The sequence below is a fragment of the Mycobacterium sp. D16Q16 genome (genome assembly GCF_002013745.1).
Taxonomy (GTDB): domain Bacteria; phylum Actinomycetota; class Actinomycetes; order Mycobacteriales; family Mycobacteriaceae; genus Mycobacterium.
Map to the genome: position 1 here is coordinate 1 of NZ_MAEY01000012.1, position 114,226 is coordinate 114,226.

The 114,226-nt window shown below is 63.4% G+C and carries 114 protein-coding genes, 2 tRNA genes and 7 pseudogenes (1 of these 123 cut by a window edge); 61 read left to right on the forward strand and 62 right to left on the reverse strand.

Going from position 1 to position 114,226, the window contains the following annotated elements; translation table 11 throughout:
• Window positions 1-505: pseudogene (locus B4394_RS12285) on the forward strand (Fe-S oxidoreductase); the annotation flags it as partial.
• A gap of 7 nt (window positions 506-512) precedes the next feature.
• The gene (locus B4394_RS12290) at window positions 513-1,823 is read left to right on the forward strand and encodes a pyridoxal phosphate-dependent aminotransferase (protein ID WP_078307395.1); all 1,311 of its coding nucleotides are present in this window, start codon (window positions 513-515) and stop codon (window positions 1,821-1,823) included.
• A gap of 85 nt (window positions 1,824-1,908) precedes the next feature.
• Here the strand turns inward: B4394_RS12290 and B4394_RS12295 are convergent, their stop codons facing one another.
• The 5 genes from B4394_RS12295 to B4394_RS12315 all read right to left on the reverse strand — a co-directional run bounded on the left by B4394_RS12295 (window position 1,909) and on the right by B4394_RS12315 (window position 7,265).
• On the reverse strand, window positions 1,909-3,252 hold the full coding sequence (locus B4394_RS12295; protein ID WP_078307393.1) for a UDP-glucose dehydrogenase family protein: 1,344 nt from the start codon (window positions 3,250-3,252) through the stop codon (window positions 1,909-1,911).
• Window positions 3,253-3,349: 97 nt separating this feature from the next.
• On the reverse strand, window positions 3,350-5,095 hold the full coding sequence (locus B4394_RS12300) for a DUF7159 family protein (protein ID WP_078307391.1): 1,746 nt from the start codon (window positions 5,093-5,095) through the stop codon (window positions 3,350-3,352).
• Between the two features lie 117 nt (window positions 5,096-5,212).
• The gene (dcd, locus tag B4394_RS12305) at window positions 5,213-5,782 is read right to left on the reverse strand and encodes a dCTP deaminase (RefSeq protein WP_078293146.1); all 570 of its coding nucleotides are present in this window, start codon (window positions 5,780-5,782) and stop codon (window positions 5,213-5,215) included.
• A gap of 51 nt (window positions 5,783-5,833) precedes the next feature.
• Window positions 5,834-6,514 (reverse strand): L,D-transpeptidase family protein, encoded by a 681-nt coding sequence (locus tag B4394_RS12310; protein WP_139360142.1) that lies wholly within the window; start codon window positions 6,512-6,514, stop codon window positions 5,834-5,836.
• A 43-nt stretch (window positions 6,515-6,557) separates the two neighbouring features.
• Window positions 6,558-7,265, reverse strand: a complete 708-nt coding sequence (locus tag B4394_RS12315) for a L,D-transpeptidase family protein (protein WP_078307389.1) — start codon at window positions 7,263-7,265, stop codon at window positions 6,558-6,560.
• 23 nt (window positions 7,266-7,288) lie between these two features.
• On the opposite strand from B4394_RS12315, the gene B4394_RS12320 reads away from it, so the two are divergent.
• Window positions 7,289-8,188, forward strand: a complete 900-nt coding sequence (locus B4394_RS12320) for an alpha/beta fold hydrolase (protein WP_078307387.1) — start codon at window positions 7,289-7,291, stop codon at window positions 8,186-8,188.
• Here B4394_RS12320 and B4394_RS12325 read toward each other — a convergent pair.
• The gene (locus B4394_RS12325) at window positions 8,181-8,600 is read right to left on the reverse strand and encodes an MmpS family transport accessory protein (RefSeq protein WP_078299721.1); all 420 of its coding nucleotides are present in this window, start codon (window positions 8,598-8,600) and stop codon (window positions 8,181-8,183) included. The two genes, B4394_RS12320 and B4394_RS12325, sit on opposite strands and share 8 nt — an antisense overlap.
• Window positions 8,601-8,677: 77 nt before the next feature.
• Between B4394_RS12325 and B4394_RS12330 the strand changes: the two genes are divergently transcribed.
• From B4394_RS12330 to B4394_RS12340, 3 genes are all read left to right on the forward strand, one after another.
• On the forward strand, window positions 8,678-10,105 hold the full coding sequence (locus B4394_RS12330; RefSeq protein ID WP_078315194.1) for a DoxX family protein: 1,428 nt from the start codon (window positions 8,678-8,680) through the stop codon (window positions 10,103-10,105).
• Between the two features lie 17 nt (window positions 10,106-10,122).
• Window positions 10,123-11,001: a formylglycine-generating enzyme family protein gene (locus tag B4394_RS12335; RefSeq protein WP_078307383.1), complete on the forward strand. Its 879-nt coding sequence runs from the start codon at window positions 10,123-10,125 to the stop codon at window positions 10,999-11,001.
• Between the two features lie 129 nt (window positions 11,002-11,130).
• On the forward strand, window positions 11,131-11,934 hold the full coding sequence (locus tag B4394_RS12340; protein ID WP_078315195.1) for a transglutaminase-like domain-containing protein: 804 nt from the start codon (window positions 11,131-11,133) through the stop codon (window positions 11,932-11,934).
• A gap of 31 nt (window positions 11,935-11,965) precedes the next feature.
• Here B4394_RS12340 and B4394_RS12345 read toward each other — a convergent pair whose 3' ends face one another.
• A complete protein-coding gene (locus B4394_RS12345) occupies window positions 11,966-12,178 on the reverse strand; it encodes a CsbD family protein (protein WP_078307379.1) in 213 nt (70 codons plus the stop codon).
• A 347-nt stretch (window positions 12,179-12,525) separates the two neighbouring features.
• Between B4394_RS12345 and B4394_RS12350 the strand changes: the two genes are divergently transcribed.
• Both B4394_RS12350 and B4394_RS12355 read left to right on the forward strand, forming a co-directional pair.
• Window positions 12,526-15,033 (forward strand): arylsulfatase, encoded by a 2,508-nt coding sequence (locus tag B4394_RS12350; protein WP_078315196.1) that lies wholly within the window; start codon window positions 12,526-12,528, stop codon window positions 15,031-15,033.
• Window positions 15,034-15,137: 104 nt separating this feature from the next.
• Window positions 15,138-15,608, forward strand: coding sequence for a nucleotide triphosphate diphosphatase NUDT15 (locus B4394_RS12355; RefSeq protein WP_078315197.1), 471 nt, complete (start codon window positions 15,138-15,140; stop codon window positions 15,606-15,608).
• 653 nt (window positions 15,609-16,261) lie between these two features.
• Here the strand turns inward: B4394_RS12355 and B4394_RS12365 are convergent.
• The 5 genes from B4394_RS12365 to B4394_RS12385 all read right to left on the reverse strand — a co-directional run bounded on the left by B4394_RS12365 (window position 16,262) and on the right by B4394_RS12385 (window position 24,145).
• On the reverse strand, window positions 16,262-16,534 hold the full coding sequence (locus B4394_RS12365; protein ID WP_078307371.1) for a DUF2218 domain-containing protein: 273 nt from the start codon (window positions 16,532-16,534) through the stop codon (window positions 16,262-16,264).
• Between the two features lie 32 nt (window positions 16,535-16,566).
• Window positions 16,567-19,176 carry a LuxR C-terminal-related transcriptional regulator gene (locus B4394_RS12370; RefSeq protein ID WP_078315199.1) on the reverse strand — a complete coding sequence of 870 codons (2,610 nt, stop codon included), beginning with the start codon at window positions 19,174-19,176 and terminating at the stop codon, window positions 16,567-16,569.
• Between the two features lie 56 nt (window positions 19,177-19,232).
• The gene (locus B4394_RS12375; protein ID WP_078315269.1) at window positions 19,233-20,510 is read right to left on the reverse strand and encodes a S1C family serine protease; all 1,278 of its coding nucleotides are present in this window, start codon (window positions 20,508-20,510) and stop codon (window positions 19,233-19,235) included.
• A gap of 303 nt (window positions 20,511-20,813) precedes the next feature.
• Entirely contained in the window at window positions 20,814-23,717 is a 2,904-nt protein-coding gene (locus tag B4394_RS12380; RefSeq protein WP_078307367.1) for an MMPL/RND family transporter, read from the reverse strand.
• Complete coding sequence (locus tag B4394_RS12385) at window positions 23,714-24,145, reverse strand: MmpS family transport accessory protein (protein WP_078307365.1); 432 nt, start codon at window positions 24,143-24,145, stop codon at window positions 23,714-23,716. Before B4394_RS12385 ends, B4394_RS12380 begins: the two co-directional genes overlap by 4 nt.
• A 165-nt stretch (window positions 24,146-24,310) precedes the next feature.
• Here B4394_RS12385 and B4394_RS12390 point away from each other — a divergent pair, with 165 nt between their 5' ends.
• Entirely contained in the window at window positions 24,311-24,979 is a 669-nt protein-coding gene (locus B4394_RS12390; protein WP_078307363.1) for a TetR/AcrR family transcriptional regulator, read from the forward strand.
• Window positions 24,980-24,999: 20 nt separating this feature from the next.
• Here B4394_RS12390 and B4394_RS12395 read toward each other — a convergent pair whose 3' ends face one another.
• On the reverse strand, window positions 25,000-26,223 hold the full coding sequence (locus B4394_RS12395) for a serine hydrolase domain-containing protein (protein WP_078315270.1): 1,224 nt from the start codon (window positions 26,221-26,223) through the stop codon (window positions 25,000-25,002).
• A 169-nt stretch (window positions 26,224-26,392) separates the two neighbouring features.
• Here B4394_RS12395 and B4394_RS12400 point away from each other — a divergent pair, with 169 nt between their 5' ends.
• Window positions 26,393-27,004 carry a TetR/AcrR family transcriptional regulator gene (locus B4394_RS12400; RefSeq protein ID WP_078307361.1) on the forward strand — a complete coding sequence of 204 codons (612 nt, stop codon included), beginning with the start codon at window positions 26,393-26,395 and terminating at the stop codon, window positions 27,002-27,004.
• Between the two features lie 74 nt (window positions 27,005-27,078).
• Window positions 27,079-27,152, forward strand: a tRNA-Gly gene (locus B4394_RS12405).
• Between the two features lie 113 nt (window positions 27,153-27,265).
• Here B4394_RS12405 and B4394_RS25380 read toward each other — a convergent pair.
• The gene (locus B4394_RS25380) at window positions 27,266-27,403 is read right to left on the reverse strand and encodes a hypothetical protein (protein ID WP_170914926.1); all 138 of its coding nucleotides are present in this window, start codon (window positions 27,401-27,403) and stop codon (window positions 27,266-27,268) included.
• A gap of 127 nt (window positions 27,404-27,530) precedes the next feature.
• On the opposite strand from B4394_RS25380, the pseudogene B4394_RS26025 reads away from it, so the two are divergent.
• From B4394_RS26025 to B4394_RS25385, 3 genes and pseudogenes are all read left to right on the forward strand, one after another.
• A pseudogene (locus B4394_RS26025) lies at window positions 27,531-28,094 on the forward strand (DUF6973 domain-containing protein); the annotation flags it as partial.
• A 773-nt stretch (window positions 28,095-28,867) separates the two neighbouring features.
• Window positions 28,868-29,347 (forward strand): hypothetical protein, encoded by a 480-nt coding sequence (locus B4394_RS12415; RefSeq protein WP_139360145.1) that lies wholly within the window; start codon window positions 28,868-28,870, stop codon window positions 29,345-29,347.
• Between the two features lie 56 nt (window positions 29,348-29,403).
• Window positions 29,404-29,477, forward strand: a tRNA-OTHER gene (locus B4394_RS25385).
• Window positions 29,478-29,480: 3 nt separating this feature from the next.
• Here B4394_RS25385 and B4394_RS12420 read toward each other — a convergent pair.
• The 4 genes from B4394_RS12420 to B4394_RS12435 all read right to left on the reverse strand — a co-directional run bounded on the left by B4394_RS12420 (window position 29,481) and on the right by B4394_RS12435 (window position 32,727).
• Window positions 29,481-29,846 carry a hypothetical protein gene (locus tag B4394_RS12420; RefSeq protein ID WP_286142049.1) on the reverse strand — a complete coding sequence of 122 codons (366 nt, stop codon included), beginning with the start codon at window positions 29,844-29,846 and terminating at the stop codon, window positions 29,481-29,483.
• Window positions 29,847-30,019: 173 nt separating this feature from the next.
• Window positions 30,020-31,006, reverse strand: a complete 987-nt coding sequence (locus B4394_RS12425) for a GNAT family N-acetyltransferase (protein WP_286142057.1) — start codon at window positions 31,004-31,006, stop codon at window positions 30,020-30,022.
• A gap of 113 nt (window positions 31,007-31,119) precedes the next feature.
• The gene (locus tag B4394_RS12430) at window positions 31,120-32,193 is read right to left on the reverse strand and encodes a hypothetical protein (RefSeq protein ID WP_078307440.1); all 1,074 of its coding nucleotides are present in this window, start codon (window positions 32,191-32,193) and stop codon (window positions 31,120-31,122) included.
• A gap of 123 nt (window positions 32,194-32,316) precedes the next feature.
• Window positions 32,317-32,727, reverse strand: a complete 411-nt coding sequence (locus B4394_RS12435) for a DUF6188 family protein (RefSeq protein ID WP_078307316.1) — start codon at window positions 32,725-32,727, stop codon at window positions 32,317-32,319.
• Between the two features lie 260 nt (window positions 32,728-32,987).
• Between B4394_RS12435 and B4394_RS12440 the strand changes: the two genes are divergently transcribed.
• A complete protein-coding gene (locus tag B4394_RS12440; protein ID WP_078315202.1) occupies window positions 32,988-34,172 on the forward strand; it encodes an alpha/beta hydrolase family protein in 1,185 nt (394 codons plus the stop codon).
• Here the strand turns inward: B4394_RS12440 and B4394_RS12445 are convergent.
• The 3 genes from B4394_RS12445 to B4394_RS12455 all read right to left on the reverse strand — a co-directional run bounded on the left by B4394_RS12445 (window position 34,169) and on the right by B4394_RS12455 (window position 38,078).
• The gene (locus B4394_RS12445; RefSeq protein WP_078315203.1) at window positions 34,169-35,071 is read right to left on the reverse strand and encodes a class I SAM-dependent methyltransferase; all 903 of its coding nucleotides are present in this window, start codon (window positions 35,069-35,071) and stop codon (window positions 34,169-34,171) included. The two genes, B4394_RS12440 and B4394_RS12445, sit on opposite strands and share 4 nt — an antisense overlap.
• A 64-nt stretch (window positions 35,072-35,135) precedes the next feature.
• Entirely contained in the window at window positions 35,136-36,659 is a 1,524-nt protein-coding gene (locus tag B4394_RS12450) for a sugar transferase (RefSeq protein WP_286142050.1), read from the reverse strand.
• A 621-nt stretch (window positions 36,660-37,280) separates the two neighbouring features.
• The gene (locus tag B4394_RS12455; RefSeq protein ID WP_286142058.1) at window positions 37,281-38,078 is read right to left on the reverse strand and encodes an oxygenase MpaB family protein; all 798 of its coding nucleotides are present in this window, start codon (window positions 38,076-38,078) and stop codon (window positions 37,281-37,283) included.
• Window positions 38,079-38,286: 208 nt separating this feature from the next.
• Between B4394_RS12455 and B4394_RS12460 the strand changes: the two genes are divergently transcribed.
• On the forward strand, window positions 38,287-38,889 hold the full coding sequence (locus B4394_RS12460; protein WP_078307439.1) for a TetR/AcrR family transcriptional regulator: 603 nt from the start codon (window positions 38,287-38,289) through the stop codon (window positions 38,887-38,889).
• On the opposite strand, the gene B4394_RS12465 is transcribed toward B4394_RS12460, so the two are convergent.
• The gene (locus tag B4394_RS12465; RefSeq protein WP_078307435.1) at window positions 38,879-39,460 is read right to left on the reverse strand and encodes a VOC family protein; all 582 of its coding nucleotides are present in this window, start codon (window positions 39,458-39,460) and stop codon (window positions 38,879-38,881) included. The two genes, B4394_RS12460 and B4394_RS12465, sit on opposite strands and share 11 nt — an antisense overlap.
• A 118-nt stretch (window positions 39,461-39,578) precedes the next feature.
• Between B4394_RS12465 and B4394_RS12470 the strand changes: the two genes are divergently transcribed.
• From B4394_RS12470 to B4394_RS12495, 6 genes are all read left to right on the forward strand, one after another.
• Window positions 39,579-40,190, forward strand: coding sequence for a TetR/AcrR family transcriptional regulator (locus tag B4394_RS12470; protein ID WP_078307437.1), 612 nt, complete (start codon window positions 39,579-39,581; stop codon window positions 40,188-40,190).
• Window positions 40,191-40,192: 2 nt separating this feature from the next.
• Complete coding sequence (locus B4394_RS12475) at window positions 40,193-41,308, forward strand: alpha/beta hydrolase (protein WP_078315205.1); 1,116 nt, start codon at window positions 40,193-40,195, stop codon at window positions 41,306-41,308.
• 1 nt (window position 41,309) lies between these two features.
• The gene (locus B4394_RS12480; protein WP_078315206.1) at window positions 41,310-42,272 is read left to right on the forward strand and encodes a 2-hydroxyacid dehydrogenase; all 963 of its coding nucleotides are present in this window, start codon (window positions 41,310-41,312) and stop codon (window positions 42,270-42,272) included.
• Window positions 42,273-42,337: 65 nt separating this feature from the next.
• Window positions 42,338-43,189 carry an SDR family oxidoreductase gene (locus B4394_RS12485; protein ID WP_078315207.1) on the forward strand — a complete coding sequence of 284 codons (852 nt, stop codon included), beginning with the start codon at window positions 42,338-42,340 and terminating at the stop codon, window positions 43,187-43,189.
• A gap of 15 nt (window positions 43,190-43,204) precedes the next feature.
• Window positions 43,205-45,388, forward strand: coding sequence for an acyl-CoA dehydrogenase family protein (locus tag B4394_RS12490; RefSeq protein WP_078315208.1), 2,184 nt, complete (start codon window positions 43,205-43,207; stop codon window positions 45,386-45,388).
• Window positions 45,378-46,319, forward strand: coding sequence for an alpha/beta fold hydrolase (locus B4394_RS12495; protein WP_078307298.1), 942 nt, complete (start codon window positions 45,378-45,380; stop codon window positions 46,317-46,319). The genes B4394_RS12490 and B4394_RS12495 overlap by 11 nt, the downstream gene beginning before the upstream one ends.
• Window positions 46,320-46,344: 25 nt before the next feature.
• On the opposite strand, the gene B4394_RS12500 is transcribed toward B4394_RS12495, so the two are convergent.
• Genes B4394_RS12500 through fadD2 form a run of 3 tightly spaced genes read right to left on the reverse strand, consistent with a single transcriptional unit; the run spans window position 46,345 to window position 49,760 of the window.
• Window positions 46,345-46,809, reverse strand: a complete 465-nt coding sequence (locus B4394_RS12500) for an SRPBCC family protein (protein ID WP_078307296.1) — start codon at window positions 46,807-46,809, stop codon at window positions 46,345-46,347.
• A gap of 29 nt (window positions 46,810-46,838) precedes the next feature.
• Window positions 46,839-48,086: a saccharopine dehydrogenase family protein gene (locus tag B4394_RS25175; protein ID WP_139360148.1), complete on the reverse strand. Its 1,248-nt coding sequence runs from the start codon at window positions 48,084-48,086 to the stop codon at window positions 46,839-46,841.
• A gap of 3 nt (window positions 48,087-48,089) precedes the next feature.
• A complete protein-coding gene (gene fadD2 / locus B4394_RS25180) occupies window positions 48,090-49,760 on the reverse strand; it encodes a long-chain-fatty-acid--CoA ligase FadD2 (protein ID WP_078307292.1) in 1,671 nt (556 codons plus the stop codon).
• A gap of 121 nt (window positions 49,761-49,881) precedes the next feature.
• Here fadD2 and ligD point away from each other — a divergent pair, with 121 nt between their 5' ends.
• Window positions 49,882-51,078, forward strand: coding sequence for a non-homologous end-joining DNA ligase (gene ligD, locus B4394_RS12510; protein WP_078315271.1), 1,197 nt, complete (start codon window positions 49,882-49,884; stop codon window positions 51,076-51,078).
• On the opposite strand, the pseudogene B4394_RS25930 reads toward ligD, so the two are convergent.
• The 5 genes and pseudogenes from B4394_RS25930 to B4394_RS12535 all read right to left on the reverse strand — a co-directional run.
• Window positions 51,075-51,320 (reverse strand): annotated as a pseudogene (locus tag B4394_RS25930) (hypothetical protein); the annotation flags it as partial. The gene ligD and the pseudogene B4394_RS25930 sit on opposite strands and share 4 nt — an antisense overlap.
• 30 nt (window positions 51,321-51,350) lie before the next feature.
• A complete protein-coding gene (locus B4394_RS12520; protein WP_078315209.1) occupies window positions 51,351-52,109 on the reverse strand; it encodes a MerR family transcriptional regulator in 759 nt (252 codons plus the stop codon).
• Window positions 52,106-53,605: a flavin-containing monooxygenase gene (locus B4394_RS12525; RefSeq protein WP_078315210.1), complete on the reverse strand. Its 1,500-nt coding sequence runs from the start codon at window positions 53,603-53,605 to the stop codon at window positions 52,106-52,108. The genes B4394_RS12520 and B4394_RS12525 overlap by 4 nt, the downstream gene beginning before the upstream one ends.
• A gap of 11 nt (window positions 53,606-53,616) precedes the next feature.
• Window positions 53,617-54,537, reverse strand: coding sequence for a ferritin family protein (locus B4394_RS12530; RefSeq protein ID WP_078307286.1), 921 nt, complete (start codon window positions 54,535-54,537; stop codon window positions 53,617-53,619).
• 35 nt (window positions 54,538-54,572) lie between these two features.
• Complete coding sequence (locus B4394_RS12535; protein WP_078315211.1) at window positions 54,573-55,457, reverse strand: SDR family NAD(P)-dependent oxidoreductase; 885 nt, start codon at window positions 55,455-55,457, stop codon at window positions 54,573-54,575.
• Window positions 55,458-55,516: 59 nt separating this feature from the next.
• On the opposite strand from B4394_RS12535, the gene B4394_RS12540 reads away from it, so the two are divergent.
• Window positions 55,517-56,581, forward strand: coding sequence for a ferredoxin--NADP reductase (locus B4394_RS12540; RefSeq protein WP_286142051.1), 1,065 nt, complete (start codon window positions 55,517-55,519; stop codon window positions 56,579-56,581).
• A 202-nt stretch (window positions 56,582-56,783) separates the two neighbouring features.
• Here B4394_RS12540 and B4394_RS12545 read toward each other — a convergent pair whose 3' ends face one another.
• Both B4394_RS12545 and B4394_RS12550 read right to left on the reverse strand, forming a co-directional pair.
• The gene (locus B4394_RS12545; RefSeq protein ID WP_078315212.1) at window positions 56,784-58,667 is read right to left on the reverse strand and encodes an AMP-binding protein; all 1,884 of its coding nucleotides are present in this window, start codon (window positions 58,665-58,667) and stop codon (window positions 56,784-56,786) included.
• Window positions 58,657-59,616: pseudogene (locus B4394_RS12550) on the reverse strand (AMP-binding protein); the annotation flags it as partial. The gene B4394_RS12545 and the pseudogene B4394_RS12550, both read right to left, overlap by 11 nt.
• 9 nt (window positions 59,617-59,625) lie before the next feature.
• Here B4394_RS12550 and B4394_RS12555 point away from each other — a divergent pair.
• The 5 genes from B4394_RS12555 (at window position 59,626) to B4394_RS12575 (ending at window position 64,188) form a co-directional block, all read left to right on the forward strand.
• Window positions 59,626-61,143, forward strand: coding sequence for a recombinase family protein (locus B4394_RS12555; RefSeq protein WP_078315213.1), 1,518 nt, complete (start codon window positions 59,626-59,628; stop codon window positions 61,141-61,143).
• A gap of 86 nt (window positions 61,144-61,229) precedes the next feature.
• On the forward strand, window positions 61,230-61,538 hold the full coding sequence (locus tag B4394_RS12560; RefSeq protein ID WP_078315214.1) for a WXG100 family type VII secretion target: 309 nt from the start codon (window positions 61,230-61,232) through the stop codon (window positions 61,536-61,538).
• Window positions 61,539-61,654: 116 nt separating this feature from the next.
• On the forward strand, window positions 61,655-63,187 hold the full coding sequence (locus tag B4394_RS12565) for an alpha/beta hydrolase (RefSeq protein ID WP_176138307.1): 1,533 nt from the start codon (window positions 61,655-61,657) through the stop codon (window positions 63,185-63,187).
• 130 nt (window positions 63,188-63,317) lie between these two features.
• Entirely contained in the window at window positions 63,318-63,806 is a 489-nt protein-coding gene (locus B4394_RS12570; protein ID WP_078315273.1) for a hypothetical protein, read from the forward strand.
• A gap of 40 nt (window positions 63,807-63,846) precedes the next feature.
• Window positions 63,847-64,188, forward strand: coding sequence for a DUF4333 domain-containing protein (locus B4394_RS12575; RefSeq protein ID WP_078315216.1), 342 nt, complete (start codon window positions 63,847-63,849; stop codon window positions 64,186-64,188).
• On the opposite strand, the gene B4394_RS25185 is transcribed toward B4394_RS12575, so the two are convergent.
• From B4394_RS25185 to B4394_RS12615, 9 genes are all read right to left on the reverse strand, one after another.
• Window positions 64,185-64,439, reverse strand: a complete 255-nt coding sequence (locus B4394_RS25185) for a hypothetical protein (RefSeq protein WP_139360150.1) — start codon at window positions 64,437-64,439, stop codon at window positions 64,185-64,187. The two genes, B4394_RS12575 and B4394_RS25185, sit on opposite strands and share 4 nt — an antisense overlap.
• Before the next feature lie 647 nt (window positions 64,440-65,086).
• Window positions 65,087-65,260, reverse strand: coding sequence for a hypothetical protein (locus tag B4394_RS25390; RefSeq protein WP_176138308.1), 174 nt, complete (start codon window positions 65,258-65,260; stop codon window positions 65,087-65,089).
• 92 nt (window positions 65,261-65,352) lie between these two features.
• Window positions 65,353-66,186 (reverse strand): hypothetical protein, encoded by an 834-nt coding sequence (locus tag B4394_RS12585; protein ID WP_078315218.1) that lies wholly within the window; start codon window positions 66,184-66,186, stop codon window positions 65,353-65,355.
• Between the two features lie 315 nt (window positions 66,187-66,501).
• On the reverse strand, window positions 66,502-68,733 hold the full coding sequence (locus B4394_RS12590) for a phage tail protein (protein ID WP_078315219.1): 2,232 nt from the start codon (window positions 68,731-68,733) through the stop codon (window positions 66,502-66,504).
• Between the two features lie 53 nt (window positions 68,734-68,786).
• Window positions 68,787-69,002 (reverse strand): hypothetical protein, encoded by a 216-nt coding sequence (locus B4394_RS12595; protein ID WP_078315220.1) that lies wholly within the window; start codon window positions 69,000-69,002, stop codon window positions 68,787-68,789.
• Between the two features lie 66 nt (window positions 69,003-69,068).
• The gene (locus B4394_RS12600) at window positions 69,069-69,422 is read right to left on the reverse strand and encodes a hypothetical protein (protein WP_078315221.1); all 354 of its coding nucleotides are present in this window, start codon (window positions 69,420-69,422) and stop codon (window positions 69,069-69,071) included.
• The gene (locus B4394_RS25190) at window positions 69,419-69,667 is read right to left on the reverse strand and encodes a hypothetical protein (protein WP_139360151.1); all 249 of its coding nucleotides are present in this window, start codon (window positions 69,665-69,667) and stop codon (window positions 69,419-69,421) included. The genes B4394_RS12600 and B4394_RS25190 overlap by 4 nt, the downstream gene beginning before the upstream one ends.
• A 719-nt stretch (window positions 69,668-70,386) precedes the next feature.
• A complete protein-coding gene (locus B4394_RS12610) occupies window positions 70,387-71,115 on the reverse strand; it encodes a helix-turn-helix domain-containing protein (protein WP_176138309.1) in 729 nt (242 codons plus the stop codon).
• Between the two features lie 141 nt (window positions 71,116-71,256).
• A complete protein-coding gene (locus B4394_RS12615; RefSeq protein WP_078315224.1) occupies window positions 71,257-71,451 on the reverse strand; it encodes a hypothetical protein in 195 nt (64 codons plus the stop codon).
• Between the two features lie 269 nt (window positions 71,452-71,720).
• Between B4394_RS12615 and B4394_RS12620 the strand changes: the two genes are divergently transcribed.
• Window positions 71,721-72,254 (forward strand): hypothetical protein, encoded by a 534-nt coding sequence (locus B4394_RS12620; protein WP_176138310.1) that lies wholly within the window; start codon window positions 71,721-71,723, stop codon window positions 72,252-72,254.
• A gap of 6 nt (window positions 72,255-72,260) precedes the next feature.
• Here B4394_RS12620 and B4394_RS12625 read toward each other — a convergent pair.
• From B4394_RS12625 to B4394_RS12635, 3 genes and pseudogenes are all read right to left on the reverse strand, one after another.
• Window positions 72,261-72,971: pseudogene (locus tag B4394_RS12625) on the reverse strand (AMP-binding protein); the annotation flags it as partial.
• Between the two features lie 85 nt (window positions 72,972-73,056).
• Window positions 73,057-73,875: pseudogene (locus tag B4394_RS12630) on the reverse strand (HpcH/HpaI aldolase/citrate lyase family protein); the annotation flags it as partial.
• Entirely contained in the window at window positions 73,872-74,405 is a 534-nt protein-coding gene (locus tag B4394_RS12635) for a MaoC family dehydratase (RefSeq protein ID WP_078307431.1), read from the reverse strand. The gene B4394_RS12635 and the pseudogene B4394_RS12630, both read right to left, overlap by 4 nt.
• Before the next feature lie 112 nt (window positions 74,406-74,517).
• On the opposite strand from B4394_RS12635, the gene B4394_RS12640 reads away from it, so the two are divergent.
• Complete coding sequence (locus tag B4394_RS12640; RefSeq protein ID WP_078307271.1) at window positions 74,518-75,276, forward strand: IclR family transcriptional regulator; 759 nt, start codon at window positions 74,518-74,520, stop codon at window positions 75,274-75,276.
• Here B4394_RS12640 and B4394_RS12645 read toward each other — a convergent pair.
• Window positions 75,273-76,148 (reverse strand): LysR family transcriptional regulator ArgP, encoded by an 876-nt coding sequence (locus tag B4394_RS12645; protein WP_078307268.1) that lies wholly within the window; start codon window positions 76,146-76,148, stop codon window positions 75,273-75,275. The two genes, B4394_RS12640 and B4394_RS12645, sit on opposite strands and share 4 nt — an antisense overlap.
• 71 nt (window positions 76,149-76,219) lie before the next feature.
• Between B4394_RS12645 and B4394_RS12650 the strand changes: the two genes are divergently transcribed.
• The 10 genes from B4394_RS12650 (at window position 76,220) to B4394_RS12695 (ending at window position 83,278) form a co-directional block, all read left to right on the forward strand.
• The gene (locus tag B4394_RS12650; RefSeq protein WP_078307266.1) at window positions 76,220-76,813 is read left to right on the forward strand and encodes a LysE/ArgO family amino acid transporter; all 594 of its coding nucleotides are present in this window, start codon (window positions 76,220-76,222) and stop codon (window positions 76,811-76,813) included.
• Window positions 76,814-76,879: 66 nt separating this feature from the next.
• Window positions 76,880-77,347 (forward strand): DUF4334 domain-containing protein, encoded by a 468-nt coding sequence (locus B4394_RS12655; RefSeq protein ID WP_078307264.1) that lies wholly within the window; start codon window positions 76,880-76,882, stop codon window positions 77,345-77,347.
• The gene (locus B4394_RS12660) at window positions 77,344-78,411 is read left to right on the forward strand and encodes an NAD(P)-dependent alcohol dehydrogenase (protein WP_078307262.1); all 1,068 of its coding nucleotides are present in this window, start codon (window positions 77,344-77,346) and stop codon (window positions 78,409-78,411) included. The genes B4394_RS12655 and B4394_RS12660 overlap by 4 nt, the downstream gene beginning before the upstream one ends.
• Window positions 78,412-78,452: 41 nt before the next feature.
• Window positions 78,453-78,998: a TetR/AcrR family transcriptional regulator gene (locus B4394_RS12665; RefSeq protein WP_170914928.1), complete on the forward strand. Its 546-nt coding sequence runs from the start codon at window positions 78,453-78,455 to the stop codon at window positions 78,996-78,998.
• Between the two features lie 69 nt (window positions 78,999-79,067).
• Complete coding sequence (locus B4394_RS12670; RefSeq protein WP_078307430.1) at window positions 79,068-80,048, forward strand: ABC transporter substrate-binding protein; 981 nt, start codon at window positions 79,068-79,070, stop codon at window positions 80,046-80,048.
• Complete coding sequence (locus B4394_RS12675; protein ID WP_078307255.1) at window positions 80,048-80,437, forward strand: hypothetical protein; 390 nt, start codon at window positions 80,048-80,050, stop codon at window positions 80,435-80,437. The genes B4394_RS12670 and B4394_RS12675 overlap by 1 nt, the downstream gene beginning before the upstream one ends.
• Before the next feature lie 10 nt (window positions 80,438-80,447).
• Window positions 80,448-81,161: a queuosine precursor transporter gene (locus B4394_RS12680; protein WP_078307251.1), complete on the forward strand. Its 714-nt coding sequence runs from the start codon at window positions 80,448-80,450 to the stop codon at window positions 81,159-81,161.
• 39 nt (window positions 81,162-81,200) lie between these two features.
• Window positions 81,201-81,836, forward strand: coding sequence for a 5-oxoprolinase subunit B family protein (locus B4394_RS12685; RefSeq protein WP_078307249.1), 636 nt, complete (start codon window positions 81,201-81,203; stop codon window positions 81,834-81,836).
• A complete protein-coding gene (locus B4394_RS12690; protein ID WP_078307247.1) occupies window positions 81,833-82,708 on the forward strand; it encodes a 5-oxoprolinase subunit C family protein in 876 nt (291 codons plus the stop codon). Before B4394_RS12685 ends, B4394_RS12690 begins: the two co-directional genes overlap by 4 nt.
• A gap of 18 nt (window positions 82,709-82,726) precedes the next feature.
• Entirely contained in the window at window positions 82,727-83,278 is a 552-nt protein-coding gene (locus B4394_RS12695; protein ID WP_078315227.1) for a GNAT family N-acetyltransferase, read from the forward strand.
• Window positions 83,279-83,337: 59 nt separating this feature from the next.
• Here the strand turns inward: B4394_RS12695 and B4394_RS25730 are convergent.
• The 3 genes and pseudogenes from B4394_RS25730 to B4394_RS12710 form a co-directional block, all read right to left on the reverse strand.
• Window positions 83,338-83,898: pseudogene (locus B4394_RS25730) on the reverse strand (VC0807 family protein); the annotation flags it as partial.
• Window positions 83,899-83,942: 44 nt separating this feature from the next.
• Window positions 83,943-84,611: a VC0807 family protein gene (locus B4394_RS12705; RefSeq protein WP_078307243.1), complete on the reverse strand. Its 669-nt coding sequence runs from the start codon at window positions 84,609-84,611 to the stop codon at window positions 83,943-83,945.
• Between the two features lie 20 nt (window positions 84,612-84,631).
• Window positions 84,632-85,291: a VC0807 family protein gene (locus tag B4394_RS12710; RefSeq protein ID WP_078315229.1), complete on the reverse strand. Its 660-nt coding sequence runs from the start codon at window positions 85,289-85,291 to the stop codon at window positions 84,632-84,634.
• Between the two features lie 218 nt (window positions 85,292-85,509).
• Between B4394_RS12710 and B4394_RS12715 the strand changes: the two genes are divergently transcribed.
• Complete coding sequence (locus tag B4394_RS12715) at window positions 85,510-85,971, forward strand: Hsp20/alpha crystallin family protein (RefSeq protein WP_078307239.1); 462 nt, start codon at window positions 85,510-85,512, stop codon at window positions 85,969-85,971.
• A gap of 27 nt (window positions 85,972-85,998) precedes the next feature.
• On the opposite strand, the gene B4394_RS12720 is transcribed toward B4394_RS12715, so the two are convergent.
• Complete coding sequence (locus tag B4394_RS12720) at window positions 85,999-86,967, reverse strand: acyl-ACP desaturase (protein WP_078307237.1); 969 nt, start codon at window positions 86,965-86,967, stop codon at window positions 85,999-86,001.
• 295 nt (window positions 86,968-87,262) lie between these two features.
• Entirely contained in the window at window positions 87,263-87,937 is a 675-nt protein-coding gene (locus B4394_RS12725; RefSeq protein ID WP_078307235.1) for a TetR/AcrR family transcriptional regulator, read from the reverse strand.
• Between the two features lie 99 nt (window positions 87,938-88,036).
• Here B4394_RS12725 and B4394_RS12730 point away from each other — a divergent pair, with 99 nt between their 5' ends.
• The 4 genes from B4394_RS12730 to B4394_RS12745 all read left to right on the forward strand — a co-directional run bounded on the left by B4394_RS12730 (window position 88,037) and on the right by B4394_RS12745 (window position 93,527).
• On the forward strand, window positions 88,037-88,525 hold the full coding sequence (locus B4394_RS12730; protein ID WP_078315230.1) for a DUF4383 domain-containing protein: 489 nt from the start codon (window positions 88,037-88,039) through the stop codon (window positions 88,523-88,525).
• Window positions 88,526-88,620: 95 nt separating this feature from the next.
• Window positions 88,621-89,367 carry a cutinase family protein gene (locus B4394_RS12735; RefSeq protein ID WP_078307231.1) on the forward strand — a complete coding sequence of 249 codons (747 nt, stop codon included), beginning with the start codon at window positions 88,621-88,623 and terminating at the stop codon, window positions 89,365-89,367.
• Between the two features lie 182 nt (window positions 89,368-89,549).
• Entirely contained in the window at window positions 89,550-92,735 is a 3,186-nt protein-coding gene (locus B4394_RS12740) for a bifunctional cytochrome P450/NADPH--P450 reductase (protein ID WP_078315231.1), read from the forward strand.
• A 63-nt stretch (window positions 92,736-92,798) separates the two neighbouring features.
• The gene (locus tag B4394_RS12745) at window positions 92,799-93,527 is read left to right on the forward strand and encodes an isochorismatase family protein (protein ID WP_078315232.1); all 729 of its coding nucleotides are present in this window, start codon (window positions 92,799-92,801) and stop codon (window positions 93,525-93,527) included.
• Between the two features lie 60 nt (window positions 93,528-93,587).
• On the opposite strand, the gene B4394_RS12750 is transcribed toward B4394_RS12745, so the two are convergent.
• The gene (locus B4394_RS12750; protein ID WP_078307219.1) at window positions 93,588-94,115 is read right to left on the reverse strand and encodes an alkyl hydroperoxide reductase; all 528 of its coding nucleotides are present in this window, start codon (window positions 94,113-94,115) and stop codon (window positions 93,588-93,590) included.
• A 1-nt stretch (window position 94,116) separates the two neighbouring features.
• Window positions 94,117-94,704 (reverse strand): peroxiredoxin, encoded by a 588-nt coding sequence (locus B4394_RS12755; RefSeq protein WP_046255069.1) that lies wholly within the window; start codon window positions 94,702-94,704, stop codon window positions 94,117-94,119.
• 96 nt (window positions 94,705-94,800) lie between these two features.
• Here B4394_RS12755 and B4394_RS12760 point away from each other — a divergent pair, with 96 nt between their 5' ends.
• Window positions 94,801-95,739, forward strand: coding sequence for a hydrogen peroxide-inducible genes activator (locus B4394_RS12760; protein WP_078307218.1), 939 nt, complete (start codon window positions 94,801-94,803; stop codon window positions 95,737-95,739).
• On the opposite strand, the gene B4394_RS12765 is transcribed toward B4394_RS12760, so the two are convergent.
• From B4394_RS12765 to B4394_RS12780, 4 genes are read right to left on the reverse strand one after another with little or no spacing between them, the layout of a single operon-like run.
• Window positions 95,736-96,491 carry an isocitrate lyase/PEP mutase family protein gene (locus tag B4394_RS12765; protein ID WP_078307216.1) on the reverse strand — a complete coding sequence of 252 codons (756 nt, stop codon included), beginning with the start codon at window positions 96,489-96,491 and terminating at the stop codon, window positions 95,736-95,738. The genes B4394_RS12760 and B4394_RS12765 overlap by 4 nt on opposite strands.
• A 29-nt stretch (window positions 96,492-96,520) precedes the next feature.
• Window positions 96,521-97,213, reverse strand: coding sequence for a GntR family transcriptional regulator (locus tag B4394_RS12770; RefSeq protein WP_078307213.1), 693 nt, complete (start codon window positions 97,211-97,213; stop codon window positions 96,521-96,523).
• Window positions 97,210-97,941, reverse strand: coding sequence for a maleate cis-trans isomerase family protein (locus B4394_RS12775; protein WP_078307212.1), 732 nt, complete (start codon window positions 97,939-97,941; stop codon window positions 97,210-97,212). Before B4394_RS12775 ends, B4394_RS12770 begins: the two co-directional genes overlap by 4 nt.
• Entirely contained in the window at window positions 97,934-98,695 is a 762-nt protein-coding gene (locus B4394_RS12780) for a maleate cis-trans isomerase family protein (RefSeq protein WP_078307211.1), read from the reverse strand. The genes B4394_RS12775 and B4394_RS12780 overlap by 8 nt, the downstream gene beginning before the upstream one ends.
• A gap of 100 nt (window positions 98,696-98,795) precedes the next feature.
• Here B4394_RS12780 and B4394_RS12785 point away from each other — a divergent pair, with 100 nt between their 5' ends.
• Together B4394_RS12785 and B4394_RS12790 are read left to right on the forward strand one after the other, a co-directional pair.
• A complete protein-coding gene (locus B4394_RS12785; protein ID WP_286142052.1) occupies window positions 98,796-99,758 on the forward strand; it encodes a D-2-hydroxyacid dehydrogenase in 963 nt (320 codons plus the stop codon).
• Complete coding sequence (locus B4394_RS12790) at window positions 99,751-101,142, forward strand: amidase (protein WP_078315233.1); 1,392 nt, start codon at window positions 99,751-99,753, stop codon at window positions 101,140-101,142. Before B4394_RS12785 ends, B4394_RS12790 begins: the two co-directional genes overlap by 8 nt.
• A gap of 7 nt (window positions 101,143-101,149) precedes the next feature.
• Here B4394_RS12790 and B4394_RS12795 read toward each other — a convergent pair whose 3' ends face one another.
• Window positions 101,150-101,644, reverse strand: coding sequence for a DUF3830 family protein (locus B4394_RS12795; RefSeq protein WP_078307208.1), 495 nt, complete (start codon window positions 101,642-101,644; stop codon window positions 101,150-101,152).
• Entirely contained in the window at window positions 101,644-102,921 is a 1,278-nt protein-coding gene (locus tag B4394_RS12800; protein ID WP_078315234.1) for an aspartate aminotransferase family protein, read from the reverse strand. Before B4394_RS12800 ends, B4394_RS12795 begins: the two co-directional genes overlap by 1 nt.
• A 66-nt stretch (window positions 102,922-102,987) precedes the next feature.
• Between B4394_RS12800 and B4394_RS12805 the strand changes: the two genes are divergently transcribed.
• From B4394_RS12805 to B4394_RS12840, 9 genes are all read left to right on the forward strand, one after another.
• The gene (locus tag B4394_RS12805) at window positions 102,988-104,448 is read left to right on the forward strand and encodes an NAD-dependent succinate-semialdehyde dehydrogenase (protein WP_078315235.1); all 1,461 of its coding nucleotides are present in this window, start codon (window positions 102,988-102,990) and stop codon (window positions 104,446-104,448) included.
• Complete coding sequence (locus B4394_RS12810; protein ID WP_078315236.1) at window positions 104,445-105,497, forward strand: isocitrate/isopropylmalate dehydrogenase family protein; 1,053 nt, start codon at window positions 104,445-104,447, stop codon at window positions 105,495-105,497. Before B4394_RS12805 ends, B4394_RS12810 begins: the two co-directional genes overlap by 4 nt.
• A 110-nt stretch (window positions 105,498-105,607) precedes the next feature.
• Window positions 105,608-105,880 (forward strand): Rv0250c family protein, encoded by a 273-nt coding sequence (locus B4394_RS12815; RefSeq protein WP_070938077.1) that lies wholly within the window; start codon window positions 105,608-105,610, stop codon window positions 105,878-105,880.
• Entirely contained in the window at window positions 105,877-106,686 is an 810-nt protein-coding gene (sdhC, locus tag B4394_RS12820) for a succinate dehydrogenase subunit SdhC (RefSeq protein WP_078307199.1), read from the forward strand. The genes B4394_RS12815 and sdhC overlap by 4 nt, the downstream gene beginning before the upstream one ends.
• A 36-nt stretch (window positions 106,687-106,722) precedes the next feature.
• A complete protein-coding gene (locus tag B4394_RS12825) occupies window positions 106,723-108,648 on the forward strand; it encodes a fumarate reductase/succinate dehydrogenase flavoprotein subunit (RefSeq protein WP_078315237.1) in 1,926 nt (641 codons plus the stop codon).
• A 1-nt stretch (window position 108,649) separates the two neighbouring features.
• Window positions 108,650-109,396, forward strand: a complete 747-nt coding sequence (locus B4394_RS12830) for a succinate dehydrogenase/fumarate reductase iron-sulfur subunit (protein ID WP_078307195.1) — start codon at window positions 108,650-108,652, stop codon at window positions 109,394-109,396.
• A 24-nt stretch (window positions 109,397-109,420) separates the two neighbouring features.
• Entirely contained in the window at window positions 109,421-110,029 is a 609-nt protein-coding gene (locus B4394_RS12835) for an SRPBCC family protein (RefSeq protein WP_078315238.1), read from the forward strand.
• Between the two features lie 74 nt (window positions 110,030-110,103).
• Entirely contained in the window at window positions 110,104-110,259 is a 156-nt protein-coding gene (locus B4394_RS25195) for a hypothetical protein (RefSeq protein ID WP_139360154.1), read from the forward strand.
• Window positions 110,260-110,341: 82 nt separating this feature from the next.
• A complete protein-coding gene (locus B4394_RS12840) occupies window positions 110,342-110,638 on the forward strand; it encodes an ArsR/SmtB family transcription factor (RefSeq protein ID WP_078307191.1) in 297 nt (98 codons plus the stop codon).
• Between the two features lie 25 nt (window positions 110,639-110,663).
• On the opposite strand, the gene B4394_RS12845 is transcribed toward B4394_RS12840, so the two are convergent.
• Complete coding sequence (locus B4394_RS12845; protein WP_078307426.1) at window positions 110,664-111,131, reverse strand: winged helix-turn-helix transcriptional regulator; 468 nt, start codon at window positions 111,129-111,131, stop codon at window positions 110,664-110,666.
• Window positions 111,132-111,220: 89 nt separating this feature from the next.
• On the opposite strand from B4394_RS12845, the gene B4394_RS12850 reads away from it, so the two are divergent.
• A complete protein-coding gene (locus B4394_RS12850; protein ID WP_078307424.1) occupies window positions 111,221-111,916 on the forward strand; it encodes an SDR family oxidoreductase in 696 nt (231 codons plus the stop codon).
• Between the two features lie 28 nt (window positions 111,917-111,944).
• Entirely contained in the window at window positions 111,945-112,379 is a 435-nt protein-coding gene (locus tag B4394_RS12855) for a tautomerase family protein (RefSeq protein WP_078307189.1), read from the forward strand.
• On the opposite strand, the gene B4394_RS12860 is transcribed toward B4394_RS12855, so the two are convergent.
• Window positions 112,376-112,864 (reverse strand): flavin reductase family protein, encoded by a 489-nt coding sequence (locus B4394_RS12860; RefSeq protein ID WP_030097287.1) that lies wholly within the window; start codon window positions 112,862-112,864, stop codon window positions 112,376-112,378. The two genes, B4394_RS12855 and B4394_RS12860, sit on opposite strands and share 4 nt — an antisense overlap.
• A gap of 28 nt (window positions 112,865-112,892) precedes the next feature.
• Between B4394_RS12860 and B4394_RS12865 the strand changes: the two genes are divergently transcribed.
• A complete protein-coding gene (locus B4394_RS12865) occupies window positions 112,893-113,690 on the forward strand; it encodes a crotonase/enoyl-CoA hydratase family protein (RefSeq protein WP_078315239.1) in 798 nt (265 codons plus the stop codon).
• A gap of 44 nt (window positions 113,691-113,734) precedes the next feature.
• On the opposite strand, the gene B4394_RS12870 is transcribed toward B4394_RS12865, so the two are convergent.
• Entirely contained in the window at window positions 113,735-114,049 is a 315-nt protein-coding gene (locus B4394_RS12870; RefSeq protein WP_078307185.1) for a hypothetical protein, read from the reverse strand.
• Between the two features lie 88 nt (window positions 114,050-114,137).
• Window positions 114,138-114,226, reverse strand: partial view of an isopenicillin N synthase family dioxygenase gene (locus B4394_RS12875; protein WP_078307421.1) — the 3' portion only. Its footprint extends 877 nt past the window's final position; only the last 89 of its 966 coding nucleotides appear in the window; its start codon lies beyond the right edge, outside the window — the gene reads right to left on this strand; its stop codon occupies window positions 114,138-114,140.

Genomic DNA, 114,226 nt, shown 5'->3' on the forward strand with positions numbered 1-114,226 from the left:
TATGGCGGGCGGCGCCAAGCGCCCAGGTGCCAAGAAAGCCACCCCGGCCCCTGCTGCCGAGGCTGCTTCCGCCCCATCGGAGCCAGCGGAGGCACCGGCCGCAGCTGCCACCCCCGTACCGCCCGTCAAGGGACTGGGCATGGCCACCGGCGCTAAGCGTCCGGGCGCCAAGAAAGCGGCCCCCGCGGCTGCTCCTGCGGCACCGACTGCCGTGCCGACGTCCGAGCCGGCGGCAGCGGCACCCGCGGCAGCGGCGGCTCCCGCCACTCCAGAGCCCGCGGTGAAGGGCCTCGGCATTGCCACCGGTGCGCGACGTCCCGGAGCCAAAAAGGCGGCTCCTGCGGCCGCTACCCCGGCTCCGGAACCCGAACAGCCCGCGTCCGCCCCGGAACCGGCCGCTGCGGCCCCGGAGGACGAGGCGCCCGAGGCCAACACGACGCCGGAGCCACCGGTGAAGGGCCTGGGTATGGCTCCGGGAGCACGCCGTCCCGGCCGCCGAAATTAGATATTGGCTGGACAGCAATGCCACCATTGAGACCGTGAGTACCGATAACTTGCCGACTGACGTGCCCCCGCGCGTGCCCGGTCTTTCGCCGCGGCAGCATCAACGGGTCTTTGCCCAGTCCACCAAGCTGCAAGACGTCCTGTACGAAATCAGGGGTCCGGTACACGCTCACGCCGCCCGGCTGGAAGCCGAGGGGCACCGCATCCTCAAGCTCAACATCGGCAACCCCGCGCCGTTCGGCTTCGAGGCGCCCGATGTCATCATGCGCGACATCATCCAGGCGCTCCCCTACGCGCAGGGGTACTCCGATTCCAAGGGCATCCTGCCCGCGCGGCGCGCGGTGGTGACCCGCTATGAACTGGTCGAGGGATTCCCGTACCTGGACGTGGACGACGTCTATCTGGGCAACGGGGTATCCGAGCTCATCACCATGACCACCCAGGCGCTGCTCGACAACGGCGACCAGGTGCTCATCCCGGCCCCCGACTACCCGCTGTGGACTGCCGCAACCTCGTTGGCCGGCGGCACCGCGGTGCATTACCTGTGCGATGAGACCAACGGCTGGATGCCGGATATCGAGGATCTGGAATCCAAGATCACCGAGCGCACCAAGGCCCTGGTCATCATCAACCCGAACAACCCCACCGGCGCCGTGTACACCCGCGAAATTCTCACCAAGATGGTGGCGCTGGCACGCAAGCATCAGCTGCTGCTCCTGGCCGACGAGATCTACGACAAGATCCTCTATGACGACGCCGAGCACATCAGCGTCGCATCGCTGGCCCCGGATCTGCTGTGCTTCACCTTCAACGGTCTGTCCAAGGCGTACCGGGTGGCGGGCTACCGATCGGCCTGGCTGGCCATCACCGGACCCAAGGATCACGCCGCCAGCCTGCTGGAGGGCGTCAATCTCCTGGCCAACATGCGTCTATGCCCGAATGTGCCTGCCCAACACGCGATTCAGGTTGCGCTCGGCGGGCATCAGAGCATCGATGACCTGGTGCTGCCGGGCGGTCGCCTGCTGGAGCAACGCGATGTGGCCTGGACCAAGCTCAACGAGATTCCCGGCGTCTCCTGCGTGAAGCCGAAGGGCGCGCTCTACGCGTTCCCGCGGCTGGACCCCGAGGTGCACGAGATCCACGATGATGACCAGCTCGTCCTGGACCTGCTCCTCAACGAGAAGATCCTGCTGACACAGGGCACGGGCTTCAATTGGCCTGAGCCTGATCATCTTCGGATCGTCACGTTGCCATGGGCCCGCGACCTGGCGGTCGCCATCGAGCGACTGGGCAACTTCCTGGCGAGCTACCGCCAGTAACCGCGCCCTCCGCCGACACTCCGGTTTTCGACGCGTTTCGCGAGTGCGACGCGCAGAACGCGGCGTGTCGGCGCGGCATCTGGGGTCAGGAGGCGTGCGGCAGCTCTTCCACACGCTTACCCAGGCAGAACACACGCCATCCGGCGTTGACCCACTTGGCGGCGTCCAGGCAATTGCGGCCGTCCACAATGACTTTGGTGCGCACAACCTTGGCGAGCTCATCGGGGTCGAAGTCGACGAACTCCTGCCATTCGGTGAGCAGCAGCACGGCATCGGCACGGTCGGCGGCCTCCAGCACCGAGGTGGCGTAGTTCAGCGTCGGGAACAGCCGGCGTGAATTGTCCAGGGCCTTCGGGTCGTACACGTTGACTGCCGCGCCATTGAGCTGCAGCAGACCGGCGACGTTGAGTGCGGGCGAGTCGCGCACATCGTCCGACTCCGGCTTAAAGGCCGCACCCAGCACCGCGATGTTGGCACCGAGTAGCGATCCACCGCAGGCCTTGGTGGCGAGCTCCACCATCCGGGTGCGGCGGCGCATGTTGATGCTGTCGACCTCGCGCAGAAAAGTCAGGGCATGGCTGGCGCCCAGCTCGCCCGCGCGGGCCATGAAGGCCCGGATGTCCTTGGGCAGGCATCCGCCGCCGAAACCCAGGCCCGCGTTGAGGAATCGTCGGCCAATGCGCGGGTCGTATCCGAGCGCGTCCGCCAGGGTGGTCACATCGGCGCCCACCGCCTCGCACACCTCCGAGATGGCGTTGATGAAGGAAATCTTGGTCGCCAGGAAGGCGTTGGCCGAAACCTTCACCAATTCAGCGGTTTCCAGATCGGTGACCAGGAAGGGAACTTCCTCGTCGAGGATCGGCCCGTACAGTTCGCGAACGAGCTTCTCGGCGCGGTCAGAATCCTGCTGCACACCCAGCACGATGCGGTCCGGGTGCAGGGTGTCCTTGACGGCGAAGCCTTCGCGCAGGAACTCGGGGTTCCAGGCCACCTCGACATCAACGCCCTCGGCCGCGAATCCTGCTGCCCGCTGGCCCAGTTCGCGTGCGGTACCCACGGGGACGGTCGACTTGCCGATGATCACCGCCGTCCGTGAGAGCAGCGGCACCAAGGTATCGATCACGGCGTGGACGTAGCACAGGTCCGCTCCGTATTCACCCTTCTTCTGCGGCGTACCGACACCCAGAAAGTGCACATCGGCGAATTCGGCGGCCTCGGCATAGCTCGTGGTGAAGCGCAGCCGCCCGGCTGCGATGTTGCTCTGCAGTATCTTTCGCAGCCCGGGCTCGTAAAACGGGATGTCGCCGCCGGAGAGCTTGGCGACCTTGCCTGGGTCAATGTCGACGCCGAGCACCTCATGACCAAGCTCGGCCATGCAGGCGGCATGGGTAGCTCCGAGGTATCCGGTTCCGAAAACGGTGCATCGCATACTGCCTATATAGGCCTCCAGGGTTAGCAACCTGGATACGCCGCACCATCGGTGTCCTAACGCCGGGTGTACGGCGAAAAGCATTGTGAATCAGGGATTAATGCCCGCCAAACGGCCAGGGGAACCCCGAGTTCGAGCCGCCGCCGGACCCGCTGCCCGATCCGCCGCCGTGAGAGCCGCCGCTGTCGCCCCAGCCACCGCGCGAACTGCCGCCGTCGCCCCAGCCACCGCGGGACCCGCCGTTATCGCCCCAGCCGCCGCGTGAGGACCCACTATCGGAGCCACCACCACGTGAGCCGCTGTCCGAACCGCCGCGCGAGCCGCTGTCACCCCAGCCGCCGCGACCGCTGTCCGAGCCACCACGCGAATTTCCGTCGTCGCCCCAACCACCGCGACCCGAACCACCACGCGATCCGCTGTGGGAACCGCTATCGGGGTTGCCGCCCCCGATCGGCGGCAGGCCGGGAATCGAGATAATCGGCGGCTGCTGAGTCTGGGCAGGGGGCGTGTACGTCGGGCGGTTGCGGTCCGGCCACCACGGATTCTCCTGGCGCCGCGGCTGCTCCCACACCGGCGGGAACAACGGAATCGGCACCGGCACGATGGCGGGCGGCGGCGCGGCGGGCGCGGGCTCCTCCGGAGCAGGTGCGGCGGGTGCCGGAGGTGCCTCCGGTACGGGCGCCGGTGCCTGCGGCGCCGGCTGAACAGGTGCGGGAGCCGCGGGCTTGGGGGCCGCCGGCGCGGGGTTGCGCTGCGGCGCCGGAGCCACCACCACCTGCTGTACGGGAGCGGGTGCGGCGGGCGCGGGTGCCTCCACCACCGGTGCCGGTGGTGGTTGTTGGGGGGCCTCCGGCGGCAACGCGTTTTGCACCGGGTTCTGCACGACGGCGCGGTCCGGCGAGGACGGCCCCTGGTCCACCGTGGAGCGCACCGTCACTGTCAGCGAGACGGCAAGCGCTATCGAACAAATGCCGAAGACCAGCAGCAATGGCGCACCCACCAGGAGGAACGGTTTGCGTTCGGCGGGTTGGTCATCGAAGTCCTCGTACTCGCGCAGGTCGGTCTGCGCTTCCCCCGGCTCGCTGGCGCTCTCGGTCACGGCGTCGGGGTGCACGAAGCCTGTTCCGGTGGGCCCTTCGAGCGAGTAAGCCTGCCCCAGCAGCGCGGTGTTGGCCTCGAAATCCGGTTCCTGCGCCGACGCCAGCGCGGCACCACGGGCAAGCGCCAGCTCGGGCTGGTCCGGAGAATTCACCGGCAGCGAGATCGCCTCGCCCAGCGGATCGGTGAGATCGGAGACATCAGTGCCCAGGCCCAGCAAGAACACTCCGTCGGGTGCGTTCTCGTGACCCTTGAGTGGATTCACCAGGCTTGCCAGCACCCCGGGGGTAACTCCGGTGATGAGCGGCTCGCTGGCCAGACCGACGATGGAGCCGTCGGCGGAGTCCACCACCGCGAGCGTCGCGTTCTCCGGCTCGATGACCAGCAGTGCCGATTTGTCGTACCCGGTCACATTGCTGGCCGCCTTGGCCAGCGCCCCGCCTGCATGCAGCGCGGAGAAGAATCCGACACCGTCGATCCCGCGGCTGGCCAGCGAATCGCGTAGCTCGGCGGCTTGGGCGTGATCGCTCCACACCACGCCGGTGGACACCAGGTGATGGCCGCCGTCGAGCATGCCGTCACGGGTGCCCACGATGGCGGAAAGCACCTGTTCGGAGGCGGAGCCTTCGCCGTCGGAAACGATGATGGTGTCGGTGTCGACGATCCTGCCGTCCGCACCCGCGCCCTCGACCAGTACCAGCCGGGCAGTCGTCGGTGTCATAGCGACACCAAGTACGACGTCCACGTCAGATCCTCCGCTACATATCGACAGGGGCACCCGAACAAACGCGCCAAGGCCGTCAAAAAGTTCGAGTTGTTGCCGATTGTGTATCGGTACGGCGCGTTTCCCCGTTACCCCCGGTTAGGGGTCGATGAAGTTCTGGTAGGAGCGCGACGGGGTCGGACCGCGCTGCCCCTGGTACTTCGACCCTACCCCGGCACTTCCATACGGGTGCTCGGCCGGAGACGTCAGGCGCAGCAGGCAAAGCTGCCCGATCTTCATGCCCGGCCACAGCGTGATCGGCAGGTTGGCGACGTTCGAAAGCTCCAAGGTGATGTGTCCGGAAAATCCGGGGTCGATGAATCCGGCGGTGGAGTGAGTCAACAGCCCGAGCCGCCCCAGCGAGGACTTTCCTTCCAGCCGTCCGGCAAGGTCGTCGGGCAGCGAGCAGATCTCCAGCGTGGACCCGAGCACGAATTCACCCGGATGCAGTACAAACGGCTCACCCTCGTCCGGCTCAACCAGACTGGTCAGCTCATCCTGGCGTTCTTTGGGGTCGATATGCGTGTAGCGGGTGTTGTTGAACACCCGGAACAGGCTGTCGAGCCGAACGTCGATGCTCGACGGCTGGATGAGGGCGGGATCAAGGGGCTCGATGCCAAGGCGCCCAGCGTCAAGCTCGGCGCGAATATCGCGATCGGACAGCAGCACGCGAGCAGCCTACCGATGGGCCGCCCGCATGAAGAGGTTCGGGCGGCGCACCTACCCCTTGATGGCGATGACGGCTCCCGGCCGCAGCCAGCCGATAAGTCGAACCAGCGCGGCATCGTCCAGCGTCACGCATCCGGCCGAGGGGCCGCCGTCGGAGGCGTGCACGAAGAACGCCGATCCGGCGCCGGGGGTATGCGATGCGTTGACGCCCATGACGATCGCGCGCGGGTAGCCGTCGAGCTCTTCACTCAGCGACGTGTCAAAAGCACACGCGGATTGAGCGCAACGCTGGTGCGTGTTGTAACCCGGGCTGGCGGGATCGCCGTTCCACCAATCGTCGGCGTCCACCTGCAGATAATCCAGGCCGTGCGCCACCGACGGTTCGGTGCCAAAGGCGTAGTCCAGGCTGAAGACGCCCGTGGGGGTCGCTGGATTGTCGTCGCTGGCGGTGTCCGCGAACCCGGCCGCGCCGACATCGGAGGGAAGGTTCTGTTCGACAGGCTCCCAGGTATTACCCGCTCGCTGCCAGATACCGATGACGGCCTTGGTACCGCCGGTTCCCTGGACCGATACCACTTGTGTTGCGGTACCGACAGATTCGGCAAACCACGGCGGCTGCGTGGCCTGCGCCGCCGCGGCCGGAACGACCGCGACCGGGCGCACCCCAGGACCGGTGCCGCACGCACCCGCCAGAAGCACAAGGCTCAGCGGCAGCAGACGGATCGGGGACACTCATCCATGGTGCTGGCTCAACCTGGAAAACGCCTGTCAGTAACTAACCTTTAACGGCAATGACCGCACCCGGCCGCAGCCAGCCGATCAATTGCACGAGCATCCCGTCGTCCAGGGATACGCAGCCCGCGGTCGGCCCACCGTCGGTGGTGTGGACGAAGAAGGCCGAGCCGCCACCGGGCACTCTGTCCTTGTTCACACCCATGACGATGGCGTGCTTGTACTGCGGGATCGGCAGGTTCTCGCTCTGCGAAGTGTTGAACGGGCACTCGGCCTTGGCGCACTGCTGATGCGTGTTGTAGGTGGGGCTGTTGCTATCCCCGTCCCACCAGTCGTTCGGTCCGACCTGGACGTACCGCAGACCGCTCGGGGGCGGCGGCGCAGTACCAAAGGCCCAGTCCAGCGAGTAGACGCCGTTGGGGGTGGCCGACGCCCCTTCGCGTGCCTTGTCGATGAATCCGGCCGAGCCCACATGCGCGGGGATACCCGTGGACACGGCCTTCCATTCGTTGCCGCTGCGCTGGAACACGTCGATCTTGGCCTTGGAGCCGCCCGCGCCGTTGACCGCGACCACCTGCGTCGCGTTGCCGACGGACTGGGCGAACCAGGGCACGAAGGGTTCCGCGGCAGCAGATGTTGAGGTAGCCAGGGCCAGGAGGGCCGCACACAGCAGCGTCACAGGACGGAACACGAGACCATCTTCGCCGATGTTGTTCTCGAATCCTTCAAGGTTGGGACACGGTTGCGCCACAGACCGATCGGTATAGTTCGGCCATGGACGCCGAGCTCGAAGAATGGAAAGCCGCCGGGCACTACTTCGATTACCTGGGTTTCGACATCTTCTACCGCATCGAGGGCAGCGGGCCTCCCCTGCTACTCATCCACGGCTATCCGTTCAATTCATGGGATTGGACCCTCCTCTGGCCCGAGTTGGTGCAGCGGTTCACCGTCATCGCGCCGGACATGATCGGCATGGGCTTTTCCGACAAGCCCGTCCAGTACGGATACTCGGTTCTCGATCACGCCGATATGCATGAGGCGCTGCTGTCCTATCTGGGCATCGAACGGGTGCACCTGCTCACCCACGATCTGGGCAACTCCGTCGGCCAGGAGTTGTTGGCGCGCTTCGAATTCGAGGAACAATCGCGCGGCCGGGTACCCATCGACTCGGTGACGTGGCTCAACGGCGGGCTGTTCATCGAGGCCTACCGTCCCCGGATCGCCCAGACCTTGATGTCACGAACACCGTTGGGCGACTTGGTCAGCAGATTCCAGGGCACGCCGGTGTCGCGCCGGATCCTGGATGCCGCCGTGAGCGAGATGTTCGGCCCCGACACCAAGCCCTCGGCACGGCTGCTGTCGCTTTTCCAGCAGGTGTTGGAGTACAACGACGGCGCGCGCGTCACCCATCAGGTGGGCCGCTTCATCAACGACCGGTATGAGAACCGGAGCCGTTGGGTACGCGCCATGCGTGAGACCGCCGTGCCGATGCGGATGATCGACGGACCGATCGACCCGAACTCCGGATTGCACATGGCCGAGCGCTATCTCGAGGTCATTCACGACCCCGACGTCGTGCTACTCGACGACAACATTGGCCATTGGCCACAGATCGAGGCGCCCGAGGCGGTGCTCACGCACTTCCTCGCGCACATCGATCGGGTGACTACTTAGGCGGCGCCGGCGGGGCCATGTCCATGAACGACGAGAAGGTCGCGTAGTTACAGTCGGCCTCTCCGGTGCCGGTCGTGCTCTGGCAGACCACCTTGTCGTTCAGATAGATGCGCACCGTCACGGCGGCGTCCGGGGTCGCGGTGGAACGCCAGTCGGCCTTGACCTCCGCATGGTTGGGAATCTTGGCGCCACGGGACAGATCGCCGACGGTCGCGTCGACCTTCCAGGGCAGGGTCACGCCGTCGGCGGGCTGCATCTCGGTGCCGTCCCAGTACTGGACGTTGGCCGTGGTGGCGGTGGACGAGATGACCTCGTAGGTCACCGTCTTGTCATCCGCGTGTGCCGCCGCGGGGAAGCTGAGCGCAGCGGCTGAGGCCACGGCAGACGCGGCAAGTAATTGACGGACGGTCATGGAACACCTCGAGATGTCAGTTAGGTTTACAGATCGTTAGGCAGGCTACAGGGATTTTCTGGGCGTCTGCTGAGGCCGTGATCGAGAGCACTTCCGCCCGTCTACTTGAGCAAACGCCGATCGGTCCGGACGATGGGGTAATGAGCAATACGGGGGGCACCGACCTGGATGACCCGGTCCGCGACGACGACGAAGCGCCGGTGTGGGGTACCGCGACGCTGGTCGCCTTTCGCCTCGGGACCTGCTACTTCGGCACGTTCGGGCTGGTCGTGGCGATCGGTCTCTTCCCGGTCATCCTGAAGGGCATCGGGATCGACGGCCCGTGGTCGGTGATTCGCGGTCTGTTCCACGCCGCGAGGGCACCGATCGCATGGATCGGCGAACATCTCCTGGGCCTGAGCGTGCAGAGCACCCAGGTGGGTAGCGATAGCGCGTTCCAATGGACGGCGCTGTTCTGCATCGCCTTCCTGGCCGCCGTCGCGACAGCGACCTGGACTGTGCTCGATCGGGGACGCCAACGCTACGACCGCCTGCAGGCCTGGATATGGACAATCCTGCGGCTGGTACTCGCCACCGCGATGTTCTATTTCGGGATGGCGAAGGTGATCCCGACGCAGATGCCCTTCGTACTCAACCGGCTCGTGGAGCCGTATGGAAACTTCAGTCCGGCCGGCGTGCTGTGGGCACAGGTGGGTATCTCGCAGCCGTATCAGATCCTGCTCGGTCTGGCCGAGGTGTTCGGTGGCTTGCTCCTGCTGCTGCCCCGCACCACCGCGGCCGGGGCGCTGGTGTGTGTGGCCGACCTGACGCAGGTCTTCCTGCTCAACATGACCTACGACATCCGCCTCAAGACGGTGTCCTCGCAGCTGCTGCTGTTGAGCCTGTTCCTGCTGGCTCCCTATGCACAACGGCTGTTGACGGCGTTCTTCACCGACCGTGCGGTTCCAGCGGCGACCATGCCGCAGTTGTTCGCGCGCCCCCGAGCCAACCGGATCGCGCTGGCGGCCCAGCTGGTGGTGGGCCTTGCGCTGTTGGCGGCTTTCGGCGGACAAGGGTGGCAGCAGTTCACCAGACCCACGCCCAACCTGTATGGCATCTGGCAGGTGGAGACGTTCTCGTCCGAGGGGTATCCGCGCAATCCGTTGATTACCGACAAAATCCGTTGGCGCAGAGTCATATTCGACAGACCTTTTCATGTATCCGCGCCGGTGATGGTGACGGTACAACGCATGGACGATTCGTTCGAGGTCTTCGGCGGCACCATCGATGCGCGCAAGCACTTCATCGATCTCAGTCACCGGATCGAGCTGGGCACATACCGGGAGACCCCGGTGCGGATCAGGCTCACCTACTGGTGGCCCGGACAACCGAATCAGATGATTGTCGACGGTGACGATTACGCGGGTCACACAGTCCATCTGCGCGTCACCAGGATGGACCCCGCGTCGTTCCCGCTTGTCGAGCGCGGTTTCAACTGGGTGCAGGAGGAGCCCTACAACCGGTGATCTGATAGAACGGGTGGATGGCACTGACCGAGCTAGTGGAGCTACCGGGTGGGCCATTTTCCATGGGCTGCAACAATTTCTACCCCGAGGAACGGCCCGCACGCAGCGCGTCGGTCGGTGCCTTCGCTATCGAACGGCACCTTGTCACCAACGCTCAGTTCGCGGAGTTTGTCGCCCAGACCGGCCACGTGACTGTCGCCGAACGTGCCCCCGATCCGGCCCTCTACCCAGGCGCCTCACCCGACGATCTGGTCCCCGGGGCGATGGTGTTCAGGGCAACCAGCGGCCCGGTGAATTTGCACGACTGGCAGCAGTGGTGGGACTGGGTTCCGGGCGCCTACTGGCGGCAGCCAACCGGGCCGGGCAGCGATATCGACAGCGCCGCAAACTATCCCGTCGTCCAGGTGGCGTACACCGATGCGGCGGCCTACGCCCGCTGGGCGGGCAGGCGGCTGCCCACCGAGACCGAATGGGAGTACGCCGCGCGCGGTGGCGGCGATACGACTTACGCGTGGGGCGACGAGGTGTCCCCCGGAGGGCAACTGATGGCCAATACCTGGCAAGGCAGGTTCCCGTATCGCAACGACGGCGCACTGGGCTGGCGCGGTACCTCCCCCGTCGGCACGTTCCCACCGAACCAGTTCGGCCTTCTCGACATGATCGGCAATGTCTGGGAATGGACCTCGACGCGATTCGAACCCGGCCCAGATGCCCCCACGTCGTGCTGCAGCCCTTCCGATAACCCCGACCCGTCGGTGATCCAGGCACTCAAGGGTGGCTCGCATTTGTGCGCGCCCGAGTACTGCCACCGCTATCGTCCCGCGGCGCGCTCGCCACAGTCTCAGGACAGTGCGACGACCCATATTGGATTCCGCTGCGTGGAGAGCCGGGCGTAACACATACCCTGTACTGGCACCCACCACCGCAGGGCGCCACTAGCAGCAAGCGGGCCGATGGTTCCGATGTCAGACTGATCCGGTCTGACGGCAACGCACATCATCGTATTGACTTGTGGGAGGAACTGTATGAAACGTGATGTTGGAGCCCAACTCGACGTCGACATCTTGGCGCCATCAACATTGGAGTTCCAGATCGCTGTGTCGCCGCTACCCGGCGCCCAGGTGACGGAGAGCTTGTCGCTGGAGCTGAACGGACAGCGGGTGGAGGCCCAGGAGGTCGCGGGCGAGCACGGCAACCGTATTCACCGGCTCGATGTCGGGCAGGGAAACCTCAAAGTCTCTTACACGGCAACCATTCTCGGACAGGCCGACGAAGTGCCCGTCGAGGCCGCGGACCTGTCGACGTACTTGCGGCCGAGCCGCTACGCCGAGGCCGACAAGTTCTACGGTTTCGCGGCAACCGAATTCGGTGATCACACCGACCCCACGGTGCTGCTGGAGAAGGTCTCATCCTGGGTCGGGTCCCGGTTGACGTATTCACCGGGATCGAGCGATCCCATCGACGGCGCCGTCGACACCCTCCTGGCGGCGGCAGGGGTCTGCCGCGACTACGCACACCTCGTGGTGGCGCTGCTTCGAGCCGTCAAGGTACCGGCCCGGCTCGTCGCGGTATATGCGCCGGGTTGCGACCCCATGGACTTTCACGCTGTTGCCGAGGCAGTCGTCGACAACCGTTGGCAGGTGGTGGACGCGACCTGTCTGGCACCGCGACAAACGATGGTTCGCATCACCACCGGTCGCGACGCCGCAGACACGGCGTTCCTCGACAACCACGGTGGGCAGATCGTATTGAACCAATCGTTCGTCACCGCCGTGGTCGACGGTGACCTACCCGAGGATCACGTCGATCAGCTGGTCTCCCTGCGATGACACCCGAAGAGAGACCAGCTGAGACAGAGGGCTAGGAGTTCCCGGTCAATTTGTCCTTGACCGCGTCCACGCCTTCCTTGAGCTTGTCCGCGGCGTCGGTCAGCTTCTGCTTGACCGAGGCGATTCCCTGATCGACCTGACCTTCGGCCTTCAGATCCTCGTCGCCCGTGGCAGCTCCAACGGCTTCCTTGGCGCGGCCCTTGAGATCCTCGGCCGTGTTCTTTGCGTCGTCAGCAATTCCCATGTGTTTCAAACCTTTCTGTATTCCACTCGAGACAGGCGCGAGCCGAAGGTTCATCACATCGATTCCCGGCAGTTATCGTCAACGCCACTTCCGACACTACGCACGAAATCTCCCCAGTGCGGCGAGTTCAGTTCACGGGCTTTCTGAAGAATCACCCGAAAAGGGTGATGCTCGCCCCTGCCCTGCTCACTAGCCTCGGTGTAAGCATGTCTATTCACATTTTCACGCCATTCTTCGCGATCACCTTCCGCTTCCGGATCTTGGCGAGACACAATGAATCACGTTGACGAATAGCGGCGCGGTGACGCCACTGCTGACCCAGATTCTTCGCTCCGAGAGGACTATCCATGGAACCCACCAACGGGGACACCGCCAAACCCGCCGATAACGGCAAGGGCGGACGTGTCTCGCGGCGTTCGATTCTGGGCGGTATCGCGGCCGCAGGTGTCGGCGCCGCCGCCGCGACCGCCGCGATCAAGGGATTCGACGGCACCGATCGCGCGACAGGTGCTGGTACGCCGGGAACAGGGCCCACCAACGAGGACTTCCACGGGAAAATCGCCCTCGATGTGCGCGATTCCACGCCCGACTGGACTCCTTACGAGTTGAAGCGTGCGCCGGAGGGGGCGCCCAACGTCTTGGTGGTGCTCTACGACGACACCGGACTGGCCGCATGGTCGCCGTTCGGCGGACGCATCAACATGCCGGTCATGCAGCGCCTCGCCGACAACGGGCTGCGGTACTCGCAGTGGCACACCACCGCACTGTGCTCGCCGACGCGGTCCTGTCTGTTGACCGGACGCAATCATCATGTGAACCGCTCGGCGTCGATTACCGAGGCCTCCAACGGATTTCCCGGTGCTGCGGGTCGACTGCCGGCCGAGTGCGCCACCATCGGGCAGGTGCTGCAGGACAACGGGTACAGCACGTTCTGGGTGGGCAAGAACCACAATGTGCCCGTCGAAGACATCGCCGGGGGCGGCAGCCGGTCCGAGTGGCCCCTGCAGAAGGGCTTCGACCGCTACTACGGGTTCCTGGGTGGGGAGACTAACAACTGGTATCCCGACTTGGTCGAGGACAATCGGTTCATCGAGCCGCCGTCCACTCCTGAGGACGGCTATCACCTGTCGAAAGACCTTGCTGACCAAGCGCTTCGGATGCTGCGTGACCAGCGCGCCACCAACCCGTCCAAGCCCTGGTACCTGTGGTACTGCCCCGGCGCCAACCACGCACCGCATCACAGCCCCGCCGAGTACACCGAGAAGTACAAGGGCAAGTTCGACGACGGCTACGAGGCGTATCGCGACTGGGTGCTGGCCCGCATGGTGGAAAAGGGCGTCATTCCGAAGGACACCAAACTCACCCCGCTAAACCCCATGCCCGCAGACGTCGCCAACGAAGCGGACTCAGTGCGGCCGTGGAACACCCTGAATGCCGATGAGAAGCGCCTGTTCTCCCGGATGGCCGAGGTGTATGCCGGGTTCTCCGAGTACACCGATGCCCAGGTCGGAAGAGTTATCGATTACCTCGAGCAGAGCGGCCAGTTGGATAACACCATCGTGTTCTACTGCGCGGACAACGGCGCCTCGGGCGAGGGTTCCCCCAACGGCTCGGTGAACGAGAACAAGTTCTTCAACGGCTATCCCGACGAGCTATCGGAGAACATGCAGTATCTGGACAAGCTCGGTAGTCCCGATACCTATAACCACTACCCCACCGGATGGGCGGTGGCCTTCTCCACGCCGTTCCAGATGTTCAAGCGCTACTCACAGTTCTCGGGCGGCACCTGCGATCCCCTGGTGATCCACTGGCCCAAGGGCATCAAGGACAAGGGCCAAGTGCGCCATCAGTATCACCACGTCACCGACATCGTTCCCACCATCCTCGACGTCACGGGTCTGAAGATGCCCGAGACCTACCGCGGCGTCACGCAGTACCCGGTGAACGGGGTGTCGATGCGGTACAGCTTCGAGAAGGCAGACGCACCCACCACCAAGAAGCGGCAGTACTACGCGATGCTGGGCACCCGCGGAATATGGGAGGACGGTTGGAAGGCGGCTGCCCTACACGCACCGATCAGCGGCAAGGGTCATTTCGACCAGGACAAGTGGGAGCTGTACCACGTCGATGAAGACCGTTCCGAGTCAACGAATCTGGCCGACAAGTACCCCGACAAGCTCAAGGGGCTGATCGCCGCGTGGGCCGAGGAGGCCGACAAGAACTTCGTGCTGCCCCTCGACGACCGGTCGGCCACCGAGCTGCTGACGATCGAGCGGCCCACGACCGAGCCGAAGCGCAACCGCTACATCTATTACCCCGATACGGCACCCGTTCCCGAGGCCGTGGCGGTCAGTATCCGGGGCCGGTCCTACAAGATCATCGCCGATGTCGAAATCACCAAGGATTCCCAGGGCGTGATCTTCGCCCACGGCTCACGCTTCGGCGGGCACTCCCTGTTCATCAAAGACGACAGGCTGCATTACGTCTACAACTTCCTCGGCATCAAGCCGGAGCAGGTGTTCATCTCACCGCCGCTGACTCCCGGTAAACGCACACTCGGTATGGAGTTCGTCCGCCATGACAAGGGTAAGTACGGCGAATCCTTGGGAACAACAACGCTATACGTTGACGGGAAGGCGGTGACGAACGGCCCGATGCGGACGCAGCTGGGTAACTTCACCCTTTCCGGCGACGGGTTGTGCATCGGTTACGACAGCGGCGACAACGTGTCGCAGCTCTACAAGCACCCCGGGACGTTCACCGGGGGCACCATCAAGGGTGTCGCGGTCGACGTCAGCGAGGAGACCTTCGTCGATCTGGAGCAAGAGGCACGCGCAGCATTCGCGCGGGACTGAGCTCGCGTGTGGGGTGAGATGCCGCTGGGCTCGGGCTGGCCATCGGGAAGCTGGTCCGTCCGAGTCCAGCGGCGTTGAAGTCGTTTCAGCGCAATATTGTTCTTATGACGAACAACCGTGAGATGTGCGATCGGCCGCACCCCGGCGTGGGCTGTTTCGTACTACGGGACGGCCGGTTCCTGATGGGTCGGCGCCATGGCGCCCATAGGGCAGGCACGTGGTCTGTGCCGGGTGGCTGGATCGAGAGGGGCGAGAGTCCGGAATCGGCAGCGATTCGCGAGGTCTGGGAGGAAACGGGCGTGCGGATCACCCATCCTCGAGCCGTCGGCGCCACCACAACTGTCCACCCGGAAGGCTTGTGTTCTCTTACGGTCTGGGTGGTTTCGCGTTGGGATTCCGGTGAACCGGCCTCCGTGGAGCCGGATAAATTCGTTGAACTGCGTTGGTGCACATGGGAGGAGGGTCTGCCCGCACCCCTGTTCGATGTGTGGACTGATCTACTGGCCTCGCCCACCTACGCACAACTACGCGAGGTGTTGGCCGCGGCGTCGGCTAAACGCTACAAAAGGCCCTAAACACTCTCGCTGTGCTTTGACAAAGTAACTGCGCGAGGGCATCACACAGCGATATCCATCGACTGACCGGTTTGCTACGCTCTCGCAGGGTCGGGCACGCGTTAGGCGCTATGTAGTTCCTCATAGGGGATGCGTCTCTGCGTGATCTGACGATGAGGGGGATCGCTGTTGTTCGCAGAGCGGATATTTCCGCATGCTGCCGGCCGTGTCTGGTCGGTGTTCGCTGCAGGCGAGGGGGCGCATGCATGGGCGTTCCGGGTCCCGGGTTACCGCGGCATTCCCGGCAATCAGTTTGACCTGATGTATCTGCCGATTCTCGGCACCAGATTCACGGGCCGTTTCCGATGTGAGTTGACCCGGTTTCAGCCATCCCATACCTGGGAGTGCCGCACTGTCGCCACGGTCAAATACGGGGCCACGGCCGATTGGGTGAACCGCGTCGAACTTACCGACCACCCGCGAGGCACGCTGGTGCGATGGGCGTTGTCAGGCACGAATCTCACTGACGGGCACGAACGCGTGCTTTACCGCGTCTACACAGGCCATGTCCGCAAGACGCTAGGCGATCTGGGTCGGTATCTGGATCAGAACCCCCACAGCGAGCGCCTCTACCAACCACAGCTGTGACGACTGTGGAAACGTCGCGACAGGCGCTAGTCAACCGCCCAGGTCAGCGTGAGCTCGTCGCGGGTGCCGAACCGCTCCAGATGACGTTTCACAACGTCACCGAACTCCGCGGAGCTTGCCTCGACATGCAGTTCTCCCGGCTGTGGACGCAGCACGGTGACCGCGTCGGGGCTCATCTCGATCTGTACCGCACCGCCGTCGAGCTCGGTCACCGCGCTCTTGGCCGCCCAGTGCTGCGCGAGTTGTTTTGCGTAGCGCTCGGGACGGTCGGTGACGATCACGCCGTGAACAGTGGCCATCTCCCGATTCTTCCAGGTTCTGCGCGAGGGTGTCAGTGCGGCGCAATACCGATGGCCTCGCGGCGGTTCGATGCCTGGAGTTTCCGGTAAATAGAACGCTGATGTGTCTTGAGGGTGTTGACCGACACCGAGAGCTTCGCGGCAATTTCCGCCGTGGTCATGGGAGTGCGCAGGTACGCCAACACTTCTCGTTCCCGCGAGGTCAGTGCCACGGCGGGGTTCTCCGATGCGCCCGTCTCGCACGCCAGCAGGCATTCGCCGAGAAAGTCCGGATAGGCCGTCTGGGAGCTGTGCGCCCCCAACAGCCCCCGGCACGGCTGGTCGGCGTTGTCCAGGAACGGGTAGCGCACGGATTCGGGGGCGGCCAGTGCCAGCGAATCCTCCAGGAGCCGGTGGGCCTGGGTGTGGTCGGCACGCTCCCACGCCAGCAGTGCGCCGATCAGCAGGGCGTAGGCGCGCGTGTACGGAGCCACCGACTCGCCACGTGCGTTATCGGCCAAAGCCTGTGCCAACTCGAGGTTCCCGAGTCGCCGACATATACCGGCGACGATCGCAGAGGCCATGGGCAGCGGTGTCACACCCACGAGCCTCGCCGCCAACTCGAATGCCTCCCCGGCGTGCCCGCGCATCTCTGCGATCCTCGCGAGTGCGGCTGTGCGGAAGCTGCCCAACGGGACGGCCCTGTTGTCTCCCTCACCGATGCGCATGGCCACCGCTTCCAGCTGCGGCAAGGCGGCGTCGCACCCCTGGTTTCGCAGCGCCGCAGCAGTGAAGACCAACATCATGCGGCCGATGTCCGGATAGCCCTCTCCCACCGCCGCATCCACCACCGTGAAATCCTCGAGCGCCCCAGCCAGCTCGCCCTGCCACAGCTTCATGAATCCCGTAGTGAAAGAGGCTATCCCGCCGCCCTCGTGGGAGAGCCACGGAACGTCTGCCATGCTCAGGGATCGCTGGGCGCGGCCGAACTGCCCGGCATGGACATGGGCGAAGGCCAGGCTCTCCGTGGCCCTGTCCGCGACCGCTGTGAGCCCCAGCGCGCGGCCTTCCTGAGCGGCCGATTCCAGCAGCCGCATCGAGTGACCGACATCGCGCCGCAGCCGGGTTTCAGCCCAGCCCAACAGGAACAGTGCACACGCATACACCCGGTCGGGCACGAGCGCCCGATCGGTGAGGGCTTCGGTGACAGCGTCGACGGCGCCCGCCATGGTGCTGTGGTCATCGGAGATCAGGATGCGGCTCAGATCCGCGACTAGGCGCACACGCCGAGACTCGGCGTTGTCATGTGCCAGGGTCTGGGCGCGTTCGAAATGCAGCAGTGCGCCGAGGCGGTCGCCCGCGACCTCCCGGCAGCAGGAACGCACCATCGCCACATCGGCACTCTCCCCGAATGCCTCGGCCACCTGGATGCAGGCGCCCTCCAGCGCCACAGATCTGGCCTCCAGCAGCAGCTCGAGCCAGTGATCGGTGATGGTCTCCGCGGCCAGCTGCGCGTCCGCCCCGCGGACGGCGTGCTCGACGGCATCCAAGGGGTAGCGGTCTCGCAATTCGCGTGCGGCTAGCAGATTCAAGGCGCTCCAGCGCGCGGGATCCGATTGCCTCAGCACTTCGCCGCAGCCCTGCGCGAACATCGAATGCCATTGGTAGACAGCATCTTCACCAGATCCGAAGCGTTCGATGAACAGGCTGGATGACGCACATTCGGCGAGAAGCCCGGCGGCATCGGCACGCCCGGAGAGCACACCGGCCAGGCGTTGGTCCACCCGCGTACATACCGTCACCGCGAGCACGAACTCGGCCAGCTCCGGGCGCAGCCGCCCGAGAACAGCGGCACGGATGTACTCGGTGAGATCGAAATCATCTAAGGCACTGGGTGTTTGGCCGTCCAACAAGGCCAGCCGCACGGCTGCGGGCCAGCCTCCGGTGCCGCGCACGATCTGTTCGGCATCCCCGGCCGAGAGGTTCTGGCGTACTTGGCCGGCGGCCGTGAGCACATCCGCAGCGGTGAAAGCCAATTCGCCCGCCGCGATGACTGCCACCTGGCCATGTACCCGCAACCGGGTGAGCAGTGTCTCGGGCGCCTCCGTGGTGATCAGAACCAGTCGCAGCCAGGGCGGGCCGTGCTCAACGAACTCGACGAACTCCGCGGACTGCGTGACGGCAATGGCCTTCTGGAAATCGTCGAGCACGATGGTGACCGGGCCCGGCATGTCGATCGTGGACAGGGCGGTGAACACCAGTCCCGGAGACGGCAGCTCGAAGGCGGTGGCCAGAGCCCGCCGGACTTGGATGTCGGCGCCGTCACCCACCGCGTGGCGCAGCGCGGTCATGATGCCGCGAACCAATTCGGGGAAGTCTGCCGCCTGCTCTGTCACCGTCAGCCATCCGATCGAGCCCGGCTGCCGCAGCCGGCGCGCTGCGGCCCATTGCCCCACGGCGACGGTCTTGCCGAAACCCGATGGCGCGAGCACCACGACGGCCCGCGACTGCTGAACATGCACGTCAAGAGCACTATGGACGCCTGAGCGGGCGATCATCTCGGGGCTCGCCGACGGCGGTGTAGCCAGGAACCACGGTGCCGGGCTCCACGCCGTCGAACCGGTGGGCTTGCCGCCTGCGGTCAGATCGACGCGGTCAGCCATCCACTCATTCTCGCCCTGCCCAGCTGAGACGAGTTAGCCGGGCAGGGCCAGCGCCGTCAGGTCTGCGACTGCCCCAGGGTGACCTCGACCGTGCGCGAGGTTCCCGACGGGTCGTCGTAGGTGAGCGCCATGGTGTCGCCAGGAGCCTTCGAGCGGACCGCGGCCACCAGAGCCTCGGGGCCGTCGATCACCTGGTCGTCGACCTTGGTGATCACGGAACCCTTGGGCACGCCGGCGGTTGCCGCCGCGCTGCCACGCGCAACTCCTGCCACCAGTGCGCCACGTGTGTCCTGGTCGGAGCCGAGTTGGACACCCAGCGAGGCTTGCCGGACGGTTCCGGTGGCCACCAGTTCATCCGCGATGCGCTTGGCTTGATCCACCGGAATGGCGAAGCCCAGGCCGATCGAGCCGGCCTGTCCGCCACCCTGCGAGTCCTGGCCCCCACCCAGCGACGCGATCGCCGAGTTCACACCGATGAGGGAACCGTTCATATCGACAAGCGCGCCGCCGGAGTTGCCGGGATTAATCGCCGCGTCCGTCTGGATGGCATTCATCACCGAATGCTGGCCGCTCTGCTCATCGCCGGTAGCGACCGGGCGCCGCAGCGCGCTGATGATGCCGGTGGTCACCGTTCCCTGCAGGCCCAAGGGTGAGCCGATGGCGACAACGTTCTGCCCCACCTTCAGGTCTTTCGACGAACCAATGGTGATCGGGGTCAGGTCGGAAACGCCCTGAGCACGGACCACCGCGATGTCATCGGCGGGATCGGCGCCGACCACGGTGAACGGCACCGTACGGCCGTCGGCCAGGGTCACCGTTGCCTTGACACCGTCACCGGTCCGGGCAGAGGGCCGAGTGGTACGCCCGTCGGAGCCGTCCAGTTCTGAGCCGTCGCGCCCGTCCCGGTAACCGCCGGGAAGCTGTCCGCCCGGGAGGATGCCGGGCGGAAGGTTGGAGAGTGGCCCGCCGGGCGCGGGAGCCGAGGGCGCAAGGTCGCCGCTGCCCGACATGGCCGCGGCCACCACATGGTTATTGGTCAGGATCAATCCGTCGGAGCTCAGGACGACGCCGGACCCCTCCTCGCCCTGCTGTCCACTTTGGATCTTTAGTTGCACCACACTGGGCAACACCTTGGCCGACACCTCTTCGACTGAGTTGCCCGCGGGCGTGCTGCCAGGTTTTCCGAGTATTGAACCCGTTGGCAGTGAGGGCTTTCCGACGGGTGCGGGACTCGACACCTGCGCTACGGGGGCGGGATGACCGGAGCGGTTCACCACGACGACGGCCGTGGTGGCGCTGGCAGCGATGGCCACCACAACGGCGCCGCACGTCAGCCCCATGGCGCGAAGACGTTTCCGGCGCAGAGGGTTCGGAGCCAGTTCGGCACGGTCCGGGAATGTCTCGCCATACGCGTAGCGCGTCCGGGTGTCGGTGGATGCACCGTGCACCTGCCGATAGCCGTGCTGGCCCAACGGGAATTCGTTTCCGTACGGCGGATGCCCAGGCTGGTAATTCATCGATAGTTCCTTCTTCCTCAAGATGCAGTCAGGGCACTGTCCGCCTCTGGTACGCACTGTCACAGTGCCTGTATCCACTGAGGCCAGGCTGAGAATTTCCTCTCTGCAGCCCAAGACTTTTCAGGGGGTAGTGGGAGTAGGTGGCGGTTGCTGTCCCGTATCCACCACCGCGAGGGGTGCCGTCGCCGGTTCGGGCGACGGCACATCGCGGCCACGCCGGACAATCTCAAAGACATTGATCGGCCACCAGAACCAGCGTCCCAATGCCGCGGCGATCGCGGGCGTCATGAATGCCCGAACGATCAGTGTGTCGACAATCAGTCCGATACCGATGGTCGTTCCCATCTGGCCGACGACACGCAGATCGCTGACGACCATCGACATCATGGTGAACGCGAACACCAGGCCTGCGGCGGTGACGACGCGACCGGTGGCGCCCATGCCGCGGATCATGCCCGTGTGCAGCCCGGCGTGGATTTCCTCCTTGAGCCGCGATACCACCAGCAGGTTGTAGTCCGAACCCACCGCCAGCAGGATCACCATCGATAAGGGAATCACGATCCACTGCACGCCCAGGCCAAGGATGTCCTGCCACAACAGCACTGTTAGGCCGCAGGCCGTGCCCAGGGATGCCGCGACGGTGCCGACGATCACCAGGGCGGCCACCACACTGCGGGTGATCAGCACCATGATCGCGAAGATCAGGATCATCGAGGCGATGATCGCGACCATCAAATCGATGGAAACACCGTCCTGCATATCGGCAAACATTGATGCGGTGCCCCCGATCGAGACCTTGGCATTGGACAGCGGAGTGCCCTTAACCGCGTCGGCGACAACACCTTTGAGGTCACGGACGTGTTGGATTCCTTCGACCGACGCCGGGTCTCCCTCGTGGGTGATGATGAAGCGGACAGCCTTGCCATCCGGCGAGACGAACATCTTGAGCCCGCGTTTGAAGTCGGGGTTGGTGAACACGTCTGGCGATATATAGAAGAAATCGTCGTTCTTGGCCTGATCGAAGTACAGACCGATTTCCGTGGCACCCTTGGCCATTTCCTGTTGCTGGGCTTGGATACCGGCCGTCACACTATGCGTCGAGATCATGAAGTCGCGCATCCTGATCATCGAATCGATGGTCGTCCTCAGCACCGGAAGCATCTGCGGCATCAGCTGATCCATCTTGTCCATATCCGCGATAAGGCCGTTCATTTGGTCGGCGAGCACGTCAACGCTGTCCAAAACATCGAAGATCGATCGCAGCGACTGGCAGATCGGGATATCAAAGCAATGCTTCTCCCAGTAGAAGTAATTGCGCAGCGGCCGGAAGAAGTCATCGAAATTGGCTAAGTTGTCACGCATCTCCTGGATGGTCGCGTTCATCTCGTGGGTCCGGCCCACCATGCCGTGCATGGTGCCCGTGAGCTCCTGCATGAGGCTGTACATCCGCTCCATGGTGGCAACGGTCTTACTCAGCTCGTCGGCCTGTTCGAGCATCTGCGCCGAGTTGTCGCTGTTGAACTTTGACGTCTGCAGGGTACCCGCGTTCTGCGCTCCCATCAGGAACGGGAGCGAGCTGTGCTCGATCGGCGCCCCGAGCGGACGGGTGAGGGTCTGCACCCGTTCGATACCGCGCATACGCACGATGCCCTTGGCCACCTTGTCGATGACCAGCATGTCGGCCGGGGTGCGCAGGTCGTGATCGGCCTCCAGCATCAGGAGTTCCGGGTTCATCCGGGCCTGGGAGAAGTGCCGGCCGGCGACCTCCATGGCAAGGTTGGCCGGCATGTCGGCGGGCGTGAACTTCTGGTCGTTGTACTGCGGCACGTACGTCATGAGGCTGACGAATCCTACGATCGCGATCAGGCTGGTCAACACGATGATCGGAATGGGCCAACGCACCACCGACGTACCGACCCTGCGCCAGCCTCGTGCGGAGAGCGTGCCCTTGGGTTCCAGCAGCCCAAACTTCGAGGCCACCGTCAGCACCGCGGGCGCCAACGTCAGCGCGGCGACCACGATCACCAGCATCGAGATCGCACACGGCAGCGCCATGCTCTGGAAGTACGGGAGCGTGGTCATGGTCAAGCACAGGCACGCGCCGACGATGGTCAGACCGGAACCCAGAATGACGTGAGAGACACCGTGATACGCCACGTAATACGCGTCTTCCCGGCTCAGTCCCTTCGACCTCTCCTCGTGATAGCGACCGAATAGGAAGATCACGTAGTCCGTGCCGGCCGCCAGCGCCAGCGCCGTCACCATGCTCACCGCGTAGGGGGTCAGTCCGATGAAGTTCAGGTAGCCCGCTGTTGCCGTAACACCTTGGGCGGCAATTAATTCCAGACCAATAATGACCATGGAGATGAGCATGGTGACGATGGAGCGGTAAATGAACAGGAGCATCACGATGATCACGCCGACCGAGAGCATTTCCAAGATCGCCATGCTCTGCTGACCAGCCACACTGGTATCGGCGTTGAGTGCGGTACTGCCGGCAACATACGCCGTGATGCCCGGCGGCGCAGGCACGGAATCGACTATCTGGCGCACCGCGGCCACCGATTCATAGCTGGCGCTGGTGCCCTGCGACCCGTTGAGGAAGATCTGCACATAGGCGGCCTTGCCGTCCACACTTTGTGAGCCCGCCGCGGTCAGCGGATCGCTCCAGAAGTCCTGGACGTTCTGCACGTGTTCCTGATCGGCCTTGAGCTTCTCGACGATCTGGTTGTAGTACTTGTGCGCGGCATCGCCCAGCTTGTCGTCACCTTCCAAAACGACCATCGCCGAAGAGTCCGAGTCGTATTGCTGAAACACCTTGCCGATGTTCAGCATCCCTTGGTACGACTCGGAATTCTGCGGGCTTAGCGGCACCGAGCGGGACTCCGCGACGTCGTTGAGTGACGGAATCAAGGCGCCCAGAATGACCACGAGCGCCACCCAGAACAGGATGATCGGTACCGACAGGAGCCGGATCGTGTGGCCGAGGAGCGGCCGGTGCGGACTCACGTGCGAATTGCTCATACGGATTTCACCAAGCAGTAGATGAACGGTTTGACTTTGTCTGTGCTGGTTCGGTCATCGCGCGTCTCGCCATCGACCGTGACGCGGCAGCCGAGGCTGGTGACGTCGCCATCACCCTGAGCGACGATGTTGGCCGACATCGACGGCACCGTCGTCACAATCGTGAACGACCAAGGGAGCACGGAATTTTCGATGAGATGGGGTTGACCGTTCTCGTCGAGGTAGTTGATGTTCGCGGCGCCACCCGACCCCACGATCTCGTAGGTGACGCGCTTGGGGTTGACGTTCGCGGTGACGCCGGATCCCTCGCCGAGTTTCGGCGGACGAGGGGCAGCGGAACTGCGGATCTGCGTGATCGCGTAGCCACCGATCCCGACGACAACCACCAGGAGCAGCGGAATCCAGAACCGCTTCAACAGTCGATACACCCGTGCATCCCTCCTGCCTCTCCATGCCCGAGCGCAAGCGCCTGCCGGTGAGGCGACCGGTCGCGCCGCATTGTGTACCGGCGGTCTATTACGCCACAGACCGTACCACGGTAATAGACCGTCGGTACGCTATGACGCCGCTGGGCGACGGATTAGCATCGGGCCATGACCTTCCGCCGGGCGCGCAGCGAGGAGCAGCGCGAGATCCGCCGGCAAGCGATTCTGGGAACCGCGTCGTCGATGCTCAGCGATATGCCGGTCAGCCAGGTCAGCCTCAATGAATTGAGCCGCCGCACCGGCCTGGCAAAGTCTGCAATGGTGCGGTATTTCGAGTCACGCGAGGCCGTGCTCCTGGAGCTGCTGGGTACCTTGCTGCACAGCTGGGTGTCCGAAATTGCGGCGGAACTCTCCCACGAAACGCCCACCGGCTCGGCCCAGGAACGTGTCGATCGCTTGGCCGCCGTGCTCAGCCGCTCTCTGCAGCAGCATGCCGTGCTGTGTGACTTGATGGCCGCACAGCCAGGCGTACTGGAACACAATGTCTCGGCCGAGACGCTGCTGTGTTTCTGGCGCTCGACGTACGCCAGCGTCGCTCGGTTCGCCGAGGCCATCCGAAGCTTTATCCCCGAGCTTGACGAAGACGCCCACAGCGTGTCCGTCACCATACTGATGACCACCGGCGCGCTGTGGATGTACGCGCAACCGTCCGACAGCGCCGTCGCCGCCGCCGAGGCCGAACCCGAACTGGCAGTGGTCCACATGCGCTTCAACACCGACTTGGAGACCACGCTGGCCCGGCTCATCACCGGCGCCCTGGTGAAGCGCAGTTCCTGATCGCCTGTCCGTCCCAGATCTCAGCGTCGAGGTACGGCTCGCGCCGCGAGCGGAACCAGCCACAGGAACGCGAGGAGGTCGAAAAATATGGTCGACGGCAATCTGTTGTGCACCAGCGCTATCGACAACTCACGCGTCGGGTCCGCCCACCCGAAGCACCCGTTCAGTCCCACATGGCCGAAACCACTCGACAGCAGAGGTAGCGGCATCGAATGAAATCCCATGTGCCACATCATCGGAACGTGTAGTACGCCATCGACACGAAGACTCGGCTTTCGCGTGAAGGAGGCCACCGCGGACGGCGACAGTAGCCGCACGCCATCCACACTGCCGTCGCCTGCCACCGCCGCGTACAGCTTGGCCAGCGACTCGGCTGACGCCACGGCGTTGACAGCGGGCATCTGCGCATCGAGGGCCACGGAGTCGGCGTCCACAATCGCCTGGGACATACCGGGACCGGCGTAGAAACTGCTCGCCAGCGATCTGACGAAAGCGGGGCCACGCGCGGCACGAGCGAGCCAGCGTTCCGAGAAAATACTGGTAAAACAGCCTATCGGGTCCACGAATTGCGCCAGCGGGATGGCTTGCAGCCCCAGTGGGCGACCCAGGTGCAGCTCCGCAAGACCCAACGGCGCGGCCAGTTCTTGTGCATAGAGGTCCCGCATATCTTGCCCGGTGACCGCCCGAGCCAAACCGGCGAGCAGCCAGCCGATGGTCAGCGCGTGATAGGCCGGTTTTCCGGCCAAGCGGTCCAAGGGTGCCGCGGCCAGACGCTCCTCCATCAGCCGGTGATCGAGTTCCTCGTCGAGGCTGTCAGCTATTCCGACGATTTGCGATAGTCCGGCCGTGTGGTTGAGAACGGCACCTACCGTGACGGCGCGTTTGCCGTTGGCGCCGAACTCGGGCCAGTACTGCGCTACCGGGGCGTCATAGTCGATGAGGCCGCGGTCGGCGAGACGGTGGATGACCAGGGATGAGAGCCCTTTGGATGCCGAATAGATGACGCCGGACGTCTCCGGCGACCACGGACGGGTGCCGTCCTTGTCGCTAGTGCCCGCCCAGAGATCCACAACCTTCTCACCCCGGTAGTAGACGGCCAGTGCCCCGCCGCCGCGCAACCGGTTGCCGAAGAGCGCACCGAAGGCCTTGCCCAACAAGCGGAATCGATGGTCCACCAATAGCTCCCGAGGGACATGTGGGGCGATCTCCGGCAGATCAGAAGAAAACTCGGGCTCGGATGTCATCTGCTGACCCAATCGATTGATGAAGGAACTTCGGCGGTCCTGCCACATCAGCTTTACCCGAGAGTAAAGCCAGTGAGATGTTCCGTCAAGACTGGCGCTGCACCCTGCTCGATACGACGACCGCTCACAGGTGCCGGATCACGGAAGTCATCCATGCCATCCTGTGACGATGCCACCCACCCATCGCAGGCCGTCCGATGACGAGCTGCTGGACGGCGCCCGTGACGTATTTGCCGAACATGGTTACCAGGCAGCGAGTATGGCCGAGATCGCCCGGCGTGCGTCGACCACAAAGCCGACGTTGTACGCACATTTCGGGTCAAAGGAGGCGATGTACTCGCTGGTCTTCCAACGCGAGGCCGAGGCCATTCAGAATCACCTGTTCGCGGTGTACGAAAACCTGCCGGAGGGCGACGTCGAGGGGTGGGTGAAGACGGCACTGGACGCCGGAATGAGCTATGTCGCTGACAATCCCACCAGCTTTCGCGTCTTGGTTGGCACCTCGGAGGCCGGGACTCCAGCTGCCGCAGCGATGCGGTCGATGCTCGACAGCTTCATCGATCGAATCGCCCAGATCGTCGATGACGCGGTCCGTCGCCGCGGCGCCATACCGGCGCTACCGACGCGAACAGTGGCGGCAATGGCCGTTGCGAGCGGTCTGGAAGCGGCGCGCCAGGGCATCCTTGTCGACGGGCTCAGTCCCGCGCATGCCGCCGAGCTGGCGACCGCCTACATCGCGGGCGGAATAGCCGCGATAGAAACAAGACTGGTGACCCAGTAGCGCCCGTGAGCCCACAACGGCCAGGACCGCGAACGTCAGTCCCGTGATCCGGTAGAGTTCCCCGGCGAGGCACCGCCGATGTAGTTCAATGGCAGAACATCAGCTTCCCAAGCTGAATACGCGGGTTCGATTCCCGTCATCGGCTCCATAAGTGAGCAGCGGTAACGCCGTTCGATCCTGTTCGACCGGGGCCCTCAGGGTCGCCAAAGGTCACAAGTCAGATGACACTCTTGTCGGCCGTCGAGTGATGCCCCTGCTCTCTTACGGATGGGCTTTGCCGTACTCCAGAACGGAGAGTGCCGCCCCCATCTGGGGGGTTCCGAGGAACGACGGGGGCGGCACCAGCGATGATCCTGGCAGATTGCTGACCGATTCGCCCAATCCACGCGCGACACTCACGCCTAGGAGCAACCTAAGCCGATCTAGCAAACATCATATCCTGGACAAGTGCCGGTGTGATGTGAGAGAGTTCGACTGCGGCTACTCAGAGTCGTCTGTGGGGGATTTACGCGGAGGGGCTCATCTCGTGGTCATCAAGCATCGTTGGCATGTGTCTACAGGTTTGCGCAGAGCACTGGCAGTGACGGCCGTGGCGGTTGTAATCGTTGGTGGCGTCAAGGTGACCAGCGACACGACCCCGGGTAGCGGCTTCTCTACTATCGCCACAGGCGCGGCCGACCCAACTGGTCCCACGGGAGGCTCGAACGGGCCTGGCGGGATGAACGGCCAGCAGTTCCAGCCGCCAAGTCTGCCGCCGCAGCAGTCGGACTACCAGGGCGGTATTAACCAGCCGCCGCTTGATCAGAACAACGGGATTTCCATCTACAACACGGGCGCTCAAGGTGCGCCTCAGCAGGTCCCTGGTCAGCAGGGTGGGCAACAGCCGGAAGGGCAGCAGCCTCTACACGGGACGCAGATTCCCGACTACCAGACTGCGACTCCATACACGCAGGGCCCGGGTAAGACGAATCCGGATTACCAAGCGCCACAACAGGGAAATCAGGCTCAACAACCACAGCAGGGCCAACAACAGCCACAGACCCATGCCCCTACCCAACAGCCGAGTCAAGCGCCCACGCAGACTCAGCAGCCGTCAAGAGAGAATCCGAGTCCAACGAGCGCCACCCAGCCGAGTTCGACTGTCAGCACAACGATTTCGACCACAACGACTTCTCAGAACAACAACGCCCCGTGCGACAAAGCCGTATCGATTGACCGACTGACGTGCGTGTTGACTAAGGCAAACAAGGTAAAGGACCTCACCACAAACAAAGAGCAGATCGAGACGATCTTCAAGTCGCCGACCCTGAGGCAGGAGTGGATAGATCACTACGCCGACTTCGAGTTCCGGATAGTCCCAGGCAACTCCGCATACACCCAGCCAAGCGAGGGATATATAGCAGTCGGACAGAACATCGTTCAAAGCAACAACCCGGGGTCTCTGGCCGAAACGCTTGCTCACGAGTTCGGGCACGGCCAGTACTTCTATTCAGGCAGGCCCGATGGCGACAGCACGGGCCTGGTGAACGAGGCCTATGCAACGCTTCACAACATCACAGTTCAGCGGGAAATCCTCTCCAACGGCGGACAAGATATCGGCATAGCTGGGCAATATGCAATCTTTGGCCCAGACGGTCAGCCCGTAGTGAACCCAGACGGGACCGCCGGCTACTACGACGTCACCCAACTGTTGAACCAGATATACGACTCCCCAAAAAGCCTCGATGAAAAGATGGCCGATATCGCACAGATATTCGCTGTCCACGAGGCACCGAGCAGTTGCCCGACCATCAACTATGCGCAGTACTACAAGACGGGATGCCCATGACGATTACCCCCACAGTCCGTCGGCGATCCGCTGTTGTGGCGGTCGCGTTGACGGCCGTATTTCTGAGTTGCTGCGCTAGCCCGCCCAACGCGACTGGAGTGCCAGACGGTGATCGTGATCTCTGGTGGCTGGTAGATCAGGCCGAACAGAACGTCCCGCTGACGATTGATAAGACCCAAGACATCCTCGGCATACCGCTCAAACAGGTGAGCGATCAACGGTGGCGTGGCGAGAAATCGGTTGAATTGAGTTCAAAACTCACCGTGCAGAACGTCGAGTCCTTCGCGAATGACAACGACAAACAGCGACTCACATTTTTCATGGTGTCAACCCGGCCATGCATCACAAAGGCCGATGTCGAATCCAGGTACAGCACCCTCGAGCGATACTACGTATCACCGCACAATCCCGACTTCAAAGAGGGCTGGGCGCAAAACCGGGCGTGGGGAAAGCTCGTGTTTCTGATCGGCCGCGGCTCGGGCTGCGTCGCGGAAGTCTCACTAGTCGACAGATAGCAGAACTGTGCCTCTGGATAGCCGTTAGGCGATCCCGCAGCATCGCGTCCGTATGAGCCACCGGAGGGGCTTTGATCGGGCGTTGCCTTCCCCCAAGCTGAATACGCGGGTTCGATTCCCGTCGTCGGCTCGACTAGTTCCGGCACTTCCTCTTGGTGGCTTCGTGCTCCTCGGGATTCGTGTGCTTGACCCACGCGCGTACCGGCCAGAACAGCACCCACAGCACGCCATATCCCGCCCAGTAGATGGGCAGCATGATCATCAATGCAAAGAGCCAGCCCGGATAGATCAAGATCAGGCAGAACTGGGCGAACTGCTTGATTCCCACCGGCTGTCCCTCGGCCATCGAAATCAGGAACCCGGGCCGCATGGCCTCCAGGATCCATTTGCCGGCGGGCTTCTGCGCGGCAGCCGCGCCCTCGATCTGCGCGGAGGTCTGCTCGGAGGCTGTCGACACAGGCTCGATACCCGCGGATCCGGTGGGCTCATAGGCGGTCATGTCGTTGACGCTAAGCACCCACGTTGGAGATCCATTGAATGCCTGCACACGGCGCTGGAACGGGGTCCAACCGATTTCCAATCACCCCTACTCCGATCTTGCGCAGCGCCGTTGGAAATTGATTGGACCGTCGGTTGGAGATCGTTAGGAAGCCGGTTCGGTCGAGTGCAGCGTTAGAGCTGCTTCACCAGACTGACCGAGCGATTGACCTCCGAGAACCCCAGCCCCTCATAGAGCCGCACGGCACCGGTGGGGCTATCCGCGTCAACGTCAAGAACGGCCCGCTCAAGCCCTTCGTTTTTGTAGGTACGCATGGCGTACGTCAACACCGCCCGCGCGAGTTTGCGTCCACGCCAGTCGCGCCGGACACCCACCAAGTCGATGAACCCGAACGAGTAACCGTTCGCCTCCCACTCCTCCTCATTGACCTCACTGAGCAGGTACGCGGCGACGGTATCCTGTCCCGCGGCATCACGTGCGACGACGACGAATGAGAGGTCAGCGCGGAACGCCTTCAGCCTGTGGTCCGATTCCCAGTCCACGCGGGCGATCGGCTGGCTGCCCCAATGATCGCGGAACGCCTCGTTGTGGGCGTCCCGGGTTGCTTCAGACCATTCGGGACCATAGGTCTCGATCCGCATGCCCTCAGGAAGAGTGACGTCAGGGATGGGTTGACTGAGATCGCGCTCGAGCTCATGCCACCACCTCACCGATTCGTATCCGTTGCGGTGGAACAAATCGATCGTCCAGACAGCGCGTTCCTCCGCGACTCCGGCGAGCCAACCAGGCAAGCATTCATCCGATTCCACGAGATGCTGCAGCCCGCGCTGCTCCTGCCAACGGAGCAGACTGGTCCCGATTCCTTCGCCGCGCCGGTCGGGATGAACGGTGCCATCCAACGTCACCCATACGACAGTTTCATTGCTGGACTTCACCGTTGCCGAGCCGAACGCGACCGCTCGCCCCGATTGGTCGACTGCGATGACCGAGTCGAGCGCCGGATCGAAGTCGTCGTCATCGAATTCTTCTACGAGTTCGTCCATCATGACCAGGCTCGTGGGGTGATCAATCGCTCCCGAGGCTCGCCAGAGGTCGAACAGCAGCGGTATGTCATCTTCGGTTGCTGCCCGCCACGTCAAGTCATCTCCGGCGCTTGGCATTTCCACCACGGCCGGGGCACTGACTCGTTCACTCAGCGGGATGGTAGACGCGTGCAGCTCTTTGGACGTCATCGGTCCAATCTATTTCTGACCCCAAAAATGCCGCAACGGATTTAGTCGCCCGTGGCCTTCTTCGCGGGCTTATCCGGGGCGCTGGGCTTCTTCCCCGAGACGTCTCCCAGCACCTTCTTGATGGCCCCGCCCAGACCCCGCATCACGTTCGGCTGCTTGGTCGTTGGGGATACTCCCTGATTGGGTTTCGACATCAGCACCGGCGGCTTTGTCAACATCGTCGGCAGCTTCGGTGTGAGGTCGGGCCGCACCGTAGGCGCTTTCGTCTGCGGTGCGGTCTTGATGGCTTCCGCCGTCGTGGATTCCGTCTTGGACGCCGTTTCCTTGGCGTCAGTCGCCTTGTCCGTTGCCTTCACATCGGCTGTCGTGACGGCTGGCCTCTCCGCCTGCTTGGCCGCCGCCGGCGTAATCGGGATCGGCTTGGTCAGCGCATCGCGGATCGGCGCGACCGACTCCGAGACGGTCGTCACCACCGCCTGCCCCGTCGCCTGCACCGCCGCTACGACATTTCCTGTGCTTCCCAACGTTGTCAGAAACGCATTGGGCACCCGCGTCACGATGAGCGTGAGCTGTTCAGTCGAATGAAACGCCACCGCCCAAAACACCTCAGTACCGCGCACCGCGGCGGCCTCCAACGGCGTATGCACCACGGGCACGGACTCGGGGCCCGGGGGATTGTTCAACGCGTCGAACAGATCGGAGCGCGCCTGCCCCAAAACCCCCGGGAGTTGACCAGGCTGGGTGAGGGCCGCCTCGCCGATCCGCACGAGCCCCACCGCGATCACCTCAGTACCGAACTGGGTGCGTGGCACCACCTGATCCAGGTCGGTGCGGATAAGCCCGGTCCACACATCGTTGGCCGCCCCACTCACCGTCGCGCCGGCCAGTCCAAGTGCCTGCACCACGGGCTGTCCCGACTGCAGCTGGGTCACGAACGTCCCCGGCGCCAGCAGCGTCGCCGTCGGCACCTGGACGGCACCCTGAACGACGAAAGGGCAGATCAGCGAGCAGTTCTGCACCTGGTTGGCCAAGAACTGGGTGATCAACGCGCCAGGCGGAGGCTGCACCGACGCCGCGGTGAGATAGACGTCGAACCGTGCGCTGCGTGCCGACAGCCCCGGCGGAGCATTCAGTCCTACGGACGTCGCGAGTACCGCTGACGCACATGCCACCGCGAGAAGTCTCACGCAGTAACCACGAGCCAACCCGCCGTCGGGTTCGATCGTGGCGAAAGCCGGTTAGGCCCCGGCTTCCTCCGGCACATCGTGGCGCACCACGCGGACCTTGCCGCGCGGCAGGCTGGCCACGTACCCGTGGTACTTGCCATAGATCTCCCACGCCGTGTCGAAGTCGTGATGTGGCACGTCGATCACGTGGTCGTCGGAGAACTCCATGTGCAGATCGCCTTGGTCGTTCCACCTGGCCTCGGTGCACGTAGCACCCGAGATGCTGAAGAGCGGACGCTCCTCATCCAGGATTGCCTTCGGATCGACGCAGACGATTTCCCGTGGCCACCTCCCCGCGGGGGGAAGTGTGAGCCACATCGGCACGGCGATAACCACCTCGTTGTAGTCACCCAGGCTGATTACCAATCCGTCACGGAACATGATCCGCTGGACCGGTAAGCCCTCAATCCATGCTTCGGACATACCTTCACTCTGAACCCACCCAAGAGGCCCGCACAAGGGGTTGACGCCACAAGTTTTATTGTCGAAACTAGACGAAACGTAAACGTTATTTGTGCTGCCCCGGTCCGTGGACAGCACACTGTTCTACTTGCTTTCAGCCTGTTTCCGGGCTCCCGCCAAGACCACGGCGTCACCGCGCTTGACGAACGAATTTCGCTTAGGTGCCCTAGCATTCGCTGTGAGCTAGCAGCGTGGCTAGCAGGCGGGCGAAAGGTACACCCATGACAGCGGAGCTATCGGAAGACATCGACCGGCCGCGGATCACCCCGCGCCCCGCCCCCACCGCACGCCCACAGCTGCCGCGTCGCGGTGACTTAACCCTGCGGGAACGCGCACTGGTCGAGACCTCCGCGCTCACCGACATCGCCCTACGGACCGTCGGCGCCCTCTCGGTCATGGGAGTGGTGGCCCCGAGCCTCATCATCGACCGCGAGTTCGTGGCGCGTGAACGCGACAACCTGGCCTTCTACGGCGAGCTCGCCGCGATGGGCGATGCGGATCTTTCCTTCCCGGCGCCGGAGACCACGCCCGTGGTGTTCTCCCGCCCCGCGGGCCCGGTCGCACAGGCCCTGGCCAAGGGCACCGTGGAGAACCTGGACTTCGAAAGCCCTTACGTGGCACGCAATCCAGCGATGCGCGACCTCTGGAAAAGCTTTCCGCACAATAGCGTCGCGCGCGCCCAACACTGGCGCCATGACGACGGACCCCGCCCCACTCTGTGCGTCATCCACGGATTCTTCGGATCACCGTACCTGCTCAACGGAGTGTTCTTCGCACTCCCCTGGTTCTTCCGCAACGGCTACGACATCTTGTTGTACACCTTGCCTTTTCATGGACGACGTGCCGAGAAATACTCGCCGTTCAGCGGGGCGGGGTACTTCAGCCACGGGTTCACCGGTTTCTCCGAGTCGATGTGCCAGGCCGTGCACGACTTTCGGATATTCGTGAACTACCTGCGCGGCACCGGAGTGGAGAAAATTGGGCTGACGGGTTTGTCACTGGGCGGATACACCACCGGATTAATCTCCACCGTAGAGCGCCGTATCGATGTCGCCATTCCGAATGTGCCCGTGGTTGACGTGAAATCGCTTCTGCACGGCTGGGTTCCGGCGGAGCCCACGATCAAGCTCGCCGCCAAACTCGGCCACCTCGATCAGGACCAGCTGGACGGAGCCCTCTCCTACTCATCACCGCTGACGTACCAGCCGGTGGTACCCAAGGAGCGGCGTCTGATCATCACCGGGCTCGGCGACCGTCTAGCGCCCCCGGAGCAATCCGAGATGCTGTGGGAGCACTGGGATCGTTGCGCACTGCACTGGTTCCCCGGAAATCACATTCTGCACGTGAATCAGGGCGACTACCTGCACCAGATGACCGACTTCCTTGACCGCTATCTCGCCACCTAACCCTTGACGGCCGACACCAGGCTGATCGAATTGAACATGTACCAGGCAGGTTGACTGGGCTCCGGCAAGGCACGCCCCGAAATGTTCAGGTAGTCCAGCAGCTCGGTGCGCTCCGAATCCCAACCGTGACAATGGAACCAAGTCGTGGCTTCACTGCGCTGCTGGTTGTAGATCAGGGAGAAGAAGTCAGAGTTCGCCTCGTCTCCACTTTCCTTGGCACCCGCCACCAGCATGTCGAAGACCACGTCGGCGTACGTCGTCATCTGCTCAATACCCACGAAGCTGCCCGGTGCGGCCAGCTGGTCGATGGACTCGAAAAGTCGTTCCTGCGCATCGGCCGGCAGATAGATCAACAATCCTTCGACAATCCACGCCGACGGCGCCGATGGATCGAAACCCTTGTCCTGTAGCACCTTACCCCAGTCCTCACGAAGGTCTATCGAGATCTCCTGGCGAGACGCCTTGGATTCGGCGCCGTGCTCGGCGAGTACTTCGCGCTTGAACTGATGTACCAGGGGCTGGTCCAATTCGAAGATCGTCGTCCCCGGAACCCAGTCGAGTCGATAGGCCCGCGAATCCAGCCCCGAAGCCAGGATCACCACCTGCTTGACTCCGGCCTCGATCGCCCTACCGAAGTAGTTGTCGAAATAGCGGGTGCGAGCGCCTTGAAAGCTCACGAAGTACTGCCCGAATTCCTCTGAACGCAAAGGGTGTTCGGGTACGCCACCGGCGACCAGGTCGGCCCACTCCCCGCCCGCGGCGCGACAGAACACCCCCGCGTACTGATCGGCGGCCAGCGGCGCGGGCTTGGTGGCCTCGAGCGCTCGGCTGGCGGCTACGAACAGGGCCGTGGAGCCGACGCTTGTGTTGATGTCCCAGTTGTCGCGATCGGTACGCATGGTCGCGACAATACCCCGCGACTGTGACAACTAAGTTGACATGCGTGGGCGCATCGACGGCGCGCTAGTAGGCCCCGTCACTGCGGGCCACCGCGCGGAAAGTGCGCCACAGGATGGATACGTCGGACACCATGGACCAGTTCTCGACATACGACAGGTCCAACCGCACCGCCTCATCCCACGGCAGATCGGAACGCCCACTGACCTGCCACAAGCCGGTCATCCCCGGCTTGACCAGCAGCCGGCGCTTGATGACGTCGGTGTACTCCTCGACCTCCCGGCGCAGCGGCGGCCGGGGGCCCACCAGACTCATCTCACCCCGCAGCACATTGAACAGCTGGGGCAGTTCATCCAGGCTGGTACGGCGCAGGAACCTGCCCACCATGGTGACCCGCGGATCTTCGCGCATCTTGAAAAGCGGTCCGGCGCCGTCGTTTTGTGCCAGCAGCTCGGCCACCATCTGGTCTGCGCCCGCCACCATGGACCGGAACTTGATCATGCGGAACGGCTTGGACCGCACGCCGATGCGTTCAGCCGAGTAGAACACCGACCCACGCGACTCCAGCTTCACAGCAAGGGCGCAGGCCAACAGAATCGGGCTAAACCCGATGATCAGCAACAGTGCACCCACGCGGTCGAACAGAACCTTGTGCATGCGCGAAGCACCCTCGTACTGGGGCTCTGCGAGGTGGATCAGCGGTACGGACCCGGCCGGCCGCACCCGAACCCGGGGCTGGTCGACATCGAACACACCGGGCGCGACCAGCAGATTGACACCGATCTCGCTGAGACGCCAGGCCAGTTCGCGCATCTTTTCCGGGCCCAGCTGCTCGGTGGCCGTCACCGCCACGGTGTCGGCACCGGCCTCCAGTACCGCAGCGACAATGCGGTCTTCCGAACCCAGGATGGGGATCACCCGGTCGATGACCTCGATGTTCTGGCCCGGTGCACCCAAATATCCGGGAACACACACGCCGACGACGCGATACCCGAGCGCAGTATCACGCCCGAAGGCCTCGGCGAGGTTGAGCGCCGCGGCGTCGCCGCCGAGCACCACAACCCTGAAGATCTGCTTGCCGCGCGCACGCTGACGGTTGAGCCAACTGCGGCTGAGCTTCCGGTTGAGCAACAGGAACACAATCCCGACGATGAGCGACATCCCCAGCGCGAAACGCGAGACATTGAATTTGAACAGCACGCTGACGATGGCGAAAAGACCGAACATGTGGAATGTCGCGCGCAGTACCCGCTGGTACTCCTCGCCTCCACTGCCCATGAGATGCGGTTCCCTGCTGCGGTACACACCCAGCAGCAAGGCCCAGTAGCAGAAGAACCCAATCCTGATCCACAGTTCGGCGGGGGTCATCGGGTTGGTGGCGTTGCGTAGTTCGATCCAGGTCCAGCCGGCGACCGCGACGATCAGGGTGTCGGTGATCATCAGCCACCGGGTGTAGCGGTCTCCCCATTGCGCAGCGCGGTGTCCGGCAGAGGTTTGACCGACTGCTTGTGAGCGGCGCGGGCGCCGCACGCTGCCGATTCGGCCCCTCAGCCGGGTCGGCGCAGGCGAGCCTTCGTTCACCGCGACCACGAGCGTGTCCTTCCAGAACAACCCCAACAGCAAAAATCAGAAAGTCTTGTGTCATGAAGCGCCAGGCGCCGAAGTCTCGCCCAATCCGGCGATGACAACCGCCGGGCGAACGAATCAGGCCGGTGGCCACGTCAAAGGTGAAACGCCCGTTACCCAGTTTTGTACGAAAGGGAATGTATCCAGAGAATCGCCGCCGGGCAACACCTCACCGCCCATGGCCTGCAATTGTGATTGAGGTCACCGACGCTCAGGAGAAATGAACAGCTTGTTCTTATCCGGAAGCGCTGAAAGTCGCTCTGAACTGGGAAAATCCCGAACTCTGTCAAGTCGAAGCAAAGTTCATCATGTACAAATTAGCTCACTACAAACGTCGCAGCAGGGAACGCCAGCAATGTCAGCGTCAATTAATAGAGACGGCTGCGCAACATCTTCAAGGGAAAGCGACGGCGGGCCGGCCGCAGCCAGGGGGCCATGGGGTTACCCCTCCACGACCTGACAGATTTTGCTCACAAGCGAACAGACACCCAGTAATTCTGGTAACGGCAGTGAACCACATGGTCAGCGCCTCGATGTGGTGCACCTCATACCGCTAACTGGATACGTGCGTTAGCCCAATTTGGTTCAGACCAGCGCGCGCCCGGTGCGAATTCTCCGGTCGAGATCGATCATCAGCGCGTTGAACGGGAAGCGTCGCAGCCCGTTGGGCAGGAGACGATTGGCCATACCAAGAAGCGTGACGACGGCCCGGAAGGTTCGCTCACGCGCAGGACTCCAGGGCAGCCGCATCTCATCCCGGAACCGCTGCGGCAAGAATCCCGTCGAGATGAGTCGCGAGAAGGCACCCACCGGCCGGCGCATGAACCGCGGTACCGCAATGGCCGCCGAAATGATCCGATACAGGTACGGCCGCACGTGATCATCGATATGGACCAGGTCCAGGGATTGCTCCCAGTACGCGTCGAACTCCGCACAGGACTTCGGCCACATCGCGAGGGGCATCTGCAGCGTCGTCCCCATGACGGCACCCTCTTGCAGACACCGCTCGGCCATGTCGGCCGTCATCGGACCTACGAAGGCCTCGTACACATCGACAAATCCCTTGTAGAGGCAGATCGCCACCCATTTCTGCAGTTCCGGGTCAAAGGCGTTGTACTGCACCGTGTCCCCTGGGGCCGAGCGGACCTGCGCGTGGGAGCGATTGGTCGCCTTCCGGAATGCGGCCTTCTGCTCCGGGCTCCCCAGGGATGACACCGCCAAGAAGGTGAAGGTGGTACGGGCGCGCTTAATGGGGTGCAGGTCGGCGCGGCCACTCTCTACCTTGCTATCGACGACGCCATACCCGACGCCGGGGCGTGCCAGCTGCATGACGATGTTGGCCGGACCTCCCAGCAGGGCCAGCCCCATCAGGTTGTCCGCCATATTGCTCTGTCGTCGCCAGGACCACCACGGCGACAGACGCGCGGCGGGAGGCACCGGCTCGTCGCGACGACTCCGTGTACCCGGACCTCCGTCGCCAACGATCGATTGATCGACCTCTGACACCCGTTCGATTGTCACCGTTGACCCCTTAATCTGCGAACGATTGTTCTCAAATATCTTCCAGCGGGGTACCACCTGTCAAGATGTACTGGTGACGTCATCGCGGGTCTATGGCGGCGTGCAGGCTCCCGACCGCCAAGCCGAGCGCCGGAACCGGCTGCTCGAGGCGGGCCTCGACCTACTGACCTCCGGCCCCGCACCCAATGTGACGGTCCGCGGCGTGTGCAAGCACGCCGGTGTGGTCGCACGGTACTTCTATGAGAACTTCACCGATCTCGACGAATTGACGGCCCAGGTGTACGACGGCGTAATCGGCACGGTCGCCACATCAACCCAGAAAGCCGTCGACGCCGCGCCGCTGCGCGAGAAGACCGCGGCAGGCATCGCCAACATCGTGCACGTCATCGCGGCCGATCCCCGGATCGGCCACCTACTCTTCGGCAGCAATCCTGCTAATTCGGTAATCGCACAACGCCGTAGCGCGGCCGAGCAGCTTTTCGCAGCCCTCTCCGGCCAGCACTTGAACAAGACGTACCAACTCCCGAACGACGAATCGATGCGCGCCGCAGCCTACTTCGCCGTCGGCGGCGTCGGCCAGACGCTCGCGGCCTGGGTGACCGGCCAGTTGAAGCTCAGCGCAGACGAGCTTGTCGTCGTACTTACCCGCCTGCTCGAGCCGGTCAGGCGGTAGCGACTTCCCGTGGGGTGCGCTCGGCGGCAGTCTTCGGCGCAACACGCACATCCGCCGAGGTGAACTCCTTAGTCCAACAAGCGAATTCGAGTGTAATTCCGTCAGGATCGAGGAAGTAGAACGACCGCACGTACACGCCCGGGTGCAGTTCCCTCGACACCTGGAACTCACTCTCGTCGTGATTGAGAATCGGTCCCACCCGCACACCCTTGGCCTTGAGCTTGACGCGGTACTCATCGAACTTCTCAGCGGGAACATGCAGCGAGATGTGGTTCATGGAGCTGACGGCGCTCACGATGTCGCCGATTCCCGGAATGGCGGCCGGGGCCGAAATGCCCGGGACACCGTCCGGCGCATCCTTGAACCAGAAGAAGGCCAGACTGTCGCCACCACCGGCGTCGAAGAAGAAGTGTTGCCCCTGCCCCATCGGCAGGTCGAGCGACTTGATGAGCGGCATGCCCAGCACGTTGGTGTAGAAGTCCACAGTGCGCTCCATGTCCGAACATACAAGCGCCACATGGTTGAAACCGCCGAACTCGAATTCGGGGTTGGGGTTGTTCGGTTTGATCATCGTCATGGGGAGCCTCCTTGATCCGACCGCATGACAGCCTTGCGTTTTACGCTAATCTGAATCTAACATCAGATTCAGAAATGGGTCAATGGTGCACGGCGAACAGACAGGGGTGAGCGTGGTCCAACCCACCGTGCGAGGCCGTCAAACCCAGGCCGCGATCGATGAGGCCGCGCGAACTGTCATCACCCGCAAGGGAATCCTTGCCACCACCGTTGCCGATATCGCCAGCGAGGCAGGCCGGTCCACGGCGTCGTTCTACAACTACTACGACTCCAAAGAGGCGATGGTCGCGCAGTGGGCCATGCGATTTCGCACCGAGGCGCAGGAGCGGGTCTCCTCACTGGTGGCCGAGCCACGGGCACAGACAGATAAGCAGCGCGCGCGAGACATCGCGACCGCGCACTGGCTCACCTGGCGCCACCAGTTGGCCGAGATGATCAGCGTCTCGCAGATGGCCATGATCAGTACCGAGTTCGCCGAGTTCTGGAATCAAATATGTTCCGAACCCATCGATTTCCTCACTACCACCATCAAACGGGCACAACGCGACGGCTACAGCCCTGGCAATGATCCGCATCTCATGGCCACCGCGATCGTCTCGATGATGAACCAGTTTGCCTACAACCAGCTCAGCCAGGGCAATGCCGCCACCGTCGACGACGATGCCTGCATAGACACTCTGGCCGGAATCTGTTACCGCGCCATCTATTCCAAGGAGGTCTGCTGAACATGACGACGATCGTGCGGGACTTTATCGGGCTACCGTCGCCGACCGCCGGACGCAATGGTGCCGGTGGGCACCCGTGCCAGGGTCTGTATCACCGGGCGGCCGGAACCACACCCAAGATCGCCTTCATCGCCACCCACTATCAGATCGACTTCTCCGAGCATTACATCGCCGAATACCTGGCACGGCACGGGTACGGATTCCTGGGCTGGAACACCCGATTCCGGGGATTTGAAAGCCACTTCCTACTCGACCATGCCCTGGTGGACATCGGCGTGGGGGTGCGCTGGCTGCGGGAGCAGGCGGGCGTGGAAACGGTACTGCTGCTGGGCAATTCAGGGGGTGGCTCACTGATGGCGGCATACCAGTCGCAGGCGGTCGCTCCGAAGGTGACACCGCTGGAGGGCATGCGTCCGGCGGAAGGGCTCGACACTCTGCCCGCCGCATCGGGCTATGTGGCCAGTGCTGCCCATCTCGGCCGCCCCGATGTGCTGACCGACTGGATGGATGCCTCGGTGATCGACGAGAGCGACCCGGCCTCCACCGACCCGGCCCTCGACCTGTTCAACGAGGAGAACGGGCCCGCATACTCCCCCGCGTTCGTCGCCAAGTATCGCGAAGGCCAGGTGGCGCGTAATCACCGGATCACCGCCTGGGCGCTCGATGAGCTCGCCCGGGTACGTGCGGCCGGGTTCAGCGACCGCGCCTTCACCGTGCACCGGACCTGGGCCGATCCCCGCATGGTCGACCCCACCCTGGAGCCCACCAAGCGCCCGGCCAACCTCTGCTACGCGGGCGTGCCGGTCAAAGCCAACCGCTCCACCTTCGGAATCGGTTGTGCCACCACGCTGAAGAACTGGCTCGGCATGTGGAGCCTGTCGCACGCCCAGACCCGCGCCGAGCCACATCTGGCCGATGTCACCGTCCCCGCCTTGGTCATCAACGCCGATGGCGATACCGGAGTCTTCCCCTCGGACGCCCAGCACATCCACAACGCACTGGGCTCGACCGACAAGTCTCAGGCCTCCATCGACGCCGACCACTACTTCCAGAACCCGGGAGCCCGCCAGGAGCAGGCAGATATCATCGCAGAGTGGGCGGGCAAGCGGTGGCGGTGAGATGAGCCGCTCGCGCGAAGGCCATCGGGTACGAGTCCTCGCCCACTTTCCGGGCGGTCCGCTCGCTCGTGAACAGCTTGCACCGCACACCGATTGGCTTGACGTCCATTTCTGTGCCGAAGACGACGACGACACCTTCTACGCCGAACTGCCGCACGCCGAGGTGCTGTGGCATGTGCTTCGTCCGCTGTCCGCCGACGACGTCGCAAAGGGCGAACGGCTGCGGCTGATCCACAAGTTCGGGGCCGGGGTGAACACCATCGCGCTGGACGCCGCCTCCGCACAGGGTATCGCCGTCGCCAACATGCCGGGCGCCAACGCGCCGTCGGTCGCCGAGGGCACGCTGCTGTTGATGCTGGCAGCCCTGCGACAGCTCCCGCGGCTGGACCAGGCCATCCGCGCCGGTCGCGGATGGCCCACCGATCAGTCTCTCGGCGATACCGTTCGCGATATCGGCTCCTGCACAGTGGGATTGGTGGGGTACGGCAACATCGCCAAGACCCTGGAACGGATTTTGCTGGCAATGGGCGCCACCGTCGTGCACACCAGCACCCGCGACGACGGTTCCGCCGGCTGGCGAAGCCTGGATGACCTGCTGACCAGCAGCGATATCGTGTCGCTGCATCTGCCGCTCACAGACGCCAGCTCCGGCCTGCTCGACGCCGCGGCGCTGGCCCGGATGAAACCCGGATCGGTCCTGGTCAATACCTCCCGCGGCGCGGTCGTCGACGAGGCGGCGCTGGTCGCGGCGCTACGGCAGGGGCCGCTCGGGGCCGCCGGTCTCGATGTCTTTGCACAAGAGCCGATCTCGCCAGAGAATCCGCTGTTGACCCTGCCCAACGTGGTGCTCACACCGCATGTCACGTGGTTCACCGCCGACACCATGACGCGCTACCTGGAGCATGCAATAGACAACTCCCGGCGTATACATGAGGGGATGCCGCTAGCTGACCGCGTGCGCTAGGCTAGCGCCCGGAGATTTACACTAGAGAGTATTCGTAAACGAACCACAATGGCGTGGGAGGACGAATGGGAACAGCTGTACAGCTCGCGGGCAAGGTCGTCGCCATCACCGGCGGAGCACGCGGAATCGGCCGGGCCATCGCCACGGCGTTCGCGGCCGAGGGCGCGAAGGTGGCGATCGGCGATATCGACAAGAAGCTGTGTGAGAACACCGCCGCCGAGATCGGAAGCGGCACCATCGGTCTGCCGCTCGACGTGACCGATCATGGCAGCTTCGAGGCCTTCTTCGACACCATCGCGGCCACCGTCGGACCCGTCGACGTGATCGTGAACAACGCGGGCATCATGCCGATCACACCGTTCGGGGAAGAATCGCTCGAATCCATCCAGCGCCAGCTGGACATCAATGTGCGCGGCGTCATGTGGGGCAGCCAGCTCGCCGTCAAACGGATGAAGCCGCGCGGTGGTGGCGTGATCGTCAACATCGCGTCGGCGGCAGGCAAGATGGGCGTGCCCGGACTCGCCACGTACTGCGCCACGAAATGGGCAGTGGTCGGTCTCTGCGAGTCACTGACCCTCGAACTCAAGGATGACAACATCTCCGTTGTCTGCGTGATGCCGGGCGTGGTCAACACCGAGCTGGTGGCCGGCCTCGAAGAGCATTGGCTGCTGGGAATCGTTCAGCCCGAAGACATTGCCGCCGGCGTACTGAAAGCAGTGCGCAAGGGCAAGTTCCCCGTCATGGTGCCCAAGAAACTGGGCCCACTGCTGCGAACAACCGCCATGCTGCCCCGAGCGCTGTACGGTCCCGCGGCGCGGTCACTGGGGATGGACCACTTCATGCTCGACGCCCATGGCACCTCGGCGCGTGCCGCATACGAGGACCGCGCCAGCCACAGCGAGCCCAGCGCCGACTAGTTAGGAAGCAGCCCAATGCCTATCGCCATCAACAGTGAACATGTAGCACTTGCGGATTCGGCGCATGCGTTCGTCGAACGTGTGGTGCCCTCCGAGCTGCTCCACGAGACACTCGAGACGCCATTGCCGTGGCCGCCCCCATTCTGGAAGGCCGCCGCAGACCAGGGCCTTACCTCTGTGCATCTCGCCGAATCCGTTGGCGGCCAGGGATTTGGCGCACTTGAGCTCGCGATCGTGGTGGCCGAGTTCGGACGGGGAGCCGTCCCCGGACCGTTCGTCCCGTCGGTGATCGCGAGCGCGCTCATCAGCGCCCATGATCCCGGCCATCCGCTGCTGAACGATCTCGCCTCGGGTGCGTCCATCGCCACCTTCTCCTCCGCATCGTCGTTCACCGGAACGTCTACCGCTGAGGGCCTTACCGTGGATGGGCAGGCTCGTTCGGTGCTGTCTGCCGCGTCGGCGGCGTATGTGGTAGCGCCCGTTTCTCTTGGCGCCGAACGGGTGTGGGTGGTCCTGAGCGCCGATGACCTCACCCTCGCCCCGCAGCAGAGCGTGGACCGGCTGCGACCGGTCGCGCATGTGACGGCAACCGGGGCGCAGGTTCCCGCCGAGCGCGTGCTGTCCAACCTCACCGACGCCCGGGCCACCAGCATCATCTCCACGATCGTCTCGGCCGAGGCCGTCGGCGTCGCCCGCTGGGCCACCGATATCGCATCCGAATACGCCAAGGTGCGTGAGCAGTTCGGCCGCCCGATCGGACAGTTCCAGGGCATCAAGCACAAGTGCGCCACCATGGCCGCAGTCACCGAGCGCGCGACCGCTGCCGTATGGGACGCCGCACGCGCCCTCGACGATGCTGACGAGGGCGCCGGCGTGGTGGAGTTCGCGGCCTCTGCGGCCGCGACGCTGGCGCCCGCCGCTGCCCAGCAGTGTGCGCAGGACTGCATTCAGGTACACGGGGGCATCGGTTACACCTGGGAACACGATGCCCACATCTACTATCGCCGGGCGCTGGGTCTCATTGCCGCGCTGGGCCGTTCCGGCAGTGCACCGGCGACCGTGGTGCGCACCGCCGTCGAGCACGGCCTGCGCAAGGTGGACATCGACTTGGCACCGGAAACGGAGGCGCTGCGCGAAGAGATTCGCGCCGAGGTCGCCGCGCTCAAAGAGATCCCGTCCGGAAAGCGCAACACGGCCATCGCCGAAGGCGGCTGGGTGCTGCCGTACTTGCCCACACCGTGGGGACGCGCCGCCTCTCCCATCGAGCAGGTCATCATCTCCCAGGAGTTCCTCACCGGAAAGGTGCGCCGGCCGCAGCTCGGCATCGCGACGTGGCTGGTGCCGTCCATCGTCGCGTACGGCACCGAGGAACAGAAGCAGCGCTTCCTGCCTCCCACGTTCCGTGGCGAGATGATGTGGTGCCAGCTGTTTTCCGAGCCCGGCGCCGGGTCAGATCTCGCGGCTCTGTCGACCAAGGCCGTCAAGGTGGACGGCGGCTGGCGCCTCACCGGCCAGAAGATCTGGACCTCGGTGGCGCAGTTCGCCGACTGGGGCGCCTGCCTGGCCCGCACGGATCCGTCCGCACCCAAACACAACGGCATCACGTACTTCCTCATCGACATGAAGAGCGAGGGCGTCACCGTTCGGCCGCTGCGCGAGATGACCGGCGGCGCGCTATTCAACGAGGTGTTCATCGACGATGTGTTCGTGCCCGATGAGCTGGTGGTCGGCGAAGTCGACCGCGGCTGGGAGGTCAGCCGCAACACGCTGACGGCGGAACGGGTTTCGATCGGCAGTTCGGATCTGCCCTTCCTGGCCAGCCTGGACGACCTGGTGGCCTTCGTCGGCAAGAGCGAGCTCAGCGAGGTCGCGCGTGATCGGGCCGGACAGCTCATCGCCGAAGGACACGGGGTGAAACTACTGAACCTGCGCTCCACGCTGCTCACCCTTGCCGGTGGCGACCCTATGCCGTCGGCAGCCGTCTCCAAGCTCCTTGGCATGCGCACCGGACAGGGATATGCCGAATTCGTCGTGAACCATTTTGGACAAGACGGCGCTATCGGCGATTCTGAGCAGGAGCAAGGCCGCTGGGCGGACTATCTTCTCGCAAGCCGCGCCACCACCATCTACGGCGGCACCTCCGAGGTGCAGCTCAACATCATTGCCGAGCGACTGTTAGGACTGCCGCGTGACCCGTAATTCCGCTATCGAAACCGGCTGGCGCCTGAACGAGGGATTTTTCACCGCCGCCGACGGCACCCAGATTGGATTCTCCGATACCGGGAACCGTGCGGCGCCTGTGACAGTCCTATTCCTGCACGGCTGGACCCAGAATCGCGAGGCCTGGGACGACGTCGCGGGTCCCCTGCACGAGCGCAGTCCCGAACTACGCGTCATCGCGCTCGACCACCGGGGCCACGGTAAGTCTGATCCCGCGCCCGGGGGCACCGTGAATGTTCCCCAACTGGCCACGGATGCTGCCGATTTCATCAACGCAGAGATCCCCACGGGGCAGATCGTGATCGTCGGCCACTCGATGGGCGGCATGACCATGATGGGTCTCGGTGAATATCACCCCGAGCTCGTGGCCCGACGGATTTCCGGCGCGGTATTCGTCGCCACCTCCGCGGGCAGGCTTCTGCACCGGCTCCGGGTCGTCCCGCCGGTCTTCGAGGTCGTCAAGGCGGTGATCCTGGGTGTCGTGGCGCAAGGCTGGTTCCTCCAGCAGGGCTACCTCATGCGCCCCATCATCTCGACGCTGGTATTCGGACGCGACCCACGGCCCTATGACGTCAGCCGAGTCTGGGACCAGATCCGCTCGGGTACCCCGCGAAGCTACAAGGATGCCGCCGAGAGCATGGTGCTCCACGAGGACTTGACCGAAGGCCTGGGCGCCTACCGCGGCAAGCCTGCCGCAGTCCTGGCAGGTGCGCGTGACTTCCTCACTCCGGCAGGCGATTCACGGATCATCGCCGCGGCTCTGCAGACCAACGAATTGCGCACCTATCCGGGTTCGGGGCACATGCTGCCCAATGAGCGCGCCAGCGAGGTCGTCAACGAGATCGTGACGGTGCTGGAGGCACTACGTCAGGAACCAGCCACCAGAATTACCACGGAATCTGCCGGGTAATGGCATCCCGGCAGCCTGTTGTCGGCTAGCTGTACCGACCGTGAAGTCGCGTCAGTGTGGCCTCAATCCCTCGGGTGTTTCCCTTGATGAAGCCGGCTAGCTTGTAGTTCAACAGGTTCTGTATCGGGCCGGCATTGCGGAAGTCGAACGTCTCGGTGACACGCGTGCTGGTCGGCGATAGGGCGTCAAACTCCCAGCGCCACCGGTGGCCCAAAGGATGCCGCCATTCGACAACCCTGTCGGGTTCGAGCGCCGTCACGGTGCTGGTGATGCGGTAAGGAAGACCGAACATTCGCATCCCCGTGGAAAAGCGCGAGCCCACCTCGAGATGATCAGGCGTGCGGATATTCTGGCCGACAGTGCCCGACCCGTCGAGTTCGTGGTGACGCCGCGGGTCCGCGACGATGCCGAACAATTCCGTCGCCGGGGCAGATACCTCCACTGAACGACTGATCTGCTGAGGCCCCGCCTCTACCACTGATACAGACATACATCCACTCCTTCGTTTAGCGGAGAAACCTAGAGCCGTTCGACGTCGACCGTCACGCCCTGGGCCACCCGCAGCCGCTTCAACAGCGGGTCACCCATGGCCGCCGCGGGCGTCAAAACCCCTAGCCGGTCCGGTAATTCGCTGCGATCCAGCGCCAGGGTCAAGCCACTCTCGCCCAGCAGCACCGCGGTCGCCTTGTAACCGGGGTCACCTTCCTGCGCGATGACCGCCCGATAACGCATCCCCTCGGTTGTGGTGGTGTAGGTCTCGACCCGGTAGTGGCCCTTGTTCCGGGTGCGCTCGCTGGGACCCGAACCTGGCTTCGGCAGTAGGCGCTGGGCAACGAATTTCGGCATAGGCACCCGCGTGCCCAGACCGAAACCGGCTGTCAGGAAACCTGTGACGGCGGCGGCCGCAATCGGCGCGACCACCGAACTTCCCAGGCTCATCACCTCGCGATAACGTATGCGGGTTCCGTAACCCCAGTCCAATAATGCGTTGCTACGTCGCACAATCCGGGTGTTGACCGGCCCCATGAAGAACGCACCCAGCCACTTGCCCGCCAATTCCGGTGCCACAGATTCCCCACGGAGCGTTTGAAACTCACGCTGACGCCCCACCTCCGGCTCGGCCGGGCGGTCCGGGCTCAACGAGTAAGGATCCTGAGAGTTGCGACGCACCTCCGGATCCTCGGCGCTCGCCTCCATGACCTCGACCATCGACGCCGCCGTACCACCGCTGACACCGCCGCGGAACTTGCTCAGCACATAGGTTGTCTCGAGCAACTCGCCGGTGCCGTCTTCCTGAGCCTGCCGGTACAGCGCATACACGCTCAGATCCGAAGGGATGGAATCGAATCCGCAGCAATGAACGATCCTGGCGCCGGTGTCAGCGGCCTGCTTGCCGTAGACGTCGATACTCTCCCGAACGAAGTTGACCTCACCGGTCAAGTCCGCGTAGTCGGTTCCCGCCTCGGCGCACGCGGCCACCAACGGCAATCCGTACTTTGTGTACGGCCCGACGGTGGTAACAACCACCTGGGTTGAAGCAGCCATGGCCGCCAGCGTCGCCGGTCGCGTGGCGTCAGCCTCGATCAACGGCCAGTCTCGAGCCGCCGGACCACACGCAGCACGCACGGCGGCAAGCTTTTCGGTGTTTCGCCCGGCCAGCGCGATCCGTGCCCCGGTGGCCTCAACCCGTCCGGCCAGATAGAGCGCGGTCAGTTTCCCGACGTACCCTGTTGCCCCGTAGAGAACGATGTCGTGTTCCCGAGACATGCTCTACACCTCCAAGTCGCGTAGCTGGCGCTTGAGGATCTTGCCGGAAGGATTGCGCGGCAAGATATCCAGGAAGACCACGTCACGCGGCACCTTGTATCGCGCCAGGTTGTCGCGCACGTACGCACGGATGCTGTCGGCATCCACCGTCGATTCGGGGTGACGAACCACGAACGCCCGCAACCGTGCTCCCCAATCCGGGTCGTCCACACCGAGCGCGGTGGCCTCGATGACATCCGGGTGTCCGCTGATGAGGTCTTCGACCTCGGCGGGGAACACGTTCTCACCACCCGAAACGATCATCTCGTCATCGCGTCCGGACACATACAGCAGCCCGTGCTCGTCGAAATAGCCGACGTCACCACTGGACATCAGACCGTCGATGATCTGCTTGTGCCCACCACCGGTGTAGCCGTCGAACGGGATCGCGTTGCTGACGAAGATCCGCCCGACGGTGCCCTGGGAGACCGGCTTTCCTTCGTCGTCAAGGATTTTCACGGTCGCACCCTTGACAACGGGGCCCACGGTGGACGGGTTGATGGCGAGATCCTGAGGGCGCGCGATGGTGGCGAAAGCGACCTCGGTGGATCCGTACAGGTTGTAGATCACCGGCCCCAGCGTGCTGAGCGCTCGCGAGGCCAGCTCACCGCCCAATTGCGATCCTGACACGAAAACGATACGCAGCGCGGACAAGTCGGGCTTGCGCTCGGCCTCATCGAGAGCGTTCAGGATGCGATTGAGCATCACGGGTACCACCACCACGGCAGTCACCCGGTACTTCTCGATATCGGTGAGCACGTTCTCCGGCTTGAACTTGCGATGCAGAACCAGGGTGCAGCCCAGGGTGAGCGCCAGACTCTGATGCAGGTAGCCCAGGGCGTGGAACATCGGTGCGGGCACCGACGTCACCTCACCCGAACGGAACGGCACATGCGAGAACATGCCGCCGACCGGCGCCAGAGTCAGCGCCAGCTTGCGTGGCGCGCCCTTGGGGGTGCCGGTGGTGCCGCTGGTGAGAATCACCAGTGAGGAGTACTTCGAGGGGCGCGGCGCCGGCGAGGTGCTGTTGCGCTTGATGACCGCCTCGATGGTGTCGTCGCTGGAGGCGGGCTGGTCGGGGTTCTCGGGGTTGGTGGGCAGCGCCATCAACCGCCCCAGCTCCGGGCTGTACCCGTCCAGGAACTCCGCGTACTCGGCGTCGTAAATCAGGACGCGGGCGCCTTCACGCTCGGCGACTTCTCTGGTCTGCGGTCCGGAGAAGTCGGTGTTGAGCAGGATCACCCGCGCACCCGCACGGTGCGCGGCGTAGTTGGCGATGATGAACCAGCGGTGGTTACGCGCCAAGATCGCGACCCCGTCGCCGCCCTTGATACCGAGGCGGTTCAAGCCATGAGCCAGGGCGTTGACGCTGTCATTGAACTCGGCGTAGGTGATCGAGCCCTCGTCGTCGATGATCGCCGTCCGAGCCGGGCTACGGTGCGCGCCGAAGCCCGGTACCGCACCGATCTCGCCGAACCGGTAGAAGTCGCGGACGATCGCCGCGAGCACGTTGGGCGGATCGAGTTTGAGCATGCCCGCCTCGATGACCTTGCGGAGATAATGCAGCTCAGCGCCACCGCGCTTCGCAAGAGTCTGAAGTTTCGAGAAGAGCGGCCGTTCGGCGGTGATCGACATGATCGACAGCCTATGTGACCTCCCTCTCAGTGGCACAGCCAACCGGTCGGTCGGGGGCACGCCACCAAGTACCCCCGGGAAAGTCGGTCTGCGGCCCTACGATGACGCCATGGCAGACATCGTGCTGCAGGTCGCGGGGCGCGATGTCACCATCACGCACCCCGACAAGGTGATATTCCCCAGCGGGGAAAACACCGCGGGCATCGCCAAGGGCGACCTGGTCCAGTACTACCTCGATGTCGCCGACGGGGCGCTGCGCGGCGTGCGCGACCGGCCGATGATTCTGAAGCGGTTCGTCAAGGGCATCTCACAGGAGGCGGTGTTCCAGAAACGGGTGCCGGAGAAGCGGCCGGACTGGATCGCCTCCGCGGAGCTGCACTACGCGCGCGGGACCTCCGCCCGGGAAGCCGTCGTCACCGACGCGGCGTCGCTGGCCTGGGTGGTCAACCTGGGGTGTGTCGATCTCAATCCACACCCGGTGCGCGCCGACGATCTGGACCATCCCGATGAGCTGCGGATCGACCTCGACCCCGTGCCGGGGGTGCCGTGGAGCCAGATCCTCGATGTCGCGTTTGTCGTGCGCGGCGTTCTGGAGGATCACGGACTGACCGCGTGGCCGAAGACGAGCGGGTCGCGCGGCTTTCATATCTACGCGCCGATTGCACCGCGATGGACGTTCCGGGAGCTGCGGCGGGCCGCCGAGACGGTGGCCCGCGAGGTGGAACGCCGTGCCCCGGAGCTGGCGACCAGCCGGTGGTGGAAAGAGGAGCGCCACGGGGTTTTCGTCGACTTCAACCAGAACGCGAAGGATCGCACGGTGGCCTCCGCCTATTCGGTGCGCGCGACCCCGGACGCCCGGGTGTCGACGCCGCTGCGGTGGGACGAGGTGGCGGGGTGCCGTCCTGAGGAGTTCACACTGCATACGGTCCGGGAACGGTTCGCCGATATCGGCGATCCCTGGCGGGGCATGGACGACGCCACCGGGACGCTGGATCAGCTGCTGGAGCTGGCAGCAGAGCTCGGACCCGCCGAAAAGGCGCCCACGGGTGCTTCCCGCGAAGGGCGGCGTCAATCGACGATGCCCCTCATTGAGATCGCGCGGACGAAGACCCGGCCGGAAGCCGAGGCCGCGTTGGCCCAGTGGCGCGACAACTATCCTGACGTCTCGAAACTCCTTGAACCGCAGGATGTTCTCGTGGACGGTATGCGTGGGCCGAGTTCGGTGTGGTACCGGGTGCGGGTGAACCTGATACACGTGCCGGAGGCAGAGCGCCCGCCACAGGAAGAGCTGATCGCCGACTACTCACCGTGGGGCTAGTCCTGTGGTGCCGGTAACGCGGCCAGCGAGGCAACACCTACCGGCGACAGCCGAAAGCGCTACCCCGGTGCCGAGAATGGACGTGAGCTTACTGATTTCGCCGCGACGCCCAGGCGCGACAGACCAAGAGCCAGCAGCGCGTTGCGGATACCGAACATGCGCCCCATGGGTACGGCGGCCGTCCCAGCGACCTGAATCCCGAAGGCCCGAAAGAACAAGTACGGCGAGTTCCTGGACCCCGCAAGCCCCGGGGAGGAATGGGCGTCCGGCTCTTACGAGGGATCGGCGGGGAGCTGTGCCTGCTCTCGGTACAGGTCCATCTCGGCGCGCAACGCGTCGTCAAGCGCGCGGTTCATGGCGGAGTGCGAGGTATACGTCGCCGCCCGCCGCATCGTTGCGATAAGTTGTGTGGCCCAAGCGAGTTCGTCATCAGTGGACGGGACCCAACCGGGCCCACGCTGGCGTGCGACCTCATCACGCGCGGCACCGATGAGCACCCGCGCGGCATCGTCGAACTTCTCGTTGGTCCTCACGTGAATCCCGGCAAGGTCGGTCACCCTCATTCCCAGGGAGATCAGTGCCGCGAAGTTGTCGATGGTGTCGAGATCGGTGACAAGATAGGAATCCGAGCCATCAACAGGCTGGATAAGCCCGGCCTCGACCAGACCGGTCTGGGCCGCCGAATCGATCGGGCCCAGTATCTCCTCAAGCTCTCTCAACGAGAGTTTTCCCTGAGCAGCGTTCGAGAAACGCTTTTCCAGCAGACCCTCGAGATCCGACAGATCGAGCACATCGGCGAGCTGGGCACCTCGCTGCAGTCCACTCAGGAACTTCGTGATGTGTTTGAGCGTGAAGCCCTCGCTGAGTAGCCGGTTGATCGCCTTCAGCTGACGCAGGTGCCAGTCGTTGTAGATAGCTGTCCTGCCCCGGCGCAGCGGCCGGGGCAGGAGCCCACGTTCTTGGTACCCGCGGATGTTCCGCGTCGTCGTCCCCGAGGCTTGTGCGAGGTCGTCGATCCGGTACTCGGTCATGGTTTCGAAGCTCGCCCTGTCGATATCAGTTCGTCGCTGGTGTGCGAAACAGTGATTTTATAGTCCTGCAGGTCGAATCTCTTGAGTTGGTTGACGTACTGCGTGGCGAATCCCGGGAACATCGTCGCATTGAATCCGTCATCCGTGAGGTACCAGCTCTGGCACCCCGAGTTCCAGGTGGTGGATTGCAGGCGTCGCTGGATGTCCTGGTTGTAGCTTTCCTGGATTTCGGGCCGGGCATCGACCGATTTCCAGCCGTTGCTGAGCAGTGCGGAGATCGCGTCGGTGATGTAGTTGATCTGCGCTTCCATGTATACCAGCGCCGAGCTGTGCCCGGGGCCGGAGTTGGGGCCGAAGGTGAAGAACAGATTGGGATAGCCCGACACCGCCACACTGCGGAAGGCGTAGGCGCCGCCGCCCCACTCGGTGGCCAGGTCCCGGCCGTCGAGCCCGGTGACCGGATAGGGCGTACCGGCCTTGCACACGTCGAAACCGGTCGCAAAGACAATGCAATCGAATTGGTGCTCAATGCCTTCGACCGTGCGGATGCCCTTGGGCGCCAGCCGGGCGATGGGCCAGGTGACCAGCTTGCAGTTGTCCGCCTGCAGCGCGGGGTAGTAGTCACTAGTCATCAGCAGGCGCTTGCAGCCCGCCGAAAAGTCCGGTGTCAACTGCCTGCGCAGCCACGGGTCCTTCACCTGCACCCGCCGGTGCGCGGCACCGACGGCCTCGACGAGACGGGTGAAGGGGCTGTCCCACACCACACCCAGCGCCACCGACTCATGTCCCCAGAACCAGGCGGCACGTGCCAGCCGCTGACTGAGCGGCCACTTGCGGTACAGCTGCTTGAGCCGACCGCCCGTCGTGCGGTTCACCCGCGGCAGCACCCAGCCCGGCGTGCGCTGGAATACCTTCACCGTCTCGGCGGTCTTCACCAGTTCCGGGACGATCTGAACGGCGCTGGCTCCCGTACCGACGACCGCGACACGCTTACCCGTGAAGTCGTAGTCGTGATCCCAACGCGCGCTGTGAATCTTGTGGCCCTCATAGGTGTCGAGACCAGGGATGGCAGGAAAGCTCACGTTCGCCAGAGGCCCGGAGGCCATGATGACGGTGCGGGCACGCACCGGCTCCCGGTTGTCGAACTCGATGGTCCACTCCCCCACCACCTCGTCGTAGGCAACGCCGACAACGTTGTGGCCGAAGCGGATATACGGTGCCAGCGCCGAGGATTCGACCATCTGGTCGATGTAGCCGAGGATCTCGCCACTGCCGGAGTACGTGTGCGACCACTCGGGGTTCGGGGCAAAGCTGTACGAGTACAGCCGCGAAGGAATATCGCACGCCGCCCCGGGATAGGTGTTGTCACGCCAAGTGCCGCCCACCCGATCGCTGCGCTCGAAGATCGCGAAGTCGTTGACGCCCTTGTCTTTCAGACGGATGGCTGCACCGATACCGGCGAACCCGGCGCCGATGATGGCTACGGAGATAGTCATGCTGGCTGCTTTCAGGCGACGGGTTCGTAGGTGAGTTCCTGTGACCAGGTTGGCTTGTTCTCCACCAACCGCATGGGAATCATGCCGGTCAATTTCACGAGCAGGTCAGCCGTGATGTGGTACTTGGACTTGCGGTTGATCACCTTCATCGCATGCCAGGAGATCAACCGGTACATCGGCAACCGCCGAACGTTCGGATTGCGCTCGCCGACGCTCTTGTACCGTTTCATCGCGCCATAGAGGCGCTCCTCGTCGACACCCATGGCCACGATGTTGTCGCGCATCTTGTTGAGCAGCGGCACGTAGCTGAGCAGTCCGATCAGCAGGCTGGGCTTGAGCCAGCCACCGATAAGCTCGGTGAGCATCTTGCGCATCTTCGAGTGGCCGAGGATGTCCATGACCTCGAAATCCACTGCAAGATGCCGTGATTCGTCCGAGTTGATCCGCTTGAACGCTTCCTGCGCGATCGGGTCCTTGACCTCATCGGTGATGAATTTGATGAGCGCACCGTCCAGAGCAACCTCCAGCATCGGGATGACGGTACCGAGGAAGGACAGCGACATGCCGTCGGAGTACTTGTCGAGAAAATTGATCACCAGCTGGACATTGACACTCGGGGAAGGGATCTCGTCATTCTCGAGCATCCCCCAGCGACGCATCAGGGCCAGCTCGGCGTTGGCGTGCTTCTGCTCCTCGGCGTGGAAGTGCTCATAGATGCTCTTCAACGTCGGCGTCGGCGCCTTCTTGGCCAGTGCGGCGAATCCACGCGCCCCGACATTCTCGATCCACATCAGGTCCGCGATGAACGGCTTGAGCTTCGTGTGCAGTTCGGGCTCGATCAGCTCGGCGCCGGGTGCGTCCCAATCGATATCGGCGAGTGCCCACTGCTTGTCTTTGATCATCTGCAACATATTGTCGAGATCCATTGCCATGGAACGTTTTTCCTTTCGGTGAAGTGATGCGGAGTTCAGTCGGCGGGCAGCAGACGGCCCAGCAGGCCGGCAATGCGGGTGTGCAGCACAGGAAAGTGTCGTTTGAAGTGCCAGATGACCTTCGCGTCGAGTTGCGGGACCACATACAGGCGGCCCCGGTCGTGTGCATCGAGGGTGCTGACGGCGACCCTCTCCGGGGAAAATCCTGCCCACTCGATGAGGCGGTCCACCAGGCCCGACGTGCCGACCTCGACTCCGGTGAGTCGCCCATCCTGGAAAATGTTCGTCTTGACTACGGTGGGGCACAGGACGGTCACGTTGACGCCGGTGCCGCTGAGCTCGGCGGCGAGGGTCTCCGACAGTGACATGACCCCGGCCTTGGAGACGTTATAGGAGGCCATCGCGGGACCTGCCGCGAACCCGGCGGCCGAGGCAACATTAATGATCCCGCCGCGCCCGGCGCTGCGGAGCAATGGCGTGAACAGCTCGCACCCGTAGATGACACCCCAGAGGTTGATGCCCAGCGCCCAGTTCCAATCGTCCATGCCGATCTGACCGACGGGCTTGCCGCCGATCCCGACCCCCGCGTTGTTGATCACCAGGGTGGGCGGCCCGGAAAAGACCTCCTGCGCCTCGAAGACCAGCTTCTCCACCTCGTCGCGCGATGAGACATCGCAGGTCACAGCATGTGCGCAGCCTGCGGACAGCCGGTCAATCTGGGCCACGGTCTCCGCGACCCGTTCGGCATTGATATCCGCGCACACCACGTGGCCACCGCGACGGGCCAGTTCGAGGGCGAAGGCGCGTCCGATCCCACTGCCGGCACCGGTGACCACTGCTTTCGCGTTCACCGAGATCGGCTGGCGCCTGAAGACGTCAAGTATGCCCATGACGAAATAGGACAACAGCAACTGTGCCATTTGTCAATGGCACAGTGCATGATGACAATGAGGTGTTCACCACTCCGGAAGGAACTCGCATGCCGACGCACACCGCCAGCACCCCCAGTGCCTACGCACTGGAAGTGCTCGACGTCATCGCCGAGACCCCCGATGCGGTATCGATCGTGTTCGCGGCGCCGCCGGATGCCCGGGCGGACTTCACCTACAAACCCGGGCAGTTCCTGACCCTGCGCGTGCCGATCGGTGCGGACACCGAGGCGGTATCCCGGTGCTACTCGCTGTCGAGCGCACCGGACATCGACGAACACCTGAAGGTGACCGTCAAACGAACCGTCGGCGGCCAGGCGTCAAATTGGCTGTGCGACAATGCGTGTGCCGGAATGACAATTGAATCACTACGTCCTGCAGGAACATTCACCATGCGCGATGCCGCGGCGGTTCCGGTGTTCGTGGCCGCCGGCAGTGGTATCACACCGATCATGTCCATGATCCGCACGGTACTGTCCGTATCCACTCAGAATGCCGTCCTCGTCTACGCCAACCGGGACCGAGACTCGGTAATCTTCGATGCCGAACTCGCGGCACTGCAGACCGAGCACGGGAACAGGCTGTCGGTCTCGCACTGGATCGAGGCCGAGTCCGGTCTACCGACCACCGACGGGCTGAGCGCGCTCTTGCCAACACTCCCCCACACCGACACCACCGCGTATCTTTGTGGCCCAGCCGCTTTCATGGATGTGGCGTCGGCGGCACTGCTCGACATCGGACTGGCGCGCGAAAACATTCATCGCGAGATCTTCGTATCGCTGACGTCGGATGCCTTCGCCGCCGCACCACAGGCCTCCCCCGGGCCGATCGATCCCGACGCCGTCAGTGCCACCGTGGAGATCGATGGTGACACCCACCAGATCTGCTGGCCGAAATCGCAGATACTTCTCGATGTGCTGCTGGATCAGGGCATTGACGCCCCCTACGTGTGTCGCGAGGGCAACTGCGGAGGCTGCTCCTACACACTTCGCGAGGGCGAGGTGACGATGCGGATCAACGACATCCTCGATGACCACGAGATCCGCCATGGCGTGCGGCTCGCGTGCCAGTCACTGCCGCAGTCGGACAAGCTCACCATCGCCTTCGACCGCTAACAGGCGACTGCATGAGGGCGGTCACACATCCGATGGGTGTGTGATACCCGATATCACCGACTGTTCAATTTACGCTCGGCGACACCCAATCGTCCTCGCCATTCATTCCAGAGTTGGCTCTACATAACATGTCTGGCGGCTTCCAACCTTGAGCTCAACCTTGGTGGAGTGCAAATCTCCGTAACTGGCCCGCGGACAACCACTACCAGCGGTGTCCGCGCCCCAGCTCGCGGTACCAGTCGACGAGGTCCGGATTGTCGATCGACCGCGGATCCAGGGACACATCGACGCGCCCGGCCAGCACGCCGCAGATGGGAACCTCAAGTTTCTTGCCGGTACGGGTGTGCGGAATTCCGGGCGCCTCGATCACCTCGTCGGGGACATGTCGTGGTGATAGGCGCGCGCGAATCTCCCGCGCGATCCTTCCGCCCAGGTCTGCGTCGAAAACGTGTCCGGTTGCCATCGTGACGAACAACGGCATCCAGTAGGCGCCGTCAGGACCGTCGACACCGAGGACAAATCCCTCGGCGATCTCGTCCATCGCTTCCACGACCTCGTAAATATCTGCCGAGCCCATCCGGATTCCGTTGCGGTTCAGTGTGGCGTCGCTGCGACCATGGATCACCAGCGATCCGTGCTCGGTGACGGTGACCCAATCACCGTGCCGCCACACTCCGGAGTCGCGGCCATCGGACCATTCGTGTTCGAAATAGGCCGCTCGATAACGCGCTCCATCGGGGTCATCCCAGAATCGGATTGGCATGCACGGCATGGGTTGCAGGATCACCATCTCGCCCACTTCCCCGATGAGGGAGCGGCGATCGGGCGACCAGCTGCGCAGATCCACCCCTAGGTAGCGCACGGGCAGCTCGCCGGCCCGGGCGGGTACTCCCGGTGTCCCGCCGGCGAACGCGGTGCAGACGTCGGTACCACCCGAGAGCGACGACAACGCGACTCCGACATACGAGCCCGCCCAGTCGAACAGAGCGGGCGAGAGCGGAGATCCACTGCTACCCAACGTTTTCAGCGCGCTGAGGTCATGCTCGGCCGACGGCTCCAGCCTCGCCTTCCTGGTTGCCTGCAAGTGCCCAGGGCTGGTGCCGAAGTAGCTCACCTTCTCGGCCTCCAGCAATTCCCACAACCGATCCGCGTTGGGATACAACGGGTGTCCGCTGTAGCAGACCACGGTGGCACCGACCAGCAGACCGCTCAGCCGGAAGTTCCACATCATCCAGGACAGCGCCGTCTGCCAGAAGAACACGTCACCCGGGCCCAGATCGCAATGCAGCCCCGCACCCTTGAGATGTTCCAGCAGCATGCCCCCGTGGCCGTGCACGATGCCCTTGGGCCTACCTGTGGTACCTGAGCTGAACAAGACCCAGATCGGGTGATCGAATGGCACCATCTCGACTACCGGGTCTTCACTGCCCCTGGGCAATTCGAGTATCAGCACAGGGTCCCCCGGCAAAAGCCGGTGCAGCTCCGCGGTGTCGGCCCCCTTGTCCACCCACCGACCGTTGTAACGGTATCCCGGACCGGAGATGAGCACCTTCGGATTGAGCTGGCCCAGCCGCGAGGCCGCGCCCTCGGGGGCATAGTCCTGGCCGCATCCGGCCCACACCGCACCCACCGCGGCGGTGGCCAGGAACGCTACCATCGCATCCGGCACATCCGGCAGATACGCGGCCACACAGTCACCGCGGCCGACACCGAGACGGCGCAGCTCAGCGGCCACTGCTCCGATTCTGCCGGGCAATTCACTCCACCCGATCTCGGTACGCTCCCCCGCCTCGTCGACACCCACGATGGCGGCCCCGTCGTGATGTGCGTGGCGCAGAATCGGGTCCACATAGTTGAGCTCTGTGCCCGGAAACCACTGTGCCCCAGGCATCACCGGACGTGCCAGCACGCCCTCATCACCGTCGCGCAACCCACGTCCCGGGACCTCGAAGAACTCCCACAGCGCGCGCCAGAACTGCGGTACGGAATCGACGGACCAGCGCCACACATCCGCGTAGTCGTGGGCCGACAGCGCGTACCGTCGCTCGAGGTGCTCGACGAATCGTTCGTAGGCACTACTTGCCATGCGTCTGGCCCGGCTCTTGTAATCCCAGAAGTTCCATGGCCTGCTTCCTCATATCGATCTTGCGCACCTTCCCCGTCACGGTCATGGGGAAGCCATCGACGACGTGCACATAGCGCGGGACCTTGTAGTGGGCAAGGTGCCCCGAGACGAAGGTACGGATAGCACCGGCGTCGAGCGGCGCGCGGCCTGTCCGCATCCGAAGCCACGCGCACAACTCCTCGCCGTACTTTTCATCCGGCACCCCAACCACCTGGACATCCTCGATGTCCGGATGCGTCAGCAGGAATTCCTCGATCTCACGCGGGTAGATGTTCTCACCGCCGCGTATCACCATGTCCTTGATTCGCCCAATGATGGTGCAGTAGCCGTCTTCTCGCATCACTGCCAGGTCGCCGGTGTGCATCCAGCCGTCGGCGTCGACCACCTCGCGGGTGTGGTCCTCGTCATTCCAGTAGCCGAGCATCACCGAGTACCCACGTGTACACAGCTCGCCGGATTGCCCGCGCTCCAACACTTCTCCGGTGCCGGGGTCGACAACCTTGACCTCGACGTGCGGGTGCACACGTCCAACAGTCGCGGTGCGGCGATCCAGGTCGTCATCGACGAGCGTCTGACAGGAGACTGGCGAGGTCTCCGTCATGCCGTACGCGATGGCGACCTCAGTCATGTGCATCTCGTCGATGCACCGCTTCATCACCTCAACGGGGCACACCGAACCCGCCATGATTCCCGTCCGCAACGAGGACAGGTCGCGCTTCGCGAAATCAGGGTCGGCGAGCATCGCGATGAACATGGTGGGCACCCCGTACACCCCGACACAACGCTCACTTTCGATCGCGTCGAGGGTGAGCGCGGGGTCGAATCCCGGCGCCGGTACCACGATAGTGGCGCCGTGAGTCGAGCATCCCAGGTTGCCCATGACCATGCCGAAGCAGTGGTGATATGGGATACTCCGTACATGACTGGCTGTCAGGTTCGCGCTCTCGTCGGTGCTCGCGTATCGAGTGTCCAAGGCGATGAGAAGACCTCCCATATTTCACAGCGCGACAAAGGCGAAACTTACGCGCAATCCCAAGGCTGGGACGTGGTGGGTGCCTTTGAGGACCTCGACGTATCCGCGATCAAGCTATCCCCCTGGGAGCGCCCAGACCTACGCGATTGGCTCACCGAGCGTGCCGACGAGTGGGATGCTCTGATATTCGCAAAGACAGACCGGGTGTTCCGCTCTGCTGCTGATTGTGTGCGGCTGGCCGAATGGTGCAAACAGAACAGCAAGATCCTGGTGTTGGTCGATGACGGGATCAAACTCGACTACTACCACCCCGAGGACGCCAAAGACGCCTTTGCCGGGGCAATGTCAAAGGTGTTCCTGATACTGGCCTCGGTATTCGCAGAAATCGAGGGGCAGCGGTTTGTGCAACGGGCACGTGACCGTGTGGCATTCCTACGCAATACCGATAGATGGGGATACGGCATACCGCCGTTTGGATTCCTGGTTATTGATCACCCCAGCGGTAAGGGCGGCAAGGCGCTCGATCACGACACCGAGGCGCAGCGCGTGCTTCACGATGCAGCCGCTCAGCTGCTGGCGGGTGGGTCTTTGACCGGGATAGCCGGTGGGCTCAATGACGACGGCACGCTTAGTCCCCAGGACTGGAATCGGGCACGTGGAGGTAGGCCCACCACTGGGACACAATGGACCGTGGACAAGCTGAAAGCGATCTTGAGCAATCCCAGTACCCAAGGCGTCAAAACCGCTAACGGCAAGCCCGTCCTAGACCCTCAAGGCGAGCCGGTGCGAGTAGGCCCGCCCTCCTTCGATCCTGAGACGTGGGGCCGTATCCAGTCCGAACTAGCGCAACGGTCCCAGAGCCCACGGCAGCGTCGGCACTCGACTAACCCGCTGCTCGGTGTGGCAAAGTGCGGCGGGTGCGGTAAGAACATGCGCCAGCGGTCGCAGACGACCCCAGCCGGGGTGACACATCGGTACTACATCTGCGGAAACTCACCTAAAGCATGTCCGTCCATTTCGATGATCGCAGCCGACGCCGAGAAGCTAGTCGAGGAGTCGTTTCTAGATGTTCATGCTGACCGTCTAGTGAAATCCCGTGTCTGGCAAGACGGCTCGGATCATTCGTCAGCGCTAGACCAGACGAACCGGACTATCCAGTCTCTACGCGATGATCGCGCCATGGGGCTATTCACTACCCCAGATGATGAGGAGATGTACCGCCAACAGATGTCATCCCTCATCGCCAAACGTGACCAACTCTCGGCTTTGCCTATCGTTAGGGCAGGGTGGGTCGAAGTGGTGACTTCCAAGACGTACGGTGAAGTTTGGCCTGGTGCCACACCCGAAGCGCGCCGGAAGCTGCTGACCGACGCGGAAGTGAAGATCACCATCCACAGCCCAAACCGATTTGAGATCTATTCAGACCTCGCCCGTGTGCTCGGAGAGGCACCCGCCTCCGCTTAATTTGCTCCCGGTAGTGGGTTCGCTACCACTGTTGTAGTGTGTCGTCAATCACTTAGGTTGCTGGGCGGACAGGGGGCGAAAAAATCATGGCTCAGGTTCTCAGGGTCGATTTTGTTGACATGAAAATGTCGTCTCACTTGATCGATGGGCATCGGGAAGAGTTGGCGGCAGCGCACTCTGCTGCCGACGCAGCGATCGAGGCCGCGCAAGCGGGGTGGGTTGGACAGTCGGCTCTCGCCCTTCAAGAAAAGCTACTTGAGCTGCAAGGCATCACTCACCACGCAAACAACGAGTGCGATCACCACAGCACAGCCATCACCGCTATTAGCGACAAGTTCCAGAAGATTGACGAGCAAGAGGCGACAGAGATCATCCGCACCCGGCGATCGATCTAATGTCACTGACACCTGCGGACGTTCTACGTTGGGAGCCCGAATCCATCCGTGAGGTTCGGGCCGCGCTCACCAAACGGGGAGCGCGCGCCCAGGAGGTAGCCGACGGTCTCAAGAAGTTGCCGATCATCGCATCATGGGAAGGCGAGTCCGGCGCAGCCATGAAGGACTCACTAGACAAACTCGGCAAGTACCTGATCGATCATTTCGAAGAGATGGAAAGACTCGGCAAGTCGTTAGATAAATCTGCCAACGAGGTCGAAACAGCAAAAGGCGCAATGAAATCGGCGATACAAAAGGCCGATGGCTATTACCTCGAAGTTGACATGGCGACCGGGTCAGTCAAACCAACTTCGACCTCACTCGTGATGCTTGGCAATCAAACGAACGTCATGCTTCGGGTTGGCGAAGTGCAGCAGGACATCAAACAGGCGATGGATTTGGCGAACATCGCGGATCAAGACCTTGCGAGCGCCGTGAAAGGCATCGGTGGAGCGGCAACGGGTCCCGCCGAATCTCGGCCCAACATCTACAACGCGCTTGCTCAGGGGTTACCCACGGACCCGAAGGAATTCCGAGAGCTGTGGGACCAGCTCACGCCCACGGAGAAAGACTGGCTCTACAGCAAGGATCACTTCATCGGTAATCACCCCGGAATGCCGTTTGAGGATAAAGACGGACGGGGTAAGGACTTCTACAACAGGCAGCACCTCCCGGAGCTGCAAACACAGGCACAGGCGCAGGTTGACAGCATCAAGGCGCAGCACCCCAGTTGGGTGGACAACCCGCCTCTTCGCCCCTCTCGCGACTATGACCATTGGCGTTCTCAACTAGACGGAGCCGAGCGTAACGTCAAGGGCTACAGCGAACAGATGAACATGGTTACAGGTGGACACGACGACGGGATGCGTCGCTATCTCGGATTCATTGACGACAAAGGCCATGTGGCGGTGTCCCTCAACAATCCGGACAACGCTCAACGCGTCGCGACGTACGTTCCGGGCACAGGGCAAGACATGTCTCGCTTCCAGTTCAGCGCCGAGAAGGGGGACGCGATGTACTGGGCCGCGCGGGACGCTAACCCCGACCTAAAGGGTAGCGACGTGTCAGTGACTACCTGGATGGGCTACGACCGGCCCATGAACGTCTGGGAAGCCAAAGACACCGGTTGGGCGACCGGTGGCGCACAAGCGCTCGATGACTACCAGGCGGGCTTGCGCGCATCACACAACGGTGAGGCATCGATCAACACCGTCATTGGACATAGCTATGGGTCCACACTGGCCGGTGCTGCGGCGACAGACGGCCATCACCTAGACGCGAATAACTTTGTGGCAGTGGGCAGCCCCGGTGTGCTGGCAGAACACGCTAACCAACTAAATCTCGACCCCGACGCGAACGTGTACGCGTCACGCGCTCGACATGACGTCATTTCCCTAGCCGGTGGCCTGACTCTCGGAATCTCGCCCACGAAAGACGATTTCGGGGCGCACGTGTTCGAGGCCGCGCCCGGACCCACCACCGGACCTGGGTTCCTTCACATACCTTCCATCGAGGCTCATAGTTCGTATTGGAGCCCTGGTAATCCAGCGTTGGATAACATGGGACGCATCATCGCTGGCGAGAACTCCGACGTGACATGGGCGAAGTAGAGCAATGAAACTGACAAGCACCCAAATCCTAAGCGCCATAGCAGCTATCGCACTCGTATCCGGATGCTCACCCGAGAATCCGCGTGGATCGGCAGAGCCCACCGGGGCCACGATCATTGGAGGAGACACCGTGACCGACGTTCCTAAGCCGTCAGCGCCGAAGATTCCAGCCAGTCAGCAAGAGGCACAGGACACCGTTATCGGCTACTTACAGAAGACGGTTGACAGCCTCCCGCGCGGAACCAAGCTAGATGCGACTGACTTCCGTGGTGGCGCGAACATGTCGTGTGAAGACGAGCCCATGACGGACACGCCACCGACCCGTTTCGAGTACTGGACTCATGTCACCGCAGACAACGGGGCGAGCACGGATGACCTGGTCAACAAGACTGGCGACGCCTGGCGCGGCTGGGGTGCAGATGTAAAGGAACGTGACGACTTCCGCAAACCCAACAGGTTCGGTTACCTACCGGACGGGTACGAACTCCAGATCAAGGGCGCAGCTAAGCCTGGTTATCCTCCGACGCTGATTGTTACCTCCCCATGCTTCTCCGGTGAGGTTGCCCGTACGGACATTCCGTCACCCCGAGTGATCGAACAGACGCCACAAGCTGGCTGATCGGGTTACTTAGAGGCAGGCGCGTGAGGATACGCATTTGATGCGGCTGCGTGGCATTGCAGTGCTGGCCGCTACTGCCATCGTTGCGTGCAGTTGCAATTTCCATGTGTCTACTAGCTCTGGGCGCAGCATGCCGAAGCAGGAGCTAGAGGCTGGGGTTCAACGGGTGCTGACTCGGTGGGACATAGACACCCGCTCCGTCAAATGCGATGGTGACCTACCTGCCAAGGTTGGTAAGGAACAAACCTGTTGGGCACGGATGGACGACGGATCTAGTTTGAAAATGGTTGGTATCACAACCAGTGTTGTTGGCGACGATCTCAAGTATGACGTTGAGGTGGATGGGAAGGGCGCTGAGGCGCTTCACCGAGTCAGCGGCTAGAGCATCGTCCGGTACCAGCTGGCGACGGTCAGTCCAGCGGCGTGCATGACAGCTGGGGTGTGTTCGCGTGCTACGCCTTGGATCTCCAGATGGATGCTGAGGTTTTCTTGGTAGTCGGCTATGCCGGTGGGTATTCCGTGCTCTGCATAGCGCCATGCGTCGAAAGTGCGTAGAGCCTCTGGGAGGCGTTGGGCTAAGACTTCGGGGTTGTTCGATGTGGCGCGGGTTCCGCGTCGTTTACCGGCTCTCATGATCCCCACCGCGCGGCTGCGCCTTTCCTGCCGATCTGACTCCGGCTCATCTTGTCGTCTCCGTCGTCCACCCGAATGGACTTGAGCATCGACAAGAGCAACTGTTGATTGCGTTGCAAGTCAGCGATTTCCGGCATTGAGACGGGTTGCCCTTGCGAGCCTTGGACTCGGGTGTCGGCACCGGCCTTGCGGATTGATCCACGTTGCCGGTGGATCTCGTCAGCGAGATAGCACGCTTGCTCGATAACCATCGAAGTCTCTGGGCTATGGCTGAAGTCCCCGGATGCATGTAGATCGTCCCAGAGCCGTTTGCCGCGTGCTCGGAGAGCACCCGGATACCTGGGAATTGCCGGTTCCAAGTCGGTTTCAGACATGTTTTACCTCATTTCTGGCCGTTTCCGACCTGGGAGTTTGTTCCGGTAGAAGTGCCGGATACATCGGTTGACCTGTGATGATGCGAATTTGTGTCCAGAGGAAAAACCAGGGCTATGCCTAGGCATCCGATCTGTCATCCGCATTACCAACCGATGAGGAGTAGGGGGATAGGGAGGTCCCCGTGGGGGTCTAGGAGCAGAAGGGCAGAGCCAAAGCGTTTGTGGTGCTTGTGATGTCCACTGCGTGGCCCTGCTCCCTCACATACGCCTTACCTAGTCCACGCGAGAGGCCGTGCGATGTAGCGCATCCCGCGCCTTCTGGTAGGTGGTCCATGCGTCACTCACGGTTACCGCTGCTGCCCATACCTCAGCGCTGAGCTGAGTGCGGTCGGTGTTGCGGCACAACGCTTCTACTTGTGTCAGCTCATTGGCTAGCAGGAAGCACATATGACAGCAGTACGAATGCCCCTGTTCCTTGGGGCGCGTGCAGCCCTCGCGTCTGCACCGGGGAGAGGAGCGCCGGTTCCTACGCGGACCCGTCACAGGTAATTCATCTGAGTTGCGGGGATATCGCCACCTGTGCCGGTCGTCTCCGGTTGGATAGCCCTACGGATGGCCGCTGCATCATCCAAGGTGGATAGCTGCAACTCGTATCCGCAGAGTGCCGGGATGACATGAGGGATCAGAGGCCCGTACGCCCTGGCGGTGGTCGATCCTCCTGCACTACTCGCCATGATCCGAGCCGCTTGGCTCGCCATACCGAAGCTGCCGGGATCACCGAATACACATGCGGTAAACAGGTTGGTGCCCTGTCCATCTACGCCCATCGGGCCAACTTCGTGACCCTGAAGGGTTGCCAGCCTGCTATAGAGGCCCCACCAGGAACTCAGGGCAACGGAAGCATTGCGCCACAGGTCCACGGCCTTCCCTTGGGTCTCTGTCAGCGTGAGAACGCTTGTCTGGCCCGTGAAGTCAGGCAGGTCTTGGGCCACTTCGTTCAGTCGGTGCTCGTCAACGACGGCGTTGTAGTGGTCCACAATTTCCGATTCCCAATCGTCCGTGGCGTCGCTTACGGCAAAGTACAGTCTCTGCGCGGCGATCTTGATTAGGTTCTGCTCGTTGGTCTTCGTGGTGAACATCTCGAACGCGGCCTTGTTGAAGGCTTTGAGGCTGCTGTCCCACTTCGATGCGGAGCACCTACCCAACTCGCTCTGTGCGTGCTGGAATGTGCTCTCAGAGTCCCGTGAGGATTCAAGTACCGACTTGTACAGCTTCAGTTCATCCTCGACCGAATCAGAGATGGTGATCCCGTGACTGCGAAGGTCGCGGACGAGAAGGGTCTCTTTGTTGCCTTGGGTTATCTGTGGTGCCATGGTTTCTTCCTCCTGGTGATATGAGTGAACCCCGTGCCATCATCGACACGGGGTCTGGTGAAACTGTTTGTTGCTAGCTGGTATTCGGGTTATCGGGTGAGTGATTGCGCCATGAGTGAAGCGAACGCCGAGGAGGGGTCAGATATCCCCTCTGCGCCGAGGCTGTGCCCCTGAGACTTGTCTACGGGAGGGGATGCGACCGACTCCTCAGGTGCATGCTGACCCGCTGACTGCACGAGTCGGCTGAACCCTTCGCCTTGCTGACTGGCCTCCCACGCGGAGAACAGCTCTGCTAATCCGTTGGTACTCAATTCCTTATGCTCCATTCCATTGCAAACCCTGACGGTTCAGTTGATTGTTTTTGACTCGCATCGCGTCGTCTACGGAGCCGACGTTGAACGTGAAGCTGTTACCCAAAATGCCTTGTGCCCAACCCAATCCCTGCTCTGCGATGGACGAGGCAGCACCACCACCGATACCCAAGTCAGACTTGAATTGGTTGATGTTGGCCTTAGCGAAGTTGGCGCCAATATCGACGCCCTTCTTGCCGATCTCTGCCGGGTCAACGATCTTCGAGAACTCGTCATTGACGCCTTGGACCAAGCCCTTAGCCGCGCCTGCTACCGCATCGGCCTTGTTCGTAATGCCTTGTGCGAAGCCCTCACCGATGGATTCACCCGAATAGGTGACCCAGCCCCGACCAGAGAAGGGGCCTTCCTTAGCAGGGGAGAACGGGAAGAACGAACGTGCACGAGACATCAGTTCGCCTGCGGCGCTTGCCACATCGCCTAGACGCGAGCGGATACCGTTGACGAACCCGGACACCACAGATGCGCCAGACTCGAATAGGAGATTGGCTAGGTTCCCCAGAGCGGCTGTGATCTTTCCGGGCCACGTAGCGACCTCAGCCACGATCTGTCCACCACCAGTAGAGAACGCGGAGACAACCTGGCTGATGATCCCTGTAACGGTCGGAACGATCCCGCCGAAAGCTGTTGCGACAGCGGTGGGAATCCCGCCGAATGCGAGTGAAACAACTTCACCTATAGTCGAGAGCTTGGTACTCAGCGTGTTGTAGAGAGCCTCGGCGGCTCCCGAAACAGTCTCTAGGCCAACCACAATCGTCTGGAGAGGACCGGACACATTCGACCAGTCACCGGTTAGGAAGTTGAACACGTTGCGGATACCGGACCAGAACCTCACCACCGCTGCGAACGCAGCCACCAGGATCGGCATGATGACCGGTAGAGACCCGGAGATCAGATTGATAAAGACCTTCAGGTTGGTTACGAAGTCATCCGAGATCAACGTGTCAAATCCCATGCTGCCCAACTGACCAACGATGTCCAACAGCCCTCGGATCGTGGAACCCACGGTGGAGAGCGCTGTATCAAGCTGAGAGACCCCATCGGGGCCTACCGTGGTGATCTTGTTGATCCAATTGAGGAACTGGTTTGCGTACTGGTTGAACATCGCAGACAGGCCGGGCAGCTTGTTAGAGACAGAGCTGACCAGCGTCAAGACCGCAGACGTGAAGTCCTGCACACCTGTCTTAGACGTATCAATAGCCGCCGCAACGTTATTGATGATGTTCTCGATCTGGGACTTACCCTTGTCACCGGTTAGCGCGCTAGTGAAGCTGCTAAACACGTTTGAGAGGCTGTCCGCGATCTTGGGCATATTCTCTTGCAGCACAGGGAAAATCGACTTCATACGCTCGAAGACCGGAGTGAGCCGCTCTTCAAACTTGCTACTCATCGCTTTCTTCAGCGCTTCGACTTGGGGGGTAAGCGTCTTGGCTGCGTTCTTAATGCCGTCCATGCCCAGTGCGATTGCACCGATCGGGAGAGCGATAGCCGCGACCAACGCGGGGATAGCCAGTAGTGCGCCTGTCGCCAACGCGAGGGCCGGTGCTAACAGCGCTGCCACGGACACGACGGCCAACAGACCGCCTCCGAACATGCGGGCATTTCCTAGTACAGCTCCGAACCCGTTACCTAGACGCCCCAAACTGCTCGTGAGCTTGGAAAGTCGGCCATGAGCCTGCTCTGATTCACCACTCATCACACGAAGCTGTTTGATGTCATTAGCAAGGTTCAGTCGGTGTGCGTTGGCCGCACCGAACTCAACCGGGATCTTCGCGCGGATACGAGACTCGACAGCCTTAACCTGCGCTTCCAGCTGGCGACGGAACCTCTCCCCGTCAACAGTCAGCGGAATCTTCGCTTCGATCTTCTTGGTAGAAGTCTGGAGATTGTGCAGGAGTCGCTTCTGAAAATCGTTGAGATCATTAGAAGCCCGCTGCTCGTTGAACTTTGCGTCTACATCAACGCCCTTGGACGCCTGATTACGTAGGGTCGTCATCATCGCCCGGAACTTGCCGACAACGAGAGCTGAGTCGAGATCCGCATTGACGTTCATGTCAACGGATTCGGACTTCTCAACCTCGGTAAGCTGTTCCTTCAGTCGATCTCGAAACTTCTTGGTATTGGGGACAACCCGAACGGAGATCCGTCCGACTTCCTTCCCGCCTTCACCAACGGTCATAGCGGTTATCTCCTAGCTGGCGGGCCAGGGGTGGATAGGGTCTGTCGGGGCTTTCAGGCAACGCCGTTAGAGGGCGTAGAGACCGGCGCGTACCGCCTGTCAAACAACTCACGGCGACGGTGGGCGTCGCCCTCGTGCCACGGGGTGTCCCCGGCAGATTCGATCGCCTCGTTGTACCGATGCTTGGAATCGCAGTAGCGCTGAAACTTGCTCTCGCGCCGTTCCTCGGCGGTCATCTTCCATAGCGGCTTGCGGTTGGTGTCGAGCATGGGCTCTCCTAGATATGAAAAAACCCGCTCAGCTCAACGCTGGCGGGTGATTAGGGGTGAATAGGGTTAGGCCTTGCGGAACTCGCGTGTACGCGGCCATTGGGCCGGTGGGAGGTCAAAGAAGCGGGGATGGACCCAAACCTCCCGGATTGCGTTCGCCCACCGAGGCTCGCTGAACACATCGACCAACTCACTCGAATAGTCGATAGCCAGATCACGAACAGGTACGCGGAGAACGCGCTCTAGCCCAGTCAGCTCGAAGAACTCCGTAAGTTCCTCGTAGACAACGGAATTGTCGGTATCCATCTCGGGGTGGTGGATCAAGTCCAGCCGGTCTCCGTCGCCTACGGCGATGAGACGGCCATGTTCGATGAGCTGGACCCAAGTAGGTTCCGCGCTACGGGTCAACAACACGCTCATGCTGCCGGGACCAACGCGTCCACCACGTTGGATAGTGACTCTGCGATCTTGCGGTTACCCACGGTGTCCTCACGGAGCAGCAGATCCACCAGCGCTCGCATATCGTCCAACGCCTCTCGGCGGGATCTGTACTTCTCCCGTTCACGGCTGCGTCTGCATTCACGGCAGTAGCCCTGCGCTGTACGCGATTCCGGCGTCACGGTGGCGTGACCCCACGGGCATTCCGTAGCTGCCTTGTTCGGCATAGGTTCCTCCTTTCGTTCTTACGGATGGGTTCGATCAAATAGAAAATGCCCCGACCACCAGGAGAAGGACCAGTGGTCAGGGCATCGTCGGGAGCACACAGTTTGCGGAGCTGGTTCTCACCGGAGAGGGGAAGCCGTGGAGGCGTGTCCCTCTACCAGTTACGGGGTTTCTGTGACACTCGCTTTCTTGCGTGCGGCTCTGCTCTTGCGTTGCCGGTCACGTGCGGCTTTGCGGTTGCACTCCTCGGTTCCGCACCGTTTCGCGGGCCGACCGCCTTTCGGTCGGTACTCACCCCGGAGCCACATCCCCCGGTGCAGGCAGGCGTTGCATCCGCAAGGCGTCAACGGTTCGGTGAACTCACACATCCACCCGTCAGCGGACGCAATCAGCGGGTCTCCGCACATCTCGCAGCGGGCAGCTGTTTCCGGCTGACTGTTCGCGCTCCGAACCATGAACCCGTGCCCGGAGTCCAGCATGTCTTGCGGAGCCAGCAGCGCTAAGGCGCGCTCCTGGTCGCCGTTTCCATCGGCCCGAAACTTGACCTTCGTCAGCCTGCCGGTGTCGTCCCCGTCATCCCCCATGACGAGCGGAGGTTGGTCGGTGGCGTCTAGTGTGATGGTCCCTGGACACCCCACGGTGGGCTCCTCGGGGACCTTGACGAGTTCGATTAGATCTGTGTTCCCCAAGCTCGGGAATTGGTCGTCCTCCGGTTTGGTATTCAATTGTTCCTCTGGATTGTAATTAATTGTCCGGTAGTTTCATCCTTGTATAAAGCCCACGTATCCCAATCCGGGTCACCGGGCTTGGGTAGTGGTTTATTCGACGGCCACGGAATCGCGGACGCGAGTTGGTCAGCTTTCCATTCATCAGATCCGTATTTCGGGCCTGATAAAAGACTAGGAATTCCCCAAGGATCATCCTTGCCGCTAGGTGCGGCTGGTTTTAATACTTCCACCTCCACCGGGAGGTGGTGACCCTCAGGGGAACCACCGACAAGAATCTCTTCATGCTTCGGGTCTTGTACCCGAAGCTCTAAAGGATCTGTTCCATGATCTGATACTAGGATCTGATTAGTGTCGGCCAGCGCCGACATATGTAGGTCGTCTCCCGCCGAACTATGTACGTCGGCTGTGGACGAACTATGTGGGTGCGGAGCATCAGGCACCAACGCGTATCGGGAGTACTTGCGAGCGTAGCCGCTGCCCTTCTCGACCTCCCGAATCCATCCACGCTCTATGAGTGATCGAACAGCCTCGGATGCGGTAGTACGTGTTATGCACGCCTCTTCTGCAATTCTCTCCGACCCCGGAAATGATTCTTGTCCGGTCTTATCTGAATGGTTGAAAATGGACAACAGAACCCGAAATTCAGAAATTGTGAATTTATGTCCGTTGGTGCGTTTCAGCCATTCCAATTTAGAGAACTTGTGGTTATCGGGTTGCGTCACGCGAAATGCCCTCCAAGGCATTTATCTCGTCACGAAGTCGAGCGAGTTCGTCAGCATCCATCAACAGGAACCGAGACCGGCTAGCCGTAGGCGTCACCCGGTAGTTCACCTTCTGGGCCTTGCGGTCCCACTGTTTCTCGATCATCGAACCCATACCGACGCCTCCGCACTTCCGAACATCATCGTCGTGTCAGGGACCACCTGGCATGCGGCCAACGACAGGCCGTGCTCTGCGATGAACTCTCGAATCGAGACGTAGGACGGATCATCGTCCCGGACTAACGGCGAGCGGTAAACCTCCATACGGTCGGTGTCCCCGTGGGCATAGAGCCACATGGGCTCATCAATACACAATGTGGTTATCTCAAGTGTCTGCAAACTGTTCCCCCTTGTGGCGGTATGTATTTGAGCGCGACTCGCTCTCGTCCCCCCACGGGCAAGGTACCTCAGGGGAGTATGCGGGCCTTCGCCTACCCGCTTGGCCTGTATTCGATTTTCAAAGTGCCTGTCATCGCTGACAGTCGAAGTAGAGCATCGAACCAACACACTTGTCAAACCCAACATGATGGCTAAGCTGATAGCCTGGTGATATGCAGAGGAACAGGGTGGTTCAGGACCTCGGTACCGACTGGGTTGTAGAGATGGAATGGCCCGAAGGTGACACGCAGGGCGGGCCAACCGTGATAACCATTCGCCCCTCCGATCCCGAATCGCCCGCTGTGGGTGGGCTTTCCAGCACGGTCCTACGGGGTATCAACTTCCGGGATGCAGCGGCTCAGTTACGCAAGCAACTGGCCGTGGGTAACCGGCGACGTAAAACCCGCGACAACTACGACGCTGACCGAATCAACCGCGTCCGGGACGAACTGGACAAGGGGATCACTCCCGAGTATCTAGCCTTGCTTTCTACGCTCTACCTGTCCCGAGTGAATGCAGGCCAGCCTAAGCCTGTGGAAGGCATAGCCGACGAGCTTGGCAAGGGGTTGCAAACCGTCCGAGGGCACCTCTGGCAGGCCAGAAATCAAGGGATTCTCGTTGGCGCACAAGGGCGTAAGGGTGGACAGCTGTCACCCGAAGCTGTCGAGATTTTAGAGCGCATCGTGCCCGGTGCCGGAGAATTGGAAGCATTCAATTGGTGATGTACGAAGTTGCCCGAAGCAGTGATAGAAGGGCACCGGAATGCACAACCGATCTCCCGCCGCGAGGTGGATCGACTCTGCCACAAAGTACCCGTTGTTGAGTATATTGCGATGTGACAGCGTCGCCCCCTTGGGATAACCCGTTGTCCCCGAGGTGTATTGGATGTTGATGGGATCGGTGCTGGACAGCTGCGACATGCGGTCGCGCAGCGCGGTCACGGGGACCCGTTCGGCTCCCGTCACCAGATCGGCCCAGTGGTCCGTCCCGATGAACACCACATCGAGCAAGGTGGGGGCATCCGAGCGCACCTGATCCACCATCGTCACGTAGTCGGAGGATTTGAACGCCGTCGCACAGATTAGCGTGCGGACCCCCGATTGATTGAGCGCATAGGCCAGCTCGTGGGTTCGGTAGGCCGGGTTGATAGTGACAAGGATTGCGCCGATCTTTGCCGTGGCGTACTGCACCAGGACCCATTCGGCGCAGTTCGGCGCCCAGATTCCGACCCGGTCGCCCGTGTCGACCCCGCGCGATATGAGTCCGCGCGCAACGAGATTGATCTCGGCGTCGAGCTCACGGTAGGTCCAGCTCCGGCCGCCGGTCACATCGACGAGGGCATCGACATCGGGATGGGCGCCGACTATGCGCTCGAAGTTCTCTCCGATCGTCTCCTCGATGATCGGAGATGCCAACGACCCGGCGTCATAGGACTTCATCGTGCCGCTTCACCACCTGCACCGCTGCGCCCGTCCACGGTTGGGCGAGACGGATCGAGCACGACTCTAACGACTCGTCCGGGCCGCCACCCTGGATTCCGGTGCTCAGGTCGACAATCCGTTCAGCACGCCTGAGCACAGGTGCATCCACCATCGCCCCTTCGAATTGGAAGACGCCACGTTCCCGGGCCGCCAGCTCGAGCACTTCGCGCGCCCACCGCACCCGTTCACCGGTCGGCCGATACGCCTCCCGAATGACACTCACCTGGGTTGGATGGATGGCCACCTTGGCATCGAACCCGACGGCCACGGCATCATCGGCCTCCGCACGCAACCCGTCGAGGCCCTTGATGTCGAGGTACACCGAGTCCAGCGCCATCCGGCCAAATGCCTTTGCCGCCAATAGTGTTTGAGAACGAACGTGTTGTGCCACATCGCGGTAGCTACCGTCGGGCCATCGGTTGTTGGTGCCCCAGGTCGCGGCGAACAGGTCCTCCGCACCCCACATCGCCGCGACGACGTTCCCGGGCCGCACCAGCTCGACGACGTTAAGTGCCCCCAGCGGGGTTTCGACGAGCACCACCACGTTCAGCGGCGCTAGGGCCGCGACCTGATCGGCATGCTCACTCTTGGCCAGCATCACCGTGGTGTAGTCGGTCCGAGCGACCGCATCCATGTCCAATAGGTGATCGGCGGTGCTGGCGGGATTGAGACGAATCACCGTGCGAGAGGGATCCAGCGGAGTAGTGATCAACGCGTCGCGGGCGGCAGGGCGGTCGGTGGGCGCCACCCCGTCCTCCAGGTCGAGAATCACCACATCTGCAGCAGCAGAGGCTTTTTCGAAGCGCTCGGGTCGATCGGCAGGACAGAAGAGCCAGCCCGGCCCTCTCTTGGCAAGTGTCATTGCCCCTGCCCTTCAACATGTTTGCGCACCATGGTCTGTCGCGAGGCCGTGGCCACCACGTCACCGTGCTGATTCCTGCCGGTGTGCGCAAAGGTGACGATGCCCTCGCCGGGGCGGCTCTTGGACTCGCGCTTGTCGATCACCTCGGACTCCGCATACAGCGTGTCTCCGTGGAACAGCGGTCTGGGAAAGGCGATGTCGGAGAATCCCAGATTCCCGACGATGGTGCCCTGGGTGAGTTGCGCGACCGATAGCCCGACCAGCGTCGACAGCGTGAACATCGAGTTCACCAGGCGCTGATTGAACGGCGGTAGCGCCTCTGAGAACGCCGCGTCGAGGTGCAGTGCCTGGGTGTTCATGGTCAACGTCGTGAACAGAACGTTGTCGGCCTCGGTGATCGTCCGGCCGGGCCGGTGCACGTACAGCACATCGGTCTCGAACTCCTCGAACCACAGACCGCGCTGCTCGACGATCCGTTTGCCGCTCACAGCCACCTCCATGCCCAGCCAGGCGTCCACTTGCTGGCGCATCGACACCATGGATGAAAACCGTGCTACACGGCAAGGATGGTGCGTAAAGCTCCCGCCGGATGAACACCGTGAGGCATGAACGTCCATTGAGTGGACGCGTACTGTAGACGAGGTGACCGAGGCACCGAGTGTGGTGCGCCGCACCGCGGCGCTCCTGCGAGCGGTCTCGACCGAAACCGGAACCGGCGTCAGCACCACCGAACTCGCTCGCCGTACCGACATCCCACGGGCCACCGCGCACCGCCTGCTGGAATCGCTTGCCAGCGAAGGGCTGGTGGAACGCGACACGCGCTCCGGTCAGTGGTTCCTGGGCCCGGAGATCTACGTCCTCGGCGCCACATCCGCTCCCCGGTACAACATCACGGAGAAGGCGTCCGCCGATGTGGCGGCGCTGGCACGGGAAACCGGCGAGAGCGCGTTCTTCTCACTGCGTCGCGGTGATCACACCGTCGTGCTCCTGAGCGAGGACGGCGACTTTCCGATCCGGTCGCATGTGCTGTACGAGGGTGCACGCTTTCCGCTCGGCGTCGTCTCATCCGGAATGGCCGTCCTGGCGTACCTTCCTGACGAGACAATTCATGCCTATCTCGATAGGGCCGACCTACAGTCGGAGTGGGGCAGGGGTTTTCGCACCGATGCCGTCTGGGAGCGTATCGGCGCCACCCGACAGATCGGCTGGGCCGTCAATCCTGGTCAGGTGGTCGAGGGCTCGTGGGGTATGGCCGCCGCGGTGTTCGATACCCATCACAACCCCATCGGTGCGCTCACGTTGACGGGTATCGAATCCCGGTTCAACGCCGAACGCCAGCCAGTCCTCGGACAGTTACTCCTGCGGCACGCGCATCGGCTCAGCCGCACCGTGCGCCGCTAGCCCCCACGACGCAGGAGCGAGGCCGCCTCGCGCACCGCCGACGTGATCGCGGTCAGCGTCGAGGACTCGAATTTCCAGTGCTGCCAATACAGCGGCACATCGAGATGTCGCCCCGGTGCCAGATCGACGAGGCCGTCGCGATCCAGCTGCTCGGGCATCATTCCCCAACCCAGCCCCACCCGCAGCGCCTCGGTGTTTCCGCCCGTCGTGGGCACATAGTGCTCCGGCACGGCGACATCCCGGCGGAAGAGCTTGCGCAAGAACTGGTCCTGGAGGGCATCGCGCCTGTCCCACCGCATCATCGGCGCCCGGCGGACGGCGTCGATCCCCGAGTCGAGCAGCCCACCCGGGAGGTAGCGCGCGACGTACCCCGGTGACGCCATTCCGAAGTACCGCATGGAACCCAATGGTTCCGAGCGGCATCCCGCGATGGGCTTCGGTTCGGTGGTCACCGCCGCCATGACGACACCCGCGCGCAACAGTTCCGCGGAGTGATCCTGGTCCTCGATGCGGATATCGACCAGCACTCCGTCGGGAATCCGTGCCAACACCGACCCCATCCAGGTTCCGAACGAGTCTGCGTTCACCGCGAGCGCTACCCGTATCGGGGAGCCGTCGGCGCCCATCTCGCGCAGTGCCTCACGTTCCAGCGTCCCGACCTGGGCCGCCAACCTCATCAGCGAGGCACCCGCTTCGGTGGCCACACAGGGCTTTTCCCGCCGAACCAGCACTTGGCCCACCGATTGTTCCAGGGCCTTGACACGTTGACTCACCGCCGAGGGGGTGATGACAAGCCGCCGGGCGGCGGCATCAAAGCTGCCCTCCTCGATGACGGCGGCGAAGGCGACCAGCTGCTGCGAGTCCAGACTCACATTAGCTATTCTAATGCAGAGTAAGAATCATTAGCTGGACTGCATATTGCCGTGACCCTAGCGTCAGTGTTGTGACCGTTATTTTCCTCGGCTTTCTCACCGGAATGTCCCTCATCGCCGCCATCGGCGCCCAGAATGCCTTCGTGCTCAGGCAGGGGATTCGCAGTGAACACGTGCTGCCGGTTGTCGCCGTGTGCATCACCGGCGACTTCCTGCTCATCGCCGCGGGCATCGGTGGTCTCGGAGGCCTGATCACGGCCACACCGAGCCTGCTCACCGTGGCCAAGGTGGGTGGCGCCGCGTTTCTGATCGGCTACGGATTGTTGGCCGCCCGCCGCGCGTTGCGCCCCGGAACGCTGGTGCCGGCCGAATCCAATCCGGCCCGCCTCGGCGCGGCGCTGACGACCGCGCTGGCCATCACCTTCCTGAATCCGCACGTCTACCTCGACACCGTGGTGCTGCTCGGCTCCCTGGCCAACGCGCACCAGGACGCACGCTGGCTGTTTGGTGCGGGCGCCCTGACCGCGAGTGTCACCTGGTTTGTGGCACTCGGATTCGGCGCGCGACATCTTGCCGGACTGTTCCAGCGTCCGGGAACCTGGCGGGTGCTTGATGCAGGGATCGCCGTCGTGATGATCGCCCTGGGCACCTCACTGGTCATCTGATCGCCCTTGCCGAACCATTTGGTTCGGTGTTAGCGTCCTTCCCGAACCAACTGACTTGGGAGAAACATGGACGTCGACAAGGCCCGCACGCGTTTCGCCGAACTTCGCGGCCAGAGAGACGTCAGCCCCGCCGATCTCGACGAGATCTGGGCCGCGCTCGACACTGTCCGACCCGAGGACATGCTGGGCAGCTGGAAGGGCGACGAGTTCCACACCGGGCACAAGATGAACGGCCAACTGGCCGCCGCCCGCTGGTACGGCAAGATCTTCACGTCCATCAACGATGTCGAACCCATCGTCTGTTACGACGAGGACGGAAAGCTGTTTTCCAACAACGCGTTGAGCCTGGGCGGTGCGACCCTGTGGGACATCGAGTTCCGCGGAGAGGTCACCGGCACCATGGTCTACGACGGCCAGCCCACCTTCGATCACTTCAAGTGGGTCGACGAGAACACGCTGATGGGCATCATGAACGGCAAGCGTCAGCGTGCCAGCGGCAACTACCTCTATTTCCTGCTCGAACGCGACCAGTGAAAGTCACCGCAGCACTGAGTCGCTCGGCAGAGTCTCCGTTCGCGCTGGAACAAGTCGAACTCGACGGACCGCGCCCCGACGAGGTGCTCGTCAAGATTCACGCCACCGGCCTGTGCCACACCGATCTGACCTTCAAGGCGCAGGTACCCATCCCGGCGGTCCTGGGCCACGAAGGCGCGGGGGTCGTCCAGGCGGTGGGTGATGAGGTGACCGATATCCGCCCGGGAGACCACGTGGTCTTGAGCTACCGAAGCTGCGGCGAATGCCGGCAATGCGGTGCGGGCGAGCGGGCCTACTGCTCACGGGCCGCGCGGCTGAACCTCGCCGGCACCCGGCTCGATGGCTCATCGACACTGTCCCAGAACGGGAACGGCCTATTCGGCTCGTTCTTCGGGCAATCCAGCTTCGCGCAGTACGCACTGGCCGCCACCGACAACACGGTCGTCGTTGATCCGTCGACTGATCTCGTCATCGCCGCACCGCTCGGATGCGGCCTGCAGACGGGCGCCGGTGCGGTGCTCAATGTACTGACACCCGAACCCGATTCGCAGCTTGTCGTATTCGGCGCAGGCGGTGTCGGCCTGGCAGCGGTGATGGCCGCTAAGGCCATCGGGGTGCGCACAATCATCGCCGTGGACCCGGTGGCCTCCCGACGTGACAAGGCAGTCGAGCTGGGCGCCACCCGCACCGTCGACCCGGCGGCCGAGGACGCGGCCTCCGTGGCACGCGGAGCCACCCACGCGCTCGACACCACGGCGAACACCAACGTCATCGCCACGGCGCTCGGCCTGTTGCGGCAGCGGGGCGTGCTGGTTCTGGTCGGGCTGGGGGCCTCACACGGAACGATCGACCTCACCGATCTCATGTTCGGCGGCAAAGTGATTCGCGGATGTATCGAGGGTGACGCGAACCCACAGGAATTCATTCCGGAACTGCTGCGGATGCACGCAGAGGGACGCTTTCCCATTGAATCGCTGATCAGTAGATACCCGGCGAGCGCGATCGATCAGGCCGTGGCGGATGCGCGGTCCGGTGCCGCGATCAAACCGGTGCTGCTCTGGTGAGTGCCATGCGCGCTGCGGGTCAGGCCACTCACGATCGGATCATGGCCGCGGCCAAGGCCGAGTTCACCGAATACGGCTTCGCCGGCGCACGGCTGAACCGGATTGCCACCACTGCGAACGCGAGCAAGGAGCGACTGTACAGCTATTTCGAGAGCAAGGAACAGCTGTTTGAAGCCGTTGTGGCGCAATGGATCAATGATGCGCCGTACAAGGTGCCGTTTAGCGCCGGTGACGTGCCGGGGTACGTCGCGGGGCTGTTCGACAACATCGTCGCCGATCCGCAAGGCGCACGGTTACAACGCTGGATCGAGTTAGAGGCCCCCGCCGGGATGTTCGACAACCACGTGCTGCGCCGCATCTTCCAGGCGAAACTCGATGAGGTACGCCAGGGGCAGCAGACCGGGCTCATCGACCCGACGTGGGACCCCATGAGTCTGCTCACGGTGCTGATCGATATCGCCTACTCGATGGCCGCCAGCGGGTTCGGCATCGACCGTATTGTCGGTGAACCGCTCGCCGAGCACATGCTCGCCGATCGCCGCGCCGCAGCCGCTGAAGCAGCGCGGCGACTGGTTGGCGGTCCGTAAGACATCGCCGCGACGTGCAAAGCCCCCTCGCGTGCTTGCGGCAGCTACCCTCGATACGTGCCGTCCGCGATTCTGACCCGCCGCGGGTTTCTGGCCGCCGGTGCCGCCCTCGCCGCGGGCACCGCGCTAGCCGCCTGCACTAACGACTCCCCTCGTACCTCGGAGCAGAACGGCACCGCCGTCATCAGGCACGCGTTCGGTACGACCGAGGTCACGGCGCCGCCGAAGCGCATCGTCAGCGCGGGATACACCGAACACGACTACCTGTTAGCGCTGGGCATCGTCCCCATCGCGGTCACCGAGTGGTACGGCGGCTACCCATTCGCAACCTGGCCATGGGCCACCGACCGGCTCGGCGCCGCCAAACCCGAGGTGCTCACGCTTACCGACGGACTGATGGTCGACAAGATCGCGTCCCTGAAACCCGATCTGATCCTGGCCACCGACGCCGGGCTGGACCAGGACACCTACAACAAGTTGTCCGGCATCGCACCGACCATCGCGCAGGCGGGCCGGTACGCGTTCTTCGAACCGTGGAAGGACCAGGCCAAGGCCATCGGACAGGCGGTGTTCAAACCGTCGGAGATGGACGCGGTGGTCCAGGCCGTCGACAACACCTTCACGTCGGCCGCCTCCGCGCACGCCGGCTTCAAAGACAAGAAGGCCATCTATCTGCAGGGCGAACTGCTCGACGGGCAGGCCATCGCGTACCGGTCCGGATCGCGCACCGGATTCCTCACCGCCCTCGGGCTGGCCGTTCCCACCGAGTTGGAGAGCTATGCCAAGGGCGAGCAGCTTGCGTATCTGCCAGCCGAACAACTCTCCAGCGTCCTCGGCCAGGCCGATGTGCTGGTGTGGGGCACCGAATCAGAGGAGCAGAGCGCCGCGCTGCGGGCCGATCCGGCGATCACCAAGCTGGGCTCCTCGCTGCTGAGCCGCAGCATCTTCGCCAGCAAGGAGCTGGCCGGCGCCATCAACTTCAGCTCGCCGTTGAGCCTGACCTACGTGGCGGACAATCTGGTCCCCCAGCTGGCCCGGATATTGGGGTGATGACCTACCCGAACGCCCGCCCGGGGCCATATTGGGTTGACGTCATGATTCGTGTGGTGGGCGGCGTCGTCGGCGCGACCGCTCTCGGCATCTTCGGACTGGCGGCATTCATGGTGTTGTCGTCCCGATTGTCGTCGAATCCGGCCGCCGACCCGCACGGCTTCGGGCTGATCTTGGGAATGCTGCTCGCCATCCCCTGCGGACTGGTGGCTGCGGGTACATTGCCCCTGACGCTTCCCCGCGGACAACGGCTTCGCGCCGTGACGATCGGTTTTATCGTGTACCTGGCCTCCGCCGCGGTGTTGATCTATTCGGCCGCCACCATGCCCAACCGCCCACCGCCCTGCGCGACAAATCCACCCGCACCCCAGTGCAAGCACGCACCTTAGACTTCGCGGAATGGAGACAAGCGAGGTCGAGAAGACTCCTCAGGACCAGGTGGTCTTCGCGCAGGTCGGTCGCAGCTACTATCCACTGCTGTCGGCCATCTTTGTCGGCGTGGTGCTGATCTCGAATGTCGCTGCCACCAAGGCAATTGGATTCGGGCCCGTTGTCGGCGATTGGTCGCTGATTACCGACGGAGCGTTCGTGCTGTTCCCGCTGAGCTACGTGATCGGCGATGTGCTCAGCGAGGTCTATGGATATCGCGCCACCAACCGGGTAATCCTGCTCGGATTCGCGATGGAGCTGTTGGCCTGCGTGGTGCTCTGGACCGCAATGATGCTGCCCGCCGCCGACTTCTACCCCAACCAGGAGGCATTCGCCACCATCGTCCGGAGCATCACCACACTGATGGTTGCCGGACTCGCGGGATACCTTGTTGGGCAAACACTTAACGCACTCGTAGTCGTACGGATGAAGAAGCGCTCCAAGGAGCGTCACCTGTGGGCGCGACTGGTGGGTTCGACGGTCGTCGGCGAGTTTGCCGATTCGCTGGTGTTCTGCTCGATCGCGGCCACCGCGCTGGGTATTCACACCCTCGGCCAACTGGCGACGTACACCGCGCTGGGCTGGATCTTCAAGTCCGTGGTGGAGATCGTGATGCTGCCGATCACCTACCGGGTGATCGCCTACATCAAGAAGCATGAGCCGACTTATACACAGGCGGGATAAATGCGCCCTTAGGCGCAGCCACGGGAGTACCGTCGAAGTATGAGTACCGCAACGGATTTGAAGGTGCGGGATCACGGGGACCGGGCGTTGTTGCTCGAATGTGCATCCGTGCAGGAAGTGCTGGCGTGGACGTCAGCACTGAATGTCGACCCTATCGACGGCATCACCGATATCGTTCCCGCCTCCCGCACCGTCCTGCTCAAGCTCCGCGGCCCCGCCGACCAGGCCATCGTTCGGCACCGGCTGACTCAGCGCGCGGCGCCGCCCGGCACGCTCGCGGGCACCACATCGCCACCGGTAACCATCCCGGTCCGGTACGACGGCCTCGATCTCGAAGAGGTCGCCGAGCACACCGGCCTGGGCGTGGACGGTGTCATCGCCGCACACACCGGAACGATCTGGACGGTCGGATTCTGCGGATTCGCACCGGGATTCGCCTACCTGGTGGAAGGCGACCCGCGCCTGGCCATCCCTCGCCGCGCCGACCCGCGCACCAAGGTACCCGCCGGCGCGGTCGCGCTCGCCGGCGAGTTCAGCGGCATCTACCCACGCGAGTCCCCCGGCGGCTGGCAGCTCATCGGCAGCACCGACGCCGTCGTCTGGGACCTCGATCGCAACCCACCGGCGCTGCTCACTCCCGGTACACGCGTCCAGTTCCAGGAGGTGACGGCATGAGACCCGCGCTGGAAGTCATGCGCACGGGCCCGCTGGCGCTGGTCCAGGACCTCGGTCGCATCGGCAAAGCGGCCATGGGCGTCGGACGCTCGGGGGCGGCGGACCGCGGATCGCATTCCCTGGCCAACCGGCTGGTGGCCAATCCCGACAACCTGGCCACCATCGAGGTAACCCTCGGCGGTATGTCATTCCGGATATCCGGCGGTGACGCTGTGGTGGCCGTCACCGGTGCCGACACCGATCCATCCATCAACGGGATTCCCTTTGGCACCAACAGCATTGCCCAGGTTCAGGACGGCGACGTAGTGTCACTCGGCGCACCGCGCAGCGGGCTACGCAGCTATGTGGCGGTGCGCGGCGGGGTCAGCGTGGCACCGGTGATGGGCTCGCGTAGCTTCGACATCCTGTCTGGCATCGGCCCCAGGCCCCTGCAGGCCGGGGACAGATTGCCGGTCGGACCGCGGTCCCCTTCCTTCCCGGAGGTAGAACTGGCGCCGGTGGCCCCCATCTCCGATGCCACCGTCGAGCTCAAGGTGGTACCCGGTCCACGCGACGACTGGTTCATCGATCCCGACGCGCTGACCCACCGAGCCTGGATAGTCTCCGACCGCAGCGACCGGGTGGGCACTCGACTCATCGGCAAGCCATTGGAACTGCGCGACCCGGCCAGGCAGCTGCCGAGCGAGGGTGTGGTCCGTGGCGCCATTCAGGTGCCGCCCGGCGGCCAGCCCGTTATCCTGGGCCCTGACCATCCGGTTACCGGAGGCTATCCGGTGATCGGCGTGATCACCGATCACGATGTCGATCTGGCCGCCCAGGTACGGCCAGGACAAACTGTTCGGTTCCATTGGTCACGACCGCGCCTGAGCTAGGAGCATCCCGTGTCTACGATGCCGACCGTCCCCGTCATCCGGACCCATACCGCGCGGCTCATCCACACCGCAGATCTCGATAGTGAAACGCGTTGTGTGGCAAGGGAATTACTAATAGACGCATTTGAGGGCGATTTCACCGAAGCGGACTGGGAACACTGCCTGGGCGGTATGCACGCGCTCATCTGGTATCACGGAACACTCATCGCCCACGCCGCGGTGATCCAGCGCCGGCTGCTGCATCAAGGACGGCCACTACGCACAGGATACGTGGAAGGCGTTGCAGTAGATAGCGATTGGCGCGGAAACGGACTTGGTCGAGCCATCATGGATGCGGCCGAACAGGTCTTGCGTGGCGCCTACGAGCTGGGCGCGCTGAGCGCCGGCGACGACGTCGCCCCGTTTTATCAGGCCCGTGGCTGGGTGCCGTGGGTCGGAGCCACTCCCGTGATGACGGCAGAGGGAGTTGTGCCCGCCGAAGACGAGGGTGTGCATGTGCTGCCGATGAGCTCCGGGGTTGACGCGTCCGGCTCGCTGACCTGCGATTGGCGCGGTGGCGACGCGTGGTGATGCCCGCGACGGCGCAGGAAAACCCAAATCACGGCGATCACAAACGCCAGCCGTGCGGCGCTACCGACCGTCGCCAATAGCCCGTTGGCCACCTGCGCGATGTCAACGGAGTACCTCAGGATGATGCCCGTCATCACCGCGGCCTGAACCAACTCCAGCGTGCCGACGATCACGCATAGCCGCGCATGCATCCGGTGATAGGCGCGCAGATCCGCATCGGCCCAGTGATGACGTGCCACCCAGCCCGGACGGATCAGGTCGATGATGACTTCGGTGAGTGGCCGTTTCGTCAGGCAGCTGCCGATATAGAACAAACCGAACAGCACCACCGGGACGACGTGGGTGAGCTGGGCCAGCTGCGGTGAACTGGTCAACAGTGCAACCACGAGCGTCGCGCCATGCATCAGCATGATGAATCCCGCGACGATGTCGAAGCGCTTGTCCCGTACGGCTGTGTAGATGACGCGCAACGCCGAGACCACCGCCGCGGCCATCAGTGCATGCAACTCCGAGGCGCCCAGCAGGCGCATCCCGTAGTACGTTCCCAAGCCGAGCGCGGCGCTGACCAAGGCGTGCCCGAGCGTGAATTTCCCTGCACCCTTACCCAACCCACTCACCACAGCGACGGTACCGACGCAATCTGAGAGAGTCTGAGAAAGTGGATCTACCGGCCGGAGAGGGCCCGTTCCTTGCGCCGCAGGTACATCCGGATGGCAACGACAACACCCACGATGAGTCCGCCCGTGGTGAGCATCGACACCACCGGGTTGACGGCCTGTACGACGTCGACGGAGAAGGTGTAGATGATCACCACCATCAGCGCGCAGAACAGCAGACTGAAGATCCCGCACCAGAAGCTGACATAGATATGCAGCCGGTGGTACGAGCGCTGATCCTCATCGGTCCAGCCCTGCTCCTCCGCTAGTTTCTCCACGCCGCCGGGCCATAGCTTGGTGACCAGCAGCTCCGTCAGCGGTTTACCGATGAGCGCGCTCACCAGGAAGTAGGTCGCCAGCAGCATGCCGGGCACCTCGTTGGTGACCTGCGACAAGCGCGGGTCGCGGGTCAACCACGCCATGATGAGACTGACCCCGAATATCGGCACCACCAGCAGCGAAACCGGGTCCAGAGCCCGCTTCCACGCCATCTTGACCAATGCCTGGGTGGCCGAGACCGCGGTGGCGGCCATGAGGGCGTGCAGTTCGGAGAATCCGGCCAGGCGCAGCCCGAAGTAGGCACACAGGGCGGGCCCGACGTTGAGCAATCCCTCGATCACGAGCTGGCGGGGCGAGATCCCGCTCTCGGTTTCGGACTGCTCGGTGGTCAGGGACACCGCGCGACTGTATCCGCTCGTCAGGCCGCGGGCGAGTCGTACGTCATGCGCTGCAGGTAACGCCGGATGACCACAATGATGCCGATGATCAGGCCCATTGTGGTGACCAGAGAAAAGATTTGGTTGACGGCCTGGGCGATATCCACCGAGAAGCTGTAAATAATGACGATCGAGATCGCCGCGAGCAGCAGGCTGATGACACCGCACCAGAAACTCACGTGGACATGCATCCGGTGATATGACCGGAAGTGGTTCTCGGTCCAATGGTGTTCGGCCGCGATCTCTTCGATGCGTCCGGGCCGGGCCTTCGCGATCATTAGCTCGGTGAGCGGCTTGCCGATCAGCGCGCTTCCGATGAAGAACAGCGAAAGCAAGATGCCAGGAATGGTGTTGGAGACCTGGGCCATGCGCGCATCGGAGGTCAGGAGTGCGATCACCAGGCTCAGCCCGAAGTTGAACATCAGAAAGCCGGACAGGACGTCGAACTTACGGTTCTTCACCACCTTGACGAGCACCTGGAGGCCGGAAACCACCGTGGCCGCAATCAACGCGTGAATCTCGGGCTGACCCAGCGCGCGCAGCGCGTAGTAGGTGCCCAACGATGGCCCGACACTGACCAGGACCTGTCGCAACACCTCACGCGCGGAGGACTTCTGGGTTTCGCCGGTCTGGTCGGGCACGGCGCGAGGCTACGCGATCAACCTGGGAATCCCGGGCTGGCGCGCAACACCGGCGCTCCACCGATTACTCCCGAAGCAGTCCCGGAAGGGAGTCGGCGAGCAGCCCCCGGGAGCCACGTTCGCCGTCGGCGTACGGAAACCGGAACTTTAGCGGGGATCACTCAAGTTTGTACGAGTGACGGCCGGTTGAGATTCCGGCCCTGTATGAGGAGAGAGCTATGAGCAATGTGGTGTGGACACGACGCAGCCCGTTCGCCGAGTTCGACGCGCTGGTACGCCAGTCCTTCGGCCCGGCAACCAGCTGGCCGAGCCCGGGTTTCATTCCGGCCGCCGAGGTCACGAAGGACGGGGATGACGCCCTGGTCCGTCTCGATCTTCCCGGCGTCGACGTCGACAAGGACGTCACGGTCGAGGTGGAGCGCGGCACGTTGGTGGTATCCGGTGAGCGTCGAGATGGGCGCGCCGCGCAGACCGGCGACGAGCCGCTTGCGCGGGGAGCATCCAACACAGGACGCGTGCTGCGTGAGGTCCGTTACGGCACGTTCCGGCGTACCTTCACCCTGCCAACCCATGTCACAGGTGACGCGATCTCGGCGAGCTACGACGCGGGCATCCTGACCATCAAGATCGCCGGCGCGTACGCCAGTGCAGAGGCGCAGAAGATCGAGATCACCAGGTAATCGGTAAATCGAGACGAGGGGCCCGCGCTATCCGGCGCGGGCTTCTCTCTTCTTCGCCTCACGAGCCAGCATTCGGTCGCGCTGTTCTTCGAACTTAACCACTTGGCACTTAAGGTCTTCCACGTACGCGGCGAGCTGCTCGCGTCGTTGTTCGCCCTTGGCGCTGAAATCATTGCGCTCGAAAATCTGCCACTTACGCAGATTCGGCGTCACAACCTCTTCGAGATGCTGACGCGGGTCGTAGATGCCGTGCTTGGCCATCAGCACGCCGTTACGGCGGAAGTTGGGCATGCCCTGCCCGGGCATCCGGAAGTTCTCGATCACCGCGGCAATGGCATCCAAGGCCTGATCGGGCACAAGATCCAGTGCGGCACTGCACATGTTGCGATAGAAGATCATGTGCAGGTTCTCGTCGGCGGCGACGCGCTGCAGCATCCGGTCCGCGACCGGGTCATCGCACACCTTGCCGGTGTTGCGGTGACTGACACGAGTCGCCAGTTCCTGCAACGTGGTGTACGCGACCGACAGCAGGAAATCGGTCTTATGTACTGACTCTTCTTCATCGGTGGTGTCGAAGCCTGCTGTCATGTGTTCCATGCGCGCGCGTTCCAATGCCACCGGGTCAACACCGCGCGTGACCACGAGGTAGTCGCGGATGACGATGCCGTGCCGGTTCTCCTCGGCAGTCCAGCGGCCCACCCAGGTACCCCAGGCACCGTCGAGACCGAAGTACTTGGCCGCCTGACGGTGATAGGACGGCAGGTTGTCCTCGGTAAGGAGGTTGGTGATCATCGCCGCCTTGGCGACCTCGCTTAGCTGCGACTGCTCCGGATCCCAATCTTCCCCGCCCATTTGCGCGAAATTGCGGCCCCGGTCCCAGGGAACGTAGTCATGCGGGTGCCACTCCGTGGTGACCGACAAATGCCGGTTGAGGTTAGCTTCAGCAATCGGTTCCAAATCGCTGAGCATCTCAAGGTCGGTCAGCTCTCTAGACATTTCACCTTGTCTTTCGCGTTGGAACCCCGAGCTCACGGACAGGGTAACTTAATCTGAGCAATGCCTGATGTGCTCGTCAGTCACGACTGATTGCCTGCAACGTCCGCCCCGACCGCACAACCGGACGGGCCACCATGCCTGTTTGGGCCCCACAACTGGGCAACGGCTTGCTACAGACCCGATATTCGAACCGGCTTCCCAGCACCCTAACCCGGTGAGAGCAACATCACTAATTCGGCCGTGTCGCGGCCCACTACCGAAAACGTGCGATCGCATGCGGTGGACCCGTGGCACCTTATGTCGATTTCAGGCCGGGGCCAGTGTCCAACATCGGAGCGAGGTAGTCGCGCGCGAAACCTTGAGCTTGTTCGGCGGTGTCGAGCTCTATCACGGTCTGCCGGGTGAGAATCAACGACAGTGCGATCCGCACATGCAGCTCGGCAACTGTGCGCAGATGCATCATGACCTGTGGCGAAACCGTTGCATCACCATAGATTTCGACTTTCCAGAGACTTGCGCAGAATTCCCGGAATGCCTCGACAAGCGGCCCGGCATCTGTCGTGAGAGCCGGCAGGATCGACTCAGGTTCGGTTTCCAACAACCTCCGCAGAAGCGGGTGGTCAAGAATGAATTCGACAGTATAAGAAGAGCTTTCGGCCATGCGATCGGCCAGCGTCATCGTGCGCCCCTCGATACGCGAGGCCACGCCGGCCATGTACTTACGCAATTCGGCGTACACGACCGCCTCAGTGAGGGCCTTCTTGTTCGGAAATCTCCGGTAGACCGTCGCGCGGCTCAGCCCAGCCCGCTTCGCCACGTCGTCGACCGTGGATCGGCGCCAGCCCGCCACCGCGATCTGTTCGGACGCGGCCGCCAGCACCCGCTCGGTGAGCTCGTCGAGGTCACCGGGTAGCTGCAGCGCCGCCGGATCGACCGAGGCCAGCGTAGTGAGCAGTGTGTCCTTAGTCACTTGCGTTACGCGCTCCCTTGTCACCCCACGGAGCTTCTGACAATACTGGAGAAACAAAGACATGTAAATTGTCTCAATGTCTTATGCCGAGGAGAGCGCATGTCGAGAGCTGCGTTTACTCGTTACATCCAGGACGTCTGCACCACCAGGGTTCAGCTTCTGGCCTTCCTGATGGCCGTGTGGTTCACCAGCAACGGACCTCTCGGTCTGATGATCAACCAGGACTTCCCGACGCATTCGACGCATTCGATGTACTCGATGTACTCGGCCTCCTTCTATGCGTTCGGGGTTATCCCCGTGGCGGTCAACGGATGGCACGCCCTCTTCCACCTCGCTACCGGTGTCGCCGGCCTCTTGGCCGTCCGCACGCGCATCGGCGCTATTCGCTATGCCGCCGCGACCGCGCTCATCTACTGGGGCATGACGGTGGTGTGCCTGGTGGGCGGCATGAGCGTATGCAGCGTGATGGCCGTCGACACCGTCGCTAACTGGGTTCATGGCGCCGAGGGCCTGATCCTGGCCTCCATCGCGGTGTACGGGGTCGTCGGTGGAGCCCGGCAGCCCGCTCGAGCGGTGCCGGCCCCCTAACGGCTCGGCCATTGGGCAGCGTCATCGAACCATCGGTAGTTTGGGTGATTCAACGACCAGTCGCGAGAGCCGCGCACGTCACGAAAGGTGCAGTGATGCGAACCGCAATGTGTCGCGCAGCGGCCGCGGCGGCCGCCTTCCTGGTGCTGTTCGGTGGGCACGGGCTGCAGTCGCCGCAGATGGCCCACGCGGAGAGCTGTGCCGATATCGACCTGTCTTTCGCGCGCGGCACCAATGAGCCTGCGGGCCTGGGCGATGTCGGCAAGCTGTTCACCGACGCCGTGAAGAAGCGACTCCAGGGCGCCAAGGGGATGAGCATCTCCACCTACGGCGTGGACTACCCCGCGAGCATCGACTTCCTTCAGGCCGGCAAGGGATCGGACGACCTGAGCAAGCACATCCAGAAAACCGCCGCCGACTGCCCGAAGATGAAGTTCGTGGTCGGCGGGTACGCGCAGGGCGCGGCGGTCGTGGATGTGCTGCTGGGGAACACCCCGCCGGGGACCTACGCCCTGACCAATCCTCTGCCCGCCGGACTCGAGCAGCGCATCGTCTCCATCGTTCTGTTCGGCGATCCCAAGAACATCCGGCCGCCCGGTGTAGACGCGAACCTAACGGTCCGCGAAGACCTGCTGCCCAAGGTGATTGACGTCTGCAACCCCGGAGACTTCTTCTGCGATCCGCAGGGCGGGGACATCATCTCGCACACCACCTACGCCAAGGACAAGCTCACCGACGGCGCGGCGGACACGGTGGTCCAGCGACTGGTCGCCGTCCTGGGAAACCGTTGCGTGAGCAGCGAATCATCCGACGCCTCCACAACCTGCTCCCCCAGCGCGTAACCGACGGCCCCCGCATCGGGGGTAGTCATTTCACCGGTTACCGCGTTCGCTCACGCCCCGACGCAGGACAATCGGACCACCCCAACCACGGCATTGCCTGGACTGTAGTCGCATGTGTACAGTCGTGGATGGCCAGAGTGTAGACGACCGACTACACCCGTGCGAGTGAAGGGGAAGCGCAGATGAGCGGCGATACTCGCGTGGTAGAGCCGGGCGAATACACGGCACCCGCACGCCCGCCGGAGATCACGGGCATTCCCTGCGCCGACGGGCACCCGCTGCCACCCGGTCCACTACCCGGGCGCCCCTATGCCCTGCCCGCCGATCTGCTTGTCGAAGAGCTCGGGCCGCTCTTCTATGCGGACTTCGGGGTTTCGCGTCGGCTCTACGCCTGCTCACTGGCCCTTGTCGAGGAGCTATGCGACGAGACCCGGTTCATCAAGGGCATTACCGATCGGCTGGACCGGTTCCGCCCGCTGGCGGGCGACGGGCTGTTCACCGCCTATCCGGGTGAGCCGAACTGGCAGACAGCCCACGATGTTCTGCTGCCCGGCTTCAGCTTTAGCGGCCTGCGCAACTACCACCCCGCCATGCTCGACATCAACCGTCAGCTGCTGGCCCGGTGGGACGGGAGCGCCGGCGAGCACCTCGTGGACGTGGCTGAAGATCTGGGCAAGCTCGCCATGGACACGGTCGGGCTGGCCGGGTTCGGGGCGAGGTTCGACTCCTACCAGCACGACGGCCTTGCCGCGGTTCCGGCGAGTTTCGCCGTTGCGCTACAACAACTACTGGCTCCGGGAGGCGGCAATCAGGATCTGTTCAGGGCCGAGCACGACAAGCTGCATACCTTCATCGATGAGCTCATCGCCCGGCAGGGCAACGGTGCCGACGAGCATGAGAACCTCCTCGGGCTCATGCTCGCGCCCGGTACCCCCGAGACTCCGGCGCTGGAGCTGAGCAGCGTTCATTCTCAGGTCCTGACGTTCTTGATCGCCGGGCAGGACACCACCTCCACGGTGATGCCGACCGCGCTCTACAGCCTGGTCAAAAACCCTGCCGTGCTCCACCGGGCGCAGGCCGAAGTTGACGCGCTATTCGGGCCGGGAGACGAACACACCCCGACGTTCGACGAGATCGGCAAGCTCCGCTACATCCGCCAGGTCGTGGACGAGACATTGAGGCTCTCACCTCCGGTCCGTGAATTCGACCGGATGGCCACGGAAGACACCCTGCTCGCGGGGCGCTACCCGGTGCAGAAGGGCGAGGTTGTCACCGTCCTCACCACCGCGCTGCACCGGCAGCCGCAATGGGGTGACAACGTGGAGATCTTCGACCCGGACCGGTTCTCACCGGAACAATCGGCCGGGCGGCCGGTGAACCTGTTCAAGCCCTTCGGCACCGGCGCCCGGTCCTGCATCGGGCGGCAGTTCGCGCTGCACGAGGCGACAATGGCCCTGGCAACGCTGGTACACCGATACCGCTTTATCGACGCCGAGCATTACCAGCTGCGCACTCACAGCGATCTCCTCCGGAAACCGGTCGGCTTTCGGATTGGCTTGGCGCGGCGCACTTCCCACGACCGCCAGCATGAGCGTGCCGCGACAACCGCCGTCACACCGCAGGAGACGCTGCAACCGGCGGCGGCCGCCGCACCGGGGTCGGCACTGACCGTCTTCCATGGGTCCAATCTCGGCACCTGTCGAGCACTGGCACATCAGCTGGCCGAGGAAGCCTCCGACCTTGGCTACCACACGACCGTCGCCCCCCTGAATGAAGCGACACGAGCCTTGCCCCGCGAGAGCGTCATGGTCGTGGTCGCCGCGTCCTACAACGGTCAACCGACTGACGACGCCCGTCAGTTTCTCGCGTGGCTCGAGAGCGCGGAGGCTCGCGCGGACAGCGGGCTGCGCTTCGCGGTATTGGGTGTCGGGGACCGGAACTGGGCTGAGACCTACCAGGCGGTGCCGAGGAAAATCGATGAGCGCCTCGCCGCGCTCGGTGGTACGTCGATTCTGCCCCGAGGTGAGGCAGACACTTCCGGCGATTTCGCGGGCAACGTCGAGTCCTTCTCGCAGGCCCTCTGGACTTCGTTGGGCGCAGTCGCCGGTGCGGATGCTCTTGACGGCCCCACCGAGGGGCCCCTCTACGAACTACGCGCCATCGACGGCCCGGTAACGGCGGCTCTCGACGCCCGGTTCGAGGTGATGCCGATGACCGTCCTGGAGAATCGGGAGTTGGTCAGCGCCAACAACGCACTGGGACAGGCCAAGCGGCTGGTACGCGTCGCATTGCCTGATGGCGTCGAATACCGCACCGGAGACCATCTCACAGTCCTCGCAGATAACCAGCCTGAAGTAGTGGACGCCGCCGGAGAACTGCTCGGCCTCATCCTGGATCGGCGTATCTCCGTCAATACCCGGCGTAACACCCGGCGGGCCATCGCGCTGGACCGCGAAGTAAGCGTGCGGGAACTGCTCACCCACTTCCTCGAACTACGCAAGCCGGCCACCCGAACGCAGCTGCTGCGGCTCGCGGCGGCCAATCCCTGCCCGCCGGAACGGTCCGCGCTGGCGGCGCTCGCCGAACATCCGGAGACCCGCTCGCTCGGTATCGCGGGCTGCCTCATGGAATTCCCCGCCACTAAGCTGTCCCGCGCCGAGCTGCTGGAGCTGTTCGAGCCGATGACACCGCGGCACTACTCCATAGCCTCCTCGGCACGGCAGAGTCCGGGGATTGTCGAGCTGGTGGTCAGCGTGCTCGACGCTCCGGCCCGATCCGGGTACGGGGATTTCCAGGGAGTGGCATCCAACTACCTCGCCAACGTCACACCGGGACAACAAATCCGGGCACGCGTCGACCAGGCGCGGCAAGCATTCCGCGCCGGGGCCGACCCCTCCCGAAATGTCATCCTGGTCAGCGCCGGTACCGGTGTGGCACCGTTCCGGGGATTTGTCGGTGACCGGCTGGCCGCGCAGAGCGCTGGTGAGCCCTTTGCCCCAGCACTCTGCTTCTTCGGCGTCCGGCACCCGGAAGTGGACTACCTCTTCCGGGACGAGTTCGCGGCAGCCGAACAATCAGGTGTAGTCCAGATGCGCCCGGCGTTCTCCCGCGCCGCCGAGAACGGTGTCAAGTACGTGCAAGACCGGATCGCCGCCGACGCGCGCGACATCTGGGATCTGCTGGGCGACCCGGCCAAGCAGACGCACGTCTATGTCTGCGGCGATGGCGGCAAGATGGCCCCCGCCGTTCGCGATGCCTTCTTGCAGATCTACCGGGAACACACCGGCGCCAACGAGTCCCAGGCCCGGGACTGGCTCATCGAGCTCGTCGAGGCCGACCGCTATGTCGAGGATGTCTGGACGGAGTGAGGCCTACTACGGCCAACCCTGCCCTCCATTCCGTTGCCTGCGGTCAAGTGGGAGAGTAACCCGATGCGTAGACGCACCTTCCTTCGTTCCGGTTCCTTGGCCCTGCCGGCCGCAGCACTGGGCCTGACCGCCGCCGGGAGCGCTACGGCCGACGTTCGCCCCACCGGGTCGATTACGTACCCGTTCAGCACCATTGACATACCTGCGAAAAGCGCGCCCTGGAATCTGCAAACGAGCCGCGCCGTCCTGCTGGTCCACGACATGCAGCACTACTTCGTGAAGGCCTATACGCCGCAAGCTGATCCCATCGCGACCGTACTGAAGAACATCAAGAGCCTGCTCGACACCGCACATGCCCACGATGTGCCGGTGCTCTACTCCGCGCAGCCGGGGGGCATGACACCGGAACAGCGTGGGCTCTTCGGCCAGCTCTACGGACCCGGCATGCCAGACGATGACGCCGAGCGGGCGATTGTCGATCCCATCGGGCCGGCGGCGACGGATACCGTTCTGACGAAATGGAAGTACAGCGAGTTCTTCCGCTCTGAACTGTTAGAGATTCTGCGCAATGCCAACCGGGATCAGCTGATCATCGTCGGCGTCTACGCCTTCTCGGGGATCACCGCGACATCCACCGATGCGGTCCAGAACGACATCCAGGCATTCATCGTCTCCGATGCCGTGGCGGACTACACCTCCACGGGGCACAACCAGGCGCTTGCCTGGTGTGCGGAGCGCACCGCGCGAATACTGAACACCCGGTCAGCGCTAGCGGCACTGGATAATTCGTAACAGTTGACGGCACGACATAAGGCCGCCCGCATCACACACGGGCGGCCTTATGTCTTGTGCTTAGACCAGCGCGGGCACCGTGGCCAGCGCCTGGGCGACGCCCGAGACGATCGCCGCGATCTTGAGCGCCTCGAGTATCTGCTCGCGGGTCAGTCCAGCCTCGCGCAGCACCTTCTCATGTGATCCGACGCAGAAGTGACAGCCGTTGATGGTCGATACCGCGAAGGACCACAGCTCAAACTCCGCCTTGTCGACGCCGGGGTTACCGATGATGTTCATCCGCAGACCCGGGCGCAGATCGTCATAGGCGCCATCGAGGAAGCCCCGCCCGCGGTAGAACACGTTGGTCATCGCCATGATCGAGGCGGCACCGAGCGCGGCGTCGAGTGCCTCGGGCGACAGGACGGTCGCGGCCTCTTCGCGAATCTCCTTGAACACCTGCTCGTTGCGGGTGGCCGCCGCTGTCGCGACGAGAGTGCCCCACAGCTGAGCCGGTGAGAGTACGGTGCCACGGGCGACCGTGCCCAAGTTGAGCTTGAGATCCTTGGCGTACTCGGGCAGCGCCTCTTTCAGGTTGTCAACACCCATGTCAGACGCCCGCGCTCATCAGCTCGCCCGCGTCAATCGTCGGGTCGCCCTTGCGCCAGTTGCAGGCGCACAGCTCATCGGACTGCAGTGCGTCGAGCACGCGGAGCACCTCGTCGACGTTACGGCCCACCGAACCCGCTGTGACGGAGACGAACTGGATGATGTTGTCGGGGTCGACGATGAAGGTCGCGCGGTCGGCGACACCATCAGAGTTCAGCACGCCGGACGCCTCGGCCAGCTCGCGCTTGAGATCGCTGAGGATCGGGAACGGCAGGGTCTTGAGGTCCTCGTGCTGTGCCCGCCACTGGAAGTGCACGAACTCGTTATCCACCGATGCGCCCAGAACCTGGGTGTCGCGATCGGCGAACTCGTCGTTCAGACGGCCGAAGGCGGCGATCTCGGTGGGGCACACGAAGGTGAAGTCCTTCGGCCAGAAGAAGATCACACGCCACTTGCCGGGGTGGTCGTCGCTGGTGACGGTGGTGAAGTAGTCGTCCGGCTGCTGGGCGTTCACCTTCGACAGATCGCCGCCGATGACCGCAGTCAGGTTGTAGGCCGGGAATTCATCGCCGATGGTCCGCAGAGTCACGATTCTCCTTCACGTATTCGCTGAATGCTTACTGGCACCATCGTGCCGGAAATCTTTCAAAAACAAAACGTGATTGTTGGCACTATATTGATAGGTATGTCCGATCGTAGTTATCAGCCGACAGTGGTCGGCCTGCGCGCCTTTGTGGCTATCGCCCGTAAACGCCACTTCGGCAGCGCTGCGGCCGAGCTTGGAGTCAGTCAACCCTCGCTCTCGCAGGCCCTGTCCATGCTCGAAGAGGGGCTGGGCGTGCGGCTCGTCGAACGCAACACCCGCAAGGTGTTGCTCACCCCCGAAGGGGAGACATTGCTGGAAAGGGCCACCGCGGCACTGGATGCGGTCGACGAATTTACCGCTGCCGCAAGCGGCGTGCGCGATCCCTTCGCGCAAACCCTGCGACTCGGCCTGATCCCCACCGTGGCTCCTTATGTGCTGCCGATGGTGCTCAGCGGCCTGTCCCGCGAGTTCCCGGAGATGTCCCTGCGGGTCACCGAGGACCAGACCGTACGGCTCTTGCGATCCCTGGCCGACGGGTCACTGGACGTCGCAGTCATGGCATTGCCAGCGCAAACTCCCGGTATGGCGGAGATTCCCATGTACCGGGAGGACTTTGTGTTGGCACTGCCGACAGGACATCCGCTCGCCGGAAGCCATGCGGTCGATCCTGCGGTGCTCGCTGAGATGCCGCTGCTTTTGCTGGATGAGGGACATTGCCTGCGCGATCAAGCCCTGGAGGTATGCCAACTCGCCGGGGTGCGACCCGATCTCGGCCACACCCGCGCGGCCTCACTGGCCACCGCGGTGCAATGCGTCGAGGGCGGCCTTGGGGTCACCCTCATCCCGGGCACCGCCGTCACCGCCGAGACCGCGAGTGGTGGACTGGCCACCGCCACCTTCGCGGCGCCGATCCCGGGGCGGCGGATCGGGCTGGTGTATCGCGCGATCAGTGGCCGCGAGGATGCCTACCGAAAACTGGCCGAGCTGTTGACCCGCCTTGTCGCGGCGGTACACCCGGTCTCGGCGGAGGCCGCCTAACGCCAGCGCGCGAGGATCTCCTCGGCCCGCGTCGACAGCGCGCGCTGCAGGAAGGGACCGAAACTGATCCGCCCCACCCCGAGAGGCCCGAACGACGCCGGGTCGTCCACATCGGGCACCGCGATCGCGTTCACTGGAAGCGGAAGCTCGGATGTCAAGCGCCGCTGCACCTCAGGAGCGTGACGGCCCACCGGGTACAGCGAATCGGCACCGGCCTCGGCGGCCAGGGTGAGACGCGCGATGGCCCGATCCACGCGATCCGACTCGTCCCCTATCTGACGCAAGAGGATGTCGGTACGTGCATTGATCACCACCGGTACGCCCGCCGTGTCGGCCGCAACACGAAGTGCACCAACAAGATCGGCGTGTTCCTGCGGCTCACGGATCCGGCCGCCCTCGCTGTGCACCGAGTCCTCGATGTTCAGACCGACCGCGCCCGCTTCGATCAGTCCCTCGATGAGTCGCCGGGGTGTCTGCGCATAGCCCGACTCGATGTCCACCGACACCGGCAGATCGACAGCGGCGGTGATCTGCGAGACCCGGTCCAGCACGTCCTCGTAGGACATCCCCTCCGCATCGGGCTTGCCTACCGAATCGGCAAGCGGATGCGAACCCACTGTCAGCGCGGCGAAACCGGCATCCGCCGCGAGCCGCGCGGACCACGCATCCCACACCGTCGGCAGAAATACCGGATCGCCCGGCACGTGAAGTGACTTCAGCAGGGTGGCCTTGGCGGCGAGGTCGTTGGTCATGCCTACATCCAACCCTGCCCCATGCGGATTTACTCCACCGATGCGCCCGCGGAACCACGGCGTGCCATGAGACGCGCGACCGCGTCGTGCATGTGCTCCTCAATGAGCCGATAGGCGGCGGGCGCGTCACCTGCCCCGATCGCCGCGCAGAGCACCTCGTGTTCCCGCACCTGCTCCCGCAGGTCCGGGTAGGTGCCCTGCAACTCGCCCAGCAGCATCCGCGTCTCCAGCAGCAGCGTGCGCATCGCCCGGCGCAATCGCGGGCTTCCCGAGCAGTCGACCAGCACCTCGTGAAAGTCCTGATCGGCGTCGGTCACGGCGACGATATCGCCTCGAGTGGCGGCCTCCGTCATCACCGCCACCGGCACGAGCAGCCGCCGGTAGGCGGTGACGGTATCGCCGGACATGATGCACTCCAAGGCCGCTCGCTCGATGGCGGCCCGCGACCGGTAGACGTCGAGGACATCTTCGTCGGTCAGCTCGATGACGAAGATGCCGCGGTTACGCTCGCTGCGCAGCAGGCCCTCCGACACCAAGCGCTGCATGGCTTCGCGCAGCGGTCCGCGGGACACCGCGAATTGCGCCGCCAGCGAGGACTCCCCCAACTGAGCACCCGGTGGCAGGACCCCGCGCATGATCGCGATCCGCAGCCGCTCCGCGATCAGCTCGGCTGTCGATTGCCGCTCCAGCGGAGCGAACTCCTCAGGTACCAGCGTGGTCATTGTCGTCTCCTGAAAAGCCGGCCCAAATGCGGAGCCGTGCCCGCCTCGGGCACCTCGTCGATTAATCGCAAACCTTCCCACACCGTCACCTGATTTGCCGTCAATACCGCCTTGTCCAGCCGCGATTCGAGCCGCTCGACGTGTGCGATGGTGTGCATGGCGGTGTCGGGGATCAGCAGCGCCTGGGCATCGGGGTGGTCATTGGCAGCCGCCAGCTCGTCGACCTGGTCCGCCGTGAGACGGCCCACTTCGGCAGCGGTATCGATGCCCGCCTCCCCCATCGCCACCACCTCTATATCGTGGGCGGCCAGGAAGGCAACAAACAGCTCGGCGATATCGCGCGGATAGCTCGCCGCCACCGCCACCTTCGAAACTCCGAGTGCGGCAGCGGCATTGACGAAAGCGAAGGACGTGCTGGACGCCGGGGTGCCGCTGCGCTCCGACAGGCCCGCTACCTGATCTGCCGCGCCCTGCGGGCCGTACACGAAGCTGCCCGAGGTGCACGCCCATACGACAGCACCCGGGTCGTGCGGGCGCAGCAGCCGCGCGCCCTCCGCAAGCCTCTCCGAACCGCCCAGATCGAGCAGCTCGGGAACCGCGTGCAAGTCCGTGCCGTAGATGTGCACGACGGGAAAGTTCATATCCAGCTGACGCGCCACCAGCGGATAGTCCGATTCGGCAGCGTGGTCCGGGTAGATGAACCCCACCGTTGGACGCGTATTACTCACTCGAACCTCCTCCGAAGACATCGCGGAGCCACCTGCCGGGCCCCATCATGGGAAGACTCATCCGGTCAAGACAGGCCCAGATGGTCAGTTGGTTGGCCGTCAGCACCGGCTTACCGAGCAGGCGCTCCAACGGGTCGATCACGTCATAGGTGCGCAGATTGGTGCAACTGACGAAGATCGCCTCGGCATCGTCGGTATCGGCGGCCAGGATCCGCTCGGCGACGGTGCGGTAGTTGACCTTCCAGATGCCCCCGCCCAGGCCCAAATGGTCGGTGCGCACCACCGTGACGCCCAACTCCCCCAAGAACTTCGCAAGCAGTTCGGTCAGCTCGGCGTCGTACGGAGTGATGACGCTGATTCGGTTGATGTTCAGCGCGGTCACCGCCTCGGCCAACGCCCCCGAGGTGGTGACGGCCGACTTGGCTCCGGCCGCCATGATGGCCTCAACCAGTTCCCGCTCATGCTCGACGCCACGGATGAAGCTTCCCGAAGTACACAGGTATGCAACGACTTCCGGCTCTACATGCAACACGTCGCGGGTGGCCGCCTGCAGGTGACCGGTGTTGGACACCAGCTCCGCCATGGCCCGGCTCACCGGCACCGGCTCGTATGGCGTGCGGGCGAGATGTAGAGACACCTCAGCAGGAATCCACCGCCACAGCTCACGCTCCAGCGCGAGATCAAAGGGGGCGATGACGCCGATGCCTCGCTGATCGGCCGACTCCGCGAAGTCGGGAAGTGACGAAAGATCCACCGGCAGGGCCTAACACTCGCAGCATCGCTTCGCGCCTGAGCCAGAGCTGATCATCACTCAGATTGTTGACAATCATACGATATCTCCCTACGGTGTCAACGTGAGTGCCCGCCGGATTGTCGCGGATGAGCCGCTTGCGCGAAGACCAGTAATAGTGGTGCAGCACGCCGCCGCGGTTCCAGACCGTCTCGGCCCCATCGCTGAGATCGCCGAGCTACGACTGGTGGAATCGGGCCGACTCGCCACGGCACTGCCGGGAGCCGAAATTCTTTTCGTCTACGACTTCCGTTCCCCTGCACTACGTGAAAACTGGTATGCCGCAGACTCTCTGCGCTGGATACAGATCGCCTCTACGGGCGTCGATCCTGTGCTCTTCGGCGAGCTTGTCACGAGCGACGTCGTGCTTACGAATTCACGCGGCATCTTCGAACGCCCCATCGCCGAATACGTGCTTGCGCAGATCCTGGCCTTCGCCAAGGACATTCGCCGATCCACCCACGCGCAAGCTGCGCTGAGCTGGCGGCACTTCGAATCAGAGCCCATTGAGGGCGTCCCCGTCGCGGTGCTCGGGACCGGTCCGATAGGGCAGGCCATTGCCACACTGTTAACCGCCGTCGGCATGCGGGTCACGGTGCTCGGCCGGGCCGAGTCTGCTGACTTGGCCTCGCACGTCGGCGATGTCGAGTATCTGGTGCTCGCGGCGCCGTTGACGGCACGGACGACGGGAGTCGTCAACGCGCGTGTCCTATCGGCCATGCGGCCCACCGCTCGTCTGATCAATGTGGGTCGCGGTGAACTGGTGGGAACCTGGGATCTGGTGTCCGCACTGCATCGGGGGTCCATCGCCGGTGCCGCGCTGGACGTCACCGATCCCGAACCGCTGCCCATTGGGCATCCGTTGTGGCACACACCGAATACGCATATCACTCCGCACAACAGTGGCGACGTCCACGGCTGGTCCGATCGGCTACAGGACCAATTCGTCGCCAACGTCGAGCGCTACCTCCGGGACGAGAAACTTCTGAACATCGTCGATAAGGACAGGATGCACGGCAATGCATGAACCGACCGACCCCACCGAGATGACGGCGCTGGAGCTGGTGGCCGCCTATACCTCGGGTGAGCTTTCGCCGGTAGAGGCGACGGCGGCGGTGCTGTCCCGGATAGCCCAAACCGACAGTGCCATCAATGCGTACTGCCTCGTCGACGAGGAAGCGGCACTGGCGGCCGCCACCAAATCCGAAGAACGCTGGCGCGGCCACTACACCCGCGGGCTGCTCGACGGTGTGCCGATCTCTATCAAGGACGTCTTCCTGACCCGAAACTGGCCCACCTTGCGCGGCTCCGGACTGGTAGATGCCGCCGGCCCATGGGAGGTGGACTGCCCTGCCGTCCAGCGCATCCGGGCCGACGGCATGGTCATGGTCGGTAAGACCACCACGCCCGAGCTCGCCTGGAAGGGGGTCACCGACAGCCGACAGCGGGGAATCACCCACAACCCGGCCGACCCGCGCCGCACTGCTGGCGGGTCCTCGGGCGGCAGCGCCGCCGCGGTGGCCGCGGGCATGGCTCCGATGTCGATTGGCACCGACGGCGGAGGCAGCATTCGGATACCCGCCAGCTTCTGCGGGGTCGTCGGATTCAAACCGACCCATGGCCGGGTCCCGATGTATCCGATCAGCCCCTTTGGCCCACTGGCCCATGGCGGTCCGATCACCCGAACAGTCGAAGACGCCGCGCTGCTGATGGACATCATCAGTCTGCCGGACCACCGCGATCCCACCTCGCTGTCGCCCACGCTTACCACCTACCGCTCACAGGTGTACCGGGATATGACCGGTCTGGACATCGCGTACTCGCCCACACTGGGATACGTCGACGTCGATCCCGAGGTGGCCGCCCTGGTGGAGAAGGCGGTGAACGCTCTCGACGAGGCCGGGATGCCCGTGACCCACGCCGATCCGGGATTCACCGATCCTATCGATGCCTTCGAAACACTTTGGGCCGCGGGAGCAGCCGCCAGCCTGAACACCTACGGCGCCCGCACCGAGGTACGCGACGGCATCGATCCTGGGCTGGCGCAGATGTGGGATACCGGCGCCGGGGCCTCTGCCACCGAATATCTGGCGGCGCGCAACACCTGCGTGCAATTGGGTATCGCCATGGGCGGTTTCCACGAGGTGCACAACGTCCTCATCACCCCGACCGTGCCGATCCCCGCCTTCTCGCTGGGCGCTGACGTTCCCCCGGACTCCGGGATGCGATGGTGGGCCCAATGGACACCATTCACTTACCCGTTCAACATGACTCAACAGCCGGCGCTCTCTATCCCGGTGGGTAAGACCGCACAGGGGCTGCCGGTCGGCATGCAGATCATCGGCCCGCGCCACAGCGACGATCTGGTGCTGGCGGTGGGCCATTTCGCCGAGCGGGTGCTCGCGGGCTAGGAACAGGCTAGGCCCGCGCGAAGGCCAGTTGCTCGCCCTGAACCCCGGTAAGCCACAGGTCCTGGCAGGCCGCCGCGATATCGGCCAGACCCTCCTCGATGGTCGCGAAGACATTTCCGGGCACCCAACCGGCATCACCGTTGATCAGGAGATTGTTCCGGCCGTAGAAGATCGCCAGATCGGTGGCGCCTTGCGCTGAATGCGCTTCCGACCCCGGCTCGTATCCGTACGCGGGATTACCGATCTCCCACGGTTCGAAACCGAAGAAGCACACGTCGCCGGGGATGGGGGTAATGGTCGGGTTCTCGCGGCCCGGTGCGGGAAGCAAGGGTGGCAGCAGGGTGTACACCTCATTGCGTGCGTACTTGGCGTGATAGGCCTGACCGACGACCGGCAATGAATTCCACACCGTGTCGCAGGTTCTCGGTGCCTCGGCGTCCAGGAGCCGCGCACGACAGGTGATGTCTCGCTTGGTCAGCGTGATCGAGATATAGCGGTCCATCACAGCCCTGCCAATACGGTGCTCCAGATGCCGAGTGCATCGGATATCTGGTCGGCCGTCACCACCAACGGCGGAATCATGCGCACCACATTCATGTGCGGTCCGCACATCAGCAGGAGCAGTCCGTTCTCGGCGGCGGCAGCCTGCGCGCGGGCGGCCAGCTGCGGCGCGGGACGGCCATCCTGACTGAACTCCACACCAACCATCAAACCCAGACCGCGCACGTCGCCGTCAATACCCCTCTCGGCCGCTATCTTTCGCGCACCATCGAGAAGTTCCCTGCCCCGCACCCGCGAGTTCTCGACGAGCCGTTCTTCGTCGATCACGTCGAGGGTGGCCACCGCTGCCGCACATGCGACGGCGTTGGCGCCGTAGGTACCCCCTTGTGAGCCGGGCCAGGCGCGCCCCATCAACTCTGCAGATGCCGCGATACCCGAGATGGGGAAACCGCTGGCAATGCCCTTGGCCATCACCAAGATATCCGGCGTTACGCCGAAATGCTGATGCCCGAAATACTCTCCGGTGCGACCGAATCCGGTCTGGACCTCGTCGAGCACCAACAGGATGCCGTGCTCGCGGGCGCGCTCGGCAACGCCGACGAGGAACTCGGTGTTGGCGGGGATGTACCCGCCTTCTCCGAGCACCGGTTCGATGACCATCGCCGCCACCTGATTCGGTGCCGTCGCGGTGGCGAACAGGTAGTCGAGCTCTTGCAACGCGAACCGGGTGGCCTCGGCCTCGCTCCAGCCGTATCGATACGCCGTCGGGAACGGCGCGGTGTACACACCTGCCATCAAAGGCCCGATTCCCGAGGAGAATCGCGGTCCCGATGTCGTCATGGTTGCGGCGGCCAGCGTGCGTCCATGAAATCCACCCTGAAAGACAACGATATTCGGGCGACCGGTGGCCTGCCGCGCCAGCCGCACAGAGGACTCGATGGCCTCACTGCCGGAATTTGCGAAGAACAACGAGTCCAGATCCGCAGGCAGCACGTCGCCAAGGCGGCGCACCAGGTTCTGCAGCGGACGGTGCATCACGGTGGTGTATTGCCCGTGGATCAGCGTGGCCACCTGCCGTTGTGCGGCCTCTACCACGCGCGGGTGGCAGTGACCGGTGCTCACGACGCCGATACCTGCGGTGAAATCCAGGTATTCACAGTCACTTTCGTCGTACAGATAACAACCCTGGCCTCGCGCTGCCACCACCGAGGTGGCCTGCTTGAGCACGGGCGATAACGCGGTTGCGGATGAGCCGCTGGCGCGAAGACCCACAGTCACGGCGCCCCTTCCCTTGATACATCCAGAACTATTGTCGATTGTTGACAATCTCCCTAGCATGGTGGCATGCATCCCGGCGCAGTGTCTACCCCCCTGCCCACCGAGACCGCGGTGATCGCCGCCGCACTCGCCCAGCAGGTCGGCCACGGCCCCACCTTCCCCGTCGTCGACCCGGCCACCGAGGAAGTGCTCGCCGATGTCGCCGACATGGATGGCCCCGCGGCCCTCGCCGCATTGGGCAATGCCGTTGCCATACAACGCTCCTGGGCCTCGACGTCACCGCAGCAGCGATCCGATGTGCTGATGCGCGCATACACGCTGATGATCGAGAGCTCCGAGGACCTGGCCCTGTTGATGACCCTGGAGATGGGCAAGCCCCTGGCCGAGTCACGCGGTGAGGTCGCCTACGCGGCGGAGTTCTTCCGCTGGTTCGCCGGCGAGGCGGTGCGCCTGGACGGGGGCGTGATGCTGGCACCCGACGGCGGATCACGGTTAATCGTGACGCACCGACCGGTGGGCCCGTGCCTACTGATCACTCCGTGGAACTTCCCGTTGGCCATGGGGACACGAAAGATCGGTCCCGCACTGGCCGCGGGCTGCACCTGCTTGGTCAAACCCGCAGAGCAGACACCACTGTCGATGCTGGCCCTGCTCGGGATCCTGCGCCGGGCCGGAGTTCCCGATGGGGTGGTCTCCGTCATCACCACCGCCGACCCCGGATCGGCTATGGCTCCCCTGCTGGCCGATCCCCGGATCCGCAAGCTCTCGTTCACCGGATCTACCGAGGTCGGTCGCCACCTCCTCGCGCAGTGCGCCCCCACCGTCAAGCGCACCTCCATGGAGCTGGGCGGAAACGCACCCTTCATCGTGTTCGACGATGCCGATCCCGAAGAGGCCGCCGCCGGCGCGCTGATCGCGAAGATGCGCAACATCGGGCAGGCCTGCACCGCCGCCAACAGGATCTACGTACAGCGCGCTATCGCGGGGCCGTTCACCGACGCACTCACCGAACGACTGGCCGCGTTGCGCATGGGGCGCGGTACCGAACCAGGGGTGGACGTGGGTCCACTGATAGACCCCGACGCCGTGGCCAAGGCCGACCGGCTGGTCAAGGACGCCCAGAATCGGGGAGCCACCGTGCGATTGGGAGGCGAGGCGCCCGGCAGCAGCGGCTACTTCTATCCCCCGTCGGTGCTGACCGACGTGCCCGATGACAGCGACATGATGCGCACCGAGATCTTCGCACCGGTTGCCGCGATAGCGAGCTTCGACACTGAGGAGGAAGTGATCGCCCGCGCCAATGACTCCGAATTCGGCTTGGTGGCATACCTATACACCAATGACACCCGCCGCGGATGGCGCGTGTCGGAGGCACTGGAGACCGGCATGGTGGGCCTGAATCGGCCCGTCGTGTCAACTCCCGCAGCGCCATTTGGCGGCGTCAAACAATCCGGAATCGGGCGCGAAGGCGGTTTCGCGGGCATCGAAGAGTTCCTGGAGACCAAGTACATCGGTGCGGCCGTATGAGCGCCCGGATGAGAGTAGCGACCATTCCGGGTGACGGGATCGGCGTCGATGTGACCCGGGAGGCGGTCAAGGTGATGGACGCCGCCACCGGCGGACGCATCGAATGGACCGAATTCGACTACTCCTGCGAGAGATACGCCAAGACCGGCGCCATGATGCCCGTCGACGCGCCCGCCATATTGTCCGGGTTCGACGCGATTCTGCTTGGCGCCGTGGGGTATCCGGGCGTACCGGATGACGTGTCGCTATGGGGCCTGCTGATTCCGTTGCGGCGGGCCTTCAACCAGTACGTGAACCTGCGGCCCGTCCGCTTGCTGCCCGGGCTCGCTTCACCTCTTGCCGGAGTGTCCGCGGATGCCCTGTCCATGGTGATCGTCCGCGAGAACTCCGAGGGCGAATATTCCACCATCGGCGGTGTGCACAATCGCGGCAGTCAGCACGAATTCGCGCTACAAGAATCGGTTTTCACCCGCCTTGGATGTGAACGGATCATCCGATACGCGTTTGAGCTGGCCGCCTCGACAGGACTGCGGGTCTGTTCGGCGACGAAGTCCAACGGCATCATTCATTCAATGCCGTACTGGGACAGCATCTTCAATCAGATTGCGGCCGAGTATCCGCAGATACCGTCCATGTCGATGCATGTCGACGCCCTCGCCGCACGCATGATCAGCGACCCGGGAAGCCTGGACGTCATCGTCGCTTCCAACCTCTTCGGCGACATCCTGTCCGACTTGGCGGCGGCCATCACCGGTGGACTCGGACTCGCGGCGTCGGGAAACATCAACCCGGAGCGCACGGCCATCTCCATGTTCGAGTCGGTACATGGCTCCGCGCCCGATATCGCCGGACAGGGCATCGCCAACCCCGTCGCGCAGATACTCGCCGGGGCAATGCTCCTGGATCACCTCAGCGAAACCGGCGCGGCGAACAAGATCCGCCGTGCCGTCGACCAGGTACTGGCGGAAGGCCGGGTCCGTACCCCCGATCTGGGCGGTACCGCCACCACCGAACAGCTCGGCACAGCAATTGCAGAATCCGCTCGGTGATCGTGAATTAACCAAAGACATCAGTGACTTGTGTCACCTCCCGTTCGGCTGTCCTGGCAAGATGGGTGTCGTAGCCTGTGATCCACGACACCTTCAGCCCAAGGAGTCCGATGTCGACGAAGACGGAGCTCACCGAGCTCAACCAAGCACTTGGCAGCCTGCGCCGCTGTGTCCATTCCCTGGAGTCTCGGTACGGCGACCTGCCGGCCGTGCGCCGCATCGTCAATGACGTGGAGCGGCTGGATATCGACGCCGCCGACCTGGACCTCTCACCGCATGAACACCGCCATGCCAGCAACGAGAAGATCCAGATCCCCGACACCGAATACGACCGGGAGTTCTGGGGCGATATCGACGACGAAGGAGTTGGTGGCTACAGATGAGCCAAGCCACCGGGGTCTTCTCGCCTTCGCGTGCCCAGATTCAGCAGCGCACGCTACGCACCGACAAGTGGTGGCTAGCACCATTACTCACCAACCTCGGCCTGGCGACCTTCGTCATCTATGCCACCGTGCGGGCATTTTGGGGTAGCGCGTACTGGGTACCGCAGTATCACTACCTGACGCCGTTCTATTCGCCATGCGTCAGCACCGCCTGCGCCCCCGGGGCCAGTCACTTTGGGCATTGGGTGGGCGATCTGCCCTGGTTCATTCCCATGGCATTCATCTCACTGCCATTCCTTTTGGCCTTCCGGCTGACCTGCTACTACTACCGCAAGGCCTACTACCGATCGGTCTGGCAATCGCCCACCGCCTGCGCCGTCGCGGAGCCACACGCAAAGTACTCCGGCGAGACCAAGCTGCCGCTGATCATGCAGAACCTTCACCGGTACTTCTTCTACGCCGCGGCGCTCATCTCGATTGTCAACACCTACGACGCCATCGTCGCCTTCCATTCGGAGGAGACCGGCGGCTTCGGATTCGGCCTAGGCAACGTGATCTTGGTGACCAACGTCGTCCTGCTATGGGTGTACACGGTGTCATGCCACTCCTGCCGGCACGTCACCGGCGGGCGGCTCAAGCATTTCTCCAAACACCCTGTCCGATATTGGATCTGGACACAGGTCAGCAAGCTCAACACCAGGCACATGCTGTTCGCCTGGATCACGCTGTGCACGCTGATTCTCACCGACCTGTACGTCATGCTGGTAGCCAGCGGCACCATCTCTGATCTGAGATTCGTTGGTTAGCAACCACATCCATTCGCAACCAAATGGGGTTAATTAATGGCTGAACTCGAACGGCACCAATACGACGTCGTCGTGATCGGTGCCGGTGGCGCCGGCCTGCGTGCCGTCATCGAGGCCCGTGAACAGGGGTTCAAGGTCGCGGTGATCTGTAAGTCTCTGTTCGGCAAGGCACATACCGTGATGGCCGAAGGCGGCTGTGCGGCCTCGATGGGTAACGCCAACGACAAGGACAGCTGGCAGATTCACTTCGGCGACACCATGCGCGGCGGCAAGTTCCTGAACAACTGGCGGATGGCGGAGTTGCACGCCAAGGAGGCTCCAGACCGGGTCTGGGAGCTGGAAACCTATGGCGCGTTGTTCGACCGCACCAAGGACGGCCGGATCAGCCAGCGCAACTTCGGCGGCCACACCTATCCGCGGCTGGCACACGTCGGTGACCGCACCGGCCTGGAGATCATCCGCACCATGCAGCAGAAGATCGTCTCGCTGCAGCAGGAGGACTTCGCCGAAACCGGTGACTACGAGGCCCGTATCAAGATTTTCGCCGAGTGCACTGTCACCGACTTACTCTTGGACAGCAGCGATGGCGGATCCAGAATCTCGGGCGCATTCGCGTACTGGCGCGAATCGGGACGGTTCATCCTCTTCGAAGCTCCCGCAGTGGTTTTGGCCACGGGCGGTATCGGTAAGTCATTCAAAGTGTCATCGAACTCCTGGGAGTACACCGGCGACGGGCATGCCCTGGCGCTGCGCGCCGGAGGAACGCTGATCAACATGGAGTTCATTCAGTTTCACCCGACCGGCATGGTCTGGCCGCCCTCGGTCAAGGGCATCTTGGTCACCGAAGGTGTGCGCGGTGATGGTGGAGTACTCAAGAACTCCGAGGGCAAGCGGTTCATGTTCGACTACATCCCCGCGGTATTCAAGGGGCAGTACGCAGAGACCGAGGAAGAAGCCGATCAATGGCTCAAGGACAACGACTCGGCGCGGCGCACCCCCGATCTGCTGCCCCGCGATGAGGTCGCCCGGGCCATCAACTCTGAAGTCAAGGCAGGCCGTGGCACTCCGCACGGAGGCGTCTACCTCGACATCGCTTCGCGCATCCCCACCGAGGAGATCAAGAGGCGGCTGCCGTCGATGTACCACCAGTTCAAAGAACTGGCCGAGGTAGACATCACCGAAGACGACATGGAAGTAGGGCCTACCTGCCACTACGTGATGGGGGGTATCGAGGTCGATCCCGATTCCGGCGCCGCGACGGTGCCGGGCCTCTTCGCCGCAGGCGAATGCTCCGGGGGCATGCACGGATCAAATCGGTTGGGCGGCAACTCCCTATCGGACTTGCTCGTGTTCGGGCGGCGTGCCGGGCTGGGCGCCGCGGAATACGTCAAGGGGCTCGCATCTCGTCCACAGATCTCCGAGTCCGACGTCGACAAGGCCGCCGTCCTTGCTTTGGCACCCTTCGGCGACCCCGCGGCCGAGGGTGCCGAGAATCCCTACACCCTGCACACCGACTTGCAGCAGGCGATGAACGACCTGGTCGGCATCATCCGCAAGGAGGAAGAGGTCGAGCAGGCCCTGGTCAAGCTGAACGAGCTCAAGGAACGCTTCAAACGCGTTGCGGTAGAGGGACATCGACAGTTCAACCCGGGATGGCACCTGGCGATCGACATGCGCAACATGCTGCTGGTCAGCGAATGCGTGGCCAAGGCGGCCCTGCTGCGCACCGAGAGCCGCGGCGGACACACCCGCGACGATCACCCGAACATGGATGCCACCTGGCGCAAGACGCTCCTGGTGTGCAGCACGACCGGAGGAGATCCGGCCGTTCCCGACGTGCTTGTCACCCCGGAACCACAGCTCCCATTGCGCCCAGATCTTTTGGAACTGTTCGAGATCGGCGAGCTGGAGAAGTACTTCACACCGGAAGAACTGGCAGAACATTCGGGAAGGAAATCCTGACGTGAGCTACGACGCACAACTCCGGGTCTGGCGAGGCGATGACGACGGCGGTGAGCTCGTCGATTACACCGTCCCGGTGAGCGAGGGCGAGGTGGTGCTCGACATCATCCATCGCATCCAAGCCACCCAGGCCTCAGACCTGGCGGTGCGCTGGAACTGCAAGGCCGGCAAGTGCGGGTCCTGCTCGGCGGAGATCAACGGCCGTCCACGGCTGATGTGCATGACCCGGATGTCGACTTTCGATGAGTCCGACACCATCACCGTGACCCCCTTGCGCGCCTTCCCGGTGATTCGCGACCTGGTCACCGACGTGTCGTTCAACTACCAAAAGGCCAGGGAAGTCCAATCATTCACCCCGCCGAAAGACTTGAAACCCGGCGAGTACCGGATGCAGCAGGAGGACGTGGAACGGTCACAAGAGTTCCGCAAATGCATCGAATGCTTCCTCTGCCAGAACACCTGCCACGCGGTGCGCGACCATGAGGAGAACAAGAAAGCCTTCGCCGGCCCGCGCTATCTCATGCGCGTGGCCGAGCTGGAGATGCACCCACTGGACGTCGCCGACCGTCGTGAGGTGGCACAGGAAGAACTTGGCCTTGGCTACTGCAACATCACCAAGTGCTGCACCGAGGTGTGCCCGGAAGGCATCCACATCACCGATAACGCGCTGATCCCGATGAAGGAACGCGTTGCCGACCGCAAGTACGACCCGATTGTCTGGTTGGGCAATAAGTTGTTCCGTCGTTAGCCAGGTATGGCATAGGAGGAATCCGTGGAAACCTGGCTTGTCATCGTCATCTCCGTCGCCTGCCTGGCAGCCGCAGGTGCCGTAGTGGGCTTGACCCTGCTGGCAATCCTTGCCGCAGGGGGTATCTCCGCCGCGCGATTCAACCTCACCCCCGTGGCCGCCGATCAGCTGCGCGAGTACCTGAACTCCGAAGCCTCCTTCGCGCTCTCCGTGCAGCGCGACTTCTTCAATCCGCCCGACCAGGTGTTCAAGGCCTTACTCGACGAGCGCTTCATGAGCTGGATCCCCTTCACCAAGGGAGTGGACTACGCCGGCACAGCACTGCGTGAAGTAGGAACCAAGCGCGCGTTCGTCAACACCTTCGGGGTGCTGGCCGAACAGATCGTCGTCAACGAGCCCAATCGCATCCTGGGCGTCACCATCACCGCGTGTTCCATTCCGCTGGTTCTGGATTCAGCCGCAGAGATCTTCGAGGTAGCGGACAACGGTACGGGCGGCACCCGGCTGACCTGGCATGTGGGTGGCACCCCGAAGTGGATCGGTTGGCTGCCGCTGCGCCTGGCCGCCCCCTTCGTTCGCCCCGTCGCCCGATGGCAGATCGGCAAGCTCCGAGCCATCATCGGGCGCCGCTGAACTCCAAGTTGTTGGCCAGGACTTTGTGGCTGGTTGCCAATGCCCATTTCACGCAATGCGGGCAGCATCGGAATATGGGAGACATCGTGAGCGTGGCCGATATCCGCACTGCCATCAAAGAGCTGTCGTTACGCGCCGACCTTGCCGATCGCGAAGGTCGCGCCGATGATGCACGCGAGCTCCGTGATCGCGTCCGCGGATACCAGGAAGAACTCGCCCAGCGCCCCTAGGCGACGCTGCCACCAGGGCGAACTACGAGCGGGTTTCTTATATCGCATTGTATCTATATAGATCGAATGCGATACTCGATGCATGGACGCTTTCGAGGCGATCGCAGAGCCAAGCCGCCGAATTCTGCTCGATGCCCTGGCCGGCGGTGAATGGACCGCCGGGGAACTCGTCGCGACACTGCCCGGGCTGACACAGCCCACCGTCTCCCGACATCTACGCGTGCTGCGTGAGGCGGGTCTCGTCGAGGTCAACCCAGACGCACAACGCCGGATCTATGCGCTGCGCGCCGACGGCCTGGTCCAGATCGACCAGTGGATCGACCCCTACCGACACTTCTGGAGTGACCGGCTGAACGCGATGGAACGACACGTGCCCTAGTGGCGGGACGACTGGCGGCAGCGATCTAACGGCCCGCCCGCCGAACCTCAATGCCTTCCGCGCCCACCTGCTGACCCGGCCGGGACGTCACCTGTACCTCGACTTCCCGCCCGGTCGTCTTGTCGATCAATTCCAGCGGCTTGCGCCCGTCCTGCAGGTACTCGTCCCCCCACTTGAGCAGGGACAGCAGCACCGGAAGCAGATCCTCGCCCATCCGGGTCAACACGTACCCGTCTCGCTCCCGCTGGCCGGGTTCGCGGTAGGGCACCCTCTCGATCACGCCCGCCGTCTCCAATTGCTTGAGTGCACGCGACACCGCCGGCGCCGATACCCCGATGCGCTCGGAAAACTCGTCGAACCGGGTTGAGCCGTAGAAGCATTCGCGAACGATCAGAAATGCAGTCTTGGTGCCGAGTAAGTCCAGGGCCTTCCCGATCGAACACGCATCGGTGTTCCAGCGGGAGCGGTCCTGCAACAGCCGCTCAAACTCCATGGTCACCTGCTCATTGTAACTAACGCTTGCGTTATTCAGCTAGTGTCGCTAGCGTCCTAACTAACGAAATCGTTAGTTAGGAGATGGGAATGATCGAAAACAAGGTCGTACTGGTCACCGGAGGACGCCGCGGGTTGGGCGCGGCCATCGTCGACGAGGTGCTGAGCCGCGGAGCCCGCAAGGTCTACAGCACCGCCCGCCAACCCTTCGAGGACCCGCGTGAGCAAGTGGCGACCAAACAGCTCGAGGTAGCCTCCGAGTCCTCGGTACAGGCCCTGGCCAGCGAGCTAGCCGACGTCGACGTTGTGATCAACAACGCCGGTGTGCTGCATCCCGATTCCCTGCTCACCGGCGACCTCGAACGAGTCGAGGCCACGTTCCAGACCAACGTGTTCGGCCCGCTTCGGGTCATCCGGGCGTTCGCCCCGATCCTCAAGGCCAATGGTGGCGGAGCGATCGTCAACATCCACTCGGTGCTCTCGTGGCTGGGTGGCGCAGGCGCCTACGGCGCGTCGAAGGCAGCCATCTGGTCGGTGACCAACACGCTGCGCCTTGAGCTGGAGCCTCAGCACACGCACGTGCTGGGCGTGCACGCCGGATTCATCGACACCGACATGGTGTCCGCCCTTGACGTTCCGAAGACACCACCCGGCGTGATCGCGGCACGCATCATCGACGCGCTGGAGAAGGGCGACAACGAGGTGCTGACCGACGATCTCACCGCCCAGGTCAAGTCCCAGCTATCCGGGCCCGTCGAGAACCTCGCCTACCGCCCCGGCCACTAGTCCGCGCGCCAACCAGGAGACCACCGAGATGCCCCTCTGGACGATTTACCACACACCACATGTGTTTTCCGACAACGATAAATCCGAACTGGCCAAGAGCATCACCGAGGTGTACGTCACCGTGGGGCTCCCGCGGTTCTACGTCGTCACGGTGTTCAAGGAGATTGAACCGTCCGACTTCTATGTCGGCGGCGAACAGACCGGGACCGCCGTCCGGATCGTCGTGGAACACATCGCCCGTACCCTGCCCGATAAGGCTGGGCGCGAACGCATCACCCAGTACCTCGGCCGGGTGCTGGCCCCACACCTGAACAGGGCAGACCTGCATTGGGAGTTCCACATCGACGAGACGAGCGAGGAACTCTGGATGATCAACGGGCTGGTGCCGCCCCCGATGAACTCTGACGCCGAACGTGAATGGGCACGGACCAATCAGAGCAGTCCCTACCCGGCGCCCGTCTAACCGATCAGCTTGCGGAACTTGCTGCGGTGGAACACGATCGGAGCGACCGCGGAGTGCACGGTCAGCCCGTGAATGTTCAGGATGACGATCGCGTGGTCACCGGCAGGCACCTCCGACTGGATGGAGGTCTCGATCCAGGCGGTGGTGCCGCCGATGAATACGGCGCCGCTCTCCGTGGTCGAGGTATCCAGCCCGGCGAACCGGTCACCGGTCTTGGCGGCCAGGGTGCGGGCGGCGTCGTCGTGCGCCTCTCCCAACACACTGATGCCCAGGCGTGGGGCGACCCGCAGGTTGGGCCACGTTGTCGATGAGTTCTGGACGCAGAAGGCCACAAGCGGCGGATCCAGCGACACCGGCACAAACGTGCTGGCAGCCAATCCGGTTCGCGTTCCACCGATCTCGGCGGCAATGGCCACCACGCCGGTCGGGAAGTGCCCGAACGCCTCCCGCAGCGTCGCCGCGTCCAAAGTGGTATCGCTCGTCATAACTGGATGTCACCTCTAGTCTTGCTTCATGACGTCACATGTGACCCTACGCGTCGACGGCCAGGTAGCTCGCGTCACCTTGTCCCGGCCCGAGAAGCTCAACGGACTCACCATCGACATGCTCAACGGGCTGACCGCCGCCGCGCGCCATATTGCCTCCGACACCTCGATCCGGGTGGTGGTGTTGTCCGGTGAGGGGGACACATTTTCTACCGGACTGGATTTCGCGGCCGCCGGGAAGGACCCCGCGCGCGTTGTCGCGAACTTCATTCCGCTCCCCTGGCTGGGTACCAACGGTTTCCAGGAGGCCTGCTGGGCGTGGCGCCGGTTGCGCATCCCCGTGATCGCCGTCATCCAGGGGCGTTGCTACGGCGGCGGGTTGCAGCTGGCACTGGCCGCCGACTTCCGGTTCACCACGCCCGACGCCGAGTTCTCCATCCTCGAGGCCAAATGGGGTCTTATCCCGGATATGTCCGGAAGCGTCACGCTGAGTCAATTGATTGGAATTGACACCGCCAAACGGCTCACCATGACCGGCGAGATGTTCGACGGCTTCTACGCCAAGGAGATCGGCCTGGTCACCCAGGTGAGCGCCGACCCGGAGGCCGACGCGCAGGAACTCATCGACCAGATCCTGTCCCGCTCCCCTGATTCGGTGGCGGCGACCAAGACCCTGTTCGACAGGGCATGGTCCATGGTGCCGCGACGTGCCTTCGGCCTGGAGCGGCGCCTGCAGCTGCGGCTCATGCGTGGACCCAACTTCGCCATCGCACGCAAGGCCGGTATCGATAAGTCCGAACCTCAGTTCAAGGCCCGCAGCATCTAGAGAGCGTTGCCTATGCGGAGCGACCTAACATGGGCCTTTTTCGCTCAGCCCGCCGCGGGGACGCAATCACGAAGCTCGGGCGCCATGCCGTAAGGCCCCCACATCTGACGCTCCGCATCTTGGCGGGCCTCAGGCTCGTTACTTCCGTGACCGATCACCGAGCCGGCCCACTGCTTCATCCCGAAACCCATGCCCGGCATGCTTCCCGGGCCAAAGCCTGGTGGGCCAAAGTTGTTGTTGGCATACACCTGGCACTGGACCGCGACTGGTCCCTCACCCGGCACCGCCGACGCGACCGGCGCAGCGAACACCGCGACCGACATACCCACCCCTGCGACTATCGAACAAATCGTCCGCATAGCTCCTCCTCCTCGGTATCTGGCAATAGTTTGCCACAGACCGAGTATCACCCGCACTGCCGCTTCGCGGAGCAGAACCGGAGGGTCGCTAGTGTCCGAGGTATCCGTGCGCGGCGGCCACATCGGGGTGCGCTCGCAGCCGGCTCTTCCAGGCATTCTCGCCGTAGGTCGCGTGAA

Coding starts and splice junctions, on each gene's coding strand:
- B4394_RS12295 (WP_078307393.1), bottom strand. CDS start 3,252: ATGCGATGCACCGTTTTCGGAACCGGATACCTCGGAGCTACCCATGCC.
- B4394_RS12320 (WP_078307387.1), top strand. CDS start 7,289: ATGGACGCCGAGCTCGAAGAATGGAAAGCCGCCGGGCACTACTTCGAT.
- B4394_RS12325 (WP_078299721.1), bottom strand. CDS start 8,600: ATGACCGTCCGTCAATTACTTGCCGCGTCTGCCGTGGCCTCAGCCGCT.
- B4394_RS12335 (WP_078307383.1), top strand. CDS start 10,123: ATGGCACTGACCGAGCTAGTGGAGCTACCGGGTGGGCCATTTTCCATG.
- B4394_RS12340 (WP_078315195.1), top strand. CDS start 11,131: ATGAAACGTGATGTTGGAGCCCAACTCGACGTCGACATCTTGGCGCCA.
- B4394_RS12345 (WP_078307379.1), bottom strand. CDS start 12,178: ATGGGAATTGCTGACGACGCAAAGAACACGGCCGAGGATCTCAAGGGC.
- B4394_RS12350 (WP_078315196.1), top strand. CDS start 12,526: ATGGAACCCACCAACGGGGACACCGCCAAACCCGCCGATAACGGCAAG.
- B4394_RS12355 (WP_078315197.1), top strand. CDS start 15,138: ATGACGAACAACCGTGAGATGTGCGATCGGCCGCACCCCGGCGTGGGC.
- B4394_RS12365 (WP_078307371.1), bottom strand. CDS start 16,534: ATGGCCACTGTTCACGGCGTGATCGTCACCGACCGTCCCGAGCGCTAC.
- B4394_RS12370 (WP_078315199.1), bottom strand. CDS start 19,176: ATGGCTGACCGCGTCGATCTGACCGCAGGCGGCAAGCCCACCGGTTCG.
- B4394_RS12380 (WP_078307367.1), bottom strand. CDS start 23,717: ATGAGCAATTCGCACGTGAGTCCGCACCGGCCGCTCCTCGGCCACACG.
- B4394_RS12390 (WP_078307363.1), top strand. CDS start 24,311: ATGACCTTCCGCCGGGCGCGCAGCGAGGAGCAGCGCGAGATCCGCCGG.
- B4394_RS12395 (WP_078315270.1), bottom strand. CDS start 26,223: ATGACATCCGAGCCCGAGTTTTCTTCTGATCTGCCGGAGATCGCCCCA.
- B4394_RS12400 (WP_078307361.1), top strand. CDS start 26,393: ATGCCACCCACCCATCGCAGGCCGTCCGATGACGAGCTGCTGGACGGC.
- B4394_RS12420 (WP_286142049.1), bottom strand. CDS start 29,846: ATGACCGCCTATGAGCCCACCGGATCCGCGGGTATCGAGCCTGTGTCG.
- B4394_RS12425 (WP_286142057.1), bottom strand. CDS start 31,006: ATGCCAAGCGCCGGAGATGACTTGACGTGGCGGGCAGCAACCGAAGAT.
- B4394_RS12435 (WP_078307316.1), bottom strand. CDS start 32,727: ATGTCCGAAGCATGGATTGAGGGCTTACCGGTCCAGCGGATCATGTTC.
- B4394_RS12440 (WP_078315202.1), top strand. CDS start 32,988: ATGACAGCGGAGCTATCGGAAGACATCGACCGGCCGCGGATCACCCCG.
- B4394_RS12445 (WP_078315203.1), bottom strand. CDS start 35,071: ATGCGTACCGATCGCGACAACTGGGACATCAACACAAGCGTCGGCTCC.
- B4394_RS12455 (WP_286142058.1), bottom strand. CDS start 38,078: ATGGCGGACAACCTGATGGGGCTGGCCCTGCTGGGAGGTCCGGCCAAC.
- B4394_RS12465 (WP_078307435.1), bottom strand. CDS start 39,460: ATGATCAAACCGAACAACCCCAACCCCGAATTCGAGTTCGGCGGTTTC.
- B4394_RS12475 (WP_078315205.1), top strand. CDS start 40,193: ATGACGACGATCGTGCGGGACTTTATCGGGCTACCGTCGCCGACCGCC.
- B4394_RS12480 (WP_078315206.1), top strand. CDS start 41,310: ATGAGCCGCTCGCGCGAAGGCCATCGGGTACGAGTCCTCGCCCACTTT.
- B4394_RS12485 (WP_078315207.1), top strand. CDS start 42,338: ATGGGAACAGCTGTACAGCTCGCGGGCAAGGTCGTCGCCATCACCGGC.
- B4394_RS12490 (WP_078315208.1), top strand. CDS start 43,205: ATGCCTATCGCCATCAACAGTGAACATGTAGCACTTGCGGATTCGGCG.
- B4394_RS12500 (WP_078307296.1), bottom strand. CDS start 46,809: ATGTCTGTATCAGTGGTAGAGGCGGGGCCTCAGCAGATCAGTCGTTCA.
- B4394_RS25175 (WP_139360148.1), bottom strand. CDS start 48,086: ATGTCTCGGGAACACGACATCGTTCTCTACGGGGCAACAGGGTACGTC.
- fadD2 (WP_078307292.1), bottom strand. CDS start 49,760: ATGTCGATCACCGCCGAACGGCCGCTCTTCTCGAAACTTCAGACTCTT.
- B4394_RS12520 (WP_078315209.1), bottom strand. CDS start 52,109: ATGACCGAGTACCGGATCGACGACCTCGCACAAGCCTCGGGGACGACG.
- B4394_RS12525 (WP_078315210.1), bottom strand. CDS start 53,605: ATGACTATCTCCGTAGCCATCATCGGCGCCGGGTTCGCCGGTATCGGT.
- B4394_RS12530 (WP_078307286.1), bottom strand. CDS start 54,537: ATGGCAATGGATCTCGACAATATGTTGCAGATGATCAAAGACAAGCAG.
- B4394_RS12535 (WP_078315211.1), bottom strand. CDS start 55,457: ATGGCACAGTTGCTGTTGTCCTATTTCGTCATGGGCATACTTGACGTC.
- B4394_RS12540 (WP_286142051.1), top strand. CDS start 55,517: ATGCCGACGCACACCGCCAGCACCCCCAGTGCCTACGCACTGGAAGTG.
- B4394_RS12545 (WP_078315212.1), bottom strand. CDS start 58,667: ATGGCAAGTAGTGCCTACGAACGATTCGTCGAGCACCTCGAGCGACGG.
- B4394_RS12555 (WP_078315213.1), top strand. CDS start 59,626: ATGACTGGCTGTCAGGTTCGCGCTCTCGTCGGTGCTCGCGTATCGAGT.
- B4394_RS12560 (WP_078315214.1), top strand. CDS start 61,230: ATGGCTCAGGTTCTCAGGGTCGATTTTGTTGACATGAAAATGTCGTCT.
- B4394_RS12575 (WP_078315216.1), top strand. CDS start 63,847: ATGCGGCTGCGTGGCATTGCAGTGCTGGCCGCTACTGCCATCGTTGCG.
- B4394_RS25185 (WP_139360150.1), bottom strand. CDS start 64,439: ATGAGAGCCGGTAAACGACGCGGAACCCGCGCCACATCGAACAACCCC.
- B4394_RS25390 (WP_176138308.1), bottom strand. CDS start 65,260: ATGTGCTTCCTGCTAGCCAATGAGCTGACACAAGTAGAAGCGTTGTGC.
- B4394_RS12585 (WP_078315218.1), bottom strand. CDS start 66,186: ATGGCACCACAGATAACCCAAGGCAACAAAGAGACCCTTCTCGTCCGC.
- B4394_RS12590 (WP_078315219.1), bottom strand. CDS start 68,733: ATGACCGTTGGTGAAGGCGGGAAGGAAGTCGGACGGATCTCCGTTCGG.
- B4394_RS12595 (WP_078315220.1), bottom strand. CDS start 69,002: ATGCTCGACACCAACCGCAAGCCGCTATGGAAGATGACCGCCGAGGAA.
- B4394_RS12600 (WP_078315221.1), bottom strand. CDS start 69,422: ATGAGCGTGTTGTTGACCCGTAGCGCGGAACCTACTTGGGTCCAGCTC.
- B4394_RS25190 (WP_139360151.1), bottom strand. CDS start 69,667: ATGCCGAACAAGGCAGCTACGGAATGCCCGTGGGGTCACGCCACCGTG.
- B4394_RS12615 (WP_078315224.1), bottom strand. CDS start 71,451: ATGTGGCTCTATGCCCACGGGGACACCGACCGTATGGAGGTTTACCGC.
- B4394_RS12635 (WP_078307431.1), bottom strand. CDS start 74,405: ATGCGCCAGCAAGTGGACGCCTGGCTGGGCATGGAGGTGGCTGTGAGC.
- B4394_RS12655 (WP_078307264.1), top strand. CDS start 76,880: ATGGACGTCGACAAGGCCCGCACGCGTTTCGCCGAACTTCGCGGCCAG.
- B4394_RS12665 (WP_170914928.1), top strand. CDS start 78,453: ATGGCCGCGGCCAAGGCCGAGTTCACCGAATACGGCTTCGCCGGCGCA.
- B4394_RS12675 (WP_078307255.1), top strand. CDS start 80,048: ATGACCTACCCGAACGCCCGCCCGGGGCCATATTGGGTTGACGTCATG.
- B4394_RS12680 (WP_078307251.1), top strand. CDS start 80,448: ATGGAGACAAGCGAGGTCGAGAAGACTCCTCAGGACCAGGTGGTCTTC.
- B4394_RS12685 (WP_078307249.1), top strand. CDS start 81,201: ATGAGTACCGCAACGGATTTGAAGGTGCGGGATCACGGGGACCGGGCG.
- B4394_RS12690 (WP_078307247.1), top strand. CDS start 81,833: ATGAGACCCGCGCTGGAAGTCATGCGCACGGGCCCGCTGGCGCTGGTC.
- B4394_RS12695 (WP_078315227.1), top strand. CDS start 82,727: ATGCCGACCGTCCCCGTCATCCGGACCCATACCGCGCGGCTCATCCAC.
- B4394_RS12715 (WP_078307239.1), top strand. CDS start 85,510: ATGAGCAATGTGGTGTGGACACGACGCAGCCCGTTCGCCGAGTTCGAC.
- B4394_RS12720 (WP_078307237.1), bottom strand. CDS start 86,967: ATGTCTAGAGAGCTGACCGACCTTGAGATGCTCAGCGATTTGGAACCG.
- B4394_RS12730 (WP_078315230.1), top strand. CDS start 88,037: ATGTCGAGAGCTGCGTTTACTCGTTACATCCAGGACGTCTGCACCACC.
- B4394_RS12735 (WP_078307231.1), top strand. CDS start 88,621: ATGCGAACCGCAATGTGTCGCGCAGCGGCCGCGGCGGCCGCCTTCCTG.
- B4394_RS12740 (WP_078315231.1), top strand. CDS start 89,550: ATGAGCGGCGATACTCGCGTGGTAGAGCCGGGCGAATACACGGCACCC.
- B4394_RS12745 (WP_078315232.1), top strand. CDS start 92,799: ATGCGTAGACGCACCTTCCTTCGTTCCGGTTCCTTGGCCCTGCCGGCC.
- B4394_RS12750 (WP_078307219.1), bottom strand. CDS start 94,115: ATGGGTGTTGACAACCTGAAAGAGGCGCTGCCCGAGTACGCCAAGGAT.
- B4394_RS12760 (WP_078307218.1), top strand. CDS start 94,801: ATGTCCGATCGTAGTTATCAGCCGACAGTGGTCGGCCTGCGCGCCTTT.
- B4394_RS12765 (WP_078307216.1), bottom strand. CDS start 96,491: ATGACCAACGACCTCGCCGCCAAGGCCACCCTGCTGAAGTCACTTCAC.
- B4394_RS12770 (WP_078307213.1), bottom strand. CDS start 97,213: ATGACCACGCTGGTACCTGAGGAGTTCGCTCCGCTGGAGCGGCAATCG.
- B4394_RS12790 (WP_078315233.1), top strand. CDS start 99,751: ATGCATGAACCGACCGACCCCACCGAGATGACGGCGCTGGAGCTGGTG.
- B4394_RS12795 (WP_078307208.1), bottom strand. CDS start 101,644: ATGGACCGCTATATCTCGATCACGCTGACCAAGCGAGACATCACCTGT.
- B4394_RS12805 (WP_078315235.1), top strand. CDS start 102,988: ATGCATCCCGGCGCAGTGTCTACCCCCCTGCCCACCGAGACCGCGGTG.
- B4394_RS12810 (WP_078315236.1), top strand. CDS start 104,445: ATGAGCGCCCGGATGAGAGTAGCGACCATTCCGGGTGACGGGATCGGC.
- B4394_RS12815 (WP_070938077.1), top strand. CDS start 105,608: ATGTCGACGAAGACGGAGCTCACCGAGCTCAACCAAGCACTTGGCAGC.
- sdhC (WP_078307199.1), top strand. CDS start 105,877: ATGAGCCAAGCCACCGGGGTCTTCTCGCCTTCGCGTGCCCAGATTCAG.
- B4394_RS12825 (WP_078315237.1), top strand. CDS start 106,723: ATGGCTGAACTCGAACGGCACCAATACGACGTCGTCGTGATCGGTGCC.
- B4394_RS25195 (WP_139360154.1), top strand. CDS start 110,104: ATGGGAGACATCGTGAGCGTGGCCGATATCCGCACTGCCATCAAAGAG.
- B4394_RS12840 (WP_078307191.1), top strand. CDS start 110,342: ATGGACGCTTTCGAGGCGATCGCAGAGCCAAGCCGCCGAATTCTGCTC.
- B4394_RS12845 (WP_078307426.1), bottom strand. CDS start 111,131: ATGGAGTTTGAGCGGCTGTTGCAGGACCGCTCCCGCTGGAACACCGAT.
- B4394_RS12850 (WP_078307424.1), top strand. CDS start 111,221: ATGATCGAAAACAAGGTCGTACTGGTCACCGGAGGACGCCGCGGGTTG.
- B4394_RS12855 (WP_078307189.1), top strand. CDS start 111,945: ATGCCCCTCTGGACGATTTACCACACACCACATGTGTTTTCCGACAAC.
- B4394_RS12860 (WP_030097287.1), bottom strand. CDS start 112,864: ATGACGAGCGATACCACTTTGGACGCGGCGACGCTGCGGGAGGCGTTC.
- B4394_RS12865 (WP_078315239.1), top strand. CDS start 112,893: ATGACGTCACATGTGACCCTACGCGTCGACGGCCAGGTAGCTCGCGTC.
- B4394_RS12870 (WP_078307185.1), bottom strand. CDS start 114,049: ATGCGGACGATTTGTTCGATAGTCGCAGGGGTGGGTATGTCGGTCGCG.